We start from the raw sequence: 85146 nt of genomic DNA, 5'->3' as shown, positions 1-85146 counted from the left end.
AGAACTCAAGGCTGCTTTTTCGTTTACACCAACTCCGATTGTTTCCTTAACAGTTTGTCAAAATTAAGTACATAATCTTGCTTGGCACAATGGCGGAAATTAGCCACAGGGAACACCTATGGCTAGTGTTTTTTAGCTAATCTATTGAATTTAATAAACTTTTAGAACAAACGGATATACAAGTTTTCCTTTCTGACCGTTTAGGTCGCTTGTTTATATTTGTCATTGGTTGGCTTTTGGTTGGGATTCTTAAATACCCCTTACAAAGCCCGTAAATACGTTGTTCGTTGACCGTAGAGGTCGCAAGTTCAAATCTTGTCACTCCGACTATTATGAAAAGTCATAAGACTTGTTAATTCAGGTTTTATGGCTTTTTATTTATGTGAAAGAATATATCAAATAAGATTGTTATGCTGTTTGGAAATCGATAATTAGTATATGTATTCAGCCCTATGATTAATCAAACATGTTTTATTAGTAATCAAAACTGTTTGATTAATCATGGGGCTGAAACTATATATAAAGGTGTTTTATTATGTCAAAAAACAGAGTATAATCATAAAGATTGATTTAAAAATGTTGATAGAGTGAGGCAAAAGATGAGGGAAAATAACAAAAAGAGTATTTTATTTTTGCATGTGGCGGTTATGCTGTTTGGCTTTTCGGGAGTGCTAGCACAGTATGTGCAGGTTCCGGCTGTGCTGGTGGCGATGGGGCGAGTCATTTGTTCGTCATTGTTACTTCTGGCAATATCGCTTGTGAAGAAGGACAAGCTGACACTGGAATCAAAAAAGGATTATGCATTGATTATCGGAACCGGTGTGATCATGGCGATTCACTGGTCCAGCTTCTTTCAGGCAATCCAGGTGTCATCGGTAGCGATCGGAACGATCACATTTTCTACATTTCCACTGTTTCTGACGTTTATGGAGCCGGTCGTGTTCAAAGAAAAGCTTCGGGCGAGGAGCGTGATCAGTGCAGTGATTCTGCTGGCTGGCGTGTATATTACGGTGCCGGAATTTTCTGTGGAGAATCAGGTGACCGTGGGAATCCTATGGGGAATGCTGTGTAGCTTTACCTATGCAATTATGACGCTGGGTAACCGCTATTTTTCAAAAAAATATACAGGACGGATCATTTGCCTGTATGAGCAGGGAACAGCGGCGATTGTACTTCTTCCTGCGCTGTGGCTTGTGAAAGTGGAGTGGAGACCGGTTGATATTGCAGGTGTGGCGGCTATTGGCTTCGTATGCACGGCGATTGCATATTCATTATATGTATCTGCACAGAAGGGTGTGCGCGCGCAGACGGCGGGAATTATATCAGGAATGGAAACGGTCTATGGAATCATCTTTGCATTTGTTTTTCTGCGGGAAGTTCCGACTGTGAGAGAATTGATCGGAGGAGCAGTGATCCTTGGCGTGGCATTGTATTCTTCTTTGAAAGCAGATGATTAGGAGGAATTGAGAGTGATTATGAGAATACGAAAGATAACGCTGCCAGTTTACTTTTCTATAGCAATCTTATATCTGGAAATGGTATTTCATATATACGAATTCAGATCATTGTCCGGCGGCTTCTTTTTTATGACGCTGTTTTCGGTAATGGGTGGTGTGCTTATCGGAGCATTGATCGGGAAAATGAGGGAACGCGCAGCATATATTGTGACGATCGTTGTCACGGCGGTGTTGTGTCTGTTTTTCTGCGCTGAGATCGTATACAAATCCGTTTTTCAGAAATTCCTGGCATTATTCAGTATGCTGGGCGTGGCAGGACAGGCATTTGATTTTATAGATGTGATCGGTAAGAACATTCTGCTGACGATCGGCGGTTTGATTCTGTTGTGGCTGCCGATGATCTTTTTGATTATCGGAAAACGGAAGAATGTGATCGTATTTCGACAGTATTCCTGGAAGGAAAGCATGAAAAGAATCGCATTAGCAGCGGAAATGTATCTGGCAGCAATTCTGATCCTTGGCTGTATGAGCCAGGAACCGTACAGCTTGAATGATATCTATTATCATAACGTGTCTACAGATTTGACAGTGGAACAGTTTGGTGTATTGACGACAAATCGTCTGGATGCCTGGTATCAAGTGGCAGGAAAACCAATGCGGACATTGCAGACGGCAGTGGCAGATGATGCAGATAAGAAAAGTGATAAGAAAGATGCGGATGGAAAAGATAGCGGAATCGATACGTCACCGAATATCATGGATATTGATTTTGATGGAATCCTTGCAGCATCACCGAATGATTCTGTGACACAGCTGACCCAGTATTTTCAGGCACAGAGCGGTACCAATAAGAACGAGTACACAGGCATGTTTGAGGGGTATAACGTGATCTTTATTACAGCAGAAGGATTTAGCGGATATGTGATCGATGAAGAGCGGACTCCGATGCTGTATAAGTTGAAGAACGAGGGATTTGTGTTCAATCATTATTATACACCGGGGTGGTATGGCAGTACTTCGGATGGCGAGTATGCGAATCTGACCGGATTGTTACCTACAGACGGGATTGTCTCTATGCGTGAAGCGGGTGAGAACGGTAATAATATGTTCTTTACGCTGGGCAGACAGCTGGAGAGAAAAGGATATACGTTAAACGGATTCCATAACAATGATTATACGTATTATGGACGTGATAAGTCACATCCTAATATGGGATACAACTGGTATGGAACAGGTAACTGGTTTCAGCCGGAGAAGACCGAAAGTGGCAAGGATTACTGGCCGCAGTCGGATGTACAGTTGATGCTGCAGAGTATGGATATGTACATGGATCAGGAGCCGTTCCATACATACTATATGACAGTCAGCGGACACATGATGTACGATGTGAACAGCAATCAGATGGCATATAAGAATTACGATCAGGTGGCAGATCTTCCATATTCCGAGACGACAAAAGGATATCTGGCGTGCCAGCTGGAACTGGAAAAAGCGCTGGAGACGCTGGTTGTAGAACTGGAAGACCGTGGGCTTGCAGATCATACGGTGATCGTACTCGGTGCGGATCACATACCATATGACGATAAGCCGGTGTGTGATGAACTGGCAGGACATGAACTGGATCCAGGTGTGGAGTGGTATCAAAATGATCTAATCATCTGGTCCGGCAGCATGAAAGAGCCGGTGCAGGTGGATAAATACTGCTACGATGTAGATATACTTCCGACTATTTCCAACCTGCTGGGTCTGGAATATGATTCCCGTCTGATGGTTGGTCAGGATATTTTATCAGACAGTGAGCAGCTTGTATGTTTCCCGAATCGCAGCTTCATTTCCGGGAAATGCATCTACAATGCGGTCAATGGTTCGGTAACGCCGCTGACAGAAGAGGAAGTGACGCAGGAATATCTGGATCAGATGTCGGCAGTCGTCTATGATAAATTCAGTGTATCCGAGATGGTATTGCACGAGAATTATTATCAGTATCTGGATGGTCACATTTCTTTCAAAAGCGACGAAAAAAGTAATTGACGTACTGGAAAAAATAGGATAAAATCACATTAAGCGTAAAACAGATTGCGCTCTAAAATTTGATTTGTGATTTAAATTCTATGAAGAGAAAGAGTAGAAGAACGGATATGTTCTACAGAGAGCTGTCGTTGGTGCGAGACAGTGAAGATACCACTTTGAAAATCATCTCTGAGAATGGAGACTGAAGTAAGTGTAAGTTTCCACGGGTGTTTCCCGTTACAGGAATTGCGTATGTTAGTGCGCGAGACAACTTGTTTGTTAGAACAGGGTGGTTGCGGAAGATAGAAGATTAGAAAGATCCGTCCCTAGTTGGGGCGGATCTTATTTTATATTATCGGACCGCATCATCCGGTAAATACACACAGAAAGGATGAAAGAAGATGAGTAACCACACAGAGATCAGATGGCATGGCCGTGGTGGCCAGGGTGCCAAGACTGCTGCGCTTCTGCTGGCAGACGTAGCATTTCAGACCGGTAAATACGTACAGGGATTTCCGGAGTATGGTCCGGAGCGTATGGGCGCACCGATCACAGCTTATAACCGTATCAGTGATACCGTGATCCGTTCACATTCCAACATTTACGATCCGCAGTATGTAGTTGTTGTTGATGAATCCCTGCTGGAGTCGGTAGATGTGACCAGTGGATTAAAAGAAGATGGAGCGATTCTGGTCAACACAGAACGCAGCAAAGAAGAGATCATTCCGCATCTGAAAGGATATAAGGGAGATGTGTATGTAATCGATGCTAAGAAGGTATCCATGGCAACACTTGGTAAATATTTCCCGAATACACCGCTTCTGGCAGCAATCGTAAAAGTAGCAGGGATCATGGATAAAGAGACATTCTTGCGTGAGATGCAGGCTTCTTTCCATCACAAATTTGCCAGCAAGCCGGAGGTAATCGATGGTAACATGAAGGCTCTCGAAATGGCATTTGAGGAGGTACACTAATGGCAACAGATATCAGCAAATTAGGATTAAAAGCAAAATGGCAGGATCTGACCGAAGGTATGGTAATTGCCGGTTCGGGTACTTCCAAAGACTTTATGACAGGAGAATGGACACATGTGAAACCGAAATTTATCGCAGATAAATGTAAGCAGTGTCTATTATGCGCACCGGTCTGTCCGGACAGCTGCATTCCAATCAAGGATATGAAACGTGGAGAATTTGATTATGATCACTGCAAAGGATGCGGTATTTGCGTAAAGGCATGCCCATTCGGCGCAATTACAATGGAAGGAGTGAAATAAGATGGGAAAAAGAGATCGTTTGTCAGGTAATGAAGCCGTAGCAATCGCGCTTCGTCAGATTAATCCGGATGTATTTCCGGCATTTCCAATCACACCGTCTACGGAGATTCCGCAGTATTTTGCTTCTTTCGTAGCAAATGGACAGGTAGATACAGAATTTATTCCGGTAGAGAGTGAGCACAGTTCTATGAGTGCTGCAATCGGAGCATCCGCAGCAGGAGCAAGAGCACTGACTGCAACATCTTCCTGCGGTATGGCATATATGTGGGAGGAACTTTACATTGCAGCTTCTAACCGTCTGCCGTTAGCATTGGCACTGGTGAACCGTGCACTGTCAGGTCCGATCAACATCAACTGCGATCATTCCGACAGTATGGGTGCAAGAGATTCCGGATGGATCCAGATGTATGCAGAGAACAACCAGGAAGCATACGACAACATGGTTCAGGCATTCCGCATTTCTGAGCACAAGGATGTACGTCTTCCAATTATGATCTGTCAGGATGGTTTCATTACCAGTCACGCAGTAGAGAATATTGAACTGCTGGAAGATGCTGAGGTCAAAGGATTCGTAGGCGAGTATGAGCCGGAGAATTATCTGCTGAACCCAGAGTGTCCGATGGCTGTCGGTCCTTACTCTGTGACAGACTTCTATATGGAAGCAAAGAGAAATCAGGCAGAAGGCATGAAGCATGTAGAGAAGGTTGTACTGGATGTTGCGAAAGAATTTGCTGAGATGTCCGGAAGAGAATACGGCTTGTTTGAGGCTTACAAGCTGGAAGATGCTGACCGTGCAGTTGTCATGATCGGTTCAGCAGCAGGTACAACAAAGGATGCGATCGATAAGCTGAGAGCGCAGGGAGAGAAAGTCGGACTTCTGAAGATTCGTCTGTACCGTCCGTTCCCGGCAGAGGCAATTGCAGAAGCACTGAAAAATGTCAAAGCAGTCGCTGTTATGGATCGTGCTGAGGGATACACCAACCACGGCGGACCGCTTGGATCTGATGTGATGGCAGCAATGTTCCGTGCAAGAAGCACAGCACTTGCAACTAACATCATTTACGGACTTGGCGGACGTGACGTACGCGTAGAAGATATGGAACAGGTATTTGCAGATCTGCAGACCATGATCGATAACGATGATGCAGGTGAGACCTATCGTTACATGGGTATCAGAGAGTAAGGAGGGACGACAAATGGCTTATAATTTCAAAGAGACAATGAATAAACCGGAACGTCTGGCTCCGGGACACAGAATGTGTGCAGGCTGCGGCGGTACGATCGCAGTTCGTAACGTACTTCGCGGACTTCACGAAGGAGATAAGGCAGTCATCGGTAATGCAACCGGATGTCTGGAAGTATCTACATTTACATACCCATACGTATCATGGGAAGACAGCTATATCCACAATGCATTTGAAAATGCGGGATCTACCATGAGTGGTGTAGAGGGCGCGTACAAGGCACTGAAGAGAAAAGGCAAACTGGACGAGACTTACAAGTTCATCACATTCGGCGGTGACGGCGGTACTTATGATATCGGTCTGCAGTCTCTGTCAGGTGCAATGGAGAGAAATCACGACATGGTATATGTCTGTTACGATAACGGTGCTTACATGAACACAGGTATCCAGCGCTCATCTGCAACACCAATGTTCGCAGACACTACGACGACACCGGTAGGAAGTGAGAGTAACGGTAAACCGCAGAACAGAAAAGATCTGGCTGCGATCATCGCTGACCACGACATTCCGTATGTAGCGCAGACGACATTTGTTCAGAACTTCAAGGATCTACACATCAAGTCTGAAAAAGCAATCTACACGCCGGGCGCAGCATTCCTGAACATCATGGCACCGTGCCCGCGTGGATGGAGATATAACACACCGGATATCATGGAGATCTGTAAGCTGGGTGTAGAGACTTGCTACTGGCCGCTGTTTGAGGTCGTAGAGGGCAAATGGATCCTGAACTACGAACCGAAGAAGAAGCTTCCGGTAGAAGAATTCCTGAAGAAACAGGGAAGATTCAAACATCTCTTCAAACCAGGCAACGAATACTTGATCGAAGCATTCCAGAAGGAAGTAGACAGAAGATGGGAAGATCTGCTGTACAAATGCTCAAGATAGAACGCAGATAAGATCAGAACAATATTAAAGATAACAACAGGGAGAGACCGTATGGCCTCTCCCTGTTGTGTGTGACTTATTAACTCGTTTTTCTATTAATATATCTTGCTTTATATTTTGAATAAATGATGGTCTGATCCTTATACAGACTGTAATATCCGGACAGCGAGTAGCTGATGGATATCGCGATCAGATAGTACGCCACACCGGAGAATCCAAACAATTCAAAAGAAATCAGCATGGCAGTGATCGGACAGTTGGTAACGCCGCAGAACAGAGCAGCCATTCCGGCGGCAGCGGACAACCCCGGTGATAATCCGAGCAGGCTTCCGGCAACACATCCGAATGTGGCACCGATGCTGAATGCAGGTACGATCTCACCGCCCCGGTATCCGGCGCGCATGGTCAGTGCAGTCAGAATCATTTTCCATAGGAAATCAAGCGGTCCTGCCTGACCTTCTTCGATGGCGCGGGTGATCAGATTGCCTCCGGCACCCATGTAATCTCTGGTGTTCAAAAGTGCGGTCACTGCGATGATGATGCATGCAGCGGCAAAGACACGCAGGTATGGATTCTTCAGATATTTCTGATAGAACTTGCTGGTGTATTTCAACAGAATACAGAACAGGATGCTTAAAAAACTGCATCCGACTGCAACCAGACCAATTTTCAGACCATTTGCAATCGTAAGCTCCGGTACCTTTACTACCAGAAATGTCTCCGGGTTTACTCCCATTCCATCAGCAAACCGTGACGCAATGATGGATGCGATCATGCATGGAAACAATGCAGCATAATACATAACGCCGACACTTGCAACCTCCATGGCAAATACGGCAGCAGCCATCGGTGTGCCGAATACGGCAGCGAACGCAGCGCTCATGCCGCACATGATCATTACATGCTGGTCAAATTCATCCAGCTTCGCAAGCTTGCCAAGCCAGCTTCCAAGGCTTCCGCCGAACTGGATTGAAGCACCCTCGCGTCCGGCAGAACCGCCGGTAAGGTGAGTCAGCAGTGTGGACAGGAAGATCAGTGGAGCGGAGATAAATGGAATCTTATCTTTGGACTTGATCGTGGCGAGCACCTGGTTGGTACCGCCGTCCTGGCTTCCTAACTTCTGATATAAGAACACGATCAGCAGTCCTGCAAATGGCAGCAGGAGAAAAATCCTGATATGCGCGTCACGATAAGCAGTTGCCGCGCCGATACATTTGGCAAAGATACCGCTAGCACCGCCGACGATCAGGCCGGTCAGCACAGCTAACACAAGCCACTTCAGGAAATTCACGATGTTATGGCGGATATGCTCATAATAATATTGAAATAAAACTTCTTTTCTGGACATGATAGAAACCTCTTTTTCCTTTGTACTCTCAAAAACATTCCCATTTATTATACTATTCTTTCTTTAGAATTGACACTATGAAAATGCCCATTTTATTACAAAAACGGACGATGTGTGAAATAAATCTGTATGTTACAATAATAAAAAGGCTGTAAATGTAGATTTATATACGAATGAAATTATATTTTGAACAGTCATTGTATGAACGGAGGACTTGACGTTGACTGCAGGCTGGCTTGATCCGTCTTCCGTCGGCGAAAAAGGTGACAAAGGAGATAAAGGCGACAAAGGCGAAAAAGGCGACAAAGGAGATAAGGGCGATAGTGGTGATAACGGAGCCGCAGGACAGGACGGCGTAACACCGCAGTTAAAAGTTGGCGAGGATAATTGTTGGTATGTTTCCTATGACAATGGTCAGACTTGGACTTCTCTTAATGTGAAAGCAACTGGCGATAAAGGTGATACGGGAGAAAAGGGAGAAACTGGTCTGATTCCATACATAGGAGATAATGGTAACTGGTGGCTGGGTGATGCTGATACTGGTGTACAGGCATCTGTTAAAGGAGATACCGGTGAGGCAGGTTCTGATGGAAAAGATGGTGCAAAAGGTGATGCCGGTGTATCTGGTACTGATGGTAAAAACGGCGCAGACGGAATCGGAATTGACAAAATAAATATCAACGAAAATGGTGAACTTATCATTAATCTGACGAATGGAACAGCAATTAATCTTGGAAAGGTAACTGGGGATGATGGAAAAGACGGAGAGGATGGCCTGACTCCGTATATAGGAGATAACGGTAACTGGTGGATCGGGGACAAAGATACGGGCGTACAGGCTGAAGCTTCGGTAAGTATCGGGAATTCACCTGTAATTATTATCATTGGCGTAGTGGCAGGGTTGGCACTTCTGGGTTGTATTGTATTGTCAGTTATCTTGTATAATGTGCTGAAAAAGAAAACCGGTTTAATTTGATAAGTAAAACGGGTGAAATAGTTATCATTTTCGTTTAGTTGCTTTACGGAACGGTGCATCTTAATGCGATAAATCTCGGAAAGGTTATTGAAAAATACCAAATCGTTGTGCCATAATGTGTGTACACACAAGAGACATGAATGGAGGTACATTATGTTTGGTGCTTTTATTGGAGCGATGACAAGGTTTTGCAACAAGTATACTAATCTTTCGTTTGTACAAGGGCCTCAATATACATTGGAATATATTATGGCGAAAGAAGAGCATCCGGATAAAAAATATTCAGGCGCATATCACATCAGTCATGACAAATCTATGGAAAAATGGCGTCTGAAAATCCGGTTGGATAGCAAACAACTGTGGTTTTTAAGCGTATTCGTCCGTGATGATGGTAGATTTGAGAAATACTCGTTGGATAAAGAAACCGCAAATGATTCGCACTATGTATTTACCAATGAACAGGTAATTAGAAAAAATATATATGCTCCTGGCGATGAGAATAAATATTTCCATGAAATTTTGGCTCGTTATGTACAAGCGAACGGTGGCGAAGCTTTGCTAAGTCAGATAATGCCTTATGTAACGGCTCAATTTCATTTTTAATCATCAAGGAGAGAAATATGCCAGATAACAGAAATCGCAAGCAGCCGATACAGGTCAAATTTTTCGTAGATGAACACGAGCTTGAGCTGATCAAGACAAGGATGGCGGAGGTGGGCACAGAGAACATGAGTGCCTACCTCCGCAAAATGCTATTTTTCATATAATTACAATTTATTTATTTCCACCAAAGATGGCACTCATAAAACGGATGTATGTATATACTACCAATACGACTGCAATGATCGTCTCGATCAGTACGATATTTGCCAGGAAAGGCATCGGGTGTCCCATATTGGCAGCGCATGCCATTGTCTGTTTGGTCGCGATCGCGCTGATTACGAATGGGAAGGTGAATGCTGCATAGCTTGGGTAAAATGGCATCTTCAGATATCCGATCGCTTTGATCAGTGCGAAGATGTAGATTACAGTAGCGACAACAAACATTGCCATCAGGAAGTTATAATTCTTAGGCATAACGGACTGTACATAGCCTGCGATACAGAGACTTGTCGGTGCGGCGTAGATACAGATCAGCGGTTTTGCCGGATCCGGAACTTCTTTGAACTTCACATAGCGGTATGTTACCAGTACCAGCAGGATGATCAAAGTCACCAGACCGAACCAGAATGTGGCACTTCCGAGAGACTGTTTCTCATAAGCAGGAGCTGTAACAGATGCCACAACGATACCTACATATACGATGTAGTAGCTTGCGAATACCTTCGGCATTGCTAATTTTGCGATGAATTTAATGGTAAAATAAATGATCAGCACGACATGAAGTGCGATAGCAAATAGCCAGATATAGTAAGCTGCCTGTCCGATAAATGGCTTCACATAGGTGCTTAAGATCATAAGTGCCATTGGGAATGTTCCGGAGACACTTGCCATGATCGGATTGTTCATATCCTCTTTGACAGCTCCCGGGAACATGATCAGTTTCAACAGTACGAGTACCAACAGGAATGCAGCGAATACTCCGCATACATAGCGGATACCTTCGGAATAGCTCTGAAGGAGATTGCCCAGTGCGGCAGTTCCCAGCATAACTCCGCAGAGTGGAATTGATACTTTTTTAATTACATTACTCATAGTTTTTCCTCATTTCTAGTAGATAGTTTGATGCTTTAAAATGTGTGTGCCTAGACAATATCTGCAAGAGCACGGCGCTCGCATGGCTCATCAACCTCATCAAGATTCTTGATACCGCACTCGCGACAGACGATTTCAGCAACCTTCCATGCACATAAGCCGGTGAAGAAGATACACTGTTCTTTGTGTTCGCCCTGTCCCATATTGAATTCTTTTGTGAGCACACGACAGCAGATCGCATTTTTCTTATTGGCTGTTTTAAACCAGTCATGCAGTTCATGCGTCAGTTCCATACATTTTACACTCTTTGGATTGGTTGGACCGTTCTGCTCGGTGCGACCGAAGAACATACCAAGTGCAAGGATACCGCCGTTGAATGCACCACAGACGCAGCCTGATTTACCCGCGCCGACAGCCATACCGGAAGCCATAGCGATTACAGAATCCGGAACATCCAGTTTGAACTCCTGCTTTATTGTGGCCATCAGTGCTTCACAGCAGTAGTAGCCGTTCTTGAAATTCAGCTCAGCAGCCTGCTGTACGGCTCTCGGACTGATCTCAGTTACTCCAATTTTTACGTTTGATTCTAACATATCAAACCCTCCTTAAATTAAAAATAATATCAAATATAGTATACCTTTTTGGAAAATGAGGGTAAAATTGAAAAGTTTTATAAATATTCTGACTTATAGAAAATGTCTATAAATATCCAAAAACGCAGACTTTTCACATCCTGCACAAAGTTTGGTAACGATATTTTTACAGAATAAGCAGGTAAATATTTAAGGCGGGACAGCGAAAATCAGGCTGGACGGAGAGTGTTGAAGCCCGGTATACTGAAATTCTTCCGTAATCTTGTTTTTTTGACATTTTTCGAGTATCTTATTAGGTATAGGAAAGTGAAAAAGGAAGCAGTCAGAGAAATGGCTGTGGAGGGAGAAAAGGATTATGGAAGAAATTACAGAACAAAAGGGATCTGCGGGTGAACATACACCGAGATCGGGAGGCATTAAGGCACATAAAGCTGCAGCGGAAAGACATGAAGCAGAGGACAGAGATCGTGCAGAGATGAGGCGACGCCGTGCGGCAAGAGAAAGACGGAGAAAGAAGCGTAAGATCCAGAGAGCAATTCTGATTGCGGCAATGGTGTTGATCCTGCTTCTGGCTGTGTTGCTGGTAAGAACAGTAGTGAAGAAAGTGACCGGAAGCAGTAAAAAAGAACCGGCAAAGACAACTTCTGTGGAAGTGAAAAAGGAAGATAAGGCGAAATCCAAGGAAGCGACAGCGACCATTAATATCGCAGGTGATATTATTATGCATAAGCCATTTTTGACTTCTTCGGTGTATAAGAATGGAGACGACTATGATTATAATCCGATCTTTCAATATGTAAAGGATTATTATAATGATGCAGATATTTTCTATCTGTACGACAGAGTATGCTCTGACTGGCGGTAATTATAGTGGTTATCCAACGTTCTGTGCGCCGGATGCTATTGCAGATGCGTTGGCAGAGAATGGGATCGATATGTGCCTGCTTGCGAATAATCATATTTATGACGGTGGAGACGAAGGACTTCAACGTACTATGGAAGTATTGGATAAGGATGGCATCATGTATACCGGTGTGCGTAAGAAAGCTGACGATAAGAAGTATGTGGTGAAGGATATCAACGGAATCAAGGTTGGCTTCTTCAATTATGTATTTGAGACTGAAGAAGTGAATGGACAGAAGACAATCAACGGTATCGCAGTGAACGATGAGAGTGCAGATCTGATCAATTCCTTTAAAGAAGCAGATCCGGAGTCGCTGTATAGCGATGTAGAGCAGATTTTATCTGATATGAAAGAGGAAGGTGTGGAATATACTGTTGCGTGTATGCATTGGGGTGTAGAATACCAGACGGAAGAGAATTCTGATCAGGACGAGATCGCGCAGAAGCTGTGCGATATGGGCGTGGATGCGCTCATCGCCAGTCATCCGCATGTAATTGAGCCTGTGGATCTTCTGACCAGCACAGACGGTGACCATGAAATGGTATGTGCATATGCGATTGGCAATCATCTGTCCAATCAGCGTACCGAATACATGGAAGGTCTGACTAATGGCTATTCGGAAGATGGCATGATGGTGAAGCTTACTGTGAAGAGAGATGCTAAAGGCAATATTTCTCTTGATGGCGCAGATTTTATTCCAACCTGGGTATACATGGATCAGAATCCGGATAATGAATATTTTATTCTGCCACTGGATGATCCGGAGAATCTGGAAAAGAATACAGGACTTACGAATCTGACAGATGATGTGACAGCATCTCTGGACAGAACAAATGGGATTGTAGGTAATGGCGTGAAGAAAGTGCAGGATGCACTGCCAATCGCACAGAAGGATCCATCAGTAAAATCAGCTAGTGAAGTGAAGAACAGCAATACAAAGAACGATAAATCAAAAAAAGATACAAAATAAAAGGATCCCCTGCGGAGGAAAGTTAAGAAACCTGCGCAGGGGATTGTTTTTAAAAATCTGTCAAAATTTGGTGTGCCATTTGGCGTGTGAACGTGGCAGTCCGGTCAGATATATCATAATCCTTGTTAAATTCAACAATATCACATGATATTACAGGAAGACCGGTAAGAAGCTGGTGCATAAGCGTAAACGCTTCTTCCTCCAACAGACCGCCTGGAACCGGAACGGAGACTCCGGGAAGGTATGCGGGATCCATTACATCAATATCAAAGCTGATATGGACATTCTGCAGATGAGACAGATATTGAAGTGTTTCATCGATACAGCGTTGGATACCAAGAGTTGCCATCTGTTGCCAGGTATAATAGCGAATATGAAGCTTGTTCAGAAACTCCATCTCCGGCGGGTCAATGTCGCGAAGCCCCAGCATGACAATGTTAGATGGTTTGACTTTAGGCTTGTCTGACAAGATTCTGGTCAATGACTGTTCGCCCATACCAATTAGAGCGGCAACGGGCATTCCGTGGATATTACCGGTGACAGTGGTTTTGTCGGTATTGATGTCTGGATGTGCATCGATCCAGATCAGACCAAGATCTTCGCAATATGTTCCGGCGGCAGAGACACTTCCGATGGCGGAACTGTGATCGCCGGTAATGTAAAGTGGTGATTCACCTTTGCATAATGCATGATATCCAGATTCAGCAATTTGTGAACAGCTTGCAATTACGCTGTTCAGATGTTTCAGATTGCTCAGGTTCTCTTCCGGTCTGGTAATTTCCGGAAGTATATCAATATCTAGTTCAGGGCAAAAAGATTGCAGATAATCCAGACTGTTGATCAGTCCCGGGGCACCCACTCCGTAATGCATGGGACAACCGAAAATGTGATTCATAGAGTAACCTCCTTATCCTATATGACTATATGACATGCACACATACATGCATCATATCATGGTTGTGTGCTTCTTTCAATGCTGTAAATGTGGTTGAAATAAATTATGACACGCACATTTTAAATGCACTGGAAAAGAAGAATAAAACATCAAATTCGTTGATTAAATATTTGAAAAATGAAAGTATTGAAATTATAACTTGCAAAACAAAGATGGCTGTGCTAAGATTGAATCAAATTTCAGAGAATGCTGAGAACAAGACTCAACTTTCTGGAACCTGACAGGAATAAGGTGTCACCGACTGAGAGCACCTTTTAGGGAATGAGAGATATGGGAACACTTGGGAGCAGACTGGCTGAAAAGTTATGACTTAGTAGGACAGTACGTGTCATGCGCGTTAAGCATAAGAGAGGAATTAAAAGGGAGAAGATTCCCGGAGATTCAAAGCGGGTGGTACCGCGGATTATGTCAGATCCGTCCCGGAATATGAGAGATCATGTTCCGGGACTTTTTTATTTAAAGTCGTAACTATTTAGACCCGCTGAGATACGAAAATTGATATGTCATGCTTGCATGAAAGTAGCAATTTTTCGTATCTCAAGGGAACTCGGATAGAGTTCCACCCCACATATGAGCAAAATTAGCTGCGTAGTAGCGAGAAAGCATGAGTATCGTGCAATTTTGCGAATGTGTGGTGGGCCTGAATAGTTATACAAATTCAATCATAAGAGACAGATCCGTCCCGTTCAAAAAAAGGAGGACCAATCATGGAATATTTAACAGGAGTAGCTAAGAAAGAGACTTTAGAAATCAGTGAACTGCTTGCCGGAGATCTGGCAGGACAGAAGGTTAAGGTTAACGGAGCCGTTCATACAATCCGTGACATGGGAACCGTAGCATTTGTTGTTCTGAGAAAAAGAGAAGGACTGCTGCAGGGTGTATACGAGGAAGGCATAGCCGGATTTGATCTGAAGGATCTGCGGGAAGCGGATGCCGTAGAGATCGAGGGAACACTGGAGAAGAATGAAAAAGCGCCGAACGGCATCGAGATTCGCATGGAATCACTGCGAATCCTCAGTGAGCCGGAAGCAGATATGATGCCACTTGCCATTTCCAAATGGAAGCTGAACACCTCACTGGATGCCAAGCTGAACTACAGACCGATCGCACTGCGTAATGTGAGAGAACGGGCAAAGTTCAAATTGCAGGAAGGCATTACAAGAGCATTTCGTGATTTCCTTTATGAACAGGGATTTACGGAGATTCATACACCGAAGATCGGAGCTAAGAGTGCAGAGGGCGGAGCGAACCTGTTCCGTCTGGATTATTTCCACAGACCGGCAGTACTGCAGCAGAGTCCTCAGCTTTACAAGCAGATGATGGTCGGCGTGTTTGACAGAGTATTTGAGACAGCACCGGTATTCAGGGCAGAAAAACATAACACCAAGCGTCATCTGAATGAGTACACCAGTCTGGATTTCGAGATGGGTTACATCGATGGATTTGAAGATATTATGGCAATGGAAACAGGATTCCTGCAGTACATGATGGCAATGCTCGCTAAGGATTATGCGAAAGAACTGAAGATTTTGAATATTACACTTCCGGATGTCAGCAAGATCCCGGCAGTGAGGTTTGATGAGATTAAACAGAAGGTATCTGAAAAATATGGTCATAAGATGCGGAATCCATTTGATCTGGAACCGGAAGAAGAGCAGCTGATCGGACAGTATGCGCAGGAAGAATGGGGAAGTGATTTCGTATTTGTTACCCACTATCCTTCGAAAAAACGTCCGTTTTACGCAATGGATGATCCGGCAGATACCAGATACACATTAAGCTTCGACCTGTTGTATAAGGGAATGGAGATTACCACAGGTGGTCAGAGAATCCATGATTACAAAGCACTTCGCGAGAAAATCGCAGCACGTGGCATGGAAGAGGAAGGTCTGGAGCATTATCTGGATACATTCAAACACGGTATGCCGCCGCATGGTGGACTGGGTATTGGTCTGGAGCGCCTGACCATGAAGCTGGTGGGAGAGGACAATGTCCGTGAGACTACACTCTTCCCAAGAGACTTAAGCAGACTGGAACCATAGAACAGGGTACGGATAAAGGAGTAGTTATGGCAAATAAGATATCAGATGAGACCATCGAATATGTAGGCATTCTGGCAAAGCTGGAATTGTCTGAAGAAGAGAAGTTAGCAGCCAGATCCGATATGGAACGGATGCTGGATTATATCGATACACTGAATGAGCTGGACACCGAGGGGATTGAGCCGATGTCGCATGTATTTCCGGTAAATAATGTATTCCGGGAAGATGTAGTGACGAATGGAGACGGAAGTAAAGATACTTTGAAGAATGCACCACTTCAGAAGGAACAGTGCTTCAAAGTGCCAAAGACCATTGGATAGACAGAGTCAGGAGGATAAGAGATGAGTATCAGAAGTCTGACAGCAGTTCAGCTGGGTAAGAAAATACAGGCAGGAGAAGTTACCGTCCGTGAAGCAGTGGAAGCGTCTCTTGCACAGATAGACAGTGTGGAATCAGAAGTCCACAGTTACGTGACAATCTGCAGAGAAGAAGCACTGAAACGTGCAGATCAGGTGCAGAAAATGATTGATGCAGGAGAGCTTACGGGACCGCTTGCAGGCGTACCGGTTGCCATTAAGGACAACATGTGTACCGAAGGCGTGCTCACAACCTGCAGTTCTAAGATATTGGGGAATTTCGTGCCGACATTTACGGCAGAAGCGGTAAAATGTCTGGAAGAAGCCGGCGCAGTCATCCTTGGCAAGACCAATATGGATGAATTTGCAATGGGTAGCACAACCGAGACTTCCTATTATGGAGTGACAAAGAATCCGTGGAATACAGCCCATGTGCCGGGCGGATCTTCCGGTGGTTCCTGTGCGGCAGTGGCAGCAGAAGAATGCTTCTGTGCACTGGGATCAGACACGGGTGGTTCTATCCGTCAGCCAAGCGCATTCTGTGGCGTAGTTGGAATGAAACCGACCTATGGTACAGTATCCAGATATGGGTTGATTGCTTATGGTTCTTCTCTGGATCAGATCGGACCGGTGGCAAAGGATGTGACGGACTGCGCAGCAATTCTTGAAACGATTGCAGCACATGATGAAAAAGACAGCACTTCTATAGGAAGAGACAGCTACGATTTCACATCTGCACTTGTAGAAGATGTGAAAGGTATGAAGATCGGTATTCCAAGAGATTATTTCGGTGAAGGACTGGATCCGGAAGTAAAAGAAGCCATCCTGAAAGCGGTAAAGGTACTGGAAGAAAAAGGAGCGGTTGTAGAAGAGTTTGACTTAAGCCTGGTAGAATATGCAATTCCAGCGTACTATGTCATCGCGTCGGCAGAGGCAAGTTCCAACCTGTCCCGTTTTGATGGTGTGAAATACGGATACCGGACAGCAGAGTATGAAGGACTTCACAATATGTATAAGAAATCTCGTTCTGAAGGATTCGGACCTGAGGTGAAACGTCGTATCATGCTTGGATCCTTTGTGCTGAGTTCCGGATATTATGATGCATATTATCTGAAAGCACTTCGTACCAAGGCATTGATTAAGAAAGCGTTTGACCGCGCATTTGAAAAATACGATATGATCATTGGACCGGCTGCACCGACGACCGCACCGGAACTTGGTAAGAGCTTAAGCGACCCGATGAAAATGTATCTGAGTGATGTATATACTGTATCTGTGAACCTGGCAGGATTGCCGGGTATCAGCATTCCGGTGGGACGTGATTCCAAAGGACTGCCGATCGGTATGCAGATGATCGGTGACTGTTATCAGGAGAAGAAACTGCTCCAGGCAGCATACACATATGAACAGACAGGAAGTTATGTACGGCCGGAACTGGCAGAAGCAGCTGAGAAAGGGGGCAGATAATCATGGCAAAACAGTATGAAACCGTCATTGGACTGGAAGTCCATGTAGAACTTGCCACTAAGACGAAGATATTCTGCGGATGCAGTACAGCATTCGGGGGTGCACCAAATACACACACCTGTCCGGTATGTACCGGTATGCCGGGGTCTCTTCCGGTATTGAATAAACAGGTAGTAGAATACGCTGCTGCCATCGGTCTTGCAACGAACTGTGAGATCACGCAGGTATGCAAATTCGACCGTAAGAACTATTTCTATCCGGATAACCCACAGAACTATCAGATCTCGCAGCTGTATCTTCCAATCGCAAGAAACGGATATGTAGAGATCGAAGTCGGAGAGCAGAAGAAAAAGATTCGCATTCACGAGATGCATATGGAAGAGGATGCAGGTAAGCTGGTGCATGACGAATGGGATGACACCTCTCTGGTAGATTACAACCGAAGCGGTGTGCCACTGGTAGAGATCGTATCTGAGCCGGATATGCGTTCTGCGGATGAAGTTATGGCTTATTTGGAAAAGCTTCGTCTGATCATTCAGTATCTGGGCGCATCAGACTGTAAGCTTCAGGAAGGTTCCATGCGTGCTGACGTGAACCTGTCTGTTCGTGAAGTAGGGGCATCTGAATTCGGTACCCGTACAGAGATGAAGAACCTGAACTCTTTTAAAGCGATTGCAAGAGCCATTGACGGAGAGCGTCAGAGACAGATTGATTTAATAGAAGCAGGACGTGCAGTCGTACAGGAGACAAGGCGCTGGGATGACAACAAAGAATCATCGCATGCTATGCGTTCTAAAGAGGATGCACAGGACTATCGCTACTTCCCTGAACCGGATCTGGTGCCAATCGTGATCAGCGATGAATGGATCGCAGAGATCAAAGCCAGACAGCCAGAGTTCCGTACCGAGAAGCTGGAGCGCTACAACAGAGCGTTTGATATTCCGCGTTACGATGCAGAGATCATTACAAACTCCAAGAAGATGGCAGACATTTTTGAAGCAACCACAGCCATCTGTGGAAAGCCAAAGAAAGTGGCTAACTGGCTGATGGTAGAGACGTTGAGACTGTTAAAGGAACGCGGACAGGAACCGGAAGACATCTGCTTTGCACCGGAACATCTTGCAAAACTGATTGAACTTACCGAAGCTGGTACAATCAACAGCTCCGTAGCCAAGGAAGTATTTGAGAAGATCTTCGATGAGAACGTAGATCCTGAGAAATACGTAGAAGAAAAGGGTCTGAAGATCGTACAGGATGACGGAGCACTGGAAGAAGTGCTGAAGAAGGTTATCGCAGACAATCCACAGGCCGTGGCTGATTATAAAGGTGGTAAAGAAAAAGCACTGGGAGCTCTGGTTGGACAGACGATGAAGGCAATGAAAGGCAAGGCCAATCCGGGAGCGGTTAATAAGAAGCTTCGTGAGATGTTAGCTTAAGACAGAATGAGACATTAGTATTAACAGTATTATATAGAAAAACAGGCAGGCATTTAGGTATTTAGAAAAATATCTAAATGCCTGTTGCGTTTTGCGATGAGGTGTGTTATAAAGTAATTAGAAATATTTCTAAATAGATTCACGACAGGTAAAGGATGGTGAGTATGGGATTTGGAGAGACATTTAAAGCACTATCAGACCCGGCACGCCGGGACATTCTTTCTTTATTGAGAGAAGGACGGATGTCGGCTGGAGAGATTGGAGCACATTTTGACATGACAGGTGCGACAATTTCCTATCATTTGAAGATCCTTAAGAAAGCAGGACTGGTCTTTGAGACCAGGGAAAAGAATTACATTTATTACACATTGAATACTTCCGTAGTTGAGGAAGTGATGCTCTGGCTGTCAGAGCTGAAAGGGGATGGAACTCATGCTGAAAGCGAATAAAAAGTTTTTTATTGTAACATGTATTATTACAGTGCTCCCGATATTGGTCGGGTTGCTGTTGTGGAATCAGCTGCCGGATCGGGTAGCGACACATTTTGGTACTGACGGTACACCGAATGGATACAGCAGTAAGTTGGTTGCGGTAATAGGGATTTATCTGTTTTGCCTGGCGGTACATATATTCTGTGCATTGGTGACAAGTGTGGATCCCAAAGGAAAGAATATCAGTCCGAAAGTTTATCGTCTGATACTCTGTATCTGTCCGCTGGTATCTATTTATGTGGGTGCCACTGTTTATGGTAATGCACTTGACTATAAGGGCGTAAACAGTACAGTCTGGATAAATGCGTTGATGGCTGTGATACTGATCGTGGTCGGTAATTATCTGCCGAAATGCAGACAGAACTATACGATAGGCATTAAGCTGCCATGGACACTGGCAGACGAAGAAAACTGGGATTATACGCACCGGATGGCTGGCAAATGGTGGATACTCGGCGGTGTGCTAACCTTTCTGGCTGGCTTTCAGTCATGGGTAGATCCGGTCTATGTAAGCCTTGCAATTATTATGATTGTGACACTGATTCCAGGAGTGGCATCGTATCTGTATTTCAGAAAACACAGCTTATAAATAAGATTAGGAGAAATAATATCTACATCTTATCGACGGGTGCTATACTGTATATAGTATGTCAGAATAACAGGTAAGATAAGGAGAAAGTTATGAGTGGTTTTTTCGGAGTAGCATCGAAGGAAGATTGTGTACTGGAACTTTTCTATGGAGTGGATTATCACTCTCATCTGGGAACAAGACGCGGGGGCATGGCAGTTCATGGGGAAGATGGCTTCGACCGTGCAATCCATAATATTGAAAATACACCGTTCCGAACCAAGTTTGACAAAGATGTCGGCAATATGAAAGGCAATATCGGTATTGGCTGTATCTCAGATTATGAACCGCAGCCGCTGCTGTTCAGTTCTAAGATTGGAAGTTTTAGTCTTGCATTTGTCGGTAAAGTTAATAATTATGAGGAATTACTGGAAGACCTGTATAGCAGATCTAAGACACACTTTCAGGAAATGACGAATGGAACGGTCAATGTGACAGAACTGATCGCAGCACTGATCTGTGAGAAGGACAGCTTTGCGGAAGGTATCCGATATGTGCAGGATCTGGTGGATGGATCATTGAGCATGCTGTTGATGACCGAGGAAGGAATCTATGCAGCAAGAGATAAGATGGGACGTACTCCGATTGTTGTAGGACATAAGGAAGGCGCATACTGTCTGTCATTTGAGAGCCATGCATATATTAATCTCGGATTTCAGGATTATAAAGAACTGGGACCTGGCGAGATCGTTTATGTGACTCCGGAGAGTGTGGAGACATTGGTAGAACCTGGAAAGGAAATGAAGATCTGTTCCTTCCTATGGGTATATTACGGATATCCGACATCTGCTTATGAGGGTGTGAATGTAGAAGAGATGCGTTATCGTTGCGGAAGCATGCTTGCAAAACGTGACGGCGATTCCGTGCATCCGGATATCGTAGCAGGTGTACCGGATTCCGGTATTGCACACGCCATCGGATATGCCAATGAATCCGGCGTTCCGTATGCAAGACCATTCATCAAATATACACCAACCTGGCCGAGATCATTCATGCCGACCAATCAGAGTCAGCGTAACCTGATCGCACGTATGAAGCTGATTCCGGTGAAAGCATTGATTGAAGATAAGAAGCTTCTGCTCATCGATGATTCCATTGTCCGCGGCACACAGCTTCGTGAGACAACCGAATTTCTGTATCGCAGCGGCGCAAAGGAAGTTCATGTGCGTCCGGCCTGCCCACCGATCATGTACGGTTGTAAATATCTGAACTTCTCACGTTCCAGATCAGAGATGGAGCTGATCGCCCGTCAGATGATCCAGAAGAGAGAAGGAGATAACTGTCCGCAGGAAGTACTGGATGAATATGCAGATCCATGCACCTGCAAATATGAGCAGATGATTGAAGATATCCGGAAGCAGCAGAACTTCACCACACTGAGATACCACAGACTGGATGATCTGCTAGCATCTATCGGTATCGAGCCATGTAAAGTATGTACATACTGCTTTAATGGTAAAGAGTAGAGCGGACGAGTAATTTGTGATACGAAAATCAAAAATAATGGTTGAAAAACAGAAGACCAGATGCTATAATAACATTAGGCGATAAGCTGAAAAGAAAATACTGTGTTCACGAGAATTGAACAAACGAAATGCCTCGGAGTTGCGGCTCCGAGGCATTTCTATTCCGTTGGAACAGGTGGCTTAAGCCTGAGGCTGGTTACAGCACTATCCGTCCAGCCATCTGCATATGTAGTAAGCAACTACACTTGCCAATACGGATAGTATAAATGAAAATACTGTATCCACAGTCTCACCTCCGATCTGCTGTCAGTGTAGGTGAGACAGCAAAAGAATTATAACATGGTTTAAATAAACGCACAATATGAAAATAAAAAGAATAAAAAAGCATATTTTTAGTAAAAATAAGTCTTGAAAATGATGCAGATATATGTTATATTCATTTCAGGCAAGTTAGTGAGAACCTGAGGCTGGTTTCAGTACTATCCGTCTAGCCATTTGCATATGTAGTACGTATCTATACTTGCCGGTACGGAAAGAATGAATGACAGAAATGCCTCGGAGCTGCTTCTCCGAGGCATTTCTATTTGATAGAATCCTAAAATAACTCTAAATTCTAAAACTCAGTAATGCCATTCCTACATATATAATGCTATACTAAATATATCTTTAAATTCCAAATTGCTGATACGGAGGGACTTATGAAAGATTTTGTGAAATTGGACGATGTCCGTAAGATATATCATATGGGTGAAGTTGAGATCGCTGCAGCTGATGGTATTTCTTTTCAGATAGAAAAGGGAGAGTTTGCAGTTGTAGTTGGCCCAAGTGGAGCAGGAAAGACAACGGTACTGAATATTCTTGGCGGAATGGATGTGGCAACATCCGGTCGGGTGCTGGTGGATGGAGTAGATATTGCAAAGTATTCTGGGAAGCAGCTGACAGCATATCGCAGAGACGATATCGGATTTGTATTCCAGTTCTATAACCTGATTCCGAATCTGACTGCATTGGAGAATGTAGAACTTGCGCTTCAGATCTGTAAGGATCCGCTGCCGGCAGAAGAGGTGTTGCGGGAGGTAGGACTTGGTGACAGATTGAAGAATTTTCCGGCACAGCTTTCCGGAGGTGAGCAGCAGAGAGTATCAATTGCGAGAGCGTTGGCGAAGAATCCGAAGCTTCTGCTCTGTGATGAGCCGACAGGAGCCCTGGATTATAATACAGGTAAGGCGATTTTGAAACTGCTCCAGGATACCTGCAGAGAAAAGGGAATGACGGTAATCCTGATCACGCATAACTCGGCAATCGCACCAATGGCAGATCGGGTGATCCAGATTAAGAATGGTAAGGTATCGAAGATGACGGTGAATCCGCATCCGGTATCGGTCGAGACGATAGAATGGTAGGAGCTTGGATATGAAGACTACGACGATTGAATTTTTCAGAGAGATTAAAAAGAGCTCGGGACGTTTTGTGTCGATTCTGTTTATTGTTGCGCTTGGTGTTGCATTTTTCTCTGGAATCCGTGCTTCGGAACCGGATATGCGTGTGACAGGAGATGCATATTTTGATCAGGCGAATCTGATGGATATCAAGGTTATCAGTACACTGGGATTGACAAAAGATGATGTGAAAGCATTCGAAGGACTGGATAGTATCGATAAAGCAGAAGGCGCATATAGTGGAGATTTTCTGAATTATGATGGCGAGAAACAGCGCGCGTTGCATGTGATGTCGTTGTCTGAGGATATAAATCAGATTACGGTTACAGAAGGAAGACTTCCGGAAAAGTCTGGCGAATGTCTGGCGGATGACGAGAGCACCTATAAGGTCGGAGATAAGATCAAGCTTACGTCCGGTACGGAAGACCCGGTTACAGATACACTGACAACAGATGAACTTACTGTGGTTGGCACAGGGAACAGCCCGTATTATATATCTTACGGCAGAGGCAGTACGACGATCGGCAACGGAAGTCTGTCAGCATTTCTTGTGGTTCCGAAGGAGACATTTACACAGGACGTGTACACAGAATGCTATCTGTTAGTAAAGGGAGCGAAAGAGTGTATTGCTTATACAGATGAATACGAAGATCTGATAGATGATGCGATGGATGATGTGAAGGAGCTCTCCAATGATCGTGGAATCATCAGAAGACGGGAACTGGTCGATGATGCTACCAGAGAGCTGGATCAGGCGAAGATAGATCTGAAAGAGGGAAAAGCGAAGGCAGAACAGGAATTATCAGATGCAGAGACACAGATAGCGGATGCAGAAAGTCAGCTGGCAGATGCGAAAGAAAAGATCAGAAGCGGCAGGGCTCAGATAGAGGAAGCAAAGAATACGCTGACACAGAAACAGCAGGAGCTGGATCAGGCAAAAACACAATATGCAGATGGTGTGCAGCAATTACAGGATGGACGTGCTCAATATGAAGCAGGGAAGACTGCATTTGAAGCAGGAAAGCCAGAGGCAGAACAGAAGATTACAGAAGGCGAAGCAGCTCTTGAACAGATCCAGGCGGGGATTGATATCTGCAATAATGGATTAGAGGCACTCAAAGATATGTGTGGTAATGATGAATCCATTTATGGAAATCCGGATACAGAGATAGGAGCACAATACGCTGGACTGGTGCAGCAGCTGGAGGGATTGGAGCAGCAGAAAACAGAACTTTCAGCTCAGCTGCAGATGGCAAAAGATCAACTCGCTTCTGCGGAACAGCAATTTTCAGATACGAAGGCCGCACTGGATGCATCTGAGGCAGCGCTGGCGTCAGTACCGGCGCAGCTGACAAGTGGACAGGAGCAGATTAATGCCGGCTGGCAGGAACTGTCTGAGAAGGAGAAGGAACTGGAAAAAGGGATGTCTGAGATTACGGAAAATGAGAATAAGATCTCAGATGCAAAACAAGATCTGGAAGAAGGCAGAACAAAAGCGGCACAGGATATTGCGGATGGGGAAGATAAGATTGCAGATGGTGAGAAAAAGATCAATGAGATCCCTGAGGCAGAATGGTATATTTATGACAGAAGTACATTGCCGGAGTACAATGGTTATGGGGAGAATGCAGATCGGATGAAGGCTATAGGAAAAGTCTTCCCGGTATTGTTCTTCTTGGTAGCCGCTCTGATCAGTCTTACCGGTATGACTCGTATGGTAGAAGAACAACGAGTACAGATTGGTACGATGAAAGCACTTGGATATCGCAGATCAACAATTGCTATGAAGTATATTGGTTATGCGTTTTTTGCAACTATCACCGGAAGTATTCTCGGAGTGTTGGTTGGTGAGAAGATTTTGCCGTATATAATCATTTATTCATATGGTATTTTATATCATCACATTCCGGAGATTCTGGTGCCATATGTGCCGTCATACGGTATTATGGCATCGGCAGCAGCAATTGCGTGCACTTTGATGGCAACAATTTTTGCCTGCTATAAGGAACTGGGAGCACAGCCGTCTGAGCTGATGCGTCCTCCGGCTCCTAAAGTAGGAAAAAGGGTTTTCCTGGAACGGATTCCGTTTATATGGAAACGATTGAATTTCTCGTGGAAATCTACAGTGCGCAATTTGATGCGGTATAAAAAGCGCTTCTTTATGACGATATTTGGTATTGGTGGCTGTATGGCGCTGATGATCGTGGGATATGGACTTAGGGATTCTGTATATGAGATTGCAGATATCCAGTATTCTGAGATCCAGCTTTATGATGGTCAGATCGTGCTGCAGGAAGATTTGAATGAGCAGGATCGAGAACACCTGAATACATTTTTGGATACGGACAAAGAAGTAGAATCTTATATGGATGCTTATATGAAGAGCATTACACTTAAGAATGGAAAGAAAGAGCGTCAGGCTTACATTACGGTGTTTGGAGATGTGAAAAATATAGGACGGTATGTAGATTTTCACGACCGGAAATCAGGTGAGAAATACAAACTTACAGATGATGGCGTGATCATCTGTGAAAAGACTGCTAAGCTTCTAAACGCTAAAGTGGGAGATCGTATCACGATTCCGGATGAGAAAAACGGCGATAAAGAACTTACCATTTCTCATATATGTGAGAATTATATGGGACATTATATCTATATGACACCAGCTTATTATAATAAGGTATTTGGTACAATGCCGGAGTATAACAGTGTTTTGTTTGAAACGGATGATTCTTATAGCCAGACACAGGTAGAAGACGTTGGCGAGAAGATTATGAAACGGGATGAAGTTTTAAGTATCAGCTATGTTCATGATATTCAGGAACAGTTGGATGAAATGCTGTCCAGCCTTAATCTTGTTATTATTGTATTGATCATTTCAGCAGGAATGCTGGCATTTGTTGTACTTTATAATCTTAATACGATCAATATCACAGAGCGGCAGCGGGAATTAGCTACATTGAAGGTATTGGGATTCTACGACGGAGAAGTGGCACAGTATGTATTCCGTGAGAATATTCTGTTGACGTTTATCGGTGCAGCAGTGGGTGTTGTGCTTGGCAAGGTTCTGCATTTGTTTACGATTCAGACGGTGGAAGTAGATGCAGCTATGTTTGGAAGGAGTATCTATCTGCCGAGTTTTATTTATAGTCTGTTGTTTACCGTGGGATTTTCATTGTTGATCAACGGGATCATGTATTTTAAACTGAAGAAGATTAATATGGTGGAGTCCTTGAAGAGCGTAGAGTAACTCTTTTTGAAAATACGCTGATGGATTTGGAAGACAGATTTAATAAACAGTTTATAAATTTAAGGAAATTATTAGCACTCTTTTTTGAAGAGTGCTAATTTTCTATTGACTTTTAAATTTTACAGTATTATCATAATTTTTGTACATAAAGTACGGAAAAAAGAGCTGGCAGGCTCTGATATTATATAGAATAAAAACAGGAGTGATAGACATGGCAAAAAAAGGTTCATTATCAATCAGCAGTGAGAATATTTTTCCAATTATTAAAAAGTGGGTATATTCCGATCATGACATTTTCTTCCGTGAGATGGTGTCGAATGGATGTGACGCGATCACTAAGCTTAAGAAGCTGGATATGATGGGTGAATATCAGCTTCCGGATGATTACAAACCACAGATTCGTGTTGTTGTAAGCCCGGAAGATAAGACTTTGAAGTTTATCGATGATGGTCTTGGCATGACAGAAGATGAAGTTGAAGAATATATTACCCAGATCGCATTTTCCGGTGCAACAGAATTCCTGGAGAAGTATAAAGATAAGACATCAGAAGATGATATGATCGGTCATTTCGGTCTCGGATTCTATTCCGCATTCATGGTTGCCGATGAGGTTCATATTGATACACTTTCTTATAAAGAAGGGGCAAAGCCGGTACACTGGGTAAGTGACGGTGGCACAGAATATGAGATGTCAGAAGGTGATAAGGAAGGTGTTGGTACTGAGATCACACTGTTCCTGAATGAGGATAGTTTACAGTTCGCGAATGAATACCGTGCAAGAGAAGTACTGGAGAAATATTGCTCATTTATGCCTGTTCCGATCTATCTGGAGAAGGCGAATGCGGAGCAGGAGTATGAGACTATCGATGAGGCAGATCTGAAAGAGGATGACGTAGTCGTAGAGCGTATCCATGAAGAAGCCAAGATGGAAGAAAAAGAGAATGAAAATGGTGAGAAGGAGATGGTAGAAGTATCTCCTGCCAAGGATAAAGTTAAGATCAACAAACGTCCGGTACCGCTTAACGATACGACACCGTTGTGGACGAAACATCCGAATGAATGCAGCAAAGAAGACTACATTGATTTCTACCGCAAGGTATTTATGGATTACAAGGAGCCATTGTTCTGGATTCATCTGAACATGGATTATCCGTTCAACTTGAAAGGTATCCTGTACTTCCCGAAGATTAATACCGAATATGATTCTGTAGAGGGAACCATTAAGCTGTATAACAATCAGGTCTTTATCGCAGATAATATCAAAGAAGTAATTCCGGAATTTCTGATGGTATTAAAGGGAGTGATTGACTGCCCGGATCTGCCACTGAACGTATCCAGAAGTGCTCTGCAGAATGATGGATTTGTTAATAAGATTGCGGATTATATTTCCAAGAAGGTTGCAGATAAGCTGAGCGGAATGTGCAAGACAGATAAAGAGTCTTATGAGAAGTATTGGGATGATATCAGTCCGTTTATCAAGTTTGGATGCCTGAAGGATGAGAAGTTCTGTGATAAGATGACAGATTACATCTTGTTCAAGAATATTGATCATAAGTATCTGACACTGAAAGAGTGTGTAGAGAATAACGGTGGCAAGCTGGAAGATAAGAAAGCAGAGAAGCCGGAAGGTGACAGCGCTGAGAATAAGGAGCAGACTACCATCTACTATGTGACAGATGAACAGCAGCAGAGTCAGTACATCAATATGTTCCGTGCGCAGGGACAGGATGCTGTGATCCTGTCACACAACATTGACTCTCCGTTCATTACACAGTTAGAGCAGCGCAATCCGGAACTGAAGTTCCAGAGAATTGATGCGGATGTCAATGCATCTTCTAAGGAAGAAGTATCTGAGGAAGAGAAGGAGGCATTCCAGAAGACAACCGATGAACTGGTTGCACTGTTCCGTAAAGAGCTTGGCAATGAGAATCTGGAAGTGAAGGTAGAGAAGATCAAGGATGAGTCTGTGGCAGCAATGATCACACTGTCAGAGGAAAGCCGCCGTATGCAGGATATGATGAAGATGTATGGTATGGCAGGTATGGATCCGTCTATGTTTGGAACGACAGGCACACTGGTACTGAATGCGAATCATCCGTTGGTACAGTATGTACAGGCACATAAGGATGAAGAGAATACAGGTATCTTCTGTAAGCAGTTATATGATCTGGCTATGCTGGCGCATAAGCCGTTATCACCGGAAGAGATGACAGCTTTTGTACAGAGAAGTAATGAGATTATGCTGAAGCTTGCAAAATAATGTGATATAATGAATCCGTCGATGGTGATGACTATCGGCGGATTTTTGTACAGGTCGAATAGGTGCCAGCCTGCTCGATTATTGAGGTTATGAGATTCCATTTCACAGGAGGATAAGCAAATGAATACAAGAACAGAACGCATTATGAAGGCATTGGAAGAACGTGGATTAAGCCAGATGCTGGTAGTAGATCCGATGTCTATTTATTATATGACCGGTGTCTATATTGAACCACATGAAAGATTCTACGGATTATTATTGCGGAAGAATGGAGATCATGTATTATTTTTGAATAATTTATTTACCATTCCGGATGGCGTAGAACTGGAGAAGGTATGGTATAGCGATACAGATCCGGCGATGGATTATGTGATGAAATATATTGATCCGAACTGTAAACTTGGTGTTGATAAAGATATTAAAGCAAGATTTTTATTACCATTGATGGAGAATCATGCCGCAACAGGATTTGAAAATGCTTCTCTTGCAGTAGATGTGACACGTGGTATTAAGGATGAAGAAGAAAAAGAAAAGATGCGCGCAGCATCTAAGATCAACGATCAGGCTATGGCGAGATTCCGTGAACTTGTAAAAGAAGGCATTACAGAGAAAGAGATCGCTGATCAGACTCTTGAGATCTACAAAGAACTGGGAGCAGAGGAATTCTCCTTTGACCCGATCGTGTCTTTTGGAGCCAATGCAGCCGATCCGCATCACATGCCAGATGATACCGTGTTGAAAACAGGAGATGTGATCCTGTTTGATGTGGGATGTATCAAAGATGGATACTGTTCTGATATGACACGTACCTTCTGCTATAAAGAAGTAACAGCGAAGAATAAAGAAATCTATGATCTGGTACTGAATGCAAATCGTTCTGCTATCGCAAAGATCAAACCTGGTGTACCGCTCTGTGAATTAGACAAAACAGCCAGAGATATCATCACAGAAGCAGGATACGGTGAGGGGTTCAATCATCGTCTGGGACATTTTATCGGACTGTCTGAGCATGAGTTTGGTGATGTATCGTTGACAAATGAGACAAAAGCAGAGCCTGGCATGATCTTCTCTATTGAGCCTGGTATTTATCTGCCGGGAGATACAGGAGTTCGAATTGAGGATCTGGTGTTGGTAACAGAAGACGGCGTAGAAGTGCTGAACTCTTACACCAAAGAACTGCAGGTTATTGAATAAAACGATAGACTTGAAGGAAAGACACGGAGGGTATGTGCAATGAAGTTATTTCAGCAGAAGACGGTGATTAACAAATGTGAGACGGCAAAAGAATTTGCAGAGGCTTACCAGATCGGCAAGGGAGATTTTATCCTGGCGAGCAAGAGTACCTATGATGCGTATTTTACGCCGTTAGGTTTGGATGCCCATGTGGAATACAAGAGCGAGTATGGAAAAGGAGAACCGACGGATGTGATGATCGATGCGCTGATTGCAGATTATAAAGCATCCGGATGTGACCGTATCATAGCGATCGGTGGCGGTGGAGTTATCGATATGGCTAAGATTCTGGTGCTGGAAGGTGAACATACTGCTGAGCAGGTGTATCGCAGACAGGTACCTCTGAAGAAAGCGCATACCTTGATCGCAGTACCTACCACTTGTGGCGCGGGATCAGAAGTGTCCAACGTATCGATCGCAGAATTGACCAGTATTCACAGTAAAATGGGATTAGCGGACGACAGTATTTTTGCAGATGAGGCAGTGCTTGTGCCGGAACTTTTGACCAAGCTTCCGTATTCATTTTTTGCTACCAGTGCGATTGACGCATTTATCCATGCCATCGAATCTTATGTGTCACCAAAGGCAACGCTGTATACACGGATGTTCAGTAACCAGGCAATGGAAATGATCCTGGACGGATTCCAGAAGATCGTGGAGTATGGACCGGAATACCGCATGGAGATTCTGGATCAGTTTCTGGTGGCAAGCGATCTTGCCGGTGTGGCATTTGGCAATGCGGGAACAGGCGCGGTGCATGCTATGTCCTATCCGTTGAGTGGGGAGTATCATGTGGCACACGGCGAAGCCAATTATCTGTTCCTGACAGCTGTATTTGCGGAATATCAGAGAGTGAATCCAGATGGAGAATTAAAAGAGCTGAACGAACATCTTGCGGGACTTCTTCACTGCGAAGTGGATCAGGTCTATGTAGAGATCGAGAAGCTGTTAGATAAGATCATTGCCAGAAAGAAGCTTCATGAGTATGGCATGACAGAGGATCAGATCCAGAGCTTTGCAGAAGGCGTAGAGCAGAACCAGCAGAGACTGCTGAACCAGAGCTATGTAAAGTTTAATGTGGAACAGATGGTGAAGATTTACCGTCAGCTGTTCTAAGATAATAAATGGAGGCAGGAACATGGGATTTTTTGATGATGTAAAGAACAGCCTGACAGAGAAAAGTCAGGATCTGAGCAAGAAGGCGAAAGATACGACAGAAATATATCGTCTGAATAATGCGAATAAATCTATGGAAAAAGAAGTCGAGAAGCTTATCTATCAGATTGGATTAAGATACTATGCAAATTACAAAGACGAGTGTGCAGAGAAATGTCCGGATCTGATTGAACAGATTGATCAGCTTTATCAGACAATGGAGGCGAATAAGCAGCAGATCGAGCAGCTTTCAATTGTTGAGGTATGTCCGAACTGTGGTAAGAAACTGGACCCGAATGCGAAGTTCTGTGTGAATTGCGGAACAGCTATCAATCGTGAGCCGGCATCGGCTACACCGAATCCGTCAGGAAAGGTGTGCGCCGCCTGCGGAACGCCACTGGAAGATGACGCTGCGTTCTGTACCAATTGCGGAACTCCGGTGAAGAATGATTAAAATAATTATAGAAGATAAAAGCCATGGCTCAGAGCTATGGCTTTTATAGGTTCTCTTAACTTTCTTCATTCTGCTGATAGTAAGGCAGGAATATCTCTATAACATATCCCATTTCACTGGCAGGAATCTGTACGGAAAATAATTCAGTGATGATCTCAAAATTTTTCTCCAATACATTGAATAGTGTCGCATGCTGTTTAATCAGTATACGTGCTTTTGGATAGACGAACGGCTCTTTTCTTATGCATCGTTCCAGTGCAAAAGATGTATGGAAAATGAATTTGATCAGTAAGTCGTCCGAATACGGAACGGACAGATCCTGCAAAATGTTCAGCAGAACATGGAACAGAGCCTGGCATGCCTTTTCGGGATTCAGGAATACCAGAGATTCAGACAGCAATTTTTCCTGAATATTCTGCAGAAGTTCTTGCGCCGGTGTCTCTACTGAAGTCTCTGCCGTGACCTGTTCGGTGGTCAGTGAATCAAAAGCATTGGAGGACTGAATCGTAGCACCCAGAGATTCGACATGTTCTGCAATCGATACGATCTTCTGAATCGTCATATCCTCTACGATCGTGTATTTGCCGGAAAAATGTTTTGAAATCAGCGAACTGTGTTTTGGGATAAATGACTGGTCGGTGATGATGATAACACCTCGACCACGGTCGATTTTGCGCATTTTCTCAGCAATTTCATGAATAATTGCTTCTGCCGGTTCATCCTTTGATATGGTCATATAGGATGCATGGGTTTTGAACTTCTGACCATTAATAAAATCAGCATAATTTCTGGAAATTTCTCTTCCGGAGGAAATGATCAGAAGCTGGATATATCGTCTGTCAATCCACTGGGAAGACAGGTACAGATATGTTGCAATATAATCCACTTCAATGGACGGAAGCTTAACGTGATCTGTTTCGTTCAGTGTGGAGGAGATCCTGCTGGCATAGGCGTAATCACTTCCTCTGGCAATCTTGTTATTCAGACTGACGGTGGAAGAGGTGACGCCTGATTTTAGGTTGTTCAGCTCTCCGGAAATGTGAAGAAGCAGACCATAGAGCAGATTCTCGCTTTTACAGATTGCATGATTCTGGACGATTGGATGGATCGTATCATAAAGCGTCTGTAACATGACAGACCGAAGGCTGTTCAGCTGTGAATTAGCAGCAGATTCAATATCACTAATACACTGATTGATGAGCTCATCACCAACTTTGCGGACGGTCAACGGGTTATCATTCTTGTTCGGCTGATCCAGATCATACAGAAGCTGCAGTTCTGGATTGAGTTTCTGTGCTGAAAAGAAGAAATATTCTGTTGAGAACAGGTTCAGTGTTTCATTAAGCTCTGCAATGTGATCGTCGACATTGAAGATATTCTCCAGCACAGGTGTGGACAGATCATCCAGATCGATGTCGATAAACATGGAATTTTCTTCAACATATCGCTGATAACCGCTGGCACATGCCTGCCGGATCTCGGAACGCTGATGCGCCAGGTTTCCGCTATATTCAGACATGGTAAGACAGCTCAGCGCGTCCTTGGAAATACGGATCGTCTTGTCAATTGTGAGTGCTTCATCCTGAAGATATTGCATGATGATCACCAGCTTTTCTACAATGGATCGCTCATACAGGTTCGGCATATCGATAAACATTGGAAAACATCTGCGTAAATCCCCGTCATTTCTCAAAACTGCTGTGGATGCAGTGGCAATGATTAGGGATGACAACGGAATCGTCTTGTTGGAATTGATCGGTGAAAATGATTTATCCAAAATGGCATTGTACAGGGAACTTAACACACCTGACGGCAGCTGGTCGATATTATTCATAATGATAATATGATTGGAAGACTGTTGAAAAAGTCCTCGCTTCCAGGTGTTCGTTTTTGCAATGTATTCACCGAACAACAATTTAAGCAATGTGTTGTCTGGAGTTCCGCTATAATTTAGACACTCTACAATATGAATCTTCTTCTTATCATCAATAAAGTGTGCATCTCTTGCATAATTGGACATTGCCTTCGCAAATTGAAAACGTCCGGTACCTCTATCGCCGATGATTAGTGTGTTCAGTCCGGAAGGATACAGGATTGCTGACTTTGCCTTACGCACCGGTTCTGCCATTTTTGAATGACGGAGATTGGTGATATAGCGGTTAAAGGTGTTGATATGATCCTGTCGTACCTTGGATGCAGATGCATTGGAGGTAGCCAGATAGTCCTTGATTGTCTTGTCCTTTGGAATGATGGAAGGGATGTAGGCGTGTTCTACATAGCGGTCCAGTGCTGACCGATCCATAAAGAATACCGGTCTCGAATCCGTTTTGATCAGTCTTCCTTCATTATAAAGCTGATTAAGAAGTCTGGATATGTTGGCACGGTTCATTTTCAGATCCAGGCTGACCGTCAGCGTGTCCAGACCCAGCGATTCAAATTGTTCTTCTTTTAATTTGGTAATCGTATCACTACGAATATGTTGATATACCTGTTCTTTTTTCTCCATGGTGTCTCCCTTCTGAGCAAAAAATAAAAAAAGTATAAAGAAAACTGTGTAAATTATTGCGTGATTCGAACACAGAAAGTGTATTTACCGTGTCGGTACTTTGTATTATCTATGAAAAACTGTAAAAATTCAACTGCAAAATTCGTGAAAAATAGAACAAAGTTGTCAAAAACAGCATAAAATGGCGAAAAAAGATGAGATACACAAAAGGCACAGTGTGTAAAAAAACCTAAAATTTTACAAAAAAATAGTTGGGTGATAAAGTGTGTTCATCGAGATTATTGCAATAATTCCGGAGAATGAAGGAGGGAAGAATTAGATGGTAGCATTATTATTGGTCACACATGGTGATCTGGCAAATGCATTAGTAGGAAGCGCAAAGCTGATCATGGGAGAAGCACCTTTGGTTGAGAGCTATGGATTATATCATGGTGACGATATAGACGCGCTGAAAGATACAGTCAAGGACGCAATCGTCCGACTGGAAGAGCAGTCAGGAGGAGATGGAGTACTGGTTCTGACCGATCTGCTTGGAGGCAGCCCGTACAATGCGACTGCACGAAGCTTTTACGAGTTAGGCAGTGAGGTAAAAGCAGAGTGTATTACCGGAGTGAACTTGCCGATGCTTCTGGAAGCTGCATCCGGTACATCCTATATGAACCTGGAAGAACTCAAAAGCGCCTGCCTGACGTCAGGTCCGGAGGGCATCGTTAACTTAAAAGACAAGATTCAGATCTAAAAGGAGGAGAAGAGAATTATGCATATTTCAATATTTCAGGCAATTTTGTTAGGCTTACTGTATTACCTGACAAACAACGGAACACCGTGGGTAACCGGTCTTGGTAGTGTATCTATCCGTCAGCCAATCGTGTGTGGTGCAATTACAGGTTTGATCCTTGGTGATGTAACACAGGGCGTTATCATCGGTGCAACAATCAACACACTGTACCTTGGATTCATCAATGCAGGTGGAACACTTCCGGCAGATGCCGGTATCGGTGGTATCGTAGGTACCGCACTTGCACTTTCATCAGGAGCTTCTGCTGAGGCAGCAATTGCTATCGCAGTACCTCTTGGTATTGCAGGTACAATGATCTGGACACTGCGCCAGACAGTAAATATCTACTTTGTACACCAGATGGACAAATACGCACTGACAGGTGATACAAAGAAAATGGCATTCTGGCAGAAATGGCCAACCCAGATTTTTGCCTGCTTAGTAACTACAATTCCTGTAGCCGCAATGGTATACCTTGGATCAGCAGCAGTACAGGGCGCAATCGATGCATTATCAGGAACACCACTTCACATTCTGAGCGTAATCGGTAGCCTCCTTCCGGCAATTGGTATCGGAATGCTTCTGAAGATGCTGAACACAAGAAAAGGAATCCTTCTTTTCTTTGTACTGGGATTCTTCCTTCAGACATATTCAGGACTTGGAATGCTTGTAATCGCAATCTTCGCTGGTATCCTTGCATACGTATACGGCGAACTGAAATTTAAAGATCAGGAGGTGTAGAAAATGGGAGAGCAGACAATGGAAACACAGAAGAAAGTATCTTTGACAAAAAAAGATTTGAATAAAGCATATTGGACATTTGAAACATATGCACAGGCTTGCTGTAGTTATGAAAGACTGCAGGCACCTGGATTCTTCTCAGGTATGAGAAACATCATTGATAAATTGTATGACGATGATCCGGAGCAGAAGGCAGAAGCCTGCCAGCGCCACATGGAATTCTATAACTCAGAGTTCGCTCTGGTAGGACCTGTAATCCTTGGTGCAGCAATCGCTATGGAGGAGGAAAAGGCAAACGGTGCAGACATCGACGGACAGGCAATCAGTGCTATCAAGACAAGTTTGATGGGACCTCTGGCAGGTATCGGTGATACACTTCGTCAGGGAACATTGATCCCGATTATCGGATCTATCGCAATTGCACTTGGACAGGCAGGTAATCTGTTTGCACCAATCTTTTATATGCTTGCTACGCTGGCACTTAACTGGGGTATCAGCCACACACTGTTCATGAAAGTATACGACAAAGGTACTGCTTTCGTAGCAGAATTCTTCCAGGGTAACCGTATGGAGAAGATCATGACTATCATCACTACGATGGGTTCTGTAACAATCGGAGCGCTGGCGGCCAATACGGTTAAGTTAAGTACACCACTGGAACTGACACTTGGAGAAAAGGTTCTGAACATTCAGGCAGATATCCTTGATTCCGTAATCCTGAACCTGCTTCCATTCTGTGCAGTTATGCTGGTATTCTGGTTGATTGGTAAAAAGAAAGTAAGCATCAACAAAGTAATCATTGGTATTTTTGTAGTAGGTATTGTCGGTGGACTGATCGGCATTCTGTAGGAGGCATTTAGACATGAAGGTATTAATTACATCTAACAGCTTTGGAAAATTTGACTCCAAACCCAGAGAACTCATGGAGTCTCTGGGCTGGGAGGTAGTCGGCAACAGATATCATCACATTATGAATGAAGAGGAAATGATGGGTGAAGTACCTGGTGTAGACGCAATCATCCTTGGCTCAGACACAGTCAGCAAAAAAGTATTAGAGAAAGCAGATAAATTAAAGATCATTTCTCGTTATGGTGTAGGTATTGATAACATCGATCTGGAAGAAGCTAAAAAGAGAAATATTGAAGTTACCATTACAAGAAACTGCAACACAGAAGCAGTTGCAGATTATGCGATCGGACTGATGCTTTCTGTAATGCGTCATATCAGCACAGTAGATAAGAACCTGAAAGCAGGAACATGGCAGAAAGAGACTGGTATCAACCTGTGCCACAAGACCGTAGGCGTTGTCGGACTTGGTTCTATTGGACGCCAGGTAGTAAAGAGACTGAAAGGTTTTGACTGCAAGATTCTTGGATATGATAAATTTTTAGACGAAGCTTACTGTAAGGAAAACGATATCACGGTTATGGAGCCGGAAGAGATTTTCAAAAAAGCAGATATTATTACCCTTCATGTTCCGGGGAATCCGGATGGAACTCCATTAGTTGGAGCAAAGGAACTGGCTTCTATGAATAAGAATACAGTTCTGATCAATACTGCCAGAGCTTCTCTGGTAGACGAAGAGGCGCTGATTGAGGCACTCGCAGAGCACCGAATATACGGATATGGTACGGATGTATTTAAAGGGGAACCGCATATCAATGAGAAATTTGAAAACCTTGATAATGTGGTATTAAGTCCGCATACTGCTGCGGTAAGTGTAGAGGCAATCAATCTGATGACCAATACAGCAGTAGATCATATTTTAGAGTATTTCGGTGTTAAGAAAGGAGAATAATCATGAGAAATATTGTATGGACAAGAATTGACGACCGTCTGATCCACGGACAGGTAATGACACAGTGGATTCAGCACGCTGATGCAAACGAGGTGGTAATCATTGATGACGGTGTGGCAAAAGACGCATTCATCCAGATGATCATGAAATCCAGTGTGCCTGCAAAGATTAACCTTGAGATTTTCAACGTGGCAGATGGAATCGATTATTTAAAGGGTGAAGATGATGGAAAGAAAATCCTGGTTTTGGTTAAGACACCAGGCGTTCTGGTAGCTCTTGCAGATGCAGGCGTGAAACTTGAATCTGTTAATGTGGGCGGTATTGGCGCTAAGGCAGGGCGTAAGACATTATATAAGAACATTTCCACAAGTGAAGCTGAGAATCAGGATCTGAGAAATCTGATCGACAAAGGAATCAAAGTATTCTTCCGTGTAGTAGTATCAGACTCAGAGGAACTGGTTGAAAAATATGTATAGGTTATAAGAAAGGCGCGTAATACAATGAGTGACGTAGTAAAATTTATTGAAGACAACAAGGTATTGGTAATCTGTCGTGGATATTACGGAGATGATCTCCGCAAGGTGATCACTGCTCTTCATAAAGGAGGAATCCGCATGGCTGAGGTGACATTCGACCAGGCAGATCCGGACGCAATTGAGAAGACCAGTGGTGCAATCCGTATGATCAGAGAAGAGTTTCCGGACATGAAAGTCGGATCAGGAACTGTAACCTGTGTAGAGCACGTAATTGCTACCAAAGAAGCAGGCGGAGAATTTTGCCTGTCACCGAATGTAAATATTGATGTAATCAAAGCTACAAAAGCAGCTGGTCTGGTATCTATTCCGGGAGCAATGACACCGTCTGAGATCCTGGATGCACATGATGCTGGCGCAGATATCGTGAAGATCTTCCCGGCAGGATGGCTTGGACTTGGATATCTGAAGGATGTCAAAGGTCCTGTTAACCACGTAAAATTCCTTGCAGCAGCAGGAGTGAATGAAGAGAATTTTGCAGATTTCCTGAAAGCAGGATATTCTGCAGCTGGTATCAGCGGACGACTCCTTGACAAGAAAGTAATCGCAGAAGGAAATTACGATGAACTGACCAGAAGAGCACAGACATTTGTGAAGATCGCATCAGAAAACTAATGATAAAAAAGTCAGCATCTGCTGACTTTTTTGTTTACTAAAATTTGCAGGAAATATAAACATTTGGAGGAAATTCATGAAGAAGAAAGCAGTTATATTTGGAGCGGGTAAGATTGCGAGAGGATTTATCGGACAGTTACTTTATCTTAGTGATTTTGAAATTACCTTTGTAGATGTATTTGAACCAATTGTAAATGTGTTGAATGAAAAGAAACAGTATCATGTACATGTACTCGGAGATGAATCATTAGACAGTGACGTTACAGGTATTCAGGCATTTACATACGATTCTAAAAAAGAGATTTACGATGAGTTCTACAAAGCAGATCTGGCATTTGTATCTGTAGGAGGTAATCACCTGCCGGCAGCAGCCCAGAGTGTTGCGGATATCATTAATACATACGGAGCACAGAAAGTAGTGAAGAACATCATCGTATGTGAGAACTGGAAAGATGCAGCAGAGACATTTAAGAAGCCTCTGATGGAAGCACTAAATGACGAGAACCGCAAGATATTTGAAGAATATGTGGGTATCTCAGAAGCTGTACTGATGCGTACCGCTACACAGCCGGATGAGGAACTTGCTAAGAAGTATCCACAGGATGTATGGGTACAGAACTTCTGGTATCTGCCGATTGATAAGTCAAGATTAAAAGGGGAGATTCCAGAGATTAAAAGTGTAGAATTGATGGATCATTTTGGTAATTTTCTGACACAGAAGATGTACACCAATAATACCAGTAATGCGGTTATTGCATATACAGGATATTTACTTGGATATGATATTCTTGCAGATGCAGCTAACAGCCCGGAGATCCAGAAGCTTCTGGACAGTGCATACAAAGAGATCAATCAGACACTGGAAGCAGAACTTGGTGTAGATCCGGCGCAGCAGGAAGCATTTGCTAAGAAAGCAAGAGCAAAATATTGTGACAGAGTTATTGTAGATAAGGTTATTCGTCATGCCAAGGATCCACTACGTAAGCTCGGACCACAGGATCGTCTCGTAGCACCATGCCGTATGGCTTTAAAACATGGTATTTATCCGAAGACGTTGATTGATACTATAGCGAAGGCACTGTATTTCGATGAGTCGACGGATGAATCTGCCATGAAACTTAAAGAGATGCGTCAGACATATGGTGTGGAATATGTGTTGCAGAATGTGTGCGAACTTGATAAAGAAGAACCATTATACGCAGAAGTATTGAAATCAGTAGAAGAAATAAAAGAACAGGGATTGGTGAAAGGTCATGAGTAATATAGTAATCATTGGAGCCGGCCAGACGGGGAGAGGGTATCTGAATCGTTTCTTTCAAGCGGAATCAATTACTTTTCTGGATAAAGATGAAGAATTGATTCACGCATTGCAGACTGAGCCATGTTATCATGTGTCTTTTGGACCGGGAGCAAGAAAACCGCTGGAACTGGAGAATTATAATGCTTATCTGATTGACTCGGAAGATGGCATCCGGGCTATGGCAGATGCAGATCTGATCATGGTAAGTGTGGGCAAGAAGAATCTGAAAGATGTAGCAGTCAGTCTGAAGAAGGGGCTGGCAGTGCGTACAAAGGACGATATTGATATACTGACTGCAGAGAATGGCGTTAATGTGAAGCAGGATATGATGGAACTCTGCGAGGATCAGAGAGTGCATCTGGCAGAAGCTATTGTATTCTGTACAACCATTGGAGAAAAATGGTCTCTGGATATCCTGAGCCAGAACCTGGATTATCTGCCATACGATGTGGTAGCATTGGGACATACCCTGCCATATGAAAATATGGTAGCCGAGGAGAAGTTGGATGTACTGATGCAGAGAAAAATCTACACATATAACTGTATTTCTGCGGTAGTATCTTACCTTGGATATTATAAAAAATATGAAGTCTACAGTGATGCTGCCAATGATACAGAGATTGTATCCTGCATCGAAGGCATCTTAAAGACATTAAATCATTGCATCTGTGAAGAATATCAGATTACAACCAAGGAACAGAAGGAATTTTCTGATATGGCGGTTGATAAATTCCAGAACAGAAACATTGTAGACAGTATCGAGCGTAATGCAAGAGACGTAGACCGTAAGCTTGGTGCTACCGAGCGAATTATGGCACCACTTGCTATCGTGCGTAAGCATGACCAGAGCTCACCGGAGCTGCTCCTGACAGCAGCCAGTGCATTGTATTATGGAAAAATGACCAAGACTCTTCTGAAAACAGAAGCAGAGTACATTGTAGATCTACCGGAAGAGTGGCAAAAAGAGATCATGGAAGATCTGGAAGCCCTGGAACAGAAAAAAGACATAGCAGATATACTGAAATAGATTGTCTCTCCTAGATGCAAAAAGAGTTGTGATGAAAGTCGCGGCTCTTTTTGTAACTTTTTTATAATGGAATCTTTTTGACATTTGTATGAAACCATGATAATATGATTATAGAAATAGGGTGTCGCCGATAGACGGTTAGTCCGATTTTAGTTATAACAAAGATAGTCGCGTAGTTTTGTTGGACTGTGGGCGGCTATTTTTGCGTTTTGTTAATATCTTTACCGAATGCGTATCCGATACTGAAACAGGTTAAGCCGAAGCTCACTACTGCAATAAAATCTGCAATACTCATTGGTTTAGCCCTCCTTTTCAGTGGATTCCCTTGCGGGTTTCTATGTAATCAGAGGGTCACAGTCCCTCTGTCGAAGGACTAACCGCCTACCGTTATGGTAACACCCATGTGATGAGTATAGCATTTGTAAGAGATAAATACAATTGAAATTATGACAAATTAAATATTTTAATAAAATACATACGATTAACAAAAAGATTGCGGTTCGAATAAATCGCAATCTTTTCTGCTATAAAGCTACATCATATTCTATCCCATGTTCTGCAAAGAATTTTTCTACCCATTTATCAAATGCGTGATCCAGTGATTTATCCAATGTAAATACTTTTAATGAAGTTCCTGTCACACAGGTGAGCGTGGAACCGTTATATCGGAAGTTAAGGTATAGTCCCTGCACAGATTCCGGCTGAAAGTCCAACTCATTCTCTGTAATAAGAGTACGGACGGCATCAGCAGATAGGGAGAATACGAAGTGAAAATCCAATGGTGTCCGTTTGCCTTTAATAATAGAAAAGACAAATTCCCGGAGTGATTTCCAGACGCTGTATGGTTCTGCCGGAGCATCCTCTTCATAGAAATCGCTGTGGATATAGCCGTCGATGGTGAATTTATTAAAGGTGGTGACAGAGCCTTCGATAAACAGAAACGAGTCGAATGTCTCGCGGAGCAGAAGCTCTGCCATGCATTTTTTGGTATTTAAAGTTAAGCTGATCATAGATGTTCTCCATTCCGAATGAAATGATTAAGTGCTAGATATTACTATAGCATATGTAACCTCGTGTGAAAAGAGAGAAATGAGTTAAAAACATTGAACCAAATGTAGAAATGCTTTAAAATGAGATATTGAACAATGTGAATTTTATATGGAAAGATATTTTTAATACAGTATAGAAAATAAAGGTATAGAATATGAAGAATCGAATTGAGGAAGAATACAATCGCAGGGAAGTGAAGCCAGTCCGCCTGAATAAGTACATCAGTGATGCGGGTATCTGCTCCCGGCGTGAAGCAGACCGGTTGATCGAAGCCGGTAAAGTGAAGATAGATGGAGTGACGGCATCCTGTGGCATGAAGGTGTTGCCGAATCAGACAGTGACAGTTGGAAAGAAGGAGATCCGCGGAAAGAATGCCATGGTAGTGCTTGCGGTGAATAAACCGGCGGGTGTGGTCTGTACGGAAGACATGCGCACGAAGAATAATATCATTCGGTTTCTGGATTATCCGGTACGGGTGACTTATGTAGGACGCTTAGACAAAGATTCGGAGGGACTGCTTCTGATGACCAATAACGGTGACATCATTAATAAAATGATGCGCGCCGGCAACCGTCATGAGAAGGAATACAAGGTGACTGTGAACAAGCCGGTGACGGATGAATTTGTGGAACAGATGGCAGCAGGTGTGCATATTCAGGATAAGGAAAAAGGTCTGGATGCAGTGACCAGACCGTGTACGGTAGAGAAGATTGGAAAATATAAGTTCCGCATCGTGCTGACACAGGGACTGAACCGCCAGATCCGAAGGATGAGCGAGGCGCTGGGGTATAAGGTGACAGAGCTTGTGCGTGTGCGTATTATGAATATCGAACTGGGGAATCTGAAGCGAGGCGAATATCGGAGCCTTACGGATGAGGAACTGAATGAATTATATGAAGAATTGAAAGGCTCGGAGAATGCGCCGGGCGGAAAAGGAAGATAGAAGATTATGAATAACAATACAGATACCAGGAGAATGCAGGAGCTGGTGGAGCTTCTGAACCGGGCGGCGAAAGCCTATTATCAGGATGCGGACGAGATTATGTCCAATTACGAATATGATGCACTGTATGACGAGCTGCAGGCACTGGAGGCTCAGACCGGAGTTACGTTGTCTTCCAGTCCGACGGTGAATGTAGGATATGAAATATTAAGCGAGCTTCCAAAAGAACGGCATCCGAGTCCGATGTTGTCATTGGATAAGACAAAAGATGTTGCCGGACTGCAGGCATTTGCCGGAGACCAGAAAGTGGTCATGTCCTGGAAGATGGATGGGCTGACCATTGTATTAACCTATCGTGACGGCGGTCTTGTGAAGGCGGTTACCAGGGGAAATGGTGAAGTTGGTGAGGTTATTACAGCTAACGCCAGAACATTCAAGAATCTGCCGCTGCAGATTCCGTATAAGGGTGAGCTGGTTCTTCGTGGTGAGGCAGTGATCGGATATAAAGATTTTGAAAAGATTAATGAAGAGATTGCAGAAGTAGATGCCAAATATAAGAATCCGAGAAATCTGTGCAGCGGATCGGTCCGCCAGTTAAACAGCGAGATCACAGCAAAGCGTAATGTGAAGTTCTACGGATTTTCGCTGGTACAGGCAGAGGGTGTGGACTTCCATAATTCCAGAGCAGCGCAGTTAGACTGGCTTGCGAGTCAGGGGTTTGAAGTAGTAGAACATATTGTTGTGAGTCGGGAAGAGATACCGAATGAAGTTATTAAATTTTCGGAAAAAATCGTGTCGAATGATTTTCCGTCTGACGGACTTGTGTTAATATATGATGATGTAGCATACGGTCAGTCTCTGGGCAGAACATCGAAGTTTCCGAGAGATTCATTTGCCTTTAAATGGGCAGATGAGACGAGCAAGACGGTATTGCGTGAGATTGAATGGAGCCCATCGAGAACAGGACTGATCAATCCGGTAGCAATTTTTGATCCGGTGGAACTGGAAGGTACGACTGTGAGCCGTGCCAGTGTTCATAATATCAGCATTATGGAAGAATTAGAGCTTGGTATCGGAGACCAGATCGAGGTCTACAAGGCGAATATGATCATTCCGCAGATTGCAGAGAATCTGACCAGAAGCGGTGTGAAAGATATCCCGAAGGTCTGTCCGGTGTGCGGAGGTGCCACGGAGATCCGGAGTATCAGTAACGCCAAAGCATTGTATTGCACCAATCCGGAATGTCAGGCGAAGCAACTGAAGTCTTACGCATTGTTCGTAAGCCGGGATGCGCTGAACATTGATGGATTGTCGGAAGCTACATTGGAAAAGTTCATAGCCAGAGGTTTTATTCATGATTTCGCAGACCTGTTTCATCTGGAGCAGCATCGGGAGGAGATCTGTGAGATGGATGGATTTGGTGAGAAGTCGTATAATAATCTGATCGCCAGTGTGGAGAAGGCAAGAGAGACGACACTGCCGAGACTGATCTACGGACTTGGAATTGCCAATATAGGTCTTGCCAATGCGAAGCTGATCTGCAAGGAAATCGGACACGACCCGGGGAGGGTTATGGATCTGAACGCAGAAGATCTGGCTGCGATTGATGGAATCGGTGATGTGATCGCAGGCAATTATGTGGCGTATTTTGCAGATGTGGAGCACCGGGAATTATTTGAAAAGCTTCTAAAGGAAGTGAAGTTACCGGAAGGACAGGAAGATGTAGGTGAGCAGACATTTGCCGGAATGAACTTTGTAATTACCGGAAGTGTGGAGCATTTTGCTAACCGTAATGAGGTAAAGGCACTGATTGAATTCAAAGGCGGCAAGGTGACTGGTTCAGTAACATCCAAGACCAATTACCTGATCAATAATAACGTAGAATCCACATCCTCCAAGAATAAAAAGGCGAAAGATTTGGGTATTCCGATCATTACGGAAGAAGACTTTTTAAGGATGATATAAATTAGGAGAAAACGAATGTCAGAAAAAGATAATATGAATCATAATGAATTGGAAAATGAAGTAGAAAAAGTAGATGACAAGGATGTTGTTGTCGAAGATCGGAAGAAAGATGATGATGAATATGAAAAGGTATGCTTCATCTGTCACAGACCGGAAAGCCAGACCGGCAAGATGATGGATCTGCCGAATCATATCAGTGTGTGTCCGGATTGCATGCAGAAGAGCTTTGATATGATGTCAGGCGGACAGATGGATTACAGCCAGCTTCTGAATATGCCGGGAGTGCAGATGTTCAGTGTGGATGATCTTGAGAATGTGATTCCAAAGAAGCAGAAGATTAAGAAGAAAAAAGAAGGCGAAGAGCGTAAGCCGATCCTGGATATCAAGGATATTCCGGCACCGCATAAGATTAAGGCGAAGCTGGATGACTTTGTAGTAGGACAGGAATATGCCAAGAAAGCAATGTCGGTAGCAGTATATAATCATTACAAACGTGTGGCAACGGATACGATGGATGATATTGAGATCGAGAAATCTAACATGCTGATGATCGGACCTACCGGTTGCGGTAAGACATATCTGGTCAAGACACTGGCGAAACTTCTTGATGTGCCGCTTGCGATCACGGATGCAACGTCTCTGACTGAGGCGGGCTATATCGGTGATGATATTGAGAGTGTGGTATCCAAGCTTCTGGCGGCAGCGGATAATGATGTAGAGAAGGCAGAGCAGGGCATTATTTTCATCGATGAGATTGATAAGATTGCCAAGAAAAAGAATACCAGCCAGCGTGATGTCAGCGGTGAATCCGTTCAGCAGGGCATGCTGAAGTTATTAGAGGGCAGTGAAGTAGAAGTCCCTGTTGGAGCCAACAGCAAGAATGCTATGGTGCCGCTCACTACAGTGAATACCAAGAATATCTTATTTATCTGTGGCGGTGCATTTCCGGATCTGGACAATATTATCAAAGAGCGTTTGACCAAACAGGCAACTATTGGATTTAATGCAGAGCTGAAAGACAAATATGACCATGACAAGAATATTCTGTCTAAGGTAACGATTGAAGATCTGCGTGCATTTGGTATGATCCCAGAGTTTATCGGTCGTCTGCCGATTATATTTACGCTCCAGGGATTGGATGAAGATCTGCTGGTTAAGATTCTCAAAGAGCCTAAGAATGCCATCCTGAAGCAGTATCAGAAGCTTCTGGCGTTGGATGAAGTAAAGCTGGAATTTGAAGATGATGCGCTTCGTGCAATTGCAGAGAAAGCTGTGAAGAAGAATACAGGAGCCCGTGCACTTCGTGCGATCATTGAGGAATTTATGTTGGATATTATGTACGAGATTCCAAAGGATGACAGCATTGGTGAAGTAGTGATCACCCGATCTTATATAGAAGGAACCGGCGGCCCGGTGATCATGCTGCGCGGTCAGGAACTTCCACAGCTGGAAGGCTAATTCAGATACATACTGTATATACATACCTCGTATACTGAATTAAAAGGTGGCTGTTCAGAACCCCTTAACACAAGAAAAACTGTTATGCCATGCATGCATGAGAATAACAGTTTTTTCTTGTATGGGTGGGGCTCAGAACAGTTACAAAAAGTATATGAGGTGTTTTTATATGGATTTGGAAATGTGCAGGGCGCAGATATTGTCGAATGATTATAGGGATTTTATTGTGTCAATGGATGGTGGAAGGATAAGTCTCCCTGCGCTTCCTGAGGAGGTGTGTTCACAGGAGGTTGGGGCAGGATATGAGATTGTATATCTGAATAAGAATATTGCAGAACCCATTGATTTTGATCGGTATGTGTATAATGCAGTTCCACAGTGTTACGGTCTTCTGGATATGGATGCCATGAATCAGGCAGGGATCAGTCAGGTGCAGTATTACCCAACGCTGAATGTGGCAGGTGAGGGGGTTATGATCGGTTTTGTGGATACGGGGATTGATTATACGAACCCGGTGTTTCGTAAGCTGGATGGGAGTACGCGTATTGTGGGAATCTGGGATCAGACCATACAGGATGGTTTAGTACCGGATGGATTTGCCTATGGAAGTGAATATACAGAAGAAATGCTCAACCAGGCGTTACAAAGTGAAGATCCGAAAGTAATCGTACCGTCAGAAGATACCATTACTCATGGGACATTTGTGGCGAGTCTTGCATGCGGAAGTGGAAATGCAGAGAATAGATTCCTTGGTGCGGCACCGGAATCAGCGATTGCTATGGTGAAACTGAAGCCTGCCAAGCGCTATCTCAGAGATTTCTACGCGATTGCAGGAGAGGCGGTCTGCTATCAGGAAAATGACATCATGCTGGGAATCCGGTATCTCAGGAATCTTGCACAGAGGTATCAGATGCCATTGGTGATCTGTCTGGCGGTGGGAACCAGTTTTGGCGGACACAATGGCAATAATTCGTTGGACTTTATGCTGCAGATCTATGCCAACTCCAGCAATCAGATCATCGTGAGCGGTACCGGAAATGAAGCGAACCAGAGGCATCATTATCAGGGAAAGATAGAGGCACTTACCGAACGCAGAGAGATTGAACTTCAGGTCGGAACAGGTGTAGAGGCGTTTTCAATAGAATTGTGGGCAGAACTGCCGAATCTGATTGCTGTTTCAGTAATCTCACCATCCGGGGAAGTGCTTCCGCGAATCTCTGTCAGACAGAGCGGGATGTTTTCTTTTCGCTTTTTGTTTGAGCAGACGACTGTGCAGGTATATAATCAGATTTTGTCCAAATTTAACAGTGCGCAGCTGATCTTTATGCGTTTTTTAGCGCCAGTGCCTGGCATCTGGCGGATTGTGGCAGAACCGGTGCGGCTGGCAGGTGGGATTTTCCATCTGTGGCTTCCAATGAAGGAGTTCCTGACAGGCAATGTAATCTTTCTGGAGTCTGATCCGGATACAACGCTTACCGGACCTGGGACAACGAGATCTGTGATCACAGCAGCCTACTATAATGGAGATGAGAATAGTATTGATATTAACTCAGGCAGAGGCTATACTAGACTTAATAATGTAAAGCCGGATTTTGCAGTGCCGGGCGTGAACGTGACCGGAGCGTTGCCGGGAGGAAGATTCGCAGAGCGAAGCGGTTCCAGCATCGGGACAGCGATTGCAGCAGGTGCGAGTGCGCTTTTGCTGGAATGGCTGTTGGAGCAGGAAAAGCGGTCGGCAGGTTATGATACGATGCAGCTCAAAGGACTTTTTATATTAGGTGCCAGAAAACGGACAGATGTTGAGTATCCAGATAAAGCCTGGGGATATGGTGCATTGGATCTCTATGAGACACTGCGGACGATTCGGGAGTTATAAAACGTATATATACAAGAAAGGATGACAGAGATGGCAGGATTTTTTGATGATTTAGGAAAGAGACTTTCAGAGACAGCAAATGATCTGGGGAAGAAGGCAGAAGATACACTGGAGATACAGAAGAGAAAGAGCGATATCCGCTTTCTGGGTCGGGCAAATGACAGAGATTATATGGATATCGGCAAAATCATATTTGAAAAGTATCGTAACGGTGAAGTTGTTGATACGGATATGGTAGCACTTTGTGAAGCAATCGATCAGAGAAATGAAGAAGTTACAAAGATTCAGGCAGAGATTGACCGCATCAATGGTGTTGCTGCAGCGGATACAACGGAAGAGGAAGAGGTTTTTGAAGAGACCTCAGAAGAATAATGAAGTCCAGACTATATCCGGCAGTTGCAGCAGTTATCTGTGGAATGGATCTTTATCTGAAGAGCCGCGTAGAGAAATGTATAAAACCAGGTGAGGAGAAAAAACTCTCCGGCACGCCATTTTCTATCCGCAAGGTGTATAACCGGGGAGCAGCGTTCAATCTGCTGCAAGATCAGCCGAAGACTATGAGGATGCTGACCACATCCGCAGTGGCAGCAGTGGTAGCATATGATTTTATCTTACTGCATCAGAAAGGCAGACATCTGCTGAAGCTTGGCATGATGTGTATGACTGGTGGTGCGCTCAGTAACTTTGTCGATCGTGTCAGACACGGAAAAGTAGTGGATTATATAGGAATCCGCACCCACTGGGAAAAGTTCTCTTCCATTACCTATAATGTGGGAGACTTTGCTATCTTTGCAGGTGCGGTTATGACTGTACTATCTGAATTTTTTCAGAATAAAAATTAATAATCAGCGGCAGCTTATTTTATATCAAAGAACTCCTTGATCTGTCCCAGGATGATGTCCATCAGTCTGGTGCGTGCCTCTACACTTGCCCATGCAATGTGTGGAGTGATCAGGAGTTTTTTACTGTCTTTGATCCGTCCTAACGGATTATCGGCAAGCATTGGTTCTACGCGGAGTACATCCAGTCCGGCAGCGGCAATCTCGCCGTTCTCCAGTGCGTCAGCCAGATCTTCTTCGACCACGATCGGTCCTCGTCCAACATTGATAAAGATACAGCTTGATTTCATTTTGCTCAGGGCATCCTTATTAATAAGATTCTCTGTATATTTATTCAACGGTGCATGTACAGAGATAATATCGGATTCTGCATATAAGGTGTCCAGATCTACCTGATGATAGCCGTCCTGAGCCGTTCTTCCGGATGCAGAAGCGTAGATGACATTGGCACCAAATGCGGATGCAATCGCAGCTACACGGCGTCCGATGTTGCCAAGACCTATGATTCCCCAGGTTTTACCTTTTATCTCGCAAAAACGCTCGTCGAAGTGAGTGAATACGGTATCTTGCGTATAGGCTCCATCTTTTACATAGTCATCATAGTAACGGAGCTTTTCCAACAGATAGAAGAGCATGGCAAATGTATGCTGCGCCACAGATTCGGTAGAATAGTCTGCTACATTGCGCCATGCGATACCGTGGCTGTCCAGATAATCCTTGTCCAGATTGTTGGTTCCTGTTGCAGTCAGGCAGACCAGCTTCAGGTTCTTAGCTGCACCTATGGTGGCTTCGTTGACAGGGATCTTGCTGAGCACGGCTACATCTGCATCAGCAATCAGTTCCGGTGTCTGTTCGGCAGTTGCGATTGGGTATTTAACGACTTCTCCAAGAATATCAAATCCGGAGAGATCAATGTCATCTCCAATACTCTGTGCTTCTAAAAAAACGATTTTCATGGCTTATCCTCCTAAAAAAATTCCGTATACATTGTAACGCATCTTTTTCAGAATAGTCAATCTAAATAAAGTATAGGCAAATGTGAACAAAAAATAAAAATAGAACACGCTCTGATTGTTAAAAATGTATAAAAACGTGTGTAATTTAGACTAATAATTAACCAAAAAAACAAATAAAAGAAGTCAATTGACTGACAAAATACACAAAAGATGGAATGTGATTGATAAGAATGGTAGTAATTAGTACTACTAAACACTATTTAAAGATAATTATTTCACAAGTAGTGAAAAAATTAACCTGTGTGACACAAAGATGTCAGCAAATTTGGCAAAAAATACTTGAAATTTACAAAATAATATGGCACAATACAGTCAGAGATTAGAGCCAAACAAAAATACATATTAAGGAGGAAGTTATGGCAAAGAAAGAAGAAATCAAAGCACCGGAAGTTAATACACCTGAATGGCTGGAGCAGAAGATGGCCAAGATGAAAGAGGCCCAGAAGATCTTTGCAACATACACTCAGGAACAGGTTGATAAGATCTTTTTCGAAGCGGCTATGGCAGCTAATAAGGCACGTATTCCGCTGGCAAAGATGGCAGCCGAAGAGACAGGAATGGGAATCGTAGAAGATAAGGTAATCAAGAACCATTACGCAGCAGAGTATACTTATAATAAATATCGTCACCTGCAGACATGTGGTGTTCTGGAAGAGGATCCGGCATATGGTATTAAGAAGATCGCTGAGCCGGTTGGCCTGGTAGGAGCTATCATTCCTACAACGAACCCGACATCTACAGCTATCTTCAAGACATTGATCTGTCTGAAGACAAGAAACGCAATCATCATCAGCCCACATCCACGTGCTAAGAAATGTACAAGAGCAGCAGCTATGCTAGTAGCAGAAGCAGCTGTAAAAGCTGGTGCACCGGAAGGTATCATCGACTGTCTGGAAGAGCCAACCGTTGAGATGTCCGGTCTGATCATGGCTAATGCAGATGAGATTCTTGCAACAGGTGGTCCGGGAATGGTAAGAGCAGCTTACTCATCAGGAAAGCCGGCACTTGGTGTAGGACCTGGTAACACACCGGTTATCATGGATTCAAGCTGTGATGTTCAGACAGCAGTGTACTCAGTTATCCATTCTAAGACATTTGACAATGGTATGATCTGTGCATCTGAACAGTCTGTTACAGCAATCGCAGACATTTATGACGAAGTACGCGCTGAGTTTATCAAACGTGGATGTCATATGCTTAATAAGAAAGAACTGGATATGGTTCGTGAGATTATCCTGACACCTGCAGGAAGCGTTAATCCTAAGATCGTAGGACAGCCTGCGGCAGAGATCGCTAAATTAGCTGGATTTGAAGTACCTGCAGATACCAAGATCCTGATTGGTGAGGTTACATCTGTAGATGTATCTGAGCCATTTGCACATGAGAAGCTGTCTCCGGTACTTGCTCTTTACAAAGCAAAAGATTATGAGACCGCACTTCAGATGGCTGAGCAGCTTGTATCTGACGGTGGATACGGACATACATCATCTCTGTACATCAATGTAAATGAAAAAGAGAAGATGGCTGAGCATGCAGCACGCATGAAGACCTGCCGTATTCTGATCAACACACCTTCTTCTCACGGTGGTATTGGTGACCTTTATAACTTCGGATTAGCTCCATCACTGACATTGGGATGCGGCTCTTACGGCGGCAACTCTGTATCAGAGAACGTAGGTCCGAAACACCTGCTGAACATCAAGACCGTTGCCGAAAGGAGAGAAAATATGCTGTGGTTCAGAACACCTCAGAAGGTATACTTTAAGAAGGGTTGCCTGCCAGTAGCACTGGATGAATTAAAGAATTATTATGATAAGAAAAAAGCGTTTATCGTAACTGACGGATTCCTGTTCAGCAGCGGTATGACAGCTCCTATTACTGATAAACTTGATGAGATGGGCATTCAGTATGCATGCTTCTATGAAGTAGCACCGGATCCGACACTTCAGATTGCAAGAAAAGGTCTGGAGCAGTTAAAGGCATTCCAGCCAGATGTAATCATCGCTCTTGGCGGTGGATCATCTATGGACGCAGCGAAGATCATGTGGCTCATGTATGAGCATCCAGAGTGTAACTTTGAAGACCTGGCTATGGACTTCATGGATATCCGTAAGAGAGTATACACATTCCCGAAGATGGGTGAGAAAGCTATGATGATAGCAATTCCTACTTCATCAGGTACAGGTTCTGAGGTTACACCGTTTGCAATCATCACAGATGCAGACACAGGTACAAAATGGCCGATCGCTGACTACGAGCTTCTGCCGAACATGGCAATCGTAGATACAGACTTCATGATGACTCAGCCGAAGGGACTGACCAGTGCATCAGGTATCGATGCCCTGACACATGCTCTGGAAGCATACGTATCTATCATGGCTACAGATTATACAGATGGTCTGGCTCTCAAAGCTGGTAAGAACATCTTCACATATCTGCCAGACGCATATGAGAAGGGCGCTGCTGATCCGATCGCAAGAGAAGGAATGGCTAATGCATCTACAATGGCTGGTATGGCATTTGCTAATGCATTCCTGGGAGTTTGCCACTCTATGGCACACAAGCTTGGTGCATATCATCACCTGCCACACGGTATTGCTAACGCACTGTTGATCGAGCTTGTTATGAAATACAATGCAGATCCGGCACCGGTTAAGATGGGAACATTCTCTCAGTATCCATATCCAAAGGCTAAAGAGAGATATGCTGAATTTGGAAGATTCTGTGGCGTAACAGGTAAGAATGATGACGAAGTATTTGATAACTTCATCAAAGCTATCGCAGAACTGAAAGAAAAAGTTGGAATTAAGAGAACAATTAAAGAATATGGTGTTAAGGAAGAAGATTTCCTCGCTACTCTGGATGAAATGGTAGAGAATGCATTCAACGACCAGTGTACAGGTGCTAACCCAAGATATCCTCTGTTCAAAGAGATTAAGGAAATTTATCTGAAAGCGTACTACGAAGGATAATAAGTTTCTCCAAATATGTTATATTTATAAGATTAGAGAAAGGCACTGCCGCATTAGCGGTAGTGCCTTTCTCGTTGGCATATATAAGAACAGGACGCTTATCCCGGCGTCCTGTCTGAAAATACAATTAAAATATCATGTGGGTTATTTAGTTCCGAAGATACGGTCTCCGGCATCTCCAAGACCCGGGCAGATGTAAGCGTCTTTGTTCAGTTCACGGTCAACATGTCCGATGTAGATCTGTACGTCCGGATGAGCCTCGTGTACACGCTTTACGCCTTCCGGTGCTGCGATGATGGACATGAGTTTGATGTGCTTTCCGCCGTGCTGCTTGATGAAGTCAAGAGCTGCGATAGCAGATCCGCCAGTAGCAAGCATCGGATCGGTAACAACAATCAGTCGCTCATTGATCGGATCCGGAAGTTTGCAGTAGTACTCGTGTGGCTCGTGAGTCTCCTCGTCACGATATAGTCCAATGTGTCCTACCTTTGCAGACGGTACCAGTGCAAGGATGCCATTAACCATACCAAGTCCGGCTCTCAAGATCGGTACAACTGCAAGTGTCTTGCCGGCAATGACTGGAGTCTTGCAGGTTTCAATCGGAGTCTCTACTTCAATATCTTCAAGCGGAAGATCACTCAGAGCTTCAAATCCCATTAACATGGCTATTTCTTCTACCAGCTTACGAAATTCATTAGTTCCTGTATGCTTGTCGCGCAATTTTGAAATCTTATGCTGAATCAGTGGGTGTTTTAGTTCGAATACGTTTTCCATGATTTTCCTCCTCGTGTGAAATACGTTTTCTCTATTATAATTCGTAACAGCGGTATGCGTCAATGGGTTTAAGCTTTGAAGTGCTCCAACATGACAGGCATACACTTGTGACTGTATTCGCTCAGCGAGAATTCACCTCTGCTGAGGCACCAGTCAGACACTAATGCGCGTTCGCACATGGTAAAATACTTGGTAATCTCTATAGCGGACATGTCATTTCGAATCTGCCCGCGCATCTGACCTTCTGTAATAATGCGGGTGATAAATTTGTAATATGTGCGGTTCTGATCCAGGAGATTTCGCTGTCCCTGTGATACGAGCTGGGTAGAGTAGAGGGATGCGATCAGATCAATGCTGATATTTTCCTCGATCATTTTATGGGCTTCGTAATTCACATTCAGAAGCTTTACAAAAGAATTGAGATCAGGATTCATTCTGCTTTCCAATTCTTCATAGAAATCGTCCAGAATCACAGACAGAGTATTGAGCAGTTCATCTTTGGTATTGAAGTAGTAATAAAATGATCCCTTTGATGTACCAGACAGAGCAATGATATCATCCACGGTAGTACCGTTATAGCCTTTTTCATGAAAAAGCTGCCATGCTGCGGTTACGATTCTGTTCTTAGCGCTTTTTCCTTTTTTTGTACGTTCCATAGATTCTCCTTGAAAACAAAATGTAATTGTTAAATATTCTATCACAAGCCATCAGCATTCTGCAAATAGTTTGTGATAAACGAGAAGACCTTTACACATAAGCGTGTGTGAAAGGTCTTCTCAGACTTTAAACTGTTAAGCAATTATTTGTTTGAGCTAGTTGAAAGACTGCTCTGTACGGTTGATGATCTCATCCTGCAACGGTTTAGACAGGTTGCGGAAGAAGTCGCTGTATCCGGCTACACGAACGATCAGATCCTTGTAGTCGTCTGGATTATTCTGAGCATCGATCAGAGTCTGTCTGTCGATGACATTGAACTGTACATGATGTCCGTCCATAGCGAAGTAGCTGCGGATCAGGCTTGCCATGTTGTTCAGACCTTCCTCGCCGGCAACTACGTCAGGAGTGAACTTCTGGTTCAGCAGAGTACCTGCTGTTGCCAGGTGATCCATCTTAGCGCAGGATTTGATAACAGCTGTAGGACCATTCGTATCTGCAGATTTTTCAGGAGAAATACCTTCGGATACAGGGACGTTAGCTTTACGTCCATTAGCTGTTGCTCCGATAACTTCGCCGAAGTATACGTGGCAGGTAGTCGGAAGCATATCTACGCCGTATTTACCACCTTTCATGTTCGGACGACCTGTGATCAAATCATGGTACAGATAGAATACATCTTGCATCAGATCATCAGCGTAGTCATCATCATTGCCATACTTAGGTGATTTGTCATGAACCATACGGTAAATAGCATCATATCCTTCGAAGTTGTGATCCATTGCTTCGATCAGTTCTTCCATTGTGAAGTTTTTCTTGTCATATACGTTGTATTTAATAGCTGCAAGACAGTCAGAAATAGTTCCGATACCTACACCCTGAATGTAGTTGGTATTGTATCTTGCACCACCTGCATTGTAATCTTTTGCATTGCTGATACAGTCGTTGGTTACAACTGACAGACAAGGAGCCGGCATATATTCCGCGTACAGCTTCTCGATCACGTTGTTACCGCGAAGCTTGATATCGATGAAGTGTTTCATCTGTTTCTTGAATGCTTCCCACAGCTCTTCATATGTATTGAAGTCTTTTGCGTATCCAAGTTTCAAACCAAGCTGTTTGCCGGATATATTGTCATATCCGTTGTAAAGCGTAAGCTGGAAAATCTTTGGAATGTTCATGTATCCGGTCAGGATATATGCTTCGCTTCCCCATGCTCCTGTCTCAACACATCCTGAAGAACCGCCGCGGCGTGCGTCTTCCAAAGATTTACCTGCGTTGATAAGCTCCATAGTCTGAGCTTCTGTATTGTAAAATGCAGGCTGTCCCCATCCCTTTCTGGAGATCTCGCATGCTTTCTTTAAGAACTTGGTCGGTGTTTTCTTACTGATGGTTACATTGGAGTTAGGCTGAACCAGTTTCATATCGTCCATGCAGTCAAGAATCAGATAGCTGACAGCATTAACGCCGTCTTTGCCATCTGGTGTGACACCACCGGTATTAATGTTGGCGAAGTCTGTGTAGGTAGCACTTTCTTTTAATGTAATACCTACTTTGACAGGTGCCGGCTGGTTGTAGAACTTAACCCATAAGCACTCCAGAAGTTCCAGAGCTCTTTCGTCATCCAGAATACCTGCTTCTGTATCTGCCTCATAGTATTTGATCAGATGCTGATCCATACGTCCCGGACTGAATGCATCCCATGGGTTCAGCTCTGTTGTAACTGCAAGGTGTGTGAACCAGTATAACTGGATTGCCTGCCAGTAAGTCTGTGGAGCATGAGCAGGTACGACTTCCAGATTGGCAGCAATCTGCAGGAGTTCTGCCTTACGTGTCTCGTCTGTCTCTTTTTCAGCCATCTCGAGAGCCAGTTTGTGATATCTCTCACCAAGAATGATCACTGCATCGCAGGAGATATCCATAGCTTTCAGTTCTTCTAATTTATCCAGGGCTTCCGGATCATTCATGAAATCCAGGGAATCCATAGTCTTTTTGATTTTTTCTTTGTAATCCATGTATCCGGTTGTGAACACCTGCTCACCGCCGCATGTGTGTCCAGGACCTCTCTGCTCCATGAACTCTGTGAACATACCTGCCTCGTAACAGTCATGCCATTCCGGAGTCATCATGGAGAGAAGCTTCTCACGCATGGTCTTGCCTTTCCAATAAGGAATAATCTCTTCCGCCTGAAGCTTTCTGTCTTCTTCGGTAGTGTGGAAAGATACCAGATCACGCTCGCTCATAACGGTCATATCCTCTACGCTGTGGCAACACAATTCCGGGAAAGTAGGAGATGCCTGTGGATCTTTACCTTTTTCTCCGACGATCAGTTCGCCGTCTCCCAGATACAGAGTCTTTTTGGAGAAATATTCTTTCAGAACCATAGATCTCATAACCGGGATAGAGTATTTACCCTCATTTTCTTTGTAGAAATCAGTCTCAATCTTAGCTCTTTCCAGGTCGATATGTACCGGAGTGTTGACGCTGAGATCTCTTAATTTCTGGATTCTTTCGTTCATGCCTCGTTTTGTTGCCATTTTCCTAACCTCCTATTTTGGTGTTTTGAAATCCTGCATCCTTGAAAAGCTGCACAAAGCTTTCCATTTCTTCTTTGGATGGTGCATGTAAATCTGTTCCTTTATATTCCATATCCAGCTTGGCGTATTTGCCGCTGCCTGTATCATGGTAAGGCAGGAGATTGACCTGAGCCGGATGGATGTCATGTCCTTTCAGAAACCTAATCGTCTCTGTCATATTCTGTTCATTACCGTTGACCTCTTTAATAGTAGGAATCCGGATATAAATGCGGGCGCCTGCATTAGAAAGTTTCACCAGATTCTCGAGGATCAGCCTGTTGTCGACACCGATATATTTTTTGTGAAGTTCTGGATCCATAACTTTGATATCATATAAAAATGTATTCACATACGGAAGAATTACTTCAAATTTATCATAAGAAACATGACCACAGGTGTCAATGGTAAGGGTGATATCTTCATGTTTTAATGCTTTGGCAATTGCAAGAATGTAATCGGTTGCCATGGTCATAACCTCTCCACCGGAGAGTGTAACACCGCCGCCGGAATCTTCATAGAACATCAGGTCTTTCTTTAACTCGCGAACCAGACTCTTGACGGAGTATTCTTCGCCGATGATCTCACGGATACCTTGTGGACAGAAGTTCGTACATTTGCCACAGAGCTGACAGAGTGTCTTATCGAGTACCGGCTTGCCATCCTGCATTGTGATCGCACCGGACGGACAGACCTTAGCGCAGCAGCCGCAACCCGTACATTTCTCGGAATCATATTGAAGCTCCTGCTCATAACGCTGTGTCTCAGGGTTGTGACACCATTCACATTTGAGCGGACAGCCTTTGAAAAATACGGTTGTGCGGATTCCGTCACCATCATGTATAGAGAATTTTTGAATGTTGGTAATCAGATTCATCGCATTTTTATTCCTTTCTTTTAAGGTTTGTAGACTATGGTTTGTACTATGGTCTAAAAGTACCATATAACGGTCAGATTGTCAATAGTTTGACAGATGAAAACAAAAATGCAAGAAATAAAATTAAAAAATTCAAAAAAAGACTGGAAATAATTTAGACTATAGTATATAATCACGTCAAGCGTTACCAAAGAAGGCATCCTTAAAAAGGTGCCTTTTTTTGCACTTTTTTAGACAATTTATGAAATGCGTCTAAAAATCATGAAAAATGGAAAAGAGGAATTGAACTTTGGTCTAAAAAGTGTTATATTATTAACGTGTATAAAATTATAGAGGATGTCAATATGAACCTGAGCGACCAGAAAGTAGTACAAAAAGATATGGATTTTCTTTATCTTGGGAATTTGAAGACTGTGACGTTTAATCTTGCACTTCCTGCAAAAGGGAAGTACGGATCAGAGATTAACTGGAGCTCAGGAGAAGAGCGTTTCCTGGATACAGATGGCAGGGTGAACCGTCCGTTATATGGCATGGGAAACCGGGAAGTGCTTTTGACAGGTACTTTTACATATGGAGAAGCTACTGCCAGCAAAGTATATGCAGTGACGATTCTGGAACAGGAGAATCCACATCAGAATGCAGACACATATCCTATAGAAGTTACTGTGCAGGGAAGACCTGATAAAGATGCAGAAGTTTATCAGAACGCAGAGGCAGAGATTCGGATACTTCCGGGGAATGCATTTTACGAGGCTCAGGAACAGATGCATAAGTATTTGCTTTCGATGGATGATGACAGTATGCTGTATCATTTCAGGAAGGCGTCGGGGCTGGACACCAGAGGAGCTGACAGTCCGGATGGATGGGACGCCGATGAGAGCAAGCTCAAAGGACATACCACAGGACATTATCTTTCAGCACTGGCACTTTGTTATCGGTCTACAGGAGATGAGAAGATCCGGGATAAGGCAGTCTACATGGTAGACGAACTGGGAGAATGCCAGCGAGCATTTCAGAATATAGATGGTATTCGGGAAGGATTCTTAAGCGCATATTCGGAAGAACAGTTTGATCTGTTGGAAGAGTATACACCATATCCTAAAATCTGGGCTCCATACTATACACTTCATAAGATTATAGCAGGACTGTTGGACTGTTACTTATATATAGATAAGAAAGAAGCACTTTCTATTGCAGAGCAGATGGGAGTGTGGACCTGGCACAGATTATCACAGCTTCCGGAAGCACAGCTTAAGAAGATGTGGAGCATGTACATAGCCGGAGAATTTGGCGGTATGAATGTGGTAATGGCACAACTTGCTGAACTGACGGGAAGAGAAGAATTCCTGAAGTGTGCCGGATTATTTGATAATGACAAGTTATACCGACCACTGATGCACTATCGGGATCAATTGAATGGAATCCATGCGAATCAGCATATTCCACAGATTCTGGGAGCAATAGAGATCTACAAAGCATCAGGGGATCTGAAGTATCTGGAAATGGCAAGAGCGTTCTGGACGACAGTAACGGAGAATAGAACATATGCCACGGGAGGTGTTGGTGAGGGCGAGATGTTCCAGGGGTACCGGGAGATCGGAAAGCTTCTGACAGCATCGACTCAGGAGACATGTGCTTCTTATAATATGCTGAAGCTTACCAGAGAACTGTATCAGATGGATCCTGACAGCAGGTATATGGACTATTATGAAAAGACTCTTTATAACCACATTCTGGCAACGCCAGATGAAAGCGGGAGCGGAGAAAGTACTTATTTCTTTCCGCTCGGACCGGGGATGAAGAGAGAGTTCTTATTTGAAAACAGCTGTTGTCATGGAACCGGCATGGAGAGTCACTTTAAGTATCAGGAAGGTATGTATTTCCAGAAAAGGGATGCATTCTTTATAAATATGTATATACCGTCTGAATTCAGCCAGGATGATATGAGGCTTCATATGGAGTGTGTATCACAGCGCAGACAGGAATATGAACTGAGGATTCAGAATGGCACATTTCGGAAGTTATATCTTCGCTATCCGGAGTGGGCAGATGAATGTTTGCTGGAGATGGATGGAGAAGTATTGGAGACGAAGAAAAATAAAGCCGGGTATATCGAGATCACGATGCACTCCGGTGATGTGAAACTTCGGATTCGGTGGATGCCGGGATGGAAGGTACTCCGAACACCGGATGAACCGGAAAAAGCGGCAATCCAGTATGGACCATATATTATGGCAGCAATTTCGGGTGAGAAGGAGTTCCTGGAACTTCCGATCAAAGAGAATGAAATCGCAGATCGGGCGGAATGGATGGATGAGTATAAAGACGGCCTTGCATTCAGACTCGGAGACTGGAAATGGATTCCGGTTTACGAAGTAGGAGACAGAGCGTATCATGTATATACAATTATTAAGTGAAAGGCAGGTATAAGCAGACGTTATGAATCGATTAGAAGAATTAAGAAGCTATATGGAAAAAGAAGGACTGGACGGATTTTATATTGCAAAACCGGCTAATGTCAGATGTATCAGCGCATACACCGGCGATGATTCGTACCTGTTTATCGATAAAGCAAATCAGTACTTTATCACAGATCCGAGATATACCGAGCAGGCAAGCATGGAGTGTCCGGATTATGAGATCATTAACTGGAGATCAACCGGTATTGGCAATGTGATCGCGGAACTGTGTAAAAAGGATGGCGTTAAGACCATTGGCTTTGAACAGGATCATCTTACATTTGCAACATGGAGATCCATGCAGGATGCGATTGATGCTGAATTAGTACCTACGCTGAACGTAGTTGAGAGATTCCGTGAAGTGAAGACACCGGAAGAGATCCAGAAGTTAAGAGTTTCCTGTGATATTGCTTCCAGAGCATTTGATAAGATTCTTCAGGACATCAAAGTAGGAGTGACAGAGAAGGAACTCGCTTCCAGGTTATCACATTACATGGTAATGGAAGGAGCAGATACCAAGCCGTACGGTGGAATCCTGATCTCAGGACCTAAGACATCACTTCTTCATGGCATTCCGGGCAACAGAGCCCTGGAATACGGAGATTTCGTGCTGATGGATTATGGATGCCAGTATGATGGCTATCTTTCTGATATGACAAGAACTGTAGTTGTCGGCAAGGCAACACCAAAGCAGAAAGAAGTATATAACATTTGCAGACAGATGACAGAGGATGTTGAAGCAACAATCAAACCGGGAGTTACCGGTGAGGACTGCTATCAGGCATCTCTGAAAGCGATAGAAGGAACTGAATATATGCCGTATAACTATACGGGAATCGGTCATGGAGTAGGTTTGTTTGTACATGAACTTCCATTTATTGGTAAGAACCATACCGATGTGCTGCAGGCAGGCAGCGTAATGACAGTAGAACCAGGTATTTATATCCCGGGATGGGGTGGTGTCCGGATCGAAGATCAGGGTATCATTACAGAGGATGGATATGAGAACCTGATAAGTGCTACACATGAGCTAATAGAACTTTAAAGAAGGAGGACGACTTATGAAAAAGAGAGTATTAGCTGCATTTTTAAGTATGGCTATGGTAGCAGGTCTTGCTACAGGCTGTGGAACACCAGGTGGTGGAAAGTCAGACGGTGATTCTGCTGATGGAAAAGTATTCCGTTATGCTGTAAACACACTGCCGACTACACTGGATCCGACTAAGGGACAGAGCATTGGTGACAATGAGATCCAGCATGCTGTTACAGAGGGACTTACCCGTAACACAGCCGGTGATGTTAAGCCGGGTATTGCAGAGAGCTGGGATGAGTCTGAAGACGGACTTACTTACACATTCCACCTGCGTAAAGATGCAAAATGGAGTGATGGAGAGCCAATCACAGCTGCTGACTTCGAGTACAGCTGGAAGAGACTGGTTAATCCTGAGACAGCCAGCCCATATGCATTCATTGGTGACTGCTTAAAGAATGGTCAGGCCATTGAGCAGGGCAAAATGGATGTTGAAGAACTGGGAGTTAAGGCTGTAGACGACACTACACTTGAGGTGACACTTGAGCACCCGACATCATACTTCTTGAGTCTGATCGGATCATCAGGTCAGTTTGCACCACTTCGTCAGGATATTGTTGAAAAATACGGCACAGATTTTGCCGCAACTTCAGAGAAGAACGTATACTCTGGTCCGTTTGTAATGACAAGCTCAGAGGATAATGTATGGACATTCGCGAAGAACGATAACTACTGGGATAAAGATTCTATTAACCTTGATAAATGTGAGCTTAACTATGTAGAGAACACAGATACACAGCTTTCTATGTATGAGGCAGGAGATCTGGATTATGTACAGGTTCCTACAGCATATGTTTCAGACTACAAGGATAAAGCTGACGTATTTGCGAACGGTAACGTTGACTTCTGCTACATCAACTCTAAGAGTGACAATCCGGTACTTGGCAACAAGAACTTCCGCCTGGCTCTTAACTATGCACTGAATCGTAATGATTATAACAAGCTTGCCAATGCTGATACATATACAGCATTCAATGGACTGGTATTCCCGGGACTGCAGGCTAAGGGAACTACATACGGTGAAGCGTATGACCTGAATTCTTACTCATATCCATTAGATGGAGATCAGGACAAAGCTACAGAATATCTGAATGCTGCTATGCAGGAACTTGGCATTGCTAACGCTTCAGATATCACAGTTGAAGTAGTTACAACAGATGCTGACTCTAGCAAGAGAATCGTTGAGACTCTTCAGGAGCAGTGGCAGAATGCACTTGGAATCAACGTAAAGATCCGTCAGGTAACATATGCTGACATCTACGGCAAAGTATTCCCAGAGCATGATTATGAGATTGGTTATGGCGGATGGGGATCTGACTACGATGATCCTTACAGCTACCTTGAACTGTTCAAGAGCGACAGCTCTTACAACTACAGCCAGTATGAGAATCCGGAAGTTGATCAGCTGCTGATAGCTTCTCAGGATGAACCGGATACAGATAAGCGTATGGATGAGCTGAATCAGGCTGAGCAGGATATCCTTGCTGATGGCGCATTTGTACCTCTTCAGGCAAGAAATGTATACTACATGCTGGATGATGATACAACAGGTATCAACTTCTACTACTGCAGTCTGAACATCGACTGGGTATATGCAGATGTAAATGCTAAATAAGTATTTTGTATCTGAATGGCAAGATAAATAGCCTATTATACAGAGTCCCGGTATGTCCGGGGCTCTGTACAAGATTAGAATGAAAAGGTGATTCAGGGAAGAAGGAATCATCTTCCTTTCCTGAATCCCCTTTTCATATCTGTTTAGGAGGAAAAAGATGTTTAAGTATGTTGTTAAGCGGGTGATCGCAGCTATTATTACACTTTGGGCACTTGTTACCATCGTGTTCTTTCTGGTTCGTCTGATGCCTGGTGATCCATTTACCAGTGCAAAGCTGACAAAAGAAGTAGCTGCCAATATGAGATCATACTACGGCTTCGATAAGCCGCTGATCCAGCAGTATTTCACCTACCTGGCGAACTTGCTGCATGGCAATTTCGGTTACTCTATGAAGTACACCAATAAGACAGTTAACTATATTATCGGACAGACATTCCCATATTCTGCCGATCTTGGAATCCGTGCACTGGTAATGGCCGTATCATTTGGTCTGGTGCTTGGTATTATTGCCGCCAGAAATCGTGGCAAGAAGCTGGACTTCTTCTGTGTAATCATTGCGATTATCGGAACAAGTATTCCGGACTTCATTATGGGAGCAATTTTACAGTATTTCTTTGGAATTAAATGGGGACTCTTCCCTGTGGCAAAGTATCTGGGATTCAGATACACTATTCTTCCGGCAACCGCCCTGGCGTTCTACACGCTGGCCTCTGTGTCACGAATTATGCGATCCAGTATGTTGGAAGTAACATCGCAGGATTATATAAAGACAGCTCGTTCAAAAGGATTGTCTGAGTTCAGAATTACATTCAAGCATCAGATTCGTAATGCGATCATGCCTGTAATGACAATTCTGGGACCTACAGTAGCGGCTGTACTTACCGGTACATTCGTTATCGAGTCTATTTTCGCTATTCCTGGAATGGGTAAATATTATGTATCAAGTGTAAATGAAAACGATTATGCAATGATTCTTGGAATGACCGTCTTCTATGGCTTTTTCCTTGTATTGTGTAATCTGATTGTAGATATTATGTACGGAGTGGCCGATCCACGAGTACGTATTGGTAAAAGGTAGGTGAGAGAAGTGGCTGAACTGAACAAAGAAATGTTTACTATTAAGGGTAAAAATACGCAGCGTATGGAATCCATCAGCAGACCGTCACTCTCTTTCTGGCAGGATGCATGGCGCAGATTAAGAAAGAACCGCGCCGCGTTTGTCGGACTTTGCATTATCGTGCTGTATGCGTTACTTGCAATATTTGCACCAATGCTCAGTCATTATGGATTTTCAACCATGGATCCGAATGCGATTCATGCAGGACCGTCCTCAGCGCACTGGCTTGGATGTGATGCAACAGGTCGTGATCTGTGGGTTCGTACATGGATGGGAGCAAGAACATCTCTGACAATCGGTCTGCTCTCTGCATTTATTAATATGTGCGTAGGTGCAGTGGTCGGTGGTCTGTGTGGATACTATGGCGGTAAGTTGGACATGATCGTTATGCGTATCGTTGATGTGTTATATGGTATCCCGAGTCTGATCATTACTATTCTGGTTATGATCGTATTAGGTAAAGGTATTACATGTCTGATCGTTGCGATGTGTATCGTAGGATGGATCGGTACCTGTCGTTTCGTGCGTGGTGAGGTATATCGTCTGAAAGAGCAGGACTTCGTAATGGCTGCTAGGGTACTCGGTATCCCGGATATCGTGATCATCCTTCGTCACATTATTCCAAATATTCTTGGTATGATGGTAACAAACCTGTGTATGGCTATTCCAAACGCAATCTTCCAGGAAGCATTCTTAAGTTACATTGGTCTGGGTATTGCACCTCCGAACTGTAGCTGGGGAGTTCTGGCAAAAGAAGGTATCCAGTTCCTGCGGATCCATCCGCATGAGATTGTTATGCCGGCGTTTTTCATCTGTACAACGATGCTTGCCCTGAACCTGTTGGGTGACGGACTGCGCGATGCAGTAGATCCAAAACTTCGTGGAACTGAATAGGAGGAGCAGAAGATGTCTGAAAGAGAAAATATTCTTGAATTAAAGAATGTAGTATATTCCTTCCACACCTATGGTGGAGAAGTAAAGGCTGTACGTGATGTCAGCTATGAAGTCCGCCAGGGTGAGATTCTGGGAATCGTGGGAGAGTCCGGATGTGGAAAGAGTGTAACAGCTCAGTGTATTCTGCGTCTGAATCCGGAGCCGCCTGGATTCTTCGAAGGTGGGGAAATCTTATACAAAGGGCAGGATGTCCTGAAAATGTCTAAAAAAGAGATCCGTAAGATCAGAGGACGTGAGATTGGATTTGTATTCCAGGATCCGATGACCTCTCTGAACCCGACCATGAGAGTTGGTGCTCAGATTGAAGAGGTATTTCTTGGACGTACGGATGTCAGCAAAAAAGAAGTAAAAGAAAGAGCTATGGATATCATGCGCCTGGTAGGTATCTCTGATGTAGAGAAACGTTATAAACAGTATCCGCATGAGCTTTCCGGAGGTATGAAACAGCGTGTTATGATCGCAATCGCTCTGGTTAGCCGTCCAAGTGTAATTATTTGTGATGAGCCGACAACATCTCTGGATGTTACAATCGAAGCACAGATTCTGGATCTGCTGTTGGAACTTCGTGAGAAGCTCGGCACATCTATCATCATGATCACACATGACCTGGGTGTTATTTCTCGTCTGTGCGACCGTGTAGTAGTAATGTATGGTGGTAAGATTGTAGAAAAAGGTGAGATCGGTGAGATCTTCTACAATACCGCTCACCCATATACCAAAGGTCTGATGCAGTCTATCGCCAAACTGGATACAGCCAAAGGCGAGAAACTGAAACCAATCGAAGGTACACCGCCGGATCTGTTCGCACCTCCGAAAGGATGTCCGTTTGCTGCAAGATGTGAATACTGTATGGATGTCTGTGAACAGTTACCGCCGGAAGCATATACAGTAGCAGATGATCATACAACATTCTGCTGGCTGCAGCATGAGATGGCACCGGAGACAGATTTGAAGAAAGCAACAGCTAAGAAAGGAGAGGTGTAAAATGGAAAATGAAAACAAGCAGCCTCTCGTGCAGGTAAAAGATCTGTGTAAATATTTCCAGATCAACAGACATGCTACTTTGAAAGCTGTAGATCATGTGAGTTTTGATATTCATAAAGGAGAGACCGTCGGTCTGGTAGGTGAGTCCGGATGTGGTAAATCTACAACGGGTCGTTGCATGATCCGTCTGTATGAACCTACGGAAGGAGAAGTTATTTACGATGGTAAGGATATCACCAAGCTGTCAAAAGAAGAACAGAAAAAATTCTGCCAGAAGGTACAGATGATATTCCAGAATCCATATGCATCCCTGAATCCTCGTATGACGGTTAAGGAGATTGTAGGAGAAGGTATTAAGCATCATGGACTGGCCGATAAGGATGTAGATCAGAAGGTAGAAGAACTTCTGGAGACGGTTGGTCTGAATAAGGATCATATGTCGCGTTTCCCTCATGAGTTCTCAGGTGGACAGAGACAGCGTATCGGTATTGCCCGTGCACTTTCTGTAGATCCGGAATTCATTATCTGTGATGAGCCGATCTCAGCTCTGGACGTATCTGTTCAGGCACAGGTTATTAATATGCTGAAAGAACTTCAGGAGACAAGAGGACTGACATACCTGTTCATCGCTCATGACCTGAGTGTTGTTAAGTACATTTCTGACCGTGTGGTTGTAATGTATCTGGGAACGATCGTAGAGACAGCGGAGACAGAAGAACTGTATGCGAACCCGATGCATCCATATACAAAGGCACTGCTTTCCGCTATTCCGGAAGCTGATCCGGATAAGGCTAAGAACAACAAGCGTATTCCGATCAAAGGAGAGATCCCTAGTCCGATCAATCCGAAAGAGGGATGTCGTTTCGCAGGACGTTGCCAGTATGCTACCGAGAGATGTCACCAGGAGACACCACAGGCAAGAGAAGTGAAACCGGGACATGTGGTTGCATGCCATTTGATGGACTAAAAACAATGAAGCCTATTGCATTGATGATGCGATTGTGAAATAATGGGAAGTGGGTTGCTACTTCCCATTTTTTTTTGCGATGAGTGAGAAACTGGTGCTTGTATAAAGAGTGGGTGTCAGCCTGCATGATTGTAGTGAATAAGAATGATAATAGAGAAAAGAGGTAATGACAGGATGAAGGCAGAATTTCATAAAGGGAATCGAGAGAGATTATATGCGAAGCTTCCGGAAGGATCTTTGCTCGTAATGTTTTCCGGTGAAGAGATCACGAAGACCAATGATGAGTATTATCCGTTTTTTGCAGACAGAAGTTTTGTATATCTGACAGGTCTGGAGTGCAAAGAGGCGGTTCTTCTGGCAGCAAAAGATGCAGAAGGCAGTGTAGAGGAGCGTATTTATATTCTTCCACCGGACGCATTTGCGGAAAGATGGACGGGTGTGCGTGTAAAGCCATATGAGGCGACAGAGATTTCGGGAGCAGAAGATATCCGTTCTAATGAGAAATTTGAGACAGATTTCCGTGCGTTGGCTAATAGTGGTAATTACGGACACTTGTATCTGGATCTGTTCCGCATAAATGCAAAAGACATCGACCGTCCGGCTCAGAGATTTCTGAACTATGTACAGCAACAGGTGCCGTTCTTTACTATCGGCAATGCCAATGCGCTGGTAAGAGAACTGAGACTGATCAAGCAGCCATGCGAGATCGAAGCGCTGCGTCAGGCAGAGAAGATCACAAAGGCTGGTATCGTGGCGATGATGGAAGCGTCTAAACCAGGCATGTATGAATATCAGTATAAAGCAGAATTTGACCGTGCGCTGGGACAGTTTGGACCGAAGGGACCTGGATTTCCTTCTATCATTTCAGCAGGTAAGAATAACTTCTGTATACACTATTACAGCTATCAGGGACAGGCACAGGATGGCGATATGGTACTGAATGACGTCGGGGCACAGTGGGATAACTTGATTACTGATGTATCCCGTGGATGGCCTTGTAACGGTAAATACAGCGAGAAACAGAAGCTGTTGTTTAACTGTGCATTGGAGACATCAAATCATATGTTCTCGATCGTGAAGCCTGGTATGGAGATGAAAGAAGTGGATGCAGAGATCCGCAGATACAATTGTGAGCAGCTGAAGCAGGCAGGTGTGTTGAACTCATCTGATGAGATCGGTACATACATGTGGCACGGTGGAGCGCATCATATTGGTTACGATGTGCATGATGTGGTTAAGACGCCGGAGGTTATTGCACCAGGTATGGCATTTTGTATCGATGTGGGTATCTATCATGAAGAATGGGGCATCGGATTCCGCCTGGAAGATAACTGTCTGGTAACAGAGGATGGATGCGAGAACCTGTCCGGAGATATTCCGAGAACAATTGAAGATATCGAAGCTGTTATGAATTAAAGTATGTCGAGAGTATTCTTGAGTTATTATACGGGTAGAACCAGATTTTTATGATTTAGGCAGGGTGTCCGAAACGGATAAATCGGGGAATGAAGGGACGGATCACTCTAAGATTACGGTTATGAAGGTCTGATAAATACTACATATAAGCTAATAGAATAGGGAGGTTTTTATGAAAAAGAGATTATTAGCTACATTTCTAAGTATGGCCATGGTAGCGGGACTTGCTACAGGTTGCAGCACGCCAGGCAGTGGTAAAGATGGTGGAGCATCAGATGGGGAAAAAGTGTTCCGCTATGCTACGAATACATTGCCTACAACACTGGATCCGAATAAGGGTCAGGGCATGGTAGATAATGAGATTCAGCATGCGATTACGGAAGGACTTGTTCGTAATACAGGTGGTGATATTCAGCCAGGTATTGCAGAAAGCTGGGATATTTCAGATGATGGACTGACGTACACATTTCATTTACGTGATGATGCAGTGTGGAGCGATGGAGAGCCAGTTACAGCAGCAAACTTTGAGTACAGCTGGAAGAGACTTGTGAATCCGGAAACAGCCAGTGCCTATGCATTTATTGGTGACTGTCTGAAAAATGGACAGGCGATTGAAAAAGGTGAGATGTCTGTTGATGAACTGGGAGTAAAGGCTACCGACGATACAACACTGGAGGTTACACTGGAACATCCGACTTCATACTTTTTGAGTCTGATCGGTTCATCAGGTGAATTTGCGCCGATTCGTCAGGATATTGTTGAAAAATACGGTACAGACTTTGCTGCAACAGCAGATAAGAATGTATATTGCGGACCTTTTGTGATGACAAGTTCCGAGAATAATGTATGGATATTTGAGAAGAATGAGAATTTCTGGGATAAAGATTCTATTAAACTGGATAGATGTGAACTGAATTATGTAGAAAATGCAGATACACAGCTGTCAATGTATGAGGCAGGAGACCTTGATTATGTACAGATTTCTACTGCATATGTTCCGGAGTATAAGGATCAGGCACAGGAATATGCAAATGGTAATATAGACTTTTGTTACATTAATCAGGGAAGCGATAATCCAGTGCTTGCTAATAAGAATTTCCGTCTGGCATTGAATTATGCACTGAATCGTAATGACTATAATAAGCTTGCTAATTCGGATACATTTACTCCATTTAATGGATTGGTATTCTCTGGATTACAGGCTAAGGGAAGCACTTACGGTGAAGTCTATGATCTCGACTCTTATAGTTATCCGCTGGATGGAGATCAGGCTAAGGCTGAAGAATATCTGAACGCTGCTATGCAGGAACTGGGTATTGCCAAGGCATCAGATATTACTGTAGAAGTGGTTACAACTGATGCTGATTCAAGCAAAAGAATTGTTGAGACTTTGCAGGAACAGTGGCAGAATGCACTGGGAATCAATATCAAGATTCGTCAGGTAACATATGCTGATATCTATGGTGAAGTATTACCGAACCATGATTTTGAGATTGGTTACGGCGGATGGGCATCTGATTATGATGATCCGTATAGTTATCTTGAACTTTTCAAGAGCGACAGCTCTTACAATTATAGTTTATATAAAAATGAAGAAGTGGATGCACTTCTGAATGCATCTACAGACGAGGCTGATACAGATAAACGTATGGATGAACTGAATCAGGCTGAACAGTTGATTCTGGCTGATGGAGCATTCGTTCCGCTTCAGTCCAGAAATATTTACTATATGTTAGATGAAGATACCACAGGTGTTGTATTCTACTATTGCAGTTTGAATATTGACTGGGTATATGCAGACATACAGTAGGTATATGTATAGCTGCAGATGCTAAAGAGCAGATAGAATGATATAGAAGATAATAAAGAGGGTGAGAAACAACTTGAAGAAGTTTCTCATCCTTTTTACAATTTTACTATTAGAAATGATAACTCTCGTGTGCAAGTGTATATGGTTCCATCGTCAGAATCGACGAGACAGGCAAAATTCAGCATGAGTGTGTTGCCCTTCTATGGGTTACTATAGCATGAATATAATTCCACGCAATGACCTGGATTATTTGGTAAGGATTTTCATTGCGAGCATGAAAAATGCCTGTTATACTGTATATTGGAATAGAAGCGAAGGGAAATAATTTATGACGACTTTAGAAGAATACTATAACAAGTTTAATGAAGATAAGCGTCTGGATAGTCGGCATGGCAAAGTGGAATTTCAGACCTCCATGCATTATATTCACAAATATTTAGATCAGATCGCAGATGCGTCTGGCAGGGACAGGCATGAGATCAGGATATTGGATATCGGTGCGGGAACAGGCAGGTACAGCATTGCACTGGCGGAAGAAGGATATGATGTATCGGCAGTGGAGCTTGTAAAGCATAATCTGGGACGTCTGAAGCAGAAATGCAGCCTGGTGAAGGCATACCAGGGAAATGCACTGAAGTTAAAACGCTTTGAACCGGAGAGTTTTGATCTTGTATTACTGTTTGGACCAATGTATCATCTGAAAGGTGAAGGTGAGAAGCTTCAGGCGTTGCTGGAAGCGAAGCGTGTACTGAGAGCGGATGGCGTACTGTTGGTGGCATATATTATGAATGAATTCAGCGTGCTGACTTATGCATTTAAGGAACGGCATATCAGGGAAGCGGTGCAGGAAGGAATGTTGGACGAAACATTTCACTGTACAGAGAAAGGAAATGAGCTCTATAGTATGGTTCGGTTGGAGGATATTGCAGAATTGAACTGGCAGGCGGGTATGGAACGGCTGCAGATCATTGCAGCAGACGGAGCAGCGAATTATATGCGTCCGTTTCTGAATGCGTTGGATGAAGATGAATTTGAACAGTTTATAACATATCATATGGCTACCTGTGAACGAATGGATCTGATGGGAGCGTCCGGACATACGGTAGATATTTTGCGCAAGTCAAGGGAGGAATAAGGGATGAAGTATGATGTAGTGATTATCGGAGCAGGACCGGGAGGTATCTTTTCGGCGTATGAATTGATGAAATTGAAACCGGAACTGAAGGTTGTTGTATTGGAAGCAGGACAGCCTCTGGAGAAGAGAAAATGTCCGATTGATGGTAAGAAGATCAAAAATTGTATTCATTGTAAGAGCTGCGGAATCATGAATGGATTCGGAGGCGCAGGTGCATTTTCAGATGGAAAATACAATATTACGAATCAGTTTGGTGGTACTCTGCATGAATATATTGGTAAGAGAGAAGCAATCGATCTGATGAAGTATGTGGATGATATTAATATGAGCCATGGCGGTGAGGGCACGAAGCTTTATTCTACAGCCAATACAGAGATTAAGAAGACATGTCTGCAGAACGATCTGCATTTGCTGGATGCATCCGTACGTCACTTGGGAACAGACATTAATTATGTGGTCCTTGAGAACCTTTATAATGAATTGAAAGATAAGGTCGAGTTTCATTTCATGACACCGGTAGAGACAGTGGCGAAGAGTGGAGATGGTTATGTGGTGAAGACCGCAGATGCCGAATATACATGTGATAAATGTATTATTTCTGCAGGACGAAGTGGAAGTAAATGGATGGAAGGTGTATGTAAGGATCTGGAGATTCCGACCAAATCCAATCGTGTGGATATTGGTGTGCGTGTAGAACTTCCGGCAGAAGTATTTGCACATCTGACAGATGAATTGTATGAAAGCAAGATCGTATATCGTACACAGAAGTTTGAAGATCTGGTAAGAACATTTTGTATGAATCCGCGGGGAGTGGTTGTAAATGAGAACACGAACGGTATTGTAACGGTAAATGGTCACAGCTATGAAGATCCGGCATTGCATACAGAGAATACGAATTTTGCATTGTTGGTATCCAAGCATTTTTCAGAACCATTTAAGGACAGCAACGGATATGGTGAAAGCATTGCAAGATTGTCTAATATGTTGGGCGGAGGAGTAATGGTACAGCGTTTTGGGGATCTGATCCGTGGACGCAGAAGTACGGTATCAAGAATTGCTGAAAGCTATGTGACACCAACACTTGCAGCAACACCGGGTGATCTGAGTCTGGTTATGCCGAAACGTATTCTGGACGGTATTATTGAGATGATCTATGCACTGGACAAGATTGCTCCTGGTACAGCTAATGATGATACGTTGCTGTATGGTGTAGAAGTGAAGTTCTATAATATGGAAGTAGAGATAGACAACCACCTGCAGACCAGACATGAAGGATTGTTTATTATCGGTGACTGCAGCGGTGTTACACATTCCCTGTCTCATGCATCTGCCAGTGGTGTGTGTGTAGCAAGATATCTTGCAGAATAAAAAATAACAGAGACAAAGAAGAGAATGCATAACAGGAACAGTAGAATTTTGAAACAGACTATGATATACTAGACGAGTAGTCATTATTTCACTAAGGAGCGATATCGATGAAGAAGATTGAAGAATATGTAAAAAGTATTCCGGATTTTCCGGAGAAAGGAATTATCTTTCGCGATGTGACCAGTGTGTTGCAGGATGCAGACGGCTTACATCTTGCGATTGATGAGATGCAGAAGTTCCTGGAAGGTGTAGAGTTTGATGTGATCGCCGGAACAGAGTCCAGAGGATTTATTTTTGGGGTACCAATTGCATACAATCTTCATAAAGCATTTGTACCAGTCAGAAAGAAAGGCAAGCTTCCAAGAGAGACTGTTTCTGCTGAATACGAACTGGAATATGGCAAAGCAGAGATCGAGATGCATAAGGATGCTATTCGACCGGGACAGAAGGTTGTGTTAGTGGATGATCTGATTGCTACAGGCGGCACGATTGAAGCGGCAGCCAGATTGGTGGAAGAGCTTGGTGGTGAAGTGGTGAAAATAATCTTCCTGATGGAATTAGAAGGCCTGAAAGGAAGAGAGAAGCTGAAAGGCTATGATGTGGAGAGCGTCATTCATTACGAAGGAAAGTAATGAATTTTTTGACGCTGTGTGATGCAGAATCCCCGGAGCCGGCGGTGCGGATATATATCCGATATCATCGCTGACTCCGGGTTTTATATATCAGATGGGAGTCAATCCCCCCAGCTGATATAGCCTCCGGCAGGATTGCAGAGGCATTCTTGAGATTTACGGTATCGAAAATAGAATTTCAATTAGAATTGAGTGTGATGTGCATATTTTATATATTTTTTAAAAAATTTTAAAATTTCACTTGCATTTTTCTGGGAATATGGTATTATATTTTTTGTGTTATGAAACACGCGGGTGTAGTTCAATGGTAGAACACCAGCCTTCCAAGCTGGATACGTGGGTTCGATTCCCATCACCCGCTTTTTTTGTTACCCAAAAACAGCCGCGATGGGATTCTTTGTATGGAACCTGTCAACACAGTGGATTGGCGCGTTAAAGACCAGTGTGTATATCTATGTATCGCCGATTGTAACGGTTGTCCTGTCAGTGCTGATATTGAAAGAAAGACTGACTGTGAGATCGGTGATCGGTGCAGTACTGATTCTTACAGGACTGGTTATTTCACAGAAGAGAAGTAAAGCTTCCGATATGAAATAGTGGGTTGACAGGTTACTAGTCGTGTGCTATCTTGGACCCAGAACAGAATAGAATAAATTCTTCGGGGCAGGGTGTAATTCCCTACCGGCGGTATAGTCCGCGAGCTGCGCAGGCAGTTGAACTGGTGAGATTCCGGTACCGACAGTATAGTCTGGATGAGAGAAGATGATTCAAACATGGAAGCGTGGCAGAGTAGTCATGCGACATCAGAGTTGAAAAGTAAGATCTCAGGTTCCGAAGAACCTGAGATTTTTTTCTTCCACAAACGAAACCTTCTAGAATTTAGAATTTCTGCTCAAATAGAACATTCTGGAGGAAAAAGAAATGGAAAAGAAAAAATGGAGTACACAGAAACTGATTTATACAGCAATGCTGGCTGCAGTGGGAGGAGTGCTGATGTCATTGGAGATATCAGTGCCGATGATGCCGCCGTTTTATAAACTGGATTTCAGTGATGTGCCATCGATCATTGCGTTGTTTTTGATGGGACCGGCATCGGCAGCGATAGTAGAAGTTGTAAAGATCCTGATTAAGCTCGTAACGGTAGGAACGAATACCATGTATGTCGGTGAGTTTGCCAATCTGATTGGCATTGCGTTGTTTGTGATTCCAATGTGGCTGGTTTACAAGAAGATGGGAAAGACCAGAAAAGCAGCAAGTGTTTCCATGGCAGCCGGTGTGGTGATTCGTACAGCATTTGCCTGCTTCTGCAACGCCTTTATTACCTTGCCGCTGTATGCGAAAGCAATGGAATTGCCGTTAAATCAGGTGATCCAGATGGTGGCTTCTGTGAACCCATCCATCACGAATCTGACATCCTTTATTATTCTGGCAACCATTCCATTCAACATAATTAAGATTGGACTGAACAGCTTTGCAGGTTATCTGCTTTATGAGAGAATTCATACAGTCAGCTTTGTGAAAAGGGCGGTGGAAGCATGATTCGGAATTACAGAGATCTGACCCGTCTGGAGATGGAACAGGTAGATAAGGAAGAAACGATTATTCTGATTCCTCTTGGGGCACTTGAACAGCATGGCAATCAGGCTCCGCTTGGAACGGATGATATCATAGCAGAAGCAATGGTGAAGTATCTTGGAGAAGAACTGGATGCAGCAGGAGAAAAGGATTTTCCGATTTTAGCATTTCCGGTGATTCCGATAGGATTGAGCACAGAACATAAGAACTTTTGTGGCTCGATTACATTTAAGCCGGATACCTATTATCATATGCTATATGATATCTGTGTCAGTCTGGCACATCACGGGTTCCGGAAAATTGCTTTTCTGGTGTGTCATGGTGGAAATGCGCCGGTGGTGCAGATATTAAGCAGAGAGCTGAGAAGCGAACTGGGGATTTCACCATTCATATTATCTTCCGGTGCTTTTGGACATCCGGATGTGAAAGCCACCGTATCTGAAGGAAATATCTGGGATTTTCATGGTGGCGAGATGGAAACTTCGATGGTAATGGCAGTAGATGAAAGTCTTGTAAAACTGGAAACGAGCGAGGCCGGTCGACCGGAAAGCTTCCTTCATAACAAGACCTTGCTTCCGTATGGTTCCGTGTCGATTGGATGGGTGTCGGAAGACTGGAAAACAGAAGACGGAAAACCAATCGGCATCGGTGGAGATCCTTCTGGTGCAACAGCAGAAAAAGGAGAGATCATCCTGCGAACCAGCGCAAAAGTGCTTGTACCTGGACTTTTGGAAATACGTAATTGGAAAGTATAGTGATTATTTTCGGAAAGAAATCAAATATAATTGATAATCTTCTGAGTATAAGTTGTAATTAGCGGGAAGAATATGGAAGGCATCAGGAGCTGCTTGGAAGTGATAAAATAGCAAAATACGAGAAAGAGTACTTCATGCGGATTATTGAAGGAACGGCAAATGAGGTGGATCTTACATCGGCTCTTGAAAAAATATCGAAGATGCTAAAGTCGCATTATGGCAAGGCGCCAATTATTATCATCGATGAATATGACACGCCTATTCAGGAAGGTTATTCAAAGGAGTTCTATGACGAGATTTGAGACAGAAGTCCATGAGATGATGCAATATTATGGCGTGACGGAAAAAGAGGCTGAGCTAAAGGCGTGGTACGATGGTTATCTTTTTGGAAGCAAAGAGATTTATAATCCCTGGTCAGTCATCAATTATCTTTCGAAAGGATGTATACCACAGCCTTATTGGGTAAATACGGGAAAGAATGAAATCCTTGAAGACGTTTTGTAAGTTGCAACAGATGATATTATAGAAAGACTTTTTTCACTTTTGCAAAGAAAAAATGTAATTGCGAGGATTGACCAGAATGTAGTTGCTATTGCGGAATATATGGATAAATCTATTAGCTTTTATGATGCGGGAGCAGAAGGCTTTTATCATGGATTAGTTCTCGGTTTGATTGCTCTCATGGATAATCAGTACAAGATAACATCTAACAGAGAATCCGGAGACGGAAGATATGATATTAGTCTAATGCCAAGAGAACAAAGATATCCTGGGATTATCATGGGATTAAAGTGGAATAGCAATCTAAATGCAGAGGATCTTGAGAGACTGGCAGAAGATGCGTTAGCGCAGATTAACGAGAAGAGATACAATTCCGAAATGATGCAAGAAGGCGTTGAAAATATACTTAAACTTGGAATTGCATTTTCAGGTAAGAAAGTTAAAATTAAGGCAGAATAGGAAATAAAAATTAAGAAAGTATAAAACACCGGCATTTAGCTTGACAGAGTTACTTGCCGGTGTTATTAATTATAGATGTTAATATATAACAATGTTAAATAATCAAATGAGAACCGAGGTGAACATAGAAGTGGATGAATTGTACAGGGAGTTTTTTCAGACAATCCATCAGTTCCGGAAGCTGAATATGGCATCTATGATGCCGGATGTCAGCCAGTCGGAATTCGTGATCATGAATGTGATCCGGGATAAGAGCTCCGAGGGAAAGGTTGTAATTTCCGAACTGGCATGCAGGTGTAAGCTGCATTCGTCTGCTGTATCCAGGACGTTACACGGACTGGAAGAAAGAGGATATGTGGAGCGACATATTGATAAGGACGACCGGAGAAATATCTGTGTAGAACTTACCGAAGAGGGGAAAAGGACTGTTGAAGAATGCAGGCAGATCATGCAGGATTTTGGCAGGACTGTATTGAACCACATGAATGTCAGAGATATGGAACGTTTAATTACGTATATGAATAGACTGTATTCTGTGGCAGAAAAAGAAATAGAGACTAGAAAATGGAAAGGCAGAAAGGGAAAAGAGCATGAGTAAGATAGCGAAGAATATGCTTCCGTACTGGAAGTCAGTGATTATCATTCTTACGCTGCTGGTGGTTCAGGCGATGTGTGATCTGGCACTTCCGTCGTATACTTCGGACATTATCGATGTAGGAATTCAGAACAGCGGTGTGGAACATGTGGTGCCGGAGAAGATAACTGAAGAGGAAATGCAGACGGCGCAGTTTATTATGACAGATGATGAAGCGGATGTGTGGAAGAATCTGTATAAGGAGAAAGACGGATATTACGAATTGAAAGATCTGTCAGAGGATAAGCTGAATCAGGCAGATGAAGAACTGACGGTGCCGCTGATCATGAATTATCAGATGAGTACGATGGAGGTGGATGCGTTTAAGAAATCCATTGCTGCTCAGATGGGGATGGATGCAGCACAGCTTGCGGACATGTCAGTTGAGCAAATTGGTCAGATGATGCATATGGAACTGGAGAGTTTCATGCAGGAGAAAGAAGATGATGACGGTAACACAAAGACGGTAGAATGCGTAGATGTACGCAGTGTATTTTCTGCGTTGTTGCAGAGTGGCGCAATGACAAAAGACCAGATTTTTTCTATGCGCGACGATATGGAAGATACCATTGATGCAATGGGAAGCTCTCTGGTGAAATCGATGGGAGTTGCCTATGCAGTATCTGCTGATAAGGCAGCAGGTGTGGATATCAATCAGGTACAGAAGGATTATCTCTGGATGTCCGGACTGAAAATGGTTGGCATGGCACTGTTGATGGGAGTTGTTACCGTACTGGTAGGCTTCTTTGCTTCTCGTGTGGGTGCGGGTGTCGGAAGAGATCTGAGAGATAAAGTATTTAAGCGTGTTGTGAGGTTCTCCAATGCAGAGATGGACAGATTTTCAACAGCATCCCTGATCACCAGAAGTACCAATGATATTCAGCAGATTCAGATGGTGTCTACGATGCTTCTGCGAATTGTAGCATATGCACCGATCCTTGGTATCGGTGGCGTGCTGAAGGTCATAAAGACGGGAGCGGGAATGGGCTGGGTGATCGCACTGGCGATTATTGTGATCCTTGGATATGTAATGGTATTGGTATCCGCATCTATGCCGAAATTTAAACTGATGCAGAAACTGGTGGATAACATCAACCTGGTATCCAGAGAAATCCTGACAGGACTTTCTGTTATCCGTGCATTCGGACGAGAGAAGAAAGAGGAAGAACGTTTTGATGATGCGAATCGGAGCCTGACTAAGACGACACTTTTTACCAACCGCATTATGACATTTATGATGCCTGGTATGATGCTGATCATGAATGTGCTTACAATAAGCATTGTATGGGTAGGTGCACACAGAATTGACAGTGGTGATATGCAGGTAGGTGCAATGACAGCCTTTATCACTTATGCGATGATGATTGTTATGTCATTCCTGATGCTGACAATGCTTTCTATTATGCTTCCGAGAGCAGCGGTAGCAGCAGAGCGTATTGATGAAGTCATTGTAACAGAGTCCTCTATTCATGATGCAGATCAGACGGAAGCAGTTACAGAGCGTAATGGTGTGATTCGCTTTGACCATGTGAATTTCCGCTATCCGGGAGCGGAAGAAGATGTATTGCATGATATTGATTTTATCGCAGAACCAGGCAAAACGACGGCTATTATCGGAAGCACAGGATGCGGTAAATCTACGCTAGTGAATCTGATCCCGCGGCTCTATGATGTGACCGGCGGTAAGATCACACTGGATGGCAAAGACATCCGTAATATTAAGATGTCAGATTTGCGTGAGGAGATTGGATTTGTGCCGCAGAAAGGAGTGTTGTTCTCTGGTACGATCGCATCTAACCTGCGGTTTGGCAAAGAAGAAGCAACAGATGAGGAGATTGCGAAGGCGGCCAAGATCGCACAGGCGACCGAGTTCATTGAGACAAAAGATGACAGATATGACAGTGCGATTGCGCAAGGTGGAAGCAATGTGTCTGGTGGACAGAAGCAGCGTCTTGCAATCGCCAGAGCAATTGCAAAGGATCCGAAGATTTTTGTGTTTGACGACAGCTTCTCAGCGCTGGATCTGAAGACAGATGCGGCACTTCGGAAAGCTCTTGGTGAAAATGTAAAGGACAGCACTGTGATCATTGTAGCCCAGCGGATCAGTACGATCCTGCATGCAGAACAGATACTGGTTCTGGATGATGGAGAGGTCGTAGGCAAGGGTACACATGAAGAGTTGTTGAAAACATGTGAAGTATATCAGCAGATAGCGAAGTCTCAGTTGTCTGCAAGAGAGCTTGGACTTGAAGAAAGTGAGGTGTCCGGAAATGAGTAATAGTCAGGAACGTACACGTACGCAGCGTCGCAGAGGACCGATGGGACACGGTATGCAGCCGGGTGAGAAGCCAAAGAATCTGAAGAAATCTGTTAAGCAGCTTGCAAAATATATGGCAACATATAAGATTGGCATATTTGTTGTAATGATTTGTGCGGCATGCTCAACAGTATTTACAGTAGCTGGACCAAAGATTCTGGGTAAGGCTACAACGGCTCTTTCAGAAGGACTGATGAATAAGATACGCGGAACAGGAAGTATTGATTTTCAGAAGATTGGAATGATCCTGCTGTTTGTACTGGTGTTGTATCTGTGCAGTGCGTTGTTCAGTTTTATTCAGGGCTGGATTATGACTGGTATCACGCAGAAGGTATGTTACAGATTGCGGAAAGAGATTTCTGAGAAGATCAACCGCATGCCGATGAAGTATTTTGAAAGCCGTACTTATGGCGAAGTCCTTTCGCGTATTACGAATGATGTAGATACACTGGGACAGGGACTTAACCAGAGTATTACCACGATCATTACGTCTGTGGCTACGCTTGTGGGTGTGTTGATCATGATGCTCAGTATTTCGCCGTTAATGACACTGATCGCATTGATTATTCTGCCAATCTCTATGGGACTGATCGGACTGGTGATGAAGAAGTCACAGAAGTTCTTCCGTTCACAGCAGGAATATCTGGGACATATCAATGGTCAGGTTGAAGAAGTCTATGGCGGTCATATGGTTATCAAAGCATTTAACAGAGAAGAAGCAACCATCGAAGAGTTTGAAAAGACGAATGATATTTTGTATGATTCTGCATGGAAATCACAGTTTCTGTCAGGAATGATGCATCCGATTATGATGTTTGTCGGTAATCTGGGATATGCATGTGTCGCATTGACAGGAGGACTTCTGGCAATCAGGGGTGTGATTACGATTGGCGATATTCAGGCGTTTATCCAGTATGTCAAGAACTTTACACAGCCGATCCAGCAGATCGCACAGGTAATCAATATGGTGCAGTCTATGTCTGCAGCATCTGAGCGAGTATTTGAGTTCCTTGGAGAAGAAGAGGAAGTGCAGATTGCGGAACATCCGGCTGATATTGCTCAGGTAACTGGGGAGGTAAGTTTTGAACATGTGAAGTTTGGTTATAATCCGGAGCAGGTGATTATCCATGACTTCAGTGCAAAGGTTAAACCGGGACAGAAGATTGCAATTGTGGGACCTACCGGTGCTGGTAAGACAACGATGGTTAAACTGCTGATGCGTTTCTATGATGTGAACAGTGGATCCATCCGTTTGAATGATCATGATATCAGAGATTTCAACCGGAGAGAGCTGAGGGACGCATTTGGAATGGTATTACAGGATACCTGGCTGTTTAAAGGCACAATTATGGAGAATATCCGTTACGGACGGTTGGATGCAACGGATGAAGAGGTTATTGCGGCAGCAAAAGCAGCGAGAGCACATCATTTTATTAAGACACTGCCGGGTGGCTATCAGATGGAACTGAATGAGGATGCAAGTAATGTATCTCAGGGACAGAAGCAGCTTCTGACGATTGCGAGAGCGATACTGGCAGATAATAAGATACTGATTCTGGATGAGGCGACTTCGTCTGTAGATACCAGAACAGAGATTGAGATTCAGAAAGCGATGGATAACCTGATGAAGGGCAGGACAAGTTTTGTTATTGCACACAGATTGTCTACAATCCGGGATGCAGATCTGATCCTTGTTATGAAAGACGGAGATATTATCGAACAGGGCAATCATGAAGATCTGCTGGCAGCGGGTGGCTTCTATGCAAACCTGTATAACTCACAGTTTGAAGATGTGGTAGCTTAAAAAGTTAAATAGATATATACGATATATACAAAAAACCGATGGTAAAGACATTTGATATAAATGTCTGAATCATCGGTTTTGTGATAGAGCTTAAAAGATTGGTGTATTTGTTTTAATTATTTGTGGTTTTGCGCGCTTCACGCTTTGCCTCCAGATGGGAGACAATGACGGTACAGGCTGCATCACCGGTGATGTTGACGGTTGTACGTCCCATATCAAAGATACGGTCTACTCCGGCTACCAAAGCAATGCCATCAACAGGAAGACCAACAGAAGTAAGTACCATAGCCAGCATGACCATACCTGCACCCGGTACTCCGGCGGTTCCGATAGATGCCAGTGTAGCGGTAAGAACGATGGTCAACATCTGTGGAAGAGTGAGCTGGATGCCGTAGCAGGAAGCAATGAAGATAGCACAGACACCCTGGTAAATGGCTGTACCGTCCATGTTGATCGTTGCTCCCAGAGGCAGTACGAAAGAAGCAACTTCTCGTCTGGCACCGAGCTTTTCAGTGCACTCCATGTTGATCGGCAGAGTTCCTACAGAAGATGCACTGGAAAATGCAAACATGATTGCCGGAAGCATGCCTTTAAAGAATTTCAGTGGACTTAAACCGCCCATAGTTTTTACCGTCAGTGAGTACACGAATACTGCATGTACAATGTAACAAATATATGCTGCCAGAAGCACCATTGCAAGAGAACCGATAATAGCAGGTCCGTTGGATGCGATGACCGGGCACAGTAAACAGAAGACACCGATCGGTGACAGCTTCAGAATCATTTCCATACATTTCATAAAAATGTCATTTAGATCGTTGAATGCATTTACTACACGGATATTTTTCTCACCTACAAGGATAATCGCAAATCCAAGAAGAACAGCCATGACGATGATCTGCAGCATGTTAGCTTCTACCATAGGAGATACGAAGTTGGATGGGAACATATTCACAAGTGTATCCATAAAGGATGTGGCTTCGGTTGCTTCATAAGTCAGATCCGTAGTAGCAACTACCGGGAACAGACTTTTAAAAAGATTACCGCCGATCAGACCGATCGTAACAGCAAATGCAGTCGTGCAAAGATAGAAAATAACCGTTTTCAGACCAATGGCGCCCACCTTTTTGATATCACTCATAGAAATGATACCGCACATGATGGAGAATAATACAATAGGAACGACGATGAATTTAACAAGGTTCAAGAATATCGTTCCGAAGGGTTTGATGTAGGATTCGGCAAAGTCTGCGTGACTCTGCAAGAGTAATCCTGCAATGATGGCCAGTACAAGTGCAATAAATATCTGCATGGCCAAAGACATTTTTTTCTTTTCTTTCATTTTATCAATTCCTCTCTTTGAAAAAGAGACACTGCGCCTACTGCAATGTCTCCGTTGACGATTAATTATACCATGATACATTTATAAAAACAATTCCTTTCAAAAATTTCAAAATATTCCCAAAAATTCAAAAAATAATAAATAATATTTACAGCTGTGTCAGAAAAGTATATAATAAATCTCAACAGATAATGTTACTGCAATTACAACTCGATATAGAATCAATAAGTCTTTGTGGCAGGGTGAGAGTCCCTACCGATGGTATAGTCCATGACCCGCGAGAGCGGCTGATCTGGTGACCTTTATGGAATTCCAGAACCGACGGTACAGTCCGGATGAGAAAAGACATTTTCTGCAAAAATAAAGCCCGGAGCGTAGATGTTCCGGGTTATTTTTATAGGAGGATCCGATATAAACGGAAATGAACAAGAAGTAACAACAGTAAGTAATCAGGTACACAGCGCATCGAGGATGAAGGTGAAAAAGATTGCATTTATAGGTCTTATGGGAGCTGTCAGTGCAGTACTTATGCTTATGCGATTCCCGATTCCATTTATGCCGCCATTTCTTTCGTTTGATCTGTCTGGTGTGATGGAGATTATGGGAGGTCTAATGTTTGGACCGGTAGAAGCACTGTGCATTATCGTTGTGAAGATATTGCTTCAGCTTGTGATGCAGGGAACGATGTCGCTTGGTACCGGAGAACTGCAGAATTTTCTGTTAAGTTCTGCTTATGTGTTGCCGGCAGTGTTTATTTATCACAGAAAGAAGACAAGAAAAAGTGCTGCTCTCGGAATGGCTGTCAGCTGCTGTGCGGTAGCAGTAGTTGCAGTTCTTACTAATTTATATCTTATTATACCGTTTTATGTGAAATTATTCGGTATGTCCATGGGTGATATTATTGCAATGTGTAATGCTGTCAATCCAGCCATGAAGGATACGGTAAGCCTTGTTATTTTTGGACTGCTTCCATTTAATCTGATCAAATATGGGGCAACATCGGTGGTTACATTTATTATTTATAAGAGATTAAGTGGTGTGATAAGAGGAATCATTAACAGATAAAGAGGAGATTAGGGATGAAATTTACATTAGAAAAAGACATTACATACGAACAGGCTGTTGAAAGAATGTTTGAAATGCTGGGAGACTGGAAGATTATGGCTTTGGCTTCCAGCGTGAATGACTATGTAATGGTAAGAAACGTAAGCTGCCTGTTTTATGATGAGAAAATCTGGTTTAAGACAGACAAGAATTTCCGGAAAACAAAACAGCTTCTGGAAAATCCGCATGTAGCATTGTGCTGGAGTGGAGTACAGGTGGAAGGAATTGCAATTAATAAAGGATTGGTGGTAGATGAGCCAGACAGACGTTTTGAAAAAGGATATAAAGAACATCTGTGGGAAAGTTATAACAAATACAGTCATGAAGATACAGAAATCCTGATTGAAATAGAGCCAAAGTATGTGGAAATCTGGGATACCAGTGATGAGGGTTACGCATTCCAGCTTTTTATAGATTTTGAAAACAAAACGGTAGAACCTAAAATTTACGATCAAAAATAATAATAAATTTCAAAAAAAGCTTGCATATTTTAAAACAGTATGCTAACATTAAATGCGGTCACCATGGAAGTGGTGATAGCATAAGGCTCCATGGTCAAGCGGTCAAGACATCGCCCTTTCACGGCGGTAACCCGGGTTCGATTCCCGGTGGAGTCATTTGATTGAAGAATTCAATCTTGCAACACATCATGCCGATGTGGCTCAATTCAGTAAGATTGACCACGTCAATCGCAGGCAGAGCTACTGATTACAAATCAGCTGCTTGCAACACATCATGCCGATGTGGCTCAATTCAGTAAGATTGACCACGTCAATCGCAGGTAGAGCTGATGATTACAAATCAGCTGCTTGCAACACATCAT

At 43.5% G+C, this 85146-nt stretch carries 74 protein-coding genes, 2 tRNA genes, 2 riboswitches and 1 other annotated feature; of the genes, 64 read left to right on the top strand and 12 right to left on the bottom strand.

From position 1 onward, the window contains the following. Positions 1-599 precede the first annotated feature (599 nt). The 6 genes from DWZ93_RS12845 (at position 600) to DWZ93_RS12820 (ending at position 6872) form a co-directional block, all read left to right on the top strand. Entirely contained in the window at positions 600-1457 is an 858-nt protein-coding gene (locus DWZ93_RS12845) for a DMT family transporter (protein ID WP_118453163.1), read from the top strand. An 18-nt stretch (positions 1458-1475) separates the two neighbouring features. Then, positions 1476-3488, top strand: coding sequence for an LTA synthase family protein (locus tag DWZ93_RS12840; RefSeq protein ID WP_243061288.1), 2013 nt, complete (start codon positions 1476-1478; stop codon positions 3486-3488). A 71-nt stretch (positions 3489-3559) separates the two neighbouring features. Further along, positions 3560-3798: a binding site (T-box leader), on the top strand. Between the two features lie 70 nt (positions 3799-3868). Next, a complete protein-coding gene (locus tag DWZ93_RS12835; RefSeq protein WP_118383582.1) occupies positions 3869-4441 on the top strand; it encodes a 2-oxoacid:acceptor oxidoreductase family protein in 573 nt (190 codons plus the stop codon). Continuing rightward, on the top strand, positions 4441-4743 hold the full coding sequence (locus DWZ93_RS12830; RefSeq protein ID WP_118453161.1) for a 4Fe-4S binding protein: 303 nt from the start codon (positions 4441-4443) through the stop codon (positions 4741-4743). The genes DWZ93_RS12835 and DWZ93_RS12830 overlap by 1 nt, the downstream gene beginning before the upstream one ends. A 1-nt stretch (position 4744) precedes the next feature. Beyond that, positions 4745-5926: a pyruvate ferredoxin oxidoreductase gene (gene porA / locus DWZ93_RS12825; protein WP_118453160.1), complete on the top strand. Its 1182-nt coding sequence runs from the start codon at positions 4745-4747 to the stop codon at positions 5924-5926. A gap of 13 nt (positions 5927-5939) precedes the next feature. Further along, the gene (locus DWZ93_RS12820; protein WP_118383586.1) at positions 5940-6872 is read left to right on the top strand and encodes a thiamine pyrophosphate-dependent enzyme; all 933 of its coding nucleotides are present in this window, start codon (positions 5940-5942) and stop codon (positions 6870-6872) included. Positions 6873-6951: 79 nt separating this feature from the next. Here the strand turns inward: DWZ93_RS12820 and DWZ93_RS12815 are convergent, their stop codons facing one another. After that, positions 6952-8220 (bottom strand): chloride channel protein, encoded by a 1269-nt coding sequence (locus DWZ93_RS12815; RefSeq protein WP_118453159.1) that lies wholly within the window; start codon positions 8218-8220, stop codon positions 6952-6954. Between the two features lie 220 nt (positions 8221-8440). Here DWZ93_RS12815 and DWZ93_RS12810 point away from each other — a divergent pair, with 220 nt between their 5' ends. From DWZ93_RS12810 to DWZ93_RS12800, 3 genes are all read left to right on the top strand, one after another. Continuing rightward, positions 8441-9196 carry a hypothetical protein gene (locus tag DWZ93_RS12810; protein WP_158574323.1) on the top strand — a complete coding sequence of 252 codons (756 nt, stop codon included), beginning with the start codon at positions 8441-8443 and terminating at the stop codon, positions 9194-9196. 153 nt (positions 9197-9349) lie between these two features. Continuing rightward, complete coding sequence (locus DWZ93_RS12805) at positions 9350-9799, top strand: hypothetical protein (RefSeq protein WP_118453157.1); 450 nt, start codon at positions 9350-9352, stop codon at positions 9797-9799. 17 nt (positions 9800-9816) lie between these two features. Continuing rightward, on the top strand, positions 9817-9963 hold the full coding sequence (locus tag DWZ93_RS12800; protein WP_199665948.1) for a hypothetical protein: 147 nt from the start codon (positions 9817-9819) through the stop codon (positions 9961-9963). Positions 9964-9970: 7 nt separating this feature from the next. On the opposite strand, the gene DWZ93_RS12795 is transcribed toward DWZ93_RS12800, so the two are convergent. Together DWZ93_RS12795 and DWZ93_RS12790 are read right to left on the bottom strand one after the other, a co-directional pair. After that, complete coding sequence (locus DWZ93_RS12795) at positions 9971-10891, bottom strand: TDT family transporter (RefSeq protein WP_118453156.1); 921 nt, start codon at positions 10889-10891, stop codon at positions 9971-9973. 50 nt (positions 10892-10941) lie between these two features. Further along, on the bottom strand, positions 10942-11484 hold the full coding sequence (locus tag DWZ93_RS12790; RefSeq protein WP_118453155.1) for a C-GCAxxG-C-C family protein: 543 nt from the start codon (positions 11482-11484) through the stop codon (positions 10942-10944). A 355-nt stretch (positions 11485-11839) separates the two neighbouring features. On the opposite strand from DWZ93_RS12790, the gene DWZ93_RS12785 reads away from it, so the two are divergent. Continuing rightward, complete coding sequence (locus DWZ93_RS12785) at positions 11840-12349, top strand: hypothetical protein (protein ID WP_118453154.1); 510 nt, start codon at positions 11840-11842, stop codon at positions 12347-12349. Beyond that, positions 12297-13358, top strand: coding sequence for a CapA family protein (locus DWZ93_RS12780; protein WP_118453153.1), 1062 nt, complete (start codon positions 12297-12299; stop codon positions 13356-13358). The genes DWZ93_RS12785 and DWZ93_RS12780 overlap by 53 nt, the downstream gene beginning before the upstream one ends. Before the next feature lie 49 nt (positions 13359-13407). Here the strand turns inward: DWZ93_RS12780 and DWZ93_RS12775 are convergent, their stop codons facing one another. Next, positions 13408-14253, bottom strand: coding sequence for an arginase (locus DWZ93_RS12775; RefSeq protein ID WP_118453152.1), 846 nt, complete (start codon positions 14251-14253; stop codon positions 13408-13410). Positions 14254-15020: 767 nt separating this feature from the next. On the opposite strand from DWZ93_RS12775, the gene aspS reads away from it, so the two are divergent. From aspS to DWZ93_RS12710, 13 genes are all read left to right on the top strand, one after another. Then, positions 15021-16355: an aspartate--tRNA(Asn) ligase gene (gene aspS, locus DWZ93_RS12770; protein ID WP_118453151.1), complete on the top strand. Its 1335-nt coding sequence runs from the start codon at positions 15021-15023 to the stop codon at positions 16353-16355. A 26-nt stretch (positions 16356-16381) separates the two neighbouring features. Then, the gene (gene gatC / locus DWZ93_RS12765) at positions 16382-16675 is read left to right on the top strand and encodes an Asp-tRNA(Asn)/Glu-tRNA(Gln) amidotransferase subunit GatC (RefSeq protein WP_118383598.1); all 294 of its coding nucleotides are present in this window, start codon (positions 16382-16384) and stop codon (positions 16673-16675) included. A 21-nt stretch (positions 16676-16696) separates the two neighbouring features. Beyond that, positions 16697-18178: an Asp-tRNA(Asn)/Glu-tRNA(Gln) amidotransferase subunit GatA gene (gene gatA / locus DWZ93_RS12760; protein WP_118453150.1), complete on the top strand. Its 1482-nt coding sequence runs from the start codon at positions 16697-16699 to the stop codon at positions 18176-18178. Between the two features lie 2 nt (positions 18179-18180). Further along, on the top strand, positions 18181-19614 hold the full coding sequence (gene gatB, locus DWZ93_RS12755) for an Asp-tRNA(Asn)/Glu-tRNA(Gln) amidotransferase subunit GatB (protein ID WP_118383600.1): 1434 nt from the start codon (positions 18181-18183) through the stop codon (positions 19612-19614). 164 nt (positions 19615-19778) lie between these two features. After that, the gene (locus DWZ93_RS12750; protein ID WP_147345589.1) at positions 19779-20063 is read left to right on the top strand and encodes an autorepressor SdpR family transcription factor; all 285 of its coding nucleotides are present in this window, start codon (positions 19779-19781) and stop codon (positions 20061-20063) included. After that, positions 20047-20694 (top strand): SdpI family protein, encoded by a 648-nt coding sequence (locus tag DWZ93_RS12745; protein WP_118453149.1) that lies wholly within the window; start codon positions 20047-20049, stop codon positions 20692-20694. The genes DWZ93_RS12750 and DWZ93_RS12745 overlap by 17 nt, the downstream gene beginning before the upstream one ends. Positions 20695-20786: 92 nt before the next feature. After that, complete coding sequence (locus tag DWZ93_RS12740; RefSeq protein ID WP_118383605.1) at positions 20787-22199, top strand: amidophosphoribosyltransferase; 1413 nt, start codon at positions 20787-20789, stop codon at positions 22197-22199. Positions 22200-22897: 698 nt separating this feature from the next. Next, the gene (locus DWZ93_RS12735) at positions 22898-23602 is read left to right on the top strand and encodes an ABC transporter ATP-binding protein (RefSeq protein WP_118453148.1); all 705 of its coding nucleotides are present in this window, start codon (positions 22898-22900) and stop codon (positions 23600-23602) included. A 10-nt stretch (positions 23603-23612) separates the two neighbouring features. After that, entirely contained in the window at positions 23613-26888 is a 3276-nt protein-coding gene (locus DWZ93_RS12730; RefSeq protein ID WP_199665946.1) for an ABC transporter permease, read from the top strand. Positions 26889-27099: 211 nt separating this feature from the next. Further along, positions 27100-29148, top strand: a complete 2049-nt coding sequence (gene htpG, locus DWZ93_RS12725; RefSeq protein WP_118453146.1) for a molecular chaperone HtpG — start codon at positions 27100-27102, stop codon at positions 29146-29148. Between the two features lie 120 nt (positions 29149-29268). After that, positions 29269-30342, top strand: coding sequence for a M24 family metallopeptidase (locus DWZ93_RS12720; protein ID WP_118453145.1), 1074 nt, complete (start codon positions 29269-29271; stop codon positions 30340-30342). 39 nt (positions 30343-30381) lie between these two features. Continuing rightward, on the top strand, positions 30382-31497 hold the full coding sequence (locus tag DWZ93_RS12715) for a 4-hydroxybutyrate dehydrogenase (RefSeq protein WP_118383614.1): 1116 nt from the start codon (positions 30382-30384) through the stop codon (positions 31495-31497). 22 nt (positions 31498-31519) lie between these two features. Further along, on the top strand, positions 31520-31990 hold the full coding sequence (locus tag DWZ93_RS12710) for a zinc ribbon domain-containing protein (RefSeq protein WP_118383616.1): 471 nt from the start codon (positions 31520-31522) through the stop codon (positions 31988-31990). A 55-nt stretch (positions 31991-32045) separates the two neighbouring features. On the opposite strand, the gene DWZ93_RS12705 is transcribed toward DWZ93_RS12710, so the two are convergent. Beyond that, complete coding sequence (locus DWZ93_RS12705) at positions 32046-34496, bottom strand: PRD domain-containing protein (RefSeq protein ID WP_118453144.1); 2451 nt, start codon at positions 34494-34496, stop codon at positions 32046-32048. A gap of 319 nt (positions 34497-34815) precedes the next feature. On the opposite strand from DWZ93_RS12705, the gene DWZ93_RS12700 reads away from it, so the two are divergent. The 8 genes from DWZ93_RS12700 (at position 34816) to DWZ93_RS12665 (ending at position 41288) form a co-directional block, all read left to right on the top strand. Next, positions 34816-35235, top strand: a complete 420-nt coding sequence (locus tag DWZ93_RS12700) for a PTS sugar transporter subunit IIA (protein WP_118383619.1) — start codon at positions 34816-34818, stop codon at positions 35233-35235. 18 nt (positions 35236-35253) lie between these two features. Continuing rightward, a complete protein-coding gene (locus tag DWZ93_RS12695) occupies positions 35254-36015 on the top strand; it encodes a PTS mannose/fructose/sorbose/N-acetylgalactosamine transporter subunit IIC (RefSeq protein WP_118383621.1) in 762 nt (253 codons plus the stop codon). Positions 36016-36018: 3 nt separating this feature from the next. Next, entirely contained in the window at positions 36019-36864 is an 846-nt protein-coding gene (locus DWZ93_RS12690; RefSeq protein ID WP_118383623.1) for a PTS system mannose/fructose/sorbose family transporter subunit IID, read from the top strand. 13 nt (positions 36865-36877) lie between these two features. Further along, complete coding sequence (locus tag DWZ93_RS12685) at positions 36878-37813, top strand: phosphoglycerate dehydrogenase (protein ID WP_118453143.1); 936 nt, start codon at positions 36878-36880, stop codon at positions 37811-37813. Positions 37814-37815: 2 nt separating this feature from the next. Continuing rightward, entirely contained in the window at positions 37816-38289 is a 474-nt protein-coding gene (locus tag DWZ93_RS12680; protein ID WP_118453142.1) for a PTS sugar transporter subunit IIB, read from the top strand. A gap of 24 nt (positions 38290-38313) precedes the next feature. Continuing rightward, positions 38314-38961 carry a bifunctional 4-hydroxy-2-oxoglutarate aldolase/2-dehydro-3-deoxy-phosphogluconate aldolase gene (locus tag DWZ93_RS12675; RefSeq protein WP_118453141.1) on the top strand — a complete coding sequence of 216 codons (648 nt, stop codon included), beginning with the start codon at positions 38314-38316 and terminating at the stop codon, positions 38959-38961. A 76-nt stretch (positions 38962-39037) separates the two neighbouring features. Next, complete coding sequence (locus DWZ93_RS12670) at positions 39038-40222, top strand: mannitol-1-phosphate 5-dehydrogenase (protein WP_118383631.1); 1185 nt, start codon at positions 39038-39040, stop codon at positions 40220-40222. Then, positions 40215-41288, top strand: coding sequence for a 2-dehydropantoate 2-reductase N-terminal domain-containing protein (locus DWZ93_RS12665; RefSeq protein WP_118383632.1), 1074 nt, complete (start codon positions 40215-40217; stop codon positions 41286-41288). Before DWZ93_RS12670 ends, DWZ93_RS12665 begins: the two co-directional genes overlap by 8 nt. 524 nt (positions 41289-41812) lie before the next feature. Here DWZ93_RS12665 and DWZ93_RS12660 read toward each other — a convergent pair. Then, complete coding sequence (locus tag DWZ93_RS12660) at positions 41813-42298, bottom strand: DUF5721 family protein (protein WP_118453140.1); 486 nt, start codon at positions 42296-42298, stop codon at positions 41813-41815. Between the two features lie 194 nt (positions 42299-42492). Here DWZ93_RS12660 and DWZ93_RS12655 point away from each other — a divergent pair, with 194 nt between their 5' ends. The 6 genes from DWZ93_RS12655 to lspA all read left to right on the top strand — a co-directional run bounded on the left by DWZ93_RS12655 (position 42493) and on the right by lspA (position 49422). Then, positions 42493-43281, top strand: coding sequence for a pseudouridine synthase (locus tag DWZ93_RS12655; protein WP_118383639.1), 789 nt, complete (start codon positions 42493-42495; stop codon positions 43279-43281). Between the two features lie 33 nt (positions 43282-43314). Beyond that, complete coding sequence (gene ligA / locus DWZ93_RS12650) at positions 43315-45246, top strand: NAD-dependent DNA ligase LigA (RefSeq protein ID WP_118453167.1); 1932 nt, start codon at positions 43315-43317, stop codon at positions 45244-45246. Positions 45247-45261: 15 nt separating this feature from the next. After that, positions 45262-46704 carry an ATP-dependent Clp protease ATP-binding subunit ClpX gene (clpX, locus tag DWZ93_RS12645; protein ID WP_118453139.1) on the top strand — a complete coding sequence of 481 codons (1443 nt, stop codon included), beginning with the start codon at positions 45262-45264 and terminating at the stop codon, positions 46702-46704. A gap of 169 nt (positions 46705-46873) precedes the next feature. Next, positions 46874-48580, top strand: a complete 1707-nt coding sequence (locus DWZ93_RS12640; protein ID WP_118453138.1) for a S8 family peptidase — start codon at positions 46874-46876, stop codon at positions 48578-48580. 30 nt (positions 48581-48610) lie between these two features. Then, positions 48611-48952, top strand: coding sequence for a hypothetical protein (locus DWZ93_RS12635; RefSeq protein ID WP_118453137.1), 342 nt, complete (start codon positions 48611-48613; stop codon positions 48950-48952). Then, entirely contained in the window at positions 48952-49422 is a 471-nt protein-coding gene (gene lspA / locus DWZ93_RS12630) for a signal peptidase II (RefSeq protein WP_118453136.1), read from the top strand. The genes DWZ93_RS12635 and lspA overlap by 1 nt, the downstream gene beginning before the upstream one ends. A gap of 14 nt (positions 49423-49436) precedes the next feature. Here the strand turns inward: lspA and DWZ93_RS12625 are convergent, their stop codons facing one another. Further along, on the bottom strand, positions 49437-50375 hold the full coding sequence (locus tag DWZ93_RS12625) for a D-2-hydroxyacid dehydrogenase (RefSeq protein WP_118453135.1): 939 nt from the start codon (positions 50373-50375) through the stop codon (positions 49437-49439). Between the two features lie 416 nt (positions 50376-50791). Between DWZ93_RS12625 and adhE the strand changes: the two genes are divergently transcribed. Next, positions 50792-53407 carry a bifunctional acetaldehyde-CoA/alcohol dehydrogenase gene (adhE, locus tag DWZ93_RS12620; protein ID WP_118453134.1) on the top strand — a complete coding sequence of 872 codons (2616 nt, stop codon included), beginning with the start codon at positions 50792-50794 and terminating at the stop codon, positions 53405-53407. Positions 53408-53551: 144 nt separating this feature from the next. Here adhE and upp read toward each other — a convergent pair whose 3' ends face one another. The 4 genes from upp to DWZ93_RS12600 form a co-directional block, all read right to left on the bottom strand. Beyond that, on the bottom strand, positions 53552-54181 hold the full coding sequence (upp, locus tag DWZ93_RS12615; protein ID WP_118383646.1) for a uracil phosphoribosyltransferase: 630 nt from the start codon (positions 54179-54181) through the stop codon (positions 53552-53554). Positions 54182-54249: 68 nt separating this feature from the next. Beyond that, a complete protein-coding gene (locus tag DWZ93_RS12610) occupies positions 54250-54837 on the bottom strand; it encodes a TetR/AcrR family transcriptional regulator (RefSeq protein WP_118453133.1) in 588 nt (195 codons plus the stop codon). A 156-nt stretch (positions 54838-54993) separates the two neighbouring features. Then, positions 54994-57372, bottom strand: coding sequence for a trans-4-hydroxy-L-proline dehydratase (gene hypD / locus DWZ93_RS12605; protein WP_118453132.1), 2379 nt, complete (start codon positions 57370-57372; stop codon positions 54994-54996). Positions 57373-57376: 4 nt separating this feature from the next. Continuing rightward, positions 57377-58285 carry a trans-4-hydroxy-L-proline dehydratase activase gene (locus tag DWZ93_RS12600; RefSeq protein ID WP_118453131.1) on the bottom strand — a complete coding sequence of 303 codons (909 nt, stop codon included), beginning with the start codon at positions 58283-58285 and terminating at the stop codon, positions 57377-57379. Positions 58286-58629: 344 nt separating this feature from the next. On the opposite strand from DWZ93_RS12600, the gene DWZ93_RS12595 reads away from it, so the two are divergent. The 22 genes from DWZ93_RS12595 to DWZ93_RS12500 all read left to right on the top strand — a co-directional run bounded on the left by DWZ93_RS12595 (position 58630) and on the right by DWZ93_RS12500 (position 81877). After that, entirely contained in the window at positions 58630-60702 is a 2073-nt protein-coding gene (locus DWZ93_RS12595; protein WP_118453130.1) for a beta-L-arabinofuranosidase domain-containing protein, read from the top strand. Positions 60703-60724: 22 nt separating this feature from the next. Continuing rightward, a complete protein-coding gene (locus DWZ93_RS12590; protein ID WP_118453129.1) occupies positions 60725-61789 on the top strand; it encodes a M24 family metallopeptidase in 1065 nt (354 codons plus the stop codon). A 16-nt stretch (positions 61790-61805) separates the two neighbouring features. Then, positions 61806-63449: a peptide ABC transporter substrate-binding protein gene (locus tag DWZ93_RS12585; RefSeq protein ID WP_118453128.1), complete on the top strand. Its 1644-nt coding sequence runs from the start codon at positions 61806-61808 to the stop codon at positions 63447-63449. Between the two features lie 157 nt (positions 63450-63606). Next, on the top strand, positions 63607-64527 hold the full coding sequence (locus DWZ93_RS12580) for an ABC transporter permease (protein WP_118383652.1): 921 nt from the start codon (positions 63607-63609) through the stop codon (positions 64525-64527). 9 nt (positions 64528-64536) lie between these two features. After that, entirely contained in the window at positions 64537-65460 is a 924-nt protein-coding gene (locus DWZ93_RS12575) for an ABC transporter permease (RefSeq protein ID WP_199665944.1), read from the top strand. Between the two features lie 12 nt (positions 65461-65472). Beyond that, on the top strand, positions 65473-66504 hold the full coding sequence (locus tag DWZ93_RS12570) for an ABC transporter ATP-binding protein (protein WP_118453127.1): 1032 nt from the start codon (positions 65473-65475) through the stop codon (positions 66502-66504). A gap of 1 nt (position 66505) precedes the next feature. Next, positions 66506-67471: an ABC transporter ATP-binding protein gene (locus DWZ93_RS12565; protein ID WP_118453126.1), complete on the top strand. Its 966-nt coding sequence runs from the start codon at positions 66506-66508 to the stop codon at positions 67469-67471. Between the two features lie 174 nt (positions 67472-67645). Beyond that, positions 67646-68887, top strand: coding sequence for an aminopeptidase P N-terminal domain-containing protein (locus tag DWZ93_RS12560; RefSeq protein ID WP_158574322.1), 1242 nt, complete (start codon positions 67646-67648; stop codon positions 68885-68887). Between the two features lie 172 nt (positions 68888-69059). Next, on the top strand, positions 69060-70697 hold the full coding sequence (locus tag DWZ93_RS12555; RefSeq protein WP_118453124.1) for a peptide ABC transporter substrate-binding protein: 1638 nt from the start codon (positions 69060-69062) through the stop codon (positions 70695-70697). Positions 70698-71025: 328 nt separating this feature from the next. Further along, complete coding sequence (locus tag DWZ93_RS12550) at positions 71026-71832, top strand: class I SAM-dependent methyltransferase (RefSeq protein WP_118453123.1); 807 nt, start codon at positions 71026-71028, stop codon at positions 71830-71832. 3 nt (positions 71833-71835) lie between these two features. After that, positions 71836-73200: an NAD(P)/FAD-dependent oxidoreductase gene (locus DWZ93_RS12545; protein WP_118453122.1), complete on the top strand. Its 1365-nt coding sequence runs from the start codon at positions 71836-71838 to the stop codon at positions 73198-73200. Positions 73201-73307: 107 nt separating this feature from the next. After that, positions 73308-73832 (top strand): adenine phosphoribosyltransferase, encoded by a 525-nt coding sequence (locus DWZ93_RS12540; RefSeq protein WP_118453121.1) that lies wholly within the window; start codon positions 73308-73310, stop codon positions 73830-73832. Positions 73833-74122: 290 nt separating this feature from the next. Continuing rightward, a tRNA-Gly gene (locus DWZ93_RS12535) sits at positions 74123-74193 on the top strand. Between the two features lie 26 nt (positions 74194-74219). Beyond that, complete coding sequence (locus tag DWZ93_RS12530) at positions 74220-74429, top strand: DMT family transporter (protein ID WP_118453120.1); 210 nt, start codon at positions 74220-74222, stop codon at positions 74427-74429. A 53-nt stretch (positions 74430-74482) separates the two neighbouring features. Continuing rightward, positions 74483-74600, top strand: a riboswitch (FMN riboswitch). A 153-nt stretch (positions 74601-74753) separates the two neighbouring features. After that, positions 74754-75371 (top strand): Gx transporter family protein, encoded by a 618-nt coding sequence (locus DWZ93_RS12525; RefSeq protein ID WP_118383659.1) that lies wholly within the window; start codon positions 74754-74756, stop codon positions 75369-75371. Beyond that, positions 75368-76162: a creatininase family protein gene (locus DWZ93_RS12520; protein ID WP_118383660.1), complete on the top strand. Its 795-nt coding sequence runs from the start codon at positions 75368-75370 to the stop codon at positions 76160-76162. The genes DWZ93_RS12525 and DWZ93_RS12520 overlap by 4 nt, the downstream gene beginning before the upstream one ends. Positions 76163-76296: 134 nt before the next feature. Beyond that, positions 76297-76464, top strand: a complete 168-nt coding sequence (locus DWZ93_RS15040; RefSeq protein ID WP_243061287.1) for a hypothetical protein — start codon at positions 76297-76299, stop codon at positions 76462-76464. After that, complete coding sequence (locus DWZ93_RS15035; RefSeq protein ID WP_243061286.1) at positions 76451-76666, top strand: AAA family ATPase; 216 nt, start codon at positions 76451-76453, stop codon at positions 76664-76666. The genes DWZ93_RS15040 and DWZ93_RS15035 overlap by 14 nt, the downstream gene beginning before the upstream one ends. 39 nt (positions 76667-76705) lie before the next feature. Next, positions 76706-77122 carry a PD-(D/E)XK nuclease domain-containing protein gene (locus tag DWZ93_RS15030; RefSeq protein ID WP_243061285.1) on the top strand — a complete coding sequence of 139 codons (417 nt, stop codon included), beginning with the start codon at positions 76706-76708 and terminating at the stop codon, positions 77120-77122. A 118-nt stretch (positions 77123-77240) separates the two neighbouring features. After that, on the top strand, positions 77241-77720 hold the full coding sequence (locus DWZ93_RS12510; RefSeq protein ID WP_158567111.1) for a MarR family winged helix-turn-helix transcriptional regulator: 480 nt from the start codon (positions 77241-77243) through the stop codon (positions 77718-77720). Then, positions 77713-80034, top strand: coding sequence for an ABC transporter ATP-binding protein (locus DWZ93_RS12505; RefSeq protein WP_118453119.1), 2322 nt, complete (start codon positions 77713-77715; stop codon positions 80032-80034). The genes DWZ93_RS12510 and DWZ93_RS12505 overlap by 8 nt, the downstream gene beginning before the upstream one ends. Continuing rightward, entirely contained in the window at positions 80027-81877 is a 1851-nt protein-coding gene (locus tag DWZ93_RS12500; RefSeq protein WP_118453118.1) for an ABC transporter ATP-binding protein, read from the top strand. Before DWZ93_RS12505 ends, DWZ93_RS12500 begins: the two co-directional genes overlap by 8 nt. 112 nt (positions 81878-81989) lie before the next feature. On the opposite strand, the gene DWZ93_RS12495 is transcribed toward DWZ93_RS12500, so the two are convergent. After that, positions 81990-83219 (bottom strand): dicarboxylate/amino acid:cation symporter, encoded by a 1230-nt coding sequence (locus DWZ93_RS12495; RefSeq protein ID WP_118453117.1) that lies wholly within the window; start codon positions 83217-83219, stop codon positions 81990-81992. A 224-nt stretch (positions 83220-83443) separates the two neighbouring features. Next, positions 83444-83570, top strand: a riboswitch (FMN riboswitch). Positions 83571-83690: 120 nt separating this feature from the next. Here DWZ93_RS12495 and DWZ93_RS12490 point away from each other — a divergent pair. From DWZ93_RS12490 to DWZ93_RS12480, 3 genes are all read left to right on the top strand, one after another. Beyond that, a complete protein-coding gene (locus DWZ93_RS12490) occupies positions 83691-84284 on the top strand; it encodes an ECF transporter S component (RefSeq protein WP_442873185.1) in 594 nt (197 codons plus the stop codon). 14 nt (positions 84285-84298) lie between these two features. Then, complete coding sequence (locus tag DWZ93_RS12485) at positions 84299-84784, top strand: pyridoxamine 5'-phosphate oxidase family protein (RefSeq protein WP_118453115.1); 486 nt, start codon at positions 84299-84301, stop codon at positions 84782-84784. Positions 84785-84868: 84 nt separating this feature from the next. After that, positions 84869-84940, top strand: a tRNA-Glu gene (locus DWZ93_RS12480). Positions 84941-85146 lie beyond the last annotated feature (206 nt).

The organism is Dorea sp. AF36-15AT (genome assembly GCF_003477705.1).
GTDB lineage: Bacteria > Bacillota > Clostridia > Lachnospirales > Lachnospiraceae > Claveliimonas > Claveliimonas ammoniilytica.
The sequence above is the reverse complement of the archived record's forward strand: the minus strand, read 5'-3'. Positions and strand labels throughout refer to the sequence as shown.

Bases quoted from the DNA above. Each gene is read 5' to 3' on its own strand.
- DWZ93_RS12495 (WP_118453117.1), bottom strand. From the start codon at position 83,219: ATGAAAGAAAAGAAAAAAATGTCTTTGGCCATGCAGATATTTATTGCA.
- DWZ93_RS15040 (WP_243061287.1), top strand. From the start codon at position 76,297: ATGCGGATTATTGAAGGAACGGCAAATGAGGTGGATCTTACATCGGCT.
- DWZ93_RS12815 (WP_118453159.1), bottom strand. From the start codon at position 8,220: ATGTCCAGAAAAGAAGTTTTATTTCAATATTATTATGAGCATATCCGC.
- gatC (WP_118383598.1), top strand. From the start codon at position 16,382: ATGGCAAATAAGATATCAGATGAGACCATCGAATATGTAGGCATTCTG.
- DWZ93_RS12640 (WP_118453138.1), top strand. From the start codon at position 46,874: ATGGATTTGGAAATGTGCAGGGCGCAGATATTGTCGAATGATTATAGG.
- clpX (WP_118453139.1), top strand. From the start codon at position 45,262: ATGTCAGAAAAAGATAATATGAATCATAATGAATTGGAAAATGAAGTA.
- DWZ93_RS12730 (WP_199665946.1), top strand. From the start codon at position 23,613: ATGAAGACTACGACGATTGAATTTTTCAGAGAGATTAAAAAGAGCTCG.
- DWZ93_RS12740 (WP_118383605.1), top strand. From the start codon at position 20,787: ATGAGTGGTTTTTTCGGAGTAGCATCGAAGGAAGATTGTGTACTGGAA.
- DWZ93_RS12705 (WP_118453144.1), bottom strand. From the start codon at position 34,496: ATGGAGAAAAAAGAACAGGTATATCAACATATTCGTAGTGATACGATT.
- DWZ93_RS12545 (WP_118453122.1), top strand. From the start codon at position 71,836: ATGAAGTATGATGTAGTGATTATCGGAGCAGGACCGGGAGGTATCTTT.
- DWZ93_RS12585 (WP_118453128.1), top strand. From the start codon at position 61,806: ATGAAAAAGAGAGTATTAGCTGCATTTTTAAGTATGGCTATGGTAGCA.
- DWZ93_RS15035 (WP_243061286.1), top strand. From the start codon at position 76,451: ATGACGAGATTTGAGACAGAAGTCCATGAGATGATGCAATATTATGGC.
- DWZ93_RS12785 (WP_118453154.1), top strand. From the start codon at position 11,840: ATGGAAGAAATTACAGAACAAAAGGGATCTGCGGGTGAACATACACCG.
- DWZ93_RS12500 (WP_118453118.1), top strand. From the start codon at position 80,027: ATGAGTAATAGTCAGGAACGTACACGTACGCAGCGTCGCAGAGGACCG.
- DWZ93_RS12505 (WP_118453119.1), top strand. From the start codon at position 77,713: ATGAGTAAGATAGCGAAGAATATGCTTCCGTACTGGAAGTCAGTGATT.
- DWZ93_RS12840 (WP_243061288.1), top strand. From the start codon at position 1,476: ATGAGAATACGAAAGATAACGCTGCCAGTTTACTTTTCTATAGCAATC.
- DWZ93_RS12820 (WP_118383586.1), top strand. From the start codon at position 5,940: ATGGCTTATAATTTCAAAGAGACAATGAATAAACCGGAACGTCTGGCT.
- DWZ93_RS12710 (WP_118383616.1), top strand. From the start codon at position 31,520: ATGGGATTTTTTGATGATGTAAAGAACAGCCTGACAGAGAAAAGTCAG.
- DWZ93_RS12635 (WP_118453137.1), top strand. From the start codon at position 48,611: ATGGCAGGATTTTTTGATGATTTAGGAAAGAGACTTTCAGAGACAGCA.
- DWZ93_RS12695 (WP_118383621.1), top strand. From the start codon at position 35,254: ATGCATATTTCAATATTTCAGGCAATTTTGTTAGGCTTACTGTATTAC.
- DWZ93_RS12660 (WP_118453140.1), bottom strand. From the start codon at position 42,298: ATGATCAGCTTAACTTTAAATACCAAAAAATGCATGGCAGAGCTTCTG.
- DWZ93_RS12685 (WP_118453143.1), top strand. From the start codon at position 36,878: ATGAAGGTATTAATTACATCTAACAGCTTTGGAAAATTTGACTCCAAA.
- htpG (WP_118453146.1), top strand. From the start codon at position 27,100: ATGGCAAAAAAAGGTTCATTATCAATCAGCAGTGAGAATATTTTTCCA.
- adhE (WP_118453134.1), top strand. From the start codon at position 50,792: ATGGCAAAGAAAGAAGAAATCAAAGCACCGGAAGTTAATACACCTGAA.
- DWZ93_RS12525 (WP_118383659.1), top strand. From the start codon at position 74,754: ATGGAAAAGAAAAAATGGAGTACACAGAAACTGATTTATACAGCAATG.
- DWZ93_RS12520 (WP_118383660.1), top strand. From the start codon at position 75,368: ATGATTCGGAATTACAGAGATCTGACCCGTCTGGAGATGGAACAGGTA.
- lspA (WP_118453136.1), top strand. From the start codon at position 48,952: ATGAAGTCCAGACTATATCCGGCAGTTGCAGCAGTTATCTGTGGAATG.
- hypD (WP_118453132.1), bottom strand. From the start codon at position 57,372: ATGGCAACAAAACGAGGCATGAACGAAAGAATCCAGAAATTAAGAGAT.
- DWZ93_RS12720 (WP_118453145.1), top strand. From the start codon at position 29,269: ATGAATACAAGAACAGAACGCATTATGAAGGCATTGGAAGAACGTGGA.
- gatA (WP_118453150.1), top strand. From the start codon at position 16,697: ATGAGTATCAGAAGTCTGACAGCAGTTCAGCTGGGTAAGAAAATACAG.
- DWZ93_RS12580 (WP_118383652.1), top strand. From the start codon at position 63,607: ATGTTTAAGTATGTTGTTAAGCGGGTGATCGCAGCTATTATTACACTT.
- gatB (WP_118383600.1), top strand. From the start codon at position 18,181: ATGGCAAAACAGTATGAAACCGTCATTGGACTGGAAGTCCATGTAGAA.
- DWZ93_RS12800 (WP_199665948.1), top strand. From the start codon at position 9,817: ATGCCAGATAACAGAAATCGCAAGCAGCCGATACAGGTCAAATTTTTC.
- DWZ93_RS12595 (WP_118453130.1), top strand. From the start codon at position 58,630: ATGAACCTGAGCGACCAGAAAGTAGTACAAAAAGATATGGATTTTCTT.
- porA (WP_118453160.1), top strand. From the start codon at position 4,745: ATGGGAAAAAGAGATCGTTTGTCAGGTAATGAAGCCGTAGCAATCGCG.
- DWZ93_RS12845 (WP_118453163.1), top strand. From the start codon at position 600: ATGAGGGAAAATAACAAAAAGAGTATTTTATTTTTGCATGTGGCGGTT.
- DWZ93_RS12590 (WP_118453129.1), top strand. From the start codon at position 60,725: ATGAATCGATTAGAAGAATTAAGAAGCTATATGGAAAAAGAAGGACTG.
- DWZ93_RS12655 (WP_118383639.1), top strand. From the start codon at position 42,493: ATGAAGAATCGAATTGAGGAAGAATACAATCGCAGGGAAGTGAAGCCA.
- DWZ93_RS12745 (WP_118453149.1), top strand. From the start codon at position 20,047: ATGCTGAAAGCGAATAAAAAGTTTTTTATTGTAACATGTATTATTACA.
- DWZ93_RS12775 (WP_118453152.1), bottom strand. From the start codon at position 14,253: ATGAATCACATTTTCGGTTGTCCCATGCATTACGGAGTGGGTGCCCCG.
- DWZ93_RS12555 (WP_118453124.1), top strand. From the start codon at position 69,060: ATGAAAAAGAGATTATTAGCTACATTTCTAAGTATGGCCATGGTAGCG.
- DWZ93_RS12735 (WP_118453148.1), top strand. From the start codon at position 22,898: ATGAAAGATTTTGTGAAATTGGACGATGTCCGTAAGATATATCATATG.
- aspS (WP_118453151.1), top strand. From the start codon at position 15,021: ATGGAATATTTAACAGGAGTAGCTAAGAAAGAGACTTTAGAAATCAGT.
- DWZ93_RS12830 (WP_118453161.1), top strand. From the start codon at position 4,441: ATGGCAACAGATATCAGCAAATTAGGATTAAAAGCAAAATGGCAGGAT.
- DWZ93_RS12675 (WP_118453141.1), top strand. From the start codon at position 38,314: ATGAGTGACGTAGTAAAATTTATTGAAGACAACAAGGTATTGGTAATC.
- DWZ93_RS12805 (WP_118453157.1), top strand. From the start codon at position 9,350: ATGTTTGGTGCTTTTATTGGAGCGATGACAAGGTTTTGCAACAAGTAT.
- DWZ93_RS12780 (WP_118453153.1), top strand. From the start codon at position 12,297: ATGATGCAGATATTTTCTATCTGTACGACAGAGTATGCTCTGACTGGC.
- DWZ93_RS12665 (WP_118383632.1), top strand. From the start codon at position 40,215: ATGAGTAATATAGTAATCATTGGAGCCGGCCAGACGGGGAGAGGGTAT.
- DWZ93_RS12530 (WP_118453120.1), top strand. From the start codon at position 74,220: ATGGGATTCTTTGTATGGAACCTGTCAACACAGTGGATTGGCGCGTTA.
- DWZ93_RS12700 (WP_118383619.1), top strand. From the start codon at position 34,816: ATGGTAGCATTATTATTGGTCACACATGGTGATCTGGCAAATGCATTA.
- ligA (WP_118453167.1), top strand. From the start codon at position 43,315: ATGCAGGAGCTGGTGGAGCTTCTGAACCGGGCGGCGAAAGCCTATTAT.
- DWZ93_RS12680 (WP_118453142.1), top strand. From the start codon at position 37,816: ATGAGAAATATTGTATGGACAAGAATTGACGACCGTCTGATCCACGGA.
- DWZ93_RS12610 (WP_118453133.1), bottom strand. From the start codon at position 54,837: ATGGAACGTACAAAAAAAGGAAAAAGCGCTAAGAACAGAATCGTAACC.
- DWZ93_RS12835 (WP_118383582.1), top strand. From the start codon at position 3,869: ATGAGTAACCACACAGAGATCAGATGGCATGGCCGTGGTGGCCAGGGT.
- DWZ93_RS12600 (WP_118453131.1), bottom strand. From the start codon at position 58,285: ATGAATCTGATTACCAACATTCAAAAATTCTCTATACATGATGGTGAC.
- DWZ93_RS12690 (WP_118383623.1), top strand. From the start codon at position 36,019: ATGGGAGAGCAGACAATGGAAACACAGAAGAAAGTATCTTTGACAAAA.
- DWZ93_RS12490 (WP_442873185.1), top strand. From the start codon at position 83,691: ATGAAGGTGAAAAAGATTGCATTTATAGGTCTTATGGGAGCTGTCAGT.
- DWZ93_RS12540 (WP_118453121.1), top strand. From the start codon at position 73,308: ATGAAGAAGATTGAAGAATATGTAAAAAGTATTCCGGATTTTCCGGAG.
- DWZ93_RS12715 (WP_118383614.1), top strand. From the start codon at position 30,382: ATGAAGTTATTTCAGCAGAAGACGGTGATTAACAAATGTGAGACGGCA.
- DWZ93_RS12560 (WP_158574322.1), top strand. From the start codon at position 67,646: ATGAAGGCAGAATTTCATAAAGGGAATCGAGAGAGATTATATGCGAAG.
- DWZ93_RS12790 (WP_118453155.1), bottom strand. From the start codon at position 11,484: ATGTTAGAATCAAACGTAAAAATTGGAGTAACTGAGATCAGTCCGAGA.
- upp (WP_118383646.1), bottom strand. From the start codon at position 54,181: ATGGAAAACGTATTCGAACTAAAACACCCACTGATTCAGCATAAGATT.
- DWZ93_RS12550 (WP_118453123.1), top strand. From the start codon at position 71,026: ATGACGACTTTAGAAGAATACTATAACAAGTTTAATGAAGATAAGCGT.
- DWZ93_RS12565 (WP_118453126.1), top strand. From the start codon at position 66,506: ATGGAAAATGAAAACAAGCAGCCTCTCGTGCAGGTAAAAGATCTGTGT.
- DWZ93_RS12795 (WP_118453156.1), bottom strand. From the start codon at position 10,891: ATGAGTAATGTAATTAAAAAAGTATCAATTCCACTCTGCGGAGTTATG.
- DWZ93_RS12750 (WP_147345589.1), top strand. From the start codon at position 19,779: ATGGGATTTGGAGAGACATTTAAAGCACTATCAGACCCGGCACGCCGG.
- DWZ93_RS12570 (WP_118453127.1), top strand. From the start codon at position 65,473: ATGTCTGAAAGAGAAAATATTCTTGAATTAAAGAATGTAGTATATTCC.
- DWZ93_RS12625 (WP_118453135.1), bottom strand. From the start codon at position 50,375: ATGAAAATCGTTTTTTTAGAAGCACAGAGTATTGGAGATGACATTGAT.
- DWZ93_RS12670 (WP_118383631.1), top strand. From the start codon at position 39,038: ATGAAGAAGAAAGCAGTTATATTTGGAGCGGGTAAGATTGCGAGAGGA.
- DWZ93_RS12485 (WP_118453115.1), top strand. From the start codon at position 84,299: ATGAAATTTACATTAGAAAAAGACATTACATACGAACAGGCTGTTGAA.